We start from the raw sequence: 113370 nt of genomic DNA, 5'->3' as shown, positions 1-113370 counted from the left end.
TTCTTGAGGGCGTCGAGCACTTCTTCGGCGGCATGGCGTTGCAAATCGTCGTCGGCCTGCTCTTCGTCGAGCACGGCGAAGTCGCCGATTAGGAACAACCGGGGCACGCTCACCGCTTGCATGCCGGAGATCAGTGCATCCACCGCCAGGACTTGCTCCACCGGGCCGGGAATCAAGGTGCGCTCCACTTGTTCGCTGTTCATCGGCAACCCTGGCGCGTTCAACAGGCACACCACGGCGCTGGCGCCGGCAACGCTTTGCTTGACCCGCTCCGGGTCGAAAAGATCGCCGGTCTTGGTCCGCAGGCCCGGGCGTGGAGCCAGGGCGGTAAGATCGTCGAGAATCGCAATGACCTCATGCTGGCGCCGCAGCATTTCAGCCATCAACGCACTGCCGAGGCTGCTCATGGCACCATAGAGCACCACTTTGATGACCGGGGTTTCAGCGTTTTTCATGGCTGTTTTCCTCTTTAACGCGCATGTAAAGGCTCTGACCCGCGGCAAACGGCGAGGGTTCGGCCTCTTTTCCAAGGAGTACAGATGCAGCGGATCAAGGGCTACCACGCCCACGTGTATTTCGACGCCAGCACCCTCGACCAGGCGCGAGCCCTGTGCGAGGAAGCGGCGCAGTTGTTCCCGCTGAAAATGGGCCGTGTCCATCAACGTCCGGTCGGCCCGCACCCGGACTGGAGCTGTCAGTTGGCGTTCGATCCGCAGTACATCGGCGTGGTCCTGCCGTGGCTGGCGCTGAATCGCAAGGGCCTGGTGATTTTCCTGCACCCGGAGACCGGCGATGACCTGACGGACCACACCGAGCATGCGATCTGGATGGGCGCGGTGCGGCCGTTGAATCTTTCAGCGTTTAAGGCAAGCACCTGATTGCTGTTGTGGCGAGGGAGCTTGCTCCCGCTCGGTCGCGCAGCGGCCGCAAAATCCTGGGGCCGCTTCGCAGCCCAGCGGGAGCAAGCTCCCTCGCCACACAGCAACACAGCAACACAGCAACGCAGCAACGCAGCAACGCAGACCCGCTTGACCAACCATCAGCCATTGCAGCGGCGAAAGCTTGCTGAAAGCTAGCGCGATTAGGATCACCTCACTTCCGGCAAAAGACCGGTCGGCCAAAAGCGAGTTTTCAAGGCTCGTTCGGCCCTTTTAACAACAACAATGGTGATTCTGATGTCCGCTGCTACCCGTCCCGTTGCACCCACTCCATCCGTCCCCCTCGTGCTTTGCATCTCGCGCTGACCTGACCGGTTCGCCTTTCATAGCCGCGCCACGCCTGGAGTATCTCCCATGCTGACTTTCCTTGGCTTCGCCATGGTCATCACGTTCATGTTCCTGATCATGACCAAGCGCCTGTCCGCGCTGATCGCCCTGATCATAATCCCGATCCTGTTCGCCCTGTTCGGTGGCTTCGCGCCGAAAATTGGCCCGATGATGCTCGAAGGCATCACCAAGCTCGCCCCGACCGGGGTGATGCTGATGTTCGCGATTCTGTATTTTGCCCTGATGATCGACTCCGGCCTGTTCGACCCGGCCGTGCGCAAGATCCTCAAGCTGGTCAAGGGCGACCCGTTGAAAGTTTCGGTCGGTACCGCCGTTCTGGCGCTCGTCGTTTCCCTCGATGGTGACGGCGCGACCACTTACATGATCTGCGTGGCCGCGATGCTGCCGCTCTACAGCCGTATCGGCATGAGCCCACGCATCATGGCCGGCCTGATCATCCTCGCCGGTGGCGTGATGAACATGACCCCGTGGGGCGGCCCGACGGCCCGGGCGGCCAGTGCGCTGCATGTGGACCCGTCCGACATCTTCGTGCCGATGATTCCCGCCATGCTGGCCGGCGTCGTGGCGATCCTGGCGATCTCCTACATGTACGGCAAACGCGAGCGCGCACGCCTGGGTGAATTGCACCTGGCGGGCGACGAGATCGACCACAGCGAAATCAGCGTGTCCCAGTTCCCAGACGCCCGTCGTCCGAAGCTGATCTGGTTCAACGGCGCGCTGACCCTGGCCCTGATGTGCACCCTGATCGCTGGCCTGTTGCCGCTGCCGGTGCTGTTCATGGTGGCCTTCAGTATCGCGATGATCGTCAACTACCCGTGCCTGCAACAGCAGAAAGACCGCGTCGCGGCGCACGCCGGCAGTGTGTTGGCGGTAGTCGGGCTGATTTTCGCCGCGGGTATCTTCACCGGCATCCTGTCCGGTACCGGCATGGTCGACGCCATGTCCAAGAGCCTGCTGGCGGTCATTCCGGAGTTCCTCGGTCCTTACCTGGCAGTCATCACTGCGCTGGTGAGCATGCCCTTCACATTCTTCATGTCTAACGATGCATTTTATTACGGGGTGTTACCGGTTTTGGCCGAAGCCGCCAGCCACTACGGCATCACCGCCGTTGAAATGGCCCGTGCCTCCATCGTTGGCCAGCCCGTCCACCTGTTAAGCCCGCTGGTTCCGTCGACCTACCTGCTGGTAGCCTTGGCCGGGATCGAGTTCGGCGATCACCAGCGCTTCACCTTGAAGTGGGCAGTACTGGTTTGCCTGTGCATAATGTTCGCCGCCTTGCTGATGGGGATTTTTCCGCTGTTCAGCACTCTATAAAAGCAACGCTCGCCCTGCCGTGCCGATCTGACAAGAAGGCGCGGCTCGGCCTAACACTCGCTCAAAGGAACTCACATGGAATGGCTGACCAACCCCGAAATCTGGGTTGCCTTCTTTACCTTGACCGCCCTGGAAATCGTCCTGGGCATCGACAACATCATCATGATCTCGATCCTGGTCAGCCGCATGCCCAAGCACATGCAGGCGCGCACCCGGATCTTCGGCCTGGCGCTGGCCATGATCACGCGGATCCTGTTGCTGTTGTCCATCACCTGGGTCATGCGCCTGACGGCGGATTTGTTCGAAGTGTTCGGCCAGGGTATCTCCGGTCGTGACCTGATCCTGTTCTTCGGTGGCCTGTTCCTGCTGTGGAAAAGCTCCCAGGAGATGTACCACGCGCTGGAAGGCGAAGATGAAACCAACGACGAACCTTCGGGCAAGGGCGGCAACTTCATCTACACCATCATCCAGATCGCGATCATCGACATCGTGTTCTCCCTGGACTCGGTCATTACCGCGGTCGGCATGGTCTCCCATGTACCGGTGATGGTTGCCGCCATCGTCGTTGCCGTACTGGTGATGATGCTGGCTTCGGGCACCATCAGCACGTTCATCGACAAACACCCGTCGCTGAAGATGCTGGCGCTGTCGTTCCTGCTGGTGGTGGGTACCGTGCTGATCGCCGAGTCGTTCGACGTGCACGTGCCAAAAGGCTACGTCTACTTCGCCATGGCGTTCTCCCTGGCGGTGGAAGCGGTCAACATCAAGATGCGCACCGCGATCGCACGCAAGCGCAAGCAGCAGGATCCGGTGAAACTGCGCAAGGATGTTCCGGGCCAGTAATGGCATCGGGCATTTGAATGAAGGGGCTCTTTGGAGCCCCTTTTTCATGCCCCGAGAAAGGCCCGGTGCACATAACCCTGTGGGAGCGAGCTTGCTCGCGATAGCGGTCTGTCAGCCAAAGAAGATGTTGAATGTCTGGGCCCCATCGCGAGCAAGTTCGCTCCCACAGGGGCTGCGGGGTATTTTTATGACAGTTTTGTTTCAAACGATTCTTTAGCTGTGCAATGCTGGCGCCCGAACCGTTCGCCAACTACAGCTTAAATACAAGAACGAAGAATGTGGCATCGTCAATTTGTTCCTTTGGGACGCTAACAGGGGGCCTCTCATGCTGACCCTGCTGAATTTGCTCTCCGCCGTGGCCCTGCTGATCTGGGGCACGCATATCGTGCGTACCGGCATCTTGCGGGTCTACGGCTCGAACCTGCGCCATGTCATTGGCCAGAACATGTCCCAGCGCTGGCTGGCGTTTATCGCAGGGATCATGGTCACGGCCATGGTCCAGAGCAGTAACGCCACGGCCATGCTCGTCACCTCGTTCGTCGGCCAGGGCCTGATGGCGTTGACGCCGGCCCTGGCGACCATGTTGGGCGCCGATGTTGGCACCGCGCTGATGGCACGGGTGCTGACCCTCGACCTGTCGTGGCTGTCGCCGCTGCTGATTTTCCTCGGGGTGATTTTTTTCCTTTCGCGCAAACAGACCCGCGTCGGGCAAATGGGCCGGGTCGGCATCGGCCTGGGCCTGATCATCCTGGCCCTGCAATTGATCGTCGAAGCCGCCGCGCCCATCACCCACGCCCAAGGCGTGAAAGTGATCTTCGCCTCACTGACCGGCGACATCCTGCTCGATGCGCTGGTCGGCGCGCTGTTCGCGATGATTTCCTATTCCAGCCTGGCCGCCGTGCTACTGACCGCGACGCTGGCCGGTGCCGCGGTGATCAGCCTGCCGGTGGCCATCGGCCTGGTGATCGGCGCCAATATCGGCAGCGGCGTATTGGCCTTCCTCAGCACCAGCATGCAGAACACCGCCGGACGCCAGGTGGCGCTGGGCAGCCTGCTGTACAAGCTGATCGGGCTGTTGTTGATCATTCCGGTGCTCGATCCGCTGGTGGGCTGGCTCGACAGCCTGGATTTCAGCCCCCAGGAAACGGTGATCGGTTTTCATCTGCTCTACAACACTGTGCGGTGCCTGGTGCTGCTGCCCAGCGTCGGCCCGATGGCCAAGCTCTGTGCCTGGCTGCTGCCGGAACGGCCCGAAACCAACGGCACGGCCAAGCCCCGCCACCTGGACCCCACGGCCCTCGCCACCCCGAGCCTGGCGCTGGCCAACGCGGCCCGTGAAACCCTGCGCATTGGCGACCTGATCGAGAACATGCTCGAAGCCATGCTGGACGTGCTGCGCGGCCAGCAGACCGCGGTGACCCAGGAAGTGCGGCGCATGAGCGATGACGTCGAGGCACTGTGCAGTGCAATCAAGTTGTACATGGCGCAAATGCCCCGTGAAGACCTCAGCGAACAGGACAGCCGCCGCTGGGCGGAGATCATCGAACTGGCGATCAACCTCAAGCTGGCCAGCGACCTGATCGAGCGCATGTTGCGCAAGGTCCAGCAGCAGAAGACCTCCCAGCGCCGCTCCTTTTCCGATGTGGGCCTGGAAGAGTTGGCGGGGCTGCACAGCCACTTGATCGCCAACCTGCGGCTGGGGTTGTCGGTATTCCTCAGCGCCGACCGGGAAAGCGCCCGCCAGTTGCTGCGTGAGAAACGTCGTTTTCGGGCGCAGGAACGGCGTATGGCCCATGCCCATGTCAGCCGCCTGCAACGCAAAGTCGTCCAAAGCCTGGAGACCAGTTCCCTGCACCTGGAGCTGATTGCCGACATGAGGCGCCTCAATTCGCTGTTTTGCGGCAGCGCCTATGTGGTGCTGGAGACGGCCGAGATCGGTGCGCTGGCGGCGGATGAAATTAGCGACATTACCCATTCGCCTTGAACAACTGGCGCATTGGTCAGTCAGTAACAATGTCAGTCAATAACAATGGCTCGGGCCTAAAACCGTTCACCGGCCCGCCTGCTCCCGTTGTCATGAATACCGCATAAATTCGATGGGGGAGCGAGCCAACTCCGGGCGCGATCCGCCGATGACGGCCTGCCCCGGCACCATGGACCCTCACTCAGCCGCCAGGAAGCCCTTATGCGTTGTCTGTTGCTCGCCTTTCTTTTGCTCGGCTCACTGCCCGTGGTTGCCCTGGACCGGTTCCAGGTCGAAGGCTATACGCTGCCCAACGGCATGCAGCTGATGCTCAAGCCCGGCACCGAGCGCGGGCATGTGGCGATCCGGCTGGTGGTCGGCGTGGGCCTGGACGACTTCAGTTGCGCCGACAAGGAACTGCCGCACCTGCTCGAACACCTGCTGTTCAGCGGCGTCGATGACAGTGGTGAAGGCGGCCTGGAAGAGCGCATGCAGGCCTTGGGTGGCGAATGGAATGCCTTCACCAGCAACGCCGACACCACGTTCGTCATCGAGGCGCCGGCGCGCAATCAACGCAAGGTGCTGGACCTGCTGCTGACGCTGTTGACCCGCACCCGTATCGACGAAAAAGCCCTGGAGGCGGCCAAGCGGGTGGTGGAGCGCGAGGACGGTGGTCACTACACCCACCTGCAACGCTGGCTCGATCACCAGGACCTGGGCCACAAGGCCAGCAACCAACTGGCGGTTGAGTTGGGCCTGCGCTGCGCGGAACGGGCCGAGGTCCAGCGCCATACCCTCGCCCGCCTCGAACAAGTGCGCAAGGCCTGGTATGCGCCGAACAACATGACGCTGATCGTGGTCGGGGATCTCGACCGACTGCTGCCCGCCTACCTGGAACGCGCCTTTGGCGAACTCGAGCCGGTGGAGCCCAGTGCCCACGAGGCGCTGCCGCAGATCCGCTACAAGGCAGTGACCAAGCGCAACCTGATCCGTGGCCTGGCCGGCGACAGTGCCAAACTTCACTGGCTGTTCCCGGAACCGGTGCTGGACGAGCAGCATGACGAAACCTTCGACCTGCTCAAGGACTATCTGGATTGGGCACTTTATCGCCAACTGCGCCTGGCCCGCGGCCTGTCCTACGGGCCATGGACCGAGCGCGAAGTGTTCGGCGGCGTCGGCTTCTTCAGCCTGAACGCCGACCTGTCCCGCGAAGACCTGCCCGAGGCCGAACAGGCGCTGGAAGAACTGCGCAAGACCTTGCTCAAGGATGGCCTGGACCCCGCCAGTTTCGTGCGCATCAAACGCGCGGCCATCGCCCATCAGTCCTGGGCGGTTCAAGGTAACAGCGCGCTGGCCGATTACTACTGGGGCGCCTTGGGCGACTATGAAGACGGTCGCTTCGCCAACCCGGCCGTGCGCCTGCAGGAGGTGAGCCTGGAACAGGCCAACGGGGCCCTGCGCGAACTGCTCAAGGACCCGGGTTACCTGCGCATCGAGAAGCCGTTGCTCAGTGACGATGAGCTCGTCTGGGGGCTGGGCGGCTTGCTGGGGTTGTTGCTGCTCGGCTTGGTGACATGGCAGGTACGCCGACGGGCCCGACCGAACGAAGACTGAAAGACCGCATCGCGCCCATCGCGGGCAAGCCTTGCTCCCACAGGTTGGGGGAGTCTTCTGTGGGAGCAAAGCTTGCTCGCGAAAACAGGCCCCTCGATTTCTGAAAGACCGTATCGAGTCCATCATGGGCAAGCCTTGCTCCCACAGAAAACGCCCTCACCACAAGAGTGCTCGTCACATCGATGTCCTGGCGATACTCTGTCAGGGATATTTCCTACGACTTACTGTGAAACTACCGAATGCAAAACCTGACGGTCTATATCCAGCGCATCCTTGAATTGATGAAGCGCTATCCAGGGGTCATTGCGCTCGGTGGTTTCATCTCCGGGGTCGGCAGTTTCATGCTGGTGGACCGCCAGCAGGGCCTGGCCACCTGGATCGCCATCATGATGCTGGTGAGCTGGCTCTGGTTGATGGTCGAGAACAGCATGACCCAGCTGTTCACGCGGATTTTCAAACGGGAGATCCCCCAGCCGCTGTTGCGTTACGCCACGCAGATGATTCACCAGGAAAGCCTGTTTTTCGTCCTGCCGTTTTTCTTCATCACCACCACCTGGAACAGCAGCCAACTGATTTTCACCGGCCTGCTGACGGTCGCGGCGCTGATCTCGATCACCGATCCGCTGTACTACAAATGGCTGGCGCCACGGCGCTGGGCGTTCCTGGCGTTGCACACGCTGACCCTGTTCGCCGCCCTGCTCACCGCGTTGCCGGTCATCCTGCACCTGACCACCGACCAGAGCTTCAAGCTGGCCCTGGGCATTGCCATGCTGCTGTCGTTTCCCAGCCTGGCCTCGATCTTCCCGATCCGCACCGTACGCAACGCCCTGGCCATTTTGTGTATCACCGTCGGGATTGGTGCCGCCGGCTGGGTGCTGCGCTCCTGGGTACCGCCAGCGACATTGTGGATGACCGAGGTGGCGATCAGCACCCAACTGGAAGACCGCACCCCCGGGGCCAGTCTCAAGGAAGTCAGCGCCGCCCAGATCCGCGGCAACGGCCTGTATGCCTACACCGCGATCAACGCACCACGTGGGCTCGACGAGCGGATCTATCACGTCTGGCAGTTCAACGGTAAGGAAGTGGATCGTATCGCCCTGGACATCCATGGCGGGCGCAAGGAAGGCTATCGCGCCTGGACGCACAAACAGAATTTCCCGGACGACCCGACCGGCAAATGGCAGGTGCGGGTGCTGACGGAAAATGGCCAGATGATCGGTGTACTGCGTTTCAACGTGAGCGCCGCTGCACCCGAAGCAAAATGATGGCGATTGTGCTATCAGGTAGCGCTGTTCAAGCCGAACGAGCATGGAGCTTATGACCCCCAGCCCCCACATGGGCAGTGCCCGACTCGACACGTCCGGCTCGCCGGCGCAGCTGTGGATCGGCGGCGACTGGACGCTGGCCCATTACCCACAGCTCAAGCGCCTGGGCGAATCGCTACGTGGCCGGTACGACGAAAACACCCGGATCGACCTCAACGGCCTCGGTGCCCTCGACACCGCCGGGGCCTCGTTACTGGTGGAACTGCTGGGCTCCGAACGGCTGGGCAAGACCACCGAACACCCGGACTGCAGTTTGCCGGCAGCCGAGCGCGCGTTGTTGCAGACGGTGTACTGCTCGCTGACGGATTTCTGCGTACCGGACAAAGAACCGAAAGTCAGCGTCGTGACCCAGTTGCTGACGCGCATCGGTCGCGCCGTGGAGAAGGTCTGGCAGGACACCCTGCAATTGCTCGGTTTTGTCGGCCTGATCCTGGAAACCCTGGCCCGCGGGCTGTTTCACCCGCGGCGCTGGCGCATCACGCCGATGGTCGTGCACATCGAGCAGACCGGCCTGGACGCGGCGCCCATCGTGGCCTTGCTGACGTTCCTGGTGGGCGCGGTGGTGGCCTTTCTCGGGGCGACGGTGCTGGCGGATTTCGGCGCCAGTATCTTTACCGTGGACCTGGTGGCGTTCTCGTTCCTGCGCGAATTCGGCGTGTTGCTGACGGCGATTCTCATGGCGGGCCGCACCGCCAGCGCATTCACCGCGCAGATCGGCTCGATGAAAGCCAACGAAGAAATCGACGCGATCCGCACCCTTGGCCTCGACCCCGTCGAGCTGCTGGTGGTGCCACGGGTGCTGGCCCTGCTGGTGGCGCTGCCCATGCTGACGTTCGTGGCGATGCTCTCGGGCATCATTGGCGGCGGTGTCGTGTGTGCGCTGTCGCTGGGCATTTCCCCGGCCATGTTCCTGTCACTGCTGCAATCGGACATTGGCGTGCAGCACTTCGTGGTGGGGATGGTCAAGGCGCCGATCTTTGCCTTCCTGATCGCTGCCGTGGGCTGCCTGGAAGGCTTCAAGGTCAGCGGCAGCGCCGAATCGGTCGGGGCCCACACCACCTCCAGCGTGGTGCAGTCGATTTTCGTGGTGATTGTGCTGGATGCCGTGGCCGCGCTGTTTTTCATGGAGATGAGCTGGTGAGTCGACCTTCCAGGACGCCCGCCGAGGCGGTGATTCAGGTGCGTGGCCTGTGCAATCGCTTTGGCCGCCAGAGCGTGCATGAAAACCTCGACCTGGACGTCTACAAGGGCGAGATCCTCGCCGTGGTGGGCGGCTCCGGCAGTGGCAAGTCGGTGCTGCTGCGCAGCATCGTCGGCTTGAACCAGCCCAGCGAGGGTTCGGTGCGGGTGTTCGGCCAGGACTTGCCGAGCCTGTCCCAGGAGCAGCGTTCGCGGGTAGAACGGCGCTTTGGCGTGCTGTTCCAGAAAGGCGCGCTGTTTTCGTCCCTGACCGTGACAGAAAACGTCGCCCTGCCCCTGATCGAGCACGCCGGCCTCAGTCGAGCAGATGCCGAACACCTGGCGGCGGTGAAACTCGCCCTGGCCGGGCTGCCGCTCTCGGCCGCGGACAAGTACCCCGCCTCGCTGTCCGGCGGCATGATCAAGCGCGCCGCCCTCGCCCGTGCGCTGGCCCTGGACCCGGACATCCTGTTTCTCGACGAACCCACCGCCGGCCTCGACCCCATCGGCGCGGCGGCGTTCGACCAGTTGATCCTGACGCTGCGCGACGCCCTGGGCCTGAGCGTGTTCCTGGTCACCCATGACCTGGACACCCTCTACACCATCACCGACCGGGTGGCGGTGCTGGCGCAGAAAAAAGTGCTGGTGGCCGATGTCATCGACAAGGTGTCGGAAACCGACGACGCCTGGATTCATGAATACTTTCATGGCCCTCGCGGCCGCGCGGCTTTATCCGCCGCTACACAGTCCAACGAGGTTTGACATGGAAACCCGAGCCCATCATGTGCTGATCGGCCTGTTCACCGTCATTGTGGTGGTCAGCGCCCTGCTGTTCGGCCTCTGGCTAGCCAAGTCCAGCGTGGACAGCGAGTTCAAGGATTACGAAGTGGTGTTCAACGAGGCCGTCAGCGGCTTGTCCAGGGGCAGCTCGGTGGAATACAGCGGCATCAAGGTCGGCGACGTGGTGAACCTGCGCCTGGACCCGAACGACCCGCGCCGGGTGCTGGCGCGGGTGCGCTTGAGCGGTGAGACCCCGATCAAGCAAGACACCCAGGCCAAGCTGGCGCTGACCGGCATCACCGGCACCTCGATCATCCAGCTCAGCGGCGGCACGCCCCAGAGCCCGCCATTGACCGGGCACGACGGCGAACCGCCGGTGATCATCGCCGCGCCCTCGCCGATCGCCCGCCTGTTGAACAACAGCGATGACGTGATGACCAGCATCAACCTGCTGCTGCACAACGCCAATGAGGTGTTTTCCTCGGACAACGTCCAGCGCCTGAGCAATACCCTCGATCATCTGGAGCAAACCACCGGGGTCATCGCCGATCAGCGTGGCGATATTCGCCAGGCCATGCAGCAATTGGCGGCCGTCGGCAAACAGGCCAGTGCCACGCTGGAACAGACCACGGCGTTGATGCGCAATGCCAATGGGCTGCTCAACGACCAGGGCAAACAGGCCTTCGGCAGTGCCGGCCAGGCCATGGACGCTCTGGCCCGCAGCACCGCGACCCTCGACAAACTGTTGAACGACAACCGCGATTCGCTGAACAACGGCATGCAGGGCCTCAATGCCCTGGCGCCAGCCGTGCGCGAGCTGCGGGAAACCCTGAGTGCCCTGCGCGGTATATCCCGACGCCTGGATGCCAACCCCAGCGGCTATTTGCTGGGCAATGACAAGGACAAGGAATTCACGCCATGAAACCGTTCCATCGATTCGTCTGTCCGGGCCTGGTGCTGGCGGGGTTTATCCTGTTGACCGGTTGTTCGATCCTGCCCAAGGCCGAGCCTTCGGACATCTATCGCCTGCCCGCCGCCCAGGCACCGGCCTCCGCGGGCACGCCGGTGAGCTGGTCGTTGCGCCTGGCCAGCCCGCAGGCCAGCGAAGTGCTCAACAGCCCGAAAATCGCGGTCATTCCCCAAGGCAACCTGCTCAGCAGCTACGCCGCCTCGCGCTGGAGCGACCCCACCCCGGTATTGGTGCGCAACCGCTTGCTCGACGGCTTTGCCCAGGACGGGCGGGTCCGGCTGTTGAGTGTCGCTGACAGCAACCTGCAAGCCGACCTGGAGCTGGGCGGGCAATTACAGGCGTTCCAGACCGAGTACCAGGGCAGCGCCGCCAGCGTGGTGGTCCGCCTGGACGCGTTGCTGGTGCGAGGGTTCGACCAGCGCATCCTGGCCAGCCGCCGTTTCGAAGTGCGCCAGCCATTGAACGATGTGAAGGTGCCGGCGGTGGTGGACGGCTTTGGCCGGGCCAGTGACCGGCTGACCGCCGAAGTGGTGAACTGGACGTTGGAGCAGGGCCAGCGTTTCGCAACGCCGGCCCCCTGAAGGCCTCAGCCAAAGAACCAGTAGCAGACCCCGATCGCCGACAGGACGCCCGCCAGTTCGGCCAACAGCGCGCAACCCACGGCGTGGCGCGCCCGCTGGATGCCGACGGCGCCGAAGTACACCGCCAGCACGTAGAACGTGGTCTCGGTGCTGCCCTGGATAGTCGCCGCCACCAGGGCCGGGAAGCTGTCCACGCCGGAGGTCTTCATGGTCTCGATCAGCATCGCCCGGGCGGCGCTGCCGGAGAACGGCTTGACCATGGCCGTCGGCAAGGCATCGACGAACCGCGTATCCCAGCCGGCCCACTCCACCAGGTGGCGAATGCCGTCGAGGCCGAAATCCAGCGCCCCCGACGCCCGCAGCACGCCGACGGCGCAAAGCATCGCCACCAGGTACGGCAACAGGTTCTTGGCAACGTCGAACCCTTCTTTCGCGCCTTCGATGAAGGCCTCGTACACCTTGACCTTGCGCAGCGCGCCCACCACCAAAAACATAATGATCAGGCCAAACAGGGTCAGGTTGCCCAGGATCGATGACAACCCCGCCAGGGCCGTGGCCGAGAGCGTCGCCAGCAACGCCATGAAGCCGCCCAGCGCCAGCGCCCCCGGGATCAGGTAGGCCAGCACCACCGGGTCCCAGAGGCGCAGGCGCTGCATGAATGCCACGGACAACAACCCCATCAGGGTCGAGCCGCTGGTGGCGATCAGGATTGGCAGGAACACCAGGGTCGGGTCCGGCGCGCCTTGCTGGGCGCGGTACATGAAGATGGTCACCGGCAGCAGCGTCAGCGACGAGGCGTTGAGCACCAGGAACAGAATCTGCGCATTGCTGGCAATCGTCGCGCTGGGGTTGAGGTCTTGCAGGGCACGCATGGCCTTGAGGCCGATGGGGGTGGCCGCGTTGTCCAGTCCCAGGCCGTTGGCGGCGAAGTTGAGGGTGATCAGGCCGATCGCCGGATGGCCGGCGGGCACTTCCGGCATCAAGCGCAAGAACAGCGGGCCGAGGGCCTTGGCCAGCCAGTCGACGATGCCGGCCTTTTCGGCGATGCGCAGGAAGCCCAGCCAGAGGGTCAGGGTGCCGAACAGCAGGACCATGACCTCCACCGACAGCTTGGCCATGGCGAAAATACTTTCCACCATGGCCGCGAAGATCCCGGCGTTGCCACCGATCAGCCACTGCGCCAGCGCCGACACGGCTGCCACGATAAAGAAGCCAAGCCACAGGCCATTGAGCATCGGTTAAATCCCCCGGAAGATGCGGCGAATGATAGCGGGGCTGGCAGAAACGACAAACCCCGGATTTCTCCGGGGTTTGCTTGGCACTGCGCAGGGACTGACAGAAGTCCTATGGCAGATCCTGTGGGAGCCGGGGTTGTTCAGAATCTTTACGCCTGACAAAAATTCCTGTGGGAGCCGAGCTTGCTCGCGATAGCGTCGGATCAGTCAGCATTGATGTTGGCTGACACACCGCAATCGCGAGCAAGCTCGGCTCCCACAATGGCCGGGGTTGTTCAGGCACTTGGCTGCTGGCCCAAACTCCCACAATGGATCTCAATGGCTGGAAGGTTCCCCCGCCGGCAGCGGCTCCTTGCTGCGCCAGTGCGGCAGGGAGTTCCAGTAGCGCTGGCCCTTGGCATCGTCGTACATGCCTTCCCAACGGGCGATGACCAGCACGGCCAGGGCGTTGCCGATGACGTTCAGCGCGGTACGGGCCATGTCCATGATGCGGTCGACACCGGCGATGAAGGCCAGGCCTTCCAGGGGAATGCCCACGCTGCCCAGGGTGGCCAGCAGCACCACGAACGACACGCCCGGTACGCCGGCGATGCCTTTGGAGGTGACCATCAGGGTCAGTACCAGCAGCAATTGCTGGCTGATGGACAGATCGATGCCGTACAACTGGGCGATGAAGATCGCCGCGATGCTCTGGTACAGGGTCGAACCGTCGAGGTTGAACGAATAACCGGTGGGCACCACGAAGCTGCAAATGGCCTTCGGCGCGCCGTAGGCTTCCATCTTCTCGATCACCCGCGGCAGTACGGTTTCGGAGCTGGCGGTGGAGTAAGCCAGCACCAGCTCGTCCTTGAAGATGCGCATCAGCTTGAGCACCGAGAAGCCGAACAGACGGGCGATCAGACCCAGCACCACGAAGGCGAAGAAGGCGATGGCGACATAAACCAGGATCACCAGTTTCGCCAGCGGCAGCAGGGATGCGAAGCCGAAGTTGGCGACCGTCACCGCGATCAGGGCGAACACACCGATTGGCGCGTATTGCATGATCATGTGGGTGACCTTGAACATGCTTTCCGACACGCCCTGGAACATCTTCACCAGCGGTTCGCGCAGGTCCGATTGCAGGCTGGACAGACCCAGGCCGAACAATACGGAGAAGAAGATGATCGGCAGCATCTCGCCACGGGCGACCGCTGCGAAGATGTTAGACGGGATCAGGTTGAGAATGGTCTCGATGAACGCATGCTCATGCTGGACTTCAGCGGCGGTGGCCTGGTACTTGGAAATGTCCACCGTGCCCAGGGTGCTCATGTCGATGCCGCTGCCCGGTTGGAAGAAATTGGCCAGCAACAGGCCGACGACGATGGCGATGGTGGTGACGATTTCGAAGTAGAGAATGGTCTTGAGGCCGATACGCCCGAGCTTCTTCGCGTCGCCGACCCCGGCAATGCCGACGATCAGCGAGGAAATCACGATCGGGATCACGATCATCTTGATCAGGCGGATAAAGATGTCGCCCGCCGGTTGCAGCACATTGCTGATCCACCAGGCCTTTTCGGCACTGAAATGGTTGAGCAGCGCGCCCAATGCAATCCCGAGCACCAGACCGATGAGGATCTGCCAGGCGAGGCTTAGTCGTGCCTTCTTCATATCGTTACCCTTACTTCAGTTGGACTCGGGCAGTGGCGCGAGCGGCTCGTCGATGACGAAAAACGTTCGCGCCACTGCCCCCGTATAAGGTCACCCCGAGCGCATTAGCGGCTTACTGGCAGGCGAAAAAAGGCGCAACTATTGCGATGCCAGGGGGGCTCGTCTAATGCCGTAAACGCCTACCCCATGCCGAATCGGCATGAGAATTTCCAAACGAAACCCGCATTACAAGCGGTTCGAATGCGACATTTTTGCAGGCATAAGTGCCGTGAACCGGCCATTTCAGCGTAGCTGGGCTTTTTCTTCCAAGCGTGAGGATTCGATGAAACGGCAACGGGTCGAGACGCGATCCACGAGAGAAATCGTCTCGCTATTCTCCGATATACGGTCAGGGAAAGGGTAATAAATTGGCGAGAGGAGACAAAATGCCGCATCACGGCCTGCTTACGACGCCAGAATCGAGCAACCGCTCTGGCCCACGCAGGGTGCGACACGAAGCTCTACGCAAGTTCGCCAAGCCGTGAGGGCTTTGCGAACTTGCGTCACAGCTTTTTACCTGACCCGGCCCTTTCGCAGGCACCCCTTGTGCCCGTAGGTCACTCCGACGCACATCCGCCAGAACGTCCCAGCCCCTTGGTCATGCACTGGCCCTCCTCGGGCTGTGCAGCAGGAAAAAACAGGGCTGCTTTTTCCATTTCAGAATCAGTACCAGTTCGGATCTTTCTTGAGTTGTTCCATTAACAGTTTTTGCATACCTTCATCGGGATCACCGAGAAAACGGTAGTCGGCATGACGGGTCGGCGACTTGTCGGCCGGCAGTCCGGCAGGGACTTCCACCAACATGGCGTAGGCCTCGTCCTTGTCGAAACTGAAGGCGACGATCAGGCGCTTGCTGCGACACGTGGCCTGGGTTTCACACAGCGGTCCCACCAAGTACTTGTCGCCGTCCTCCTCGACAGCATTCATCTGTTCCGAATCGCCTGACAGGTTCATCACCCATTCGGGCAGGCGTTCTTCTTTTTTGACGACATGCTGCCAAGTCTCACGGTATTGCGGGTCCGCCTCCAGCAACTGGTTGGCGCGCATCTGTCCGTCATTGGCAGCCATTGCCACGGCACTGCCGCCCAACAACAGGGCGGCGGCCAGTCCTTTGAATGAAACGCTCATGGTCAGCCTCGGCCACGACGGCCAAAGAAGAAGGAAGCGATGAACATCACCAGGAACACGACAAAGAGAATCTTGGCGATGCCCGTGGCGGTGCCTGCGATACCACCGAAGCCCAGTACCGCGGCGATGATGGCAATGATCAGGAAAGTAATTGCCCAGCTCAACATGGTGATTCTCCTTACGCTTTTCTATTTAGTGAGGGTCTCGCGGTGATGGTTCCGGCACAGTGGACGACCGGTACATCGGGTTAAAACACCCAGCGCTCTTCACGCGGCATATCGGTCACTGGCTGAGCCTGATCGACATCCATCATGCGCATGGAAGCAGAAGCTTCTGCGGCGCTGACGGCGGTGAAATGGGTTTGTGGGGCACGGTAAATGGACACCTGGGGTGATTCTGGCTGTTGACGTTCGTGCCAAAGCAGCCATTGCTGGCCAATCACGAGCGTGACCAGCAATGCCAGGGCAGCCCATAAGCCCTGCTGGATGTTCAAGGAAGAGAGTCGAAACTGCGCGGCACATTGACGATTCATCCTGAAATTCCTCCCACCCGGGTGTGGTGATCTGGTTGAGGCGCTCTTACGCCACGTTGACCAGAGCATTGCAGCCGGCGTGCCAGGATTTTTTAAGAGTTAAATCCTTTTAAAATCAAACAGTTAATAAATGATTGCGAGGCATGGGGAACGCATCCTGCACGATGGCCCACGCGCACGTCGTGCGTATTGCACGAATGGAAGGGAAAAGGCGTAAGGTTGTTTTGGAATTTCCTGTCGGACGCAGCCGTCGGAATCAGCGATGCGAACCGTCCGCACGGTAAGAATCATAAAAAAAGGAACTCAAATCAGTCTTTTAGGAGTCAGACGTCTACAGAGGCAGGTTCGATGGGTAATATCCCCTCAGAATCGACCATGCAACTTGCCCGATTTTTCTGACACTAACCAACATCATTCATTAAGGAGCGTAGGAAAATGGAATCCGCCACTGAGCACCAAGGCCGCATTCTGCTGGTAGACGATGAGTCCGCCATCCTGCGTACGTTCCGTTACTGTCTGGAAGACGAAGGCTATACCGTCGCCACCGCCAACAGCGCCGCCCAGGCCGACACACTGCTGCAACGCCAGGTGTTCGACCTGTGTTTTCTCGACCTGCGCCTGGGGGAGGACAACGGCCTGGATGTCTTGGCACAAATGCGTATCCAAGCGCCCTGGATGCGGGTTGTCATCGTCACCGCCCACTCGGCCGTCGACACCGCAGTCGATGCGATCCAGGCCGGGGCCGCCGACTACCTGGTCAAGCCTTGCAGCCCGGATCAACTGCGCCTGGCCACCGCCAAGCAGTTGGAAGTGCGCCAGCTGTCGGCAAGGCTCGAAGCCCTGGAAGGGGAAGTGCGCAAACCCAAGGACGGCCTCGATTCCCACAGCCCGGCGATGAAAGTCGTTCTGGAGACCGCCCGCCAGGTCGCCAGCACCGACGCCAACATCCTGATCCTCGGCGAATCCGGTACCGGTAAAGGTGAGCTGGCCCGGGCGATCCATGGCTGGAGCAAGCGCGCGAAAAAATCCTGCGTCACCATCAATTGCCCGTCGCTGACCGCCGAATTGATGGAAAGCGAATTGTTCGGCCACAGCCGTGGGGCCTTCACCGGCGCCAGCGAAAGTACCCTGGGACGGGTCAACCAGGCCGACGGCGGCACGCTGTTTCTCGACGAGATCGGCGATTTTCCCCTGACGTTGCAGCCCAAGTTGTTGCGGTTCATTCAGGACAAGGAATATGAGCGGGTAGGGGACCCGGTCACCCGCCGCGCCGACGTGCGGATTCTCGCCGCCACCAACCTCAACCTCGAGGACATGGTGCGCGACGGGCGCTTTCGCGAAGACCTGCTGTATCGCCTGAACGTCATCACCTTGCATCTGCCACCGTTGCGTGAGCGCGCCGAAGACATCCTGACCCTGGCCGACCGCTTCCTGGCCCGCTTCGTCAAGGAATACGCGCGCCCGGCCCGGGGCTTCAGCGACGAGGCTCGCGAAGCGCTGCTAGGTTACCGATGGCCCGGCAACATCCGCGAACTGCGCAACGTGGTCGAGCGCGCCAGCATCATCTGCCCGCAGGAAAAAGTCGAAATCAGTCACCTGGGCATGGCCGAGCAGCCAGTCAACAATGCACCGCGCATCGGTGCCGCCCTGAGCCTCGACGAGTTGGAAAAAGCCCACATCGGGGCGGTGCTGGCCACGGCTGACACCCTCGATCAGGCGGCCAAGACCCTGGGTATCGATGCCTCCACGCTGTATCGCAAACGCAAGCAGTACAACCTGTGAGCGACACCTTATGAAACTGGCGATGAAGCTGCGCACACGGCTGTTTCTCAGTATCTCGGCCCTGATCACCGTGGCATTGCTGGGATTGGTGCTTGGCTTGGTCAGCGTCATGCAAATGGCCAATACCCAGGAACAATCGGTACGCGACAACTTCATCCTGTTGGACCTGGGTCTCAAGCTGCGCCAGACCCTCGGCGATCAGTTGATCATCATGCTCGACGACAACCCCGACCTGGCCGCTCTGGAGGCATCCGAGCGGCAATACCTGGCGTTGATCGACCAAGGGATCGCCCACGAAAGAAAGCTGGACAACACGGCCGCCAGCTTCAGCAGGGCCAAGGCCGACTACGTTGAATTTATCGAGGCCTTCACCGCGTCTCGCCAGCAACCGAGACAGCTCACGGGCATCAAGGACCTCACCGAAAAATTCAACGTGCTGCGCAATGGACTGATCGAAGGTTATCGCCAGGCCCTGACCAAGATCGGTGAAACCCAGGACCGCGCGCGCGAACGCGCCTTGTGGATTTCCGGGCTGCTGGGGCTGGTGGGGTTTGCGGTCCTGGTCATCGGTTTTATCACGGCCCATGGCCTTGCCCGGCGTTTCGGCGCACCGATCGAGGCGCTGGCCGCGGCGGCGGATGACATCGGCCAGGGCAATTTCGAGGTCACGCTGCCCGTTTCTTCCGCCGCCGAGTTGAATTTGCTGACCCGTCGTTTCGGCGTCATGGCCCAGGCACTGCGCGAACATCAGGCCACCAATGTCGATGAACTGCTCGCCGGCCAGCAGCGTTTGCAAGCGGTGCTCGACAGTATCGACGACGGCTTGCTGATGATCGATCGCCAAGGCCAGCTGGAGCACCTCAACCCGGTGGCCCAGCGTCAATTGGGCTGGGATGAGGCGCGCCTGGGCCAAGGGCTCGGCGAGGCGCTGGGACGCCTGGAACTGGATGAAGAATTGCACCTGGTACTGCGCGGTGGAACCCTGGAGCGGGCGCCGGAAGACCTGACCATCGAGGTCGATGGCGAGTCGCGGGTGCTGACCTACAGCCTCACGCCGGTCAGCCACACCCAGGGCCACATCCTCGGCGCGGTCATGGTGCTGCATGACGTCACCGAACAGCGCGCCTTCGAACGGGTGCGCAGCGAGTTCGTCCTGCGAGCCTCCCATGAGCTGCGCACTCCGGTGACGGGCATGCACATGGCATTCGGCCTGTTGCAGGAGCGCCTGCACTTCCCACCGGAGTCGCGCGAGGCGGACCTGCTCAACACCGTCACGGAAGAAATGCAGCGGCTGATGCAACTGATCAACGACCTGCTGAATTTCTCTCGCTACCAGAACGGCCTGCAAAAGCTGACCCTGGCGCCTTGTTCCATCGACGACCTGTTGGAAGAGGCCCGGCTGCGGTTCGCCGAACAGGCCCAAGCCAAGGGTATCGAGCTGCTCGTGGCGATCCAGGGCCCATTGCCGCGGCTGCATGCCGACGCTGCGCAACTGGAACGCGTGCTCGACAACCTGATCGACAACGCCATGCGCCACACCGGCGAAGACGGCCAGATCCGCTTGCAGGCCCGACGCCACGGCGAGCGGGTGATCATCAGTGTCGAAGACAACGGCGAAGGCATTGCCTACGGCCAACAGGGAAGGATCTTCGAGCCTTTCGTCCAGGTCGGACGCAAGAAGGGTGGCGCCGGCCTCGGTCTGGCCCTGTGCAAGGAGATCGTCCAGCTCCACGGCGGCCGCATGGGCGTTTATTCAAGGCCGGGGCAGGGCACGCAGTTCTACATGGCGCTGACGGTTTGAACGCACGACCTGGGGCAACCTAGGCTTCATCATCAAGGCGACGCCCACGCAGGCGTCGGCCACGGGTGATCAATTCGATGAGTTGCACCGCGCTGAGGGCATGGGCAAACAGCCAGCCCTGGCCGAACCTCACCCCTTCGCTGCTCAAATAAGAGGCCTGGGCTTCATGCTCGATGCCTTCGGCGATCACCTTGAGCTGCAGCGCGTGGGCCATGCGGATGATGTGCGGGGCCACGCCGCTGCTAGCGGCATCGTGGCCCAAGGCGTCGATGAAGGCCTTGTCGATTTTCAGGCAGTCCACCGGCAGGGTTTGCAGGTAGGCCAGGCTGCAATAACCCGTGCCAAAATCGTCGATCAGCACCTGATGCCCAACGTCGCGCAGCGATTGCAGGTTATCCCGGGCAACCAACACGTCGATCAGCCCGCGCTCGGTCACTTCGAAGGCGATCTGATGCGCCGAGACCCGATGCAATGCCAGCAGGCGAGCGATCACTTCGCCAATACGCGGCACCATCACATCGCAGGCCGCCAGGTTCACCGAGATATACAGCTGCGGATTGGCCCGCAACAGCTGGCCCAATTGATCGAACAGCCGCTGCAGCACGAAATCGGTGATCTGGCGGATCTGCCCGGTGTTCTCGGCCATCGGGATAAACAAGTCCGGGCTGGTCAGGGTCCCGTCCGGTCGTCGCCAGCGCAGCAAGGCTTCGGCACCGACGCAGTTGCGGCTGTCCAGGTCGAAAATCGGCTGGTACAGCACCTGCAATTCACCGCGCCGGATGGCCCCGTGCAGCTCAGCATCCATGGACTGGCGATGGCGCGCCAGCAGAAACACCTGGAAACCAATCCCCAGGCCCAGCACCAGGCTGATGGGCAGCATCCACCAGGCATTGGCCGGGATCTTGAAACCGTTGCGCTGGGCGATCAGCACCAGTTGATATTCCGGGCTGTCGGTAGGCATCCGATAAATCAGCCGGCTCTGCGTCACCTGCAAGGCATTCTGGCTTTTCGGGGGCCAAGGCTCTGTGGGCGGCCAGTATTGTTGGGTGCCCAACACGGGAATGGCCCGCGTGCCGTGATCCAGGACCACCAGCAGGCTGCTGCCCGGTGGCAGGTCGACCACGTCGGCCAAATGCCCTCGGGAGGTGGCGACTCGGAAATTGCCACGACCCAGCATCAACGCAGCGCGGTCTTCGTTGGGTTCGGTGGTGGTATTGAGCCAATAGCTGTAGGTCGGGCCGCGAAGATCGGGCGGACGGGCCACCGACAGCCCGCTTTGGCGCGGACGATTGGAACAGATGCCGCTGCCATCGATGTACACCGCTTCATAAACGAAACGGTAATTGAAGCTGACCTCTCGCAAGGTCGCGATCATGTCATCGTCGCAGCCGCGCAACGGCTGGTTTTGCAGGTCGTCGAGGCTCTCTCGCAATTGCCCGAAAAGCTGTTCCAGCCGTTGCAGGAAGCGCTCGCCCTGGGCATTCATCTGGTCGCTTTCACGCTGCTGGATCTGCTGCACGACCACGAACAGACTGCCCGTCAGCAGTAGGAAGGTACTCAGGGCAGCCGCCATCATCGCCAGGAACAGGGGGCGATGGAGCCAGCTCTGTAAGGTTTCGCGGGCAGCCGTCATCATGGGTAATCCGAAAGTTACCAATGAGTTATAGCTTCTGATTTGGATTTGGCCCGATTCGTCGGACGGGCGTCATTATTTTGTCTGGTTGAGCACCTGCAGAATCGCCGCGCTTTGCGGGTCCGGCATGCCATCGAAGCGGGTCGGCCGGTAGTGCATCTGAAACGCGGCCAGCACGTGGTGGGTGGCCACGTCCCATTCGCCGGTCTGGGGCGTCGGGTAGCCCAGGCGGGCCAGCTCGGCCTGGAACCAACTGGCAGGCGGTAGCTGCGTTGCGAAGAAAACCTGCTGGCGTGCGACGGCCTGTTCATCCGGCCACACCCCCAGGCCCGCTTGCGCCAGACGCTTCCAGGGGAACAGCGGCCCCGGATCGAGCTTGCGCAGGGGTGCGATGTCGCTGTGGCCGATGATGCTGCGCGGGCTGATCCCGTTGCGCTGGATGATGTCCTTGAGCAAGACGGTCAAGGCCTGGACCTGAGCTTCGCTGTAGGGATACCACAGGCGCCCGGTGGGCGTGTCGACGAAACCTGGATTGACGATTTCGATGCCGATGGAACTGGAATTGAGCCAGGTCCGGCCTTCCCATTCACTTTCCCCGGCGTGCCAGGCGCGCCGGCTTTCATCCACCAGCTTGTAGATGGTCGCGTCTTTATCGTCGCCAATCAGGTAATGGGCACTGACTTCGCCATGGGTCAGCAGGGCCAGTGAACGCTCCAGGGACGCCGAGGTGTAATGCACCACCACGAATTGGATGCGGTTGTCATGGTTGACGGAGGGATGACTGGTGTCGAACCGAGGGCCGCTGGTGCAGCCGGCCAGGATAAATAAAGAAACAATGAGCGAGAAAAATTTCATGGCGGAAGGCATTACGCGCTGGAAGTAATGCAACAGTGTAACGTATCGCCCCCGCGATGATCCGGTGCGTGGGACGATATTAAACAAATTGGAACAATTAGCCCTCAGCCCAGCTCCACGCGGTTGCGTCCGGCATTCTTGGCCCGGTAGAGCGCCTGATCGGCTCTTTTAAGCACCGAATCGCTGTGTTCGCCCGGCTTGAAAGCCGTCATGCCCACCGATACCGTCACCGTCACCGGTTCGCCCTTGAAATGAAACGGGCAGGCTTCGATGGCCAGACGCAGCGCCTCGGCCAGCTTGGCGCCAGCCGCCAGGGGGGTATCCGGCACCAGCAGGACAAACTCCTCGCCACCAAAACGCGCAATGAAATCGCCACCACGCAGGCGTTTGCGCAGGACCGAGGCGATCAGTTTCAACACCCGGTCACCGGCCAGATGGCCATAGTTGTCATTGATGCGCTTGAAATGATCGAGATCAAGCATGGCCAGCAGCAAGCTGTTGCCGTGCTGCTGCCACTGGACGACTTCATGCTCCAGACGCTCGGACCAGGCGGCGCGGTTGGGCAACCCGGTGAGCGGATCGACCAGCGCTTTCTGTCGCTGTTCCTCGAGATTTTCCCGCACGACCTGGGCGTCCTGCTCCATCAGCGCGACACGATCGGCCAGGCTTTTCAGGCGCGCCGAGACTTCCTGCTCGCGTTGATCACGTTGCTGGCGGTGTTGGTCCATCGTCCCGAGCAAGCCTTCGAGGTGATTCTCAAGCACCTGCTTGAGGCCTTCCAAGTCATCGGCTTGTTGCACACTGCTTTGCAGGCCGTCCACCTGTTCGCGAATCTGGGTGTCCATTTCCCGGGAGGCCGACAGGTTGTCGGCGTGGTCTTCACTAGCGGCCTGCAGGCTGCTCTGGAAGGACTCGAGACGATCATTGAGGCGTTGCAGGTACGCTTCGAATTCATGCTGGCCGGTGTCGGTGATGGCCAGCATCAGCACCGCCAGATCATCGAGGATCGGCAGCAGTTCGTACCAGTTCAAGCCATTTCGCAACCGCTCACGCATGGCTTCGGCTTGTGGTCGATGACGCTCGGGTAAGGTCAGGTCGCCCAACAGGCCCAGCAAAGTGTCTTCGATGTGCTTGGCGACCGAGCTGTAGGACGGTTCCGGCGAGTCGGGCAGGGCGTATTGGGCGTCAGCCAAATCGGTGGCGGCCAAGGACGCGGGCGCGTCAGGCTCGGCTTCTGCTGGAGGCGCCGAGGGGTCGGGGAGGGCCTGTGGCGCCTCCTCGGGCATCAGCTCATCGGGATTTTTCAGGGTGGGTGCCGCTACCGGGAGCTCGTCGGTGACCACCGCTGGCAAATGGGCTGGCTCGGCGGCTTCGTCCGGCTCGCTGATCGGCTGAGCCACTTCGGCTGCTGGTGCCGGAGCGGGCGTCGGCGCGGGTTCGGTCTGCGGGGTAACCTGATCGACCGGTTCGGGCGTTGCCTCCAACGTGGGTGCTTGCTCCGCTACCGACGGGACGGTTGCCGGTGCTGGTGCTGGTGCTGGTGCTGGTGCTGGTGCTGGTGCTGGTGCTGGTGCGACGGATGCTGTGTGAACTGCCGGTTCAACGGCGACTGGCAGGGCCGTGTCTGCCGGAGGCGCCACGCTGGCCTGGGCAGGCTCGTGAGGCTGGGGCTGCGCTTCTTCATGGCCTGGGCCACCAAACAGCCGTTGCAGCAATCCGGGGCGGCTCGGTTCGACAGGGGCGTCCAGGGCACTCAGTGCCTTGCCTTGCAAACCGCTCAATTCGCTGAGCAGCAGCGGAATCTCCCGGGCCTGGCCGACCCGCTCTTCCAACTGCTTGGAAAATTTCTTCAGGGGCCGGCTGACTTCCTTCGGCAGCGGCAGGCTTTGCAACTGGGCCACCAGGGCCGTCAATGCAGTGCTCATCTGCTCGATGCGGGTTTCGCGGCGCTGCTCGGAATCGAGTACGGCTTTCTCCAGGCGCGGCAGCAGGGCGGCGAGGCCGGCGTCCATGTCATCGGCGCGCACCACCTCGCGCATCTCTTTCATGCATTGGTCGACGACCCGATCAGTGCCCTCGGCGGCCAGGGTGCTGCGCACCAGGCCACGACGCAGCAAGTCGAGCCGAGCATCCCAACGGCGCTCGAGCTTTTCCTGCTGTTCGATGCTCTTTAAGTATTTCTCTCTCCAGCGTTCAGCTTCGTCGCTCATTCATCGGATCCGCGAGGGGCAGTACTCAGCGCGGGGAATGCATCGGCCGTGAGCGAACCCGGCAAACGAATTTCTACCGCGACCGGCAGGTGATCGGAAATGGGTTGGGCCAGCACCTCGACACGTTCGAGGGTCAGGGTCGGGCTCAACAGGATATGGTCCAGACAGCGCTGGGGGCGCCAGCTGGGGAATGTCGCTTCCAGTTGTGGTGCGAGCAGACCGAGATCGCGCAGGGGCGAGGTCTGCAGCAGGTCGGTGGCGTGGGTGTTCATGTCGCCCATCAGTATCTGGTGCTTGTAGCCGCCGATCAGCTCGCGAATGTACGCCAGCTGCATCGTTCGGGTACGCGCCCCGAGCGCCAGGTGCATCATGACCACGACCAGCGCTTCCGGACCTTCGCCAAAACGCGCAAGAATCGCCCCACGCCCCTTGGGGCCCGGCAGCGGATGGTCCTCGATCGCCCAGGGACGTAAACGACTCAACACGCCATTGCTGTGCTGGCCGAGACGTCCGAGATTGCGATTGAGTTGCTGGTACCAGTAGGGGAAGGCGCCCAATTGGGCCAGGTGTTCCACCTGATTGACGTAGCCTGACCGCAGGCTCCCGCCGTCGGCCTCTTGCAGGGCTACCAGGTCGAAGTCCTTGAGCAGGTCGCCGATTTTCTGCAAGTTGCCGGCACGCCCGGTGTGCGGCAGCAAATGTTGCCAGCCGCGGGTCAGGTAATGCCGGTAGCGCTCGGTGCTGATGCCCACCTGGATATTGAAGCTGAGCAGCCGCAAGCGGCTGTCGCCAGGCAGGCCCGTGGACGTGACATGGTGCTCGTTGACCCGTGGTTCATGCAGGCCAACGATGCGTTCGCTACTCCAGCGGGCCATGGGCGAGGGCCGCGCTTAGTTGGCGACAGCCTTGGTGGCCGCTCGCTCTTTGGCGATCAGTTGGTCGGCCAGTTGCAGCGCTTGTTCAGCACCGCCGGCAGAGCCGATGTCAAAGCGATATTTACCGTTGACGATCATGGTCGGCACGCCCGTGATCTCGTATTTCTTCGCCAGGTCACGGGCCTTCTTGATCTGGCCCTGGATGGCAAAGGAGTCGAAGGTGGCCAGGAACTTGTCCTTGTCCACGCCTTGGGTCGCCAGGAAGTCCGCCATGTCTTGCTTGTCGGTCAGCTTCTTGTGTTCTTTCTGGATCGCGTTGAAAACGGCTGCGTGGACCTGGTGCTCGACGCCCATGGCTTCGAGGGTCAGGAACATCTGGCCGTGAGCGTCCCATGGGCCACCGAACATGGCGGGGATGCGAACGAAGTTAACGTCCGACGGCAGTTTCTCGACCCATGGGTTGATGACCGGTTCGAACGCGTAGCAATGCGGGCAGCCGTACCAGAACAACTCCACGACTTCGATCTTGCCAGGCGCTGCTACCGCAACGGGGTTGGTCAATTCGACATAGGGTGCGGCGGGCTTTTCAGCCGCTTGGGCAGTCATGCCGAACAGGCTGGCGGCGACGAGCGCGGCGCTGATGATCAGATTACGCATGCTTTACTCCTGGACAATGAGGGGGCCTCGCAAGACCTGTTTCTAAGACAGACCCTGGCGGGTTCGAGTTCTCTAGTGTAACGGCAGCGGCCACAAAAAAGGGCGGCCAAAGCCACCCTTTTGATGCTCGCATCGACAGATTAATCGAGCGTTAACGTTGCAAGAGGTGTATCCCCCCCCAACGGCCTTAGTGCAAGCCCTGAATGTAGGCGGAGACTGCCGCGATATCTTCGTCGCTCAACTTTTTGGCGATGCTCTGCATGGGCTTGGTGTCGCCATCGTTGGTCCGGCCGCCTTCTTCTTTGCGGAAGTCGGCCAGTTGCTTGCCGACGTACTGGGCATGCTGGCCGCCCAGGTGTGGGAAACCGGCAGCGGCGTTGCCTTTGCCATCCGGGGCGTGGCAACCGGTGCAGGCTGGCAAGCCTTTGTCGAGGTTGCCGCCGCGGAACAGCGCTTCACCGCGAGCCACGAGTTTTGGATCGGCAGCGCCGACGCTGCCCTTCTGGCTGGCGAAATAGGCCGCGATGTCCGCCAGGTCCTGATCGCTCAGGTTGGTCAGCAGGCCGGTCATTTCCAGCACCGTGCGCTTGCCGGACTTGATGTCGTGAAGTTGCTTGTTCAGGTAACGCTCGCCCTGGCCCGCCAGTTTCGGAAAGTTGGGCGCCATGCTATTGCCATCCGGGCCGTGGCAGGCCCCGCATACGGCGGCCTTCGCCTGACCGGCAGCGGCATCGCCAGCGGCGTGGGCTACGCCGGATATCCCCAAGGTCAACAGCAGACTCACGATCAGTTTGTTCATCAGCTAATCCAACTACGGCTAAGGGTTAAAGAGTTATGGACCGGGTTTACTCGCTCATCCACTGGATGATGGCTCGGTAATCCTCGGCACTGCAGTCCATGCACAAACCACGCGGCGGCATCGCCTTGAAACCCTGGGTCACGTGTTGCACCAGCGTCTCCATACCTTTCGCCAACCTCGGCGTCCAAGCTTCCTGATCACCCTTGCGGGGCGCCATGGGGAGTTGGCCGGAATGACAGGCACCACAAACACGGTTGTACACAGCTTCCGGATCCTGTGTAGCCTGAGCGCTGTAAAGCGGCATCAAGACACCGGCAGCTAGCAGCCATTTCGTCATAAAACGACCTTTTCAGGGTTGGGAACGAGCTGCGTTCTAATGCGCAATTTCGGTCGGTCGCTCCCGTGAGCTTCATCCTACGCTGGGACAAAGCGCACACAAAATCTGCGGCATTATATACTGGCGTCACTGAAACGGAAACGACACAGCTTGCCGCGTCCATTCCCGACGCCGCCCACATCGGAAATCCCATGCAACTGAAGAACCCCATTCTTGGCCTGTGCCAACAGTCCACCTTCATGCTCAGCGCCGCCAAAGTCGATCAATGCCCAGACGACGAAGGCTTCGAAGTGGCTTTTGCCGGGCGTTCCAACGCTGGCAAATCCAGCGCGCTGAACACCTTGACCCATGCGAGCCTGGCACGCACCTCGAAAACCCCGGGTCGCACGCAGCTCTTGAACTTCTTCAAGCTAGACGATGAACGGCGTTTGGTCGACCTGCCCGGCTACGGCTACGCCAAGGTCCCGATCCCGCTCAAGCAACACTGGCAGCGCCACCTGGAAGCGTACCTGGGCGGCCGCGAGAGTTTGAAAGGCCTGATCCTGATGATGGACATTCGCCATCCGATGACCGACTTCGACCTGTTGATGCTCGATTGGGCGGTCGCCAGCGGCATGCCGATGCACATCCTGCTGACCAAGGCCGACAAGCTCACCTACGGCGCGGCGAAAAATACCTTGCTCAAAGTGCAGTCGGAAATTCGCAAGGGTTGGGGCGACGCGATCACCATCCAACTGTTCTCGGCGCCCAAGCGCATGGGCCTGGAAGAAGCCTACACGGTGCTGGCCGACTGGATGGAATTGGCGGACAAGGGCAGCGAAGAGGCCGAATAAGCCAAATCGCAGGCAAAAAAAACCCCGGACTTCTTATGGGGAGGGGGAAGTTCGGGGTCCAAGTTCCGGACCGCTAGGGCGGGGTCCAGATATCTGCCAACACTTAACACAACATAGGAGCATTGAAGGGCTTCACCAGCCATTCAGAATCTCTGAGTGGCGATTCACGGGTTTAGTTCAGATTATTTTTGGAAATAACCGTAGGAATTTTCCGAGCTAAACACATCGCCCCTGGGTTTTCAGTGAGCCAGTGTGGCGAGGGAGCTTGCTCCCGCTGGGTGGCGCAGCCGCCCCAAACATTTTGTGAGCGCTTCGCACTCAAGCGGGAGCAAGCTCCCTCGCCACGGGACTTGCGCCAGCTTCAGAGCCTACGACTCAGTGCGCCTCGTCCCAGTTATTGCCCACGCCCACTTCCACCAACAGCGGCACGTCCAGCGTGGCGGCGGTGCTCATGTGCTGGCGGATTTCTTCGCGCACCTGATCGACCAGGTCTTCACGCACTTCCAGCACCAGTTCGTCGTGGACCTGCAGGATGACCTTCGCATCCAGCCCGGACGCCGTCAGCCAGCGGTCCACGGCGACCATGGCTTTCTTGATGATGTCGGCCGCCGTGCCCTGCATCGGCGCGTTGATGGCGGTGCGCTCGGCGCCTTTGCGCAGGGCCGGGTTTTTCGCGTTGATGTCCGGCAGGTACAACCGGCGACCGAAAATGGTTTCGACAAAACCTTGCTCGGCCGCCTGGGCGCGGGTGCGTTCCATGTATGCCAGCACACCCGGGTAGCGAGTGAAGTAGCGGTCGATGTAGGCCTGGGACTGCTTGCGATCGACGCCGATCTGCTTGGCCAGACCGAAAGCGCTCATGCCGTAGATCAAACCGAAGTTGATCGCCTTGGCGCTGCGGCGCTGGTCATGGGTAACCGCGTCCAAATCGACGCCGAACACCTCGGCCGCCGTGGCCCGGTGCACGTCCAGGTCATTACGAAACGCATGAAGCAACCCTTCGTCCTTGGCTAGGTGCGCCATGATCCGCAGTTCAATTTGCGAATAGTCCGCCGCCAGCAGTTTGTAGCCTTTCGGCGCGACGAACGCTTGGCGGATGCGTCGGCCTTCGGCCGTGCGAATCGGGATGTTCTGCAGGTTCGGGTCGATGGATGACAGGCGCCCGGTCGCGGCGACGGCCTGCTGGTAATTGGTGTGGACGCGGCCGGTGCGGCTGTTGATCTGTTCCGGCAGGCGATCGGTGTAGGTGCTCTTGAGCTTGCTCAGGGAGCGGTACTGCATCAGCACCTTAGGCAGCGGGTAATCCTGCTCAGCCAGCTCGGCGAGTACCGCTTCGGCGGTGGACGCCTGGCCCTTGGCGGTTTTGCTGAGCACCGGCAAGCCGAGCTTTTCGTACAGGATCACGCCCAATTGCTTCGGCGAACCCAGGTTGAATTCCTCGCCGGCGATGGCAAACGCCTCACGCTCCAGCGCCACCAGTTTTTCGCCCAGCTCGACACTCTGTACGCCCAGCAGGTTGGCATCGACCAACGCCCCCTGGCGCTCGATGCGCGCCAGGACTGGCATCAGGGGCATTTCGATATCGTTGAGCACCGGACCCAGGCTTGGCGTGGCGGCCAGCTTTTCCTGCAAGGCCTGGTGCAGGCGGAAAGTCACGTCGGCGTCTTCGGCGGCGTAAGGGCCGGCCAGTTCCAGGGAGATCTGGTCGAAGGTCAGTTGCTTGACCCCTTTGCCAGCGATGTCCTGGAAATCGGTCTTGCTCTGGCCCAGGTACTTGAGCGCCAGGCTGTCCATGTCGTGGCGGGTCGCGGTGGAGTCCAGCACGTAGGATTCGAGCATGGTGTCGAAGGCGATGCCCTGGACCAGGATGCCATTGTTCTGATCGCCGCCGATGGCGCAGTTGGCCAGGATGTTGGTTTCGAACTTGGCGTGCTGGCCGATCTTGAGTTTGTTCGGGTTTTCCAACAGCGGTTTGAGCGCCTTGAGCACCGTGTCGCGGTCCAACTGCTCCGGCACGCCCATGTAGGAGTGGGTCAGCGGGATGTAGGCCGCCTCGAAAGGAGCCACGGCGAACGACAAGCCAACCAGTTGCGAATGCTGGGCATCACCGCCGTTGGTTTCGGTGACAAAAGCGAACAGCGGCGCTTTGTCCAGTTTCGCCAGCCACGCCTCGAAGCGCGCCTGCTCGAGAATGACCTCGTACTTGGCCTCGGCCGCGCCGGGCTGTTCCTCGGCAACTTCGACGATCTCCTGGCCGGCACGCTTGGCGTCCCGCTGGTTTTCCTCGAACCAGCTCTTGAACTCCAGCAACGTGTACAGCTCGGCCAGCTTCTCGTGATCGGGTGCGCCCATTTGCAGGTCGTCCAGGCCGACATCCAACGGCACGTCGGTCTTGATGGTCGCCAGCTCGTAGGAAAGCAACGCCATTTCCTTGTGCTCTTCGAGCTTGGCGGCCAGGGTCTTGGCGCCACGGATCGGCAAGGTGGCAACGATATCCAGTTGCGCGTACAGCTCGGTCAGGCCGCCATTGACGCCCACCAGCAGGCCGGAAGCGGTCTTCGGTCCGATGCCCGGAACGCCGGGGATGTTGTCGGACGAATCGCCCATCAGCGCCAGGTAATCGATGATCTGCTCTGGAGCGACGCCAAACTTCTCCTTCACGCCAGCCACGTCCAGGGCGCTACCGGTCATGGTATTGACCAAGGTAATGTGCCCGTCGACCAACTGCGCCATGTCCTTGTCGCCGGTGGAGATCACCACCGGGCGGTCGGCCGCCGCGCTGCTGCGGGCCAGGGTGCCGATCACGTCATCGGCTTCGACGTTGTCCACGCACAGCAGCGGGAAGCCCAGGGCCTTGACGCTGGCATGCAGTGGCTCGATCTGCACGCGCATGTCGTCGGGCATGCTCGGGCGGTTGGCCTTGTATTCCGCGTACAGCGCATCGCGAAATGTCCCACCCTTGGCGTCGAACACCACGGCGAACGGACTGTCCGGATACTGCTTGCGCAGGCTCTTGAGCATGTTCAACACGCCTTTGACCGCACCGGTCGGCAGGCCTTTGGACGTGGTCAGCGGTGGCAGCGCGTGAAAGGCGCGGTACAGATAAGAAGAACCGTCCACCAGGACGAGGGGGGCTTGGCTCATGAGCAGGATCAACCTTTTCGGCGGGTCCGGGGCTAGAATAGCGGGACCGTTGACGACAAAGGGACAAGGTTATCATGCGTACACTAAATCGCCTGTTACTGGCTGGCTTGTTTGCAATCACCCCGTTGGCCGTCATGGCAGCGGATGACGCACCCTCGGCGGACCCGGATGTCACCATCCGCACCGAAGGCGATAAAACCATTCAGGAGTATCGGCAAAACGGATTTTTGTACGCGATCAAGGTCACGCCCAAGAACGGCAAGCCTTATTTCCTGGTACGCGCCGATGGCACTGATGCAAACTTCATCCGCTCGGACCAGCCGGATATGCTGATCCCTTCGTGGAAAATCTTTGAGTGGTAGCCCCACTCTGCACTTCAACCGGCGCCCGCTGAAGGGCGCCCGTACTGGCAGTTTTAACCATGTCTGTGTTCACGCCCCTGGCTCGGCCCGAGCTGGAAACCTTTCTCGCCCCTTACGGGCTTGGCCGTCTGCTTGATTTCCAGGGGATCGCCGCCGGCAGCGAAAACACCAATTTCTTTATCAGCCTGGAGCAGGGCGAATTCGTCCTGACCCTGGTCGAGCGCGGCCCGGTGCAGGAAATGCCGTTCTTCATCGAACTGCTGGACGTGCTGCATGACGCCGACCTGCCGGTGCCTTACGCCTTGCGCACCACCGACGGCGTCGCGCTGCGGGAGCTGGCGGGCAAGCCGGCGCTGTTGCAACCGCGCCTGGCGGGCAAGCACATCAAGCAGGCCAACGCCCAGCACTGCGCCCAGGTCGGGGAGTTGCTGGCGCATCTGCACTTGGCGACCCGCGACAACATGATCAAGCGCAAGACCGATCGCGGCCTGGACTGGATGCAGGAGGAGGGCGGCAAGCTGCTCTCGCACCTCGACGCCGAGCCGCGTCGGCTGCTCGAAACGGCGCTGGATGAAATCGCGCAGCAGAAGGTTGGCATCCTGGCGCTGCCGCGCGCCAACATCCATGCCGATCTGTTCCGCGACAATGCGATGTTCGAAGGCACGCACCTGACCGGGCTGATCGACTTCTACAACGCCTGCTCCGGGCCGATGCTGTATGACGTCGCCATTGCCTTGAACGACTGGTGTTCGGATGACGACGGTGTGCTCGATGGTCCGAGAGCGCGGGCATTGCTGGGTGCCTATGCGGCTCTGCGGCCGTTCACCGCCGCCGAGGCACAGCTATGGCCAACCATGCTGCGCGTGGCGTGCGTGCGGTTCTGGCTGTCGCGGTTGATCGCCGCCGAGTCGTTCGCCGGGCAGGATGTGTTGATTCACGATCCGATGGAGTTCCAGCAGCGCTTGACGCAGCGGCAGACGGTTCACGCCTTGCTGCCTTTTGCCCTCTAAGTACCAATAGAAGGCTTTCGCCGAACGCTGCTTTTGTGGCGAGGGAGCTTGCTCCCGCTGGGGTGCGGAGCAGCCCCAAAATCTTGCGGTCGCTGCGCAACCGAGCGGGAGCAAGCTCCCTCGCCACAGGATCCATGTTCGGCAGGAGCGCGCGGGGCTGGGGTCATAGCGACTCCAGGCACCCCGCCAGATCATTCCCCAGCTTCTCCAACAACTGCTCATACCCTTGCGCCGTCGCCGGGGTATAGCCGCCCAGGGCATCCAGCTCCGCCAGTTTCACCGGCAACCCGGCCACCAGGGTTTCGGCCAGGCGCGGGCGCAACGGCGGTTCGCTGAAGACGCAGGTCTTGCCCACCGCTTGCAAGCGCGTGCGCATCGCCGCCACATGCTGGGCGCCGGGCTGGACTTCGGCGGCCACGGCGAACACCCCGGCGTGCTTGAGGCCGTAGTTGTCTTCGAAATAGTCGAACGCTTCGTGGAACACGAAATACGGTTTGCCCGCGACCCCGGCCAGTCGCGCCTTGAGGCGCGCGTCCAAGGCGTCGAGACGCTGGTTGAAACCCGCGAGGTTGCTCTGGTAGCGGGCCGCATTCGCCGGATCCGCCGCGCTCAGGTCGGCCGCCATTTTCGCGGCGATCACCCGCGCATTGTGCGGCGATAGCCACAGGTGGGCATCCACGGTGCCGGGTCGGTGGTCGTGATCGTGCTCATCGCCGTCATGGTCATCGTCCTCGTGGGACGCGCTGTCCTGGGCGAAGTGACGCAACTTGAGCCCCGGCAGTGCCTGCACCGCGACCGACGGCAGCGTACGACCGTTCAACACGCGCGGTAGGAAACCTTCCATGTCCGGCCCAATCCAGTACAGCAGGTCCACCGACTGCACCTTGCGCACGTCCGATGGGCGCAACGCATAGTGATGCGGCGAAGCCCCTGGCGGCAGCAACACTTCCGGGACCGCCACACCGTCCTGCACGGCGGCGGCAATCAACTGCAACGGCTTGATGCTGGTGAGGACCTTGACCTCGGCCTGGGCCGGACCAATCAGTAGAAAACTTGCGACAAAAGCGACAAAGAGCGAAAAAAATCGGGACACGATGACCACTCGAAGAGGCGAGAACGGGTAACATAATAACGTCTCTCACTAAACTCGTCGCTGCCCATGCCTATTACGCCCCTTGCCAGTCGTCCCCACGATCACTCCCACTGCGTGCACACCGCGCTGTCCGAGGCCGACGCCATCTGCGCGCGCCAAGGGTTGCGCCTGACCGCCCTGCGTCGGCGCGTGCTGGAATTGGTCTGGCAAAGCCACAAGCCGCTGGGCGCCTACGACATCCTGGCCGTGCTCAGCGAACAGGACGGGCGCCGTGCCGCGCCGCCAACGGTCTATCGGGCGCTGGATTTCCTCTTGGAAAACGGCTTGGTGCATCGCATTTCGTCGCTGAACGCCTTCGTCGGCTGCAACCATCCGGAGCACGCCCACCAAGGCCAGTTCCTGATCTGCCGCGAATGCCACGCCGCCATCGAGCTGGAACAGAAGTCCATCAGCGATGCCATTATCGCCAGCGCCCAGGAGGTCGGCTTCGTGGTCGACACCCAGACCGTCGAAGTGGTCGGTCTCTGCTCCGGCTGCCAGGGGGCCTGATGAGCAATGCGTTGATCCGTCTCGAGCAGGTGGCCGTGACGTTCGCCGGGCAGAACGTGCTGGACAACATTCACCTGAGCGTCGAGCCGGGGCAGATCGTGACCCTGATCGGCCCCAATGGCGCCGGCAAGACCACCCTGGTGCGCGCCGTGTTGGGTTTGCTCAAGCCCGACAGCGGCAGCGTCTGGCGCAAGCCCAGGTTGCGCGTCGGCTACATGCCGCAAAAACTTCACGTCGATCCGACGCTGCCGCTGTCCGTGCTGCGCTTCCTGCGCCTGGTGCCTGGGGTGGACCGCGCACGGGCCTTGGCCGCGCTCAACGAAGTCGGTGCCGAACAGGTGATCGACAGCCCGGTGCAAAGTGTCTCCGGGGGCGAGATGCAACGCGTGCTGCTGGCCCGCGCCCTGCTGCGCGAGCCTGAATTGTTGGTGCTCGACGAGCCGGTGCAAGGGGTCGATGTGGCGGGGCAGGCCGAGCTGTACAGCCTGATCACACGCCTGCGCGACCGCCATGGCTGCGGCGTGCTGATGGTGTCCCACGACTTGCACCTGGTGATGAGCACCACCGATCAGGTGGTCTGCCTCAACCGCCACGTCTGCTGCTCCGGGCATCCCGAGCAGGTCAGCGGCGACCCGGCCTTTGTCGAGCTGTTCGGAAAAAACGCACAAAGCCTGGCGATTTATCACCACCACCATGACCACGCCCATGACCTGCATGGCTCGGTGGTCAGCGCCCCTTCCGCTTCCAATCATGTTCATGGAGATGGCTGCAAGCATGGCTGATTTTCTGTTGTACGCCCTGCTCGCAGGCCTGGCACTCGCCCTGGTCGCCGGCCCCCTGGGCTCGTTCGTGGTCTGGCGGCGCATGGCCTATTTCGGCGACACCTTGTCCCACGCCGCCTTGCTCGGCGTGGCCTTGGGGTTTCTGCTGGATGTCAGCCCGGCGGTAGCAGTAACTGTTGGTTGCCTGTTGCTGGCGGTGGTCCTGGTGACCCTGCAACACCGCCAGCCGCTGGCGTCCGACACGTTGCTGGGTATCCTCGCGCCGAGCACCTTGTCCCTCGGGCTGGTGGTGCTGAGCTTCATGCATGACGTGCGCATCGACCTGATGGCCTATCTGTTCGGCGACCTGCTGGCGATCAGTCCGACGGACCTGTCGTGGATCCTGGGCGGTAGCGCGGCGGTGCTGCTGTTGCTGGTGGCGCTCTGGCGGCCATTGCTGGCCGTCACCGTGCACGAAGAACTGGCTCGAGTCGAAGGCTTGCCTGTACTGGGTTTGCGACTGGCGCTGATGCTGCTGATTGCGGTGGTCATCGCCGTGGCGATGAAAATCGTCGGTGTATTGCTGATTACGTCATTGCTGATCATCCCGGCGGCTGCGGCACAGCGTCACGCCCGCTCGCCCGAGCAGATGGCGCTCGGCGCGAGCCTGCTGGGCATGCTCGCGGTATGTGGCGGCTTGGCGCTTTCCTGGTTCAAGGACACCCCGGCCGGCCCGTCGATCGTGGTCAGCGCCGCGGCGTTGTTTCTGCTGAGTTTTGTCCTGCCTCGTCGAGGGGTGTAGACTTGCTCGCTTTTTGCGCAAATAGAGAGTCGCAGGAATGAAGCCGTTCGCCTCCCGTTATCTGCTCCTTGTCGCATTTTCTCTGCTGCTGGGCGCTTGCCAGAGTACACCGCCGGTCACCCAGGCTCCCGATACGCGGGGCCCGGCCATCGCGCAGCTCGAGCAAAGCCTGGCCAGCAATGAGCTGGCCACCGCTGAAGACCAGCTGGCCGCCTTGCAAGCCCAGTCGCCCGAAGACCGGTCGCTGGAACCCTACCAGCGGCAATTGGCCGAGGCGTATTTGCGCCGCAGCCAGATCGACTTGCAAAAAGGCGACGTAAACGCCGCCGCCACCGCCCTGAGCCGTGCCCGGGCGTTGATGCCCAAGGCCCCGGCCCTTACCGGCGAGGTCAACAGCGCCATAGCCGAAGCCCGCAAGGCCGACCTGGAAAAAGCCGAGGCCGACCTCAAGGCCGCCGAAGCCAAACCGGTCGCCAAAGTGATCGACCCTAGCGCCGAGAGCACCACCGTTGCGCTTAATATCGGCGATATCCAGAAAATGCGTCGGCAACTGGACGCTATTGCCGCTGATGTGGTGAATTACCAGTGCGACGTCAGCATCCAGGCGCCGCGCACCGATGATTATCCTTGGCTGGCGACGTTGCTGACCAAGCGGGTTAAAAAGCTTGATCCGGGGTTTGAACTGAATCTACGCAAGCAGACCCTGCGCAATGTGCCGGCGCAGATGGTGCTGACACCGCGCAAGCCTTAACAGCATCGCGAGCGAGCTCCCACATTGGATCTAGGGTGATCACAGTTTAGTGATCGACACCTGACCCTGTGGGAGCGAGCTCGCTCGCGATAGCGCCCTACCGGCAACCAGCCTCTTTCAGACACTCAAGCCGGAATCGCCTTCGCCTTAGGTTCCCGCGCCCACACCCGATGCTGGGCAATAGCGTCGAAGAACGCCTGGAACTTGCCAGCATCCACGTCAGGAATCAGCCCCGCATCCGCCTCCAGTTTCAACAACACCAGCAACTGCCGCGCTTCGCCATTCAGAGCGATGGCCTTGAGGTGCTTATAGGCTTCCAGCAAGTAATGCAGGGCCACGCCGTCGGTACCCAAGGCCTTGATCGACTCCGCGCCACCCGGCACGAACACCGCATCAAAGGCAATAGACGGCAACCCTTCCATGGACGCATCCACCGGTAGCGTTTTCCCATCAGCGGTGGTCACTGGCGCAGAAGTCGGCCCCAGCACCTTGGCGTGGGCGCCCTTCGCTTTCAAAGCCTTCTTGAGCGCCTCTATGATCGCCCCATCGACGCCGTTAGCCACCAGCACGGCCACTTTTCGCGTCTTGATGTCCCCAGACAGCAGGTTCGCCTGACTCAAGGCCGGGGATTGCTTCAGCGAGGGTTTCGGCACATCGACGGTGCCGGCGGTGGGGGCGGGCAGGCCCAGGTTTTTCGCCACCCGCGCGGCCAGTTCCAGATCGATGTTGGCCAGGATCTCGTTGACCTGCCGCGCCCGGATGAACTCCCGCTCTACCTTGCCCAGCTCGAAGCTGTAGGCCGCGATGATGTGCTCTTGCTCGTGGGCGCTCATGCTCTTGTAGAACAACCGCGCCTGGGAGAAATGGTCGGAGAACGACTCACTGCGCTGGCGGATCTTGTAGGCATCGATGCGCTCCGGATAGCTTTCGAAACCACCGTCTTCAGGGCCAGGTGGGGTTTCCTTCGGCCAGCCACCATCGATGGAGTTCGGCTCGTAAGACGTGCGGCCCTTGTCGATGGTGGTGCGGTGCATCGCATCGCGCTGACCGTTGTGCACCGGGGTGATCGCCCGGTTGATCGGCAGCTCATGAAAATTCGGCCCACCAAGTCGGCTGATCTGCGTATCGGTGTAGGAAAACAGCCGACCTTGCAGCAATGGGTCGTTGGAAAAGTCGATGCCCGGCACGATATGCCCGGGGCAGAACGCAACCTGCTCGACTTCGGCGAAGAAGTTGTCCGGGTTACGGTTCAACACCATCTTGCCCAGGGGCGTGATGGGCACCAGCTCTTCAGGGATGATCTTGGTCGGGTCGAGCAGGTCGAAGTCGAACTTATGCTCGTCTTCCTCGGCAACGATCTGCACGCCGAACTCCCATTCCGGGTAGTCGCCCATCTCGATCGACTCCCAGAGATCGCGACGGTGGTAGTCCGTATCCTTGCCGGCCAGCTTCTGGGCTTCGTCCCAAACCAACGAGCAGGTACCGACTGTTGGCCGCCAATGGAATTTGACGAAGCTGCTTTTGCCTTCGGCGTTGATCATGCGAAAGGTGTGCACACCGAAGCCCTGCATGCTCCGCAGGCTTTTAGGAATGGCCCGGTCGGACATCGCCCAGATCACCATGTGCGCCGATTCCGGCACCAGCGAGACGAAATCCCAAAACGTGTCGTGGGCTGAACCGCCCGTAGGGATTTCATTGTGGGGTTCGGGCTTCACCGCGTGGACGAAGTCGGGAAACTTGATCGCATCCTGGATGAAAAATACCGGCATGTTGTTGCCCACCAGGTCGAAGTTGCCCTCATCGGTGAAGAACTTGACCGCAAAGCCACGAACGTCCCGCACGGTGTCGCCGGAACCCCGTGGACCTTGCACGGTGGAAAAACGCACGAACACCGGGGTTTTCTTACTCGGATCTTGTAGGAATCCGGCCTTGGTCAATGCCGAATGAGCTTCGTAGCTCTGAAAATAACCATGGGCGCCGGTACCGCGAGCATGAACGATGCGCTCCGGGATGCGTTCATGGTCAAAATGCGTGATTTTTTCACGCATGATGAAGTCTTCCAGCAGCGACGGCCCCCGGGCGCCAACCCGGAGGGTGTTCTGGTTATCGGCGATCTTCACACCCTGATTGGTGCGCAACGCCTGTTCGGTGGCATCGGAGCGGAACTGTTCCAGGCTCTCGAGCTTGGCGTTGGTGTTGCCGCGATCCAGGGTGTCGGTCCCGGCCAGTTGGCTCTTGTTGGCCGTGGGTTTTTTGGTACTCATCAGGCATAACTCCTCTTTGCGATCCCGGAGGCCAGGACTCTTGAGTTCGATACCGCAGGTTCCGTACCCGGGCATTTTCGAGTGGCTTAATGAGTGACCCATGCTGTTTGGCCGTGTTCCTTTTTTATGGCCTTTGATCGCGTTATTGCCAAATGACTGGTCCGATCGCAAATAAATGCTAAGAACCTCTATACGGACAGGCTAAAATGCGCGCCCGGCTAACCGCTGATCCTTTTCCAACGCGCCCCACAAGGTTCGCTACGTGATCGAGTTTCAAGACGTCCATAAAACCTACCGGGTCGCCGGTAGGGATATCCCCGCCCTGCACCCGACCAGTCTGACGATTGAGAACGGTCAGGTCTTCGGCCTGATTGGCCATTCCGGTGCGGGAAAAAGTACCCTGCTGCGCCTGATCAATCGCCTGGAAGACTCCACTGGCGGCAAGATCATCGTCGACGGCGAAGAAGTCACCGCCCTGGACGCCAGCGGCCTGCGCCGCTTCCGCCAGCAAGTCGGGATGATCTTCCAGCACTTCAACCTGCTGGCGTCCAAGACCGTGGCCGACAACGTGGCGCTGCCACTGACGCTGGCGGGTGAATTGTCCCGCAGCGAAATCGACCAGCGCGTCGCCGAGTTGCTCGCCCGCGTCGGCTTGTCCGACCACGCCAAGAAGTACCCGGCGCAATTGTCCGGCGGCCAGAAGCAGCGCGTCGGCATCGCCCGCGCCCTGGCGACCAAACCCAAGATCCTGCTGTGCGACGAGGCCACCAGCGCCCTCGACCCGCAGACCACCGCCTCGGTCCTGCAACTGCTGGCGGAAATCAACCGCGAGCTGAAGCTGACCATCGTACTGATCACCCATGAAATGGACGTGATCCGCCGTGTTTGCGATCAAGTGGCGGTGATGGACGCCGGCGTGATCGTCGAGCAAGGCCCGGTGGCCGAGGTGTTCCTGCACCCCAAGCACTCGACCACCAAGCGTTTTGTCCAGGAAGACGAGCAGATCGACGAAAGCGAACAGCGCGACGATTTTGCCCACGTACCGGGGCGCATCGTGCGTCTGACATTCCAGGGCGACGCGACCTACGCGCCATTACTCGGAACCGTCGCCCGGGAAACCGGCGTGGACTACAGCATCCTGGCCGGTCGCATCGACCGCATCAAGGACACCCCCTACGGGCAACTGACCCTCGCCGTCACCGGCGGTGACATGGAGGCGGCGTTTGCCCGCTTCACCGCGGCCGATGTCCACATGGAGGTGCTGCGCTAATGGAACTGTTGAGCTCATTCTTCTCCAACATCGACTGGCTGGAAATCTGGCTGGCCACCGGCGACACCTTCCTGATGCTGTTCGGTTCGCTGCTGTTCACCGTACTGCTCGGCTTGCCACTGGGGGTGTTGCTGTTCCTCTGCAGCCCGCGCCAGTTGCTCGAAGCCCGCGGTGTGTATGCGCTGCTGTCGCTGATCGTGAACATCCTGCGTTCGCTGCCGTTCATCATTCTGTTGATCGTGATGATCCCGTTCACGGTACTGATCACCGGCACCTCCCTGGGCGTGGCCGGCGCGATCCCACCGCTGGTGGTCGGCGCGACACCGTTCTTCGCCCGCCTGGTGGAAACGGCCCTGCGCGAAGTCGACCGCGGCATCATCGAAGCGACCCAGGCCATGGGCGCCACCACGCGGCAGATCATCGTCAATGCCTTGCTGCCGGAAGCCCGTCCAGGCATTTTTGCAGCGATTACGGTGACAGCGATTACGCTGGTGTCCTACACGGCCATGGCCGGTGTGGTCGGTGCCGGTGGTTTGGGCGACCTGGCGATTCGCTTCGGCTACCAGCGTTTCCAGACCGACGTCATGGTGGTCACGGTGGTGTTGCTGCTGGTGCTGGTCCAGGTGCTGCAAACCGTGGGCGACAAACTGGTTGTGCATTTCTCTAGAAAATAAGGCCTCGCGGCCAATAAACCATGAGCCGGCCATTCGCTGGCAGGCGCCAAGAGCAGGCGCCTCACAAGGAGTTAGCTGAATGAAAAAACTACTGGTTGCCTTCGCTGCCGCCGCAGCGTTTTCCGCCCACGCCGCCGACACCCTGACCGTCGCCGCAACGCCGGTCCCGCACGCGGAAATCCTCGAATTCGTCAAACCGGCCCTGGCCAAAGAAGGCGTCGACCTGAAGGTCAAGGTCTTCACCGACTACATCCAGCCGAACGTACAGGTCGCGGAAAAGCGCCTGGACGCCAACTTCTTCCAACACCAGCCGTACCTGGATGAGTTCAACAAGGCCAAGGGCACGCACCTGGTGAGCGTGGCCGGTGTGCACCTGGAACCCCTGGGCGCGTACTCCAGCAAGTACAAGGCACTGACAGAACTGCCAGGCGGCGCCAACGTGGTGATCCCGAACGACGCCACCAACGGCGGTCGTGCACTGTTGCTGCTGGCGAAGGCTGGGGTGATCAAGTTGAAGGATTCGAGCAACATCCTGTCGACCACCAAGGACATCACCGAGAACCCGAAGGACCTGAAATTCCGTGAGCTGGAAGCGGCGACCATTCCGCGGGTGCTGACCCAGGTGGATCTGGCGTTGATCAATACCAACTATGCGTTGGAGGCGAAGCTTGATCCTTCCAAGGATGCTTTGGTTATCGAAGGTAGCGACTCGCCGTATGTGAACATCCTGGTGGCTCGTGAGGATGACAAGGACAGTGAGGCGATGAAGAAGCTGGTTGCGGCGTTGCACACGCCGGAAGTGAAGGCTTTTATTCTTGAGAAGTACAAAGGCGCGGTTTTGCCGGCGTTTTGATCTGATCGGGTGGTGAAAAAACGGGGCTGCGTGGGAATGCAGGCCCGTTTTTTTTGCTCGGAGATATGCGGCGTTAAGGAAAGCCCAGCGGGAGCAAGCTCCCTCGCCACGAATGTTTGACCGGCCCCTCGCTCGATGACGCCTGGTAGCTACTTGTCTTTCGGTCCGCAAAGGGGGGTGGAGGGCAGGGTAGACTTGCCCCTTTTCTATCCGAATGCACTCATGAATTCATTACGCGAAGACAATCGAAAGCGCTTGATACGACTCATCGACCAGATCCCTGTTGATGAGAACCCCGAGGGTTGGGCTCATATTGCTTCGATAGCCGTCGGTGGGCTGCTATCGGTAGGGTTTTCGCAAAAAGGTCCCTACTTGCTGGTCGTCTCCAGTTCGGGTCGGAGTGTCGTGCACTGCGACACAGGAGAAAAAATTGAGCGCGACTATGAAGAATATGCGGGCTTGAGCGAGCTCGGCTTGCATTGCCAGGGCATTGGCGTGATCGCCGATGAAGTCATACCGCTGTGTGGCATTCAGGGTGGTGGCTTGCCAACCGGCAACATCGCCGGGGAAGGACTGGAGTTGGTTTCCCCGGATTGGCCTGAAAACAGTCTTATTCTGAGCAAACCCTTCAAAAATGCTCTGATTGAGGGTCATCAAGCGGATTGCACGGTGATCTACAGGGACCACGTGAGGGCGTTCGGATTCTCCTGGTGTGGGAACTACATCGTTGCGGCGTGCAGCAGCGACCTCGATCTTTGGTCGAGAAAGTCAAAGTTGTAACGAAAGGCCGTCGCCGGCAGCGCGGCGGCCAAGGGCGTTGCAGTTCTGCTTCATTGTTCAACAACCCTCATGATAAATTCCCCGCCGCGACCTCTAATCAATAGAGGGCATTCAGGGAGAGAAGTAAGTGATCAAGTCTTTGTTGGTTGGGGCATTGCTGGCAATGGCATCAGCATCGGCATCTGCGATGAGTTGCGATAACCCTAGAAACGCCTATGACAGAACCTATTGCGCGTCGCTGAAAATGGTTCAGTCGGATCAGGACATCAATGATCAATACAAGAAGACCATGAGCGCCCTGAACCCGGATCAAAAGAAAAAAGTGAAAGCGGCTCAAATCCAGTGGATCAAAAATCGTGACAGCGCCTGCTCCAACGATGGCCTGCTCTACCTGGACTGTGCCAATGAGAAGACCGAGGCGCGTATCGTCATACTCAAAGCTGTCGAGCGCGAGTGCCGTGCTGCCGGTTGCGACGACGCCAAGCTGTCGCAAGTCGAGTAACCCGTAAGCAATGAGCACGTCGGGCTTGCCCTAATACCCGTCAGTTAAGCCCCAAACCCGTGGGAGCAAAGCTTGCTCGCGATTGGGGTGAGCCCGTCGACAACGCCGTTGACGGGTCTGCCGCCATCGCGAGCAAGCTTTGCTCCCACAGGTTTGTATCGTTTGATCCTTAACTGACTGGCATTAGCCCTTGCCCCCTTTTTTCATGCGGGCGCTGGCTAGTCACTATCAGTGCTACGCAACGCCACGCTCGACCATGGCACGCCATGCCTGGACGCTGGAGCGCTCCTGCATCCTGGCGTGCCATGCTCGAAGCGCCACGCACTCTTCAGGCACGGGGAGTTGCACCAGCGAGGCGAAGATCATGCCGCCCAGTACCGCAATGTCGGCCATCGAAAACTTGTCGCCCGCCACAAAGGGCCGGTCTTTGAGAAGGTTGTCGAAATAGCGCATGCCCCTGATCGCCTTATCGCGCATCCGAGCGCCCCACTCGGCATTCTGGTACAGCTCGACATCGGGGCCGAGGCCCGGCGTGGCATGGTGGAAGTACGCGCTGACGGCGTCGAGAAACTCGATCTCGGCACGTTTGGTCATCATATGGATGATGCCTTTTTCAACAGGCGTTTCGCCCGTCAACGTCGGATGACCGTCCAGGCTATCCAGGTACTGGGTGATCGCCGTGCACTCGGCGATCCGCGTCCCATCGTCCAGCTCCAGCACGGGCAGTGTCCCGGAGTAATTGATGGCCAGGAACTCGGCTTTCTTGTGCTCACCGGCCCAGAGATTCACCGGTACGAATTCGATGTTCGGCAGCAATCCTTTTTCCGCCAGCGCAATGCGGACGCGGGCGGGGTAGGGGCCGTTGAACCAATCGTAGATTTTCATCGTAGGAACAGTGGAAACATCAACGCGCTGTTGTGGGGAAGTCATGATTCGAGCACCTGCCTGTCAATTGGTAGGTAAAGATTGAGCCGCCGATTTAGTGCTGTCAATCCCCTACCTGACAATTGGCAGGTAAACGGATCTGCGCGTAGAATCGCCGTTACCTGAGTGAGTCGAATCTCGAAACGAGGCTGCAACGTGAACGAAAATGCTCGAGAAGCCATCTTGGCGGCAGCGAAAGCCGCTGCCCAACTGCACGGTTACAGCGGTATCAATTTCCGTAGCATTGCCGACCAGGTGGGCATCAAGAACGCCAGCATTTACTACCACTTTCCGAGCAAGGCAGGCCTGGCTGCGGCAGTTGCTGAACGCTACTGGCAGGACGCGCTGCGCATGCTTGAAGAGATACGCGCCGCCCATACCGATCCGAAGGCGTGTGTGCGGCTTTACCCCTCCATTTTTCGAAAGTCGCTCGAGGACGGCAACAGGCTTTGTCTGTCCAGCTTCATGGCAGCCGAATACGAAGACCTTCCCGATGAAGTGTCGCGAGAGATCAGGGCTTTTGCGGACGTTAACGTGACGTGGCTCGCCCAGGTACTGGCAGATGCTGGGACAGGTAGCGCAGAGGAATGTGAACGCCGAGCCCGCGCCATTTACACCGCTGTTGCGGGTGCCCAGTTAATCGCGCGGACGCGGGCGGATGTCGGCCTGTTCGATGATCTGATTTTGAGCTACCGGGAAGCAGGGTTGATTCCAGCCTGATCCTGTAAAGCAGATGATGCCGTTTGGCTGTAGGAATGGTTGGGGCTGCTTCGCAGCCCAGCGGGAGCAAGCTCCCTCGCCACGGGGTTTTGTTCAATTGGGGCCGTGGGTGTAATTCAGTTGTTTGCATTGGTGGCCGGGTGCCACAATCGCCGCTTTAGTTGCATCACGATCAGGTGGATCAAATGGATGGCCCAAGATCTCGGAACGGCCAAGCTTTTTTCATAGCCGAGCAGGTGCGAACTGACCGATTGCAGCAACTGTTTCGCCAATCCGTTTCTGCGGTTTTCGGCAGTTACCTGGCCGCCATCATGTTGAGTTGGCTGTGTTGGGATCGGTTTGAGCACAGCGCTATTCTTTGGTGGCTGGGCATCCTGACCGCATCGACGCTGTTGCGTATCGCGATGTTCGTCGCCTATTTTCGCAGCCCCGAAAGTGAGCGTACGCCTCAACGCTGGGAGCGCCGATACTGGGTCACGCTGGTGTTATCCGCCAGCATCTGGGGCGGTGGTGCGTTTGTGGTCATGCCGGCGGACGATCTGTTGTCCCAGGCGTTGGTCATGCTCTTTACCGTCGGGATGACCGTCAGCGCGGTGTCCTGCTATTCGGCCTACCGCGATATGACGCTGGTCTCCATTGGCCTGGTGCTGTTTCCATGCACCGTCTGGCTGCTGTTTCAACCGTCCCCGATCCAAGTCGGCATGGCCCTTTCGATCCTGGTGTTCGCGGCATTTGCGGCCCGCGCCACGCACAAAATGTCCCAGGCACTGGAGGTCGCCTTTCGTCTTACCCGTGAAATGGAACAGGCTAACAGCATTTCAACCCGCGCCGCACAAACCGACGAACTGACCGGCCTGAAGAGTCGGCGGGCTTTTTTCGAGCATGCCCAGCAGCTCTATGACGAATGCAAGACCAACCGGTTAGGGCTGTGCGCCGTCATGTTGGACATGGACCACTTCAAGCACATCAACGACACCTATGGCCATCAGGTCGGGGATCAGGTTTTGCGCGAGATGGGGCTGGTCATCAGTTCGTCGTTTCGGGCGACGGACATTCACGGCCGGCTGGGTGGGGAAGAGTTCGCTATTCTGCTTCCGGACACGTCCATCGAGGTCGCTACCCAGATTGCGGAACAGCTCATCGATACGATTGCGGGGTTGATGATCGAACCTGTTCACTGCATAACCGCCAGCCTTGGCGTCGCGTCTACGGAGGCCTGTAACAAGGATCTTCACGGCTTGATGAACGATGCGGATAAGGCCCTGTATCGGGCGAAGGCGCTGGGACGCAATCGAGTGGCTGTTGCTTAGTCTTAGTCGGGTTGGCTTTGCATCATTAGCCAGAATTTGATCACCCCCACGCTACATCACATTCCAAAAGCGGAACGCTGAGCGTCCCTGGCGGCGTTCCCACGCGGGAACGTGGGAACGATTGAGAAACCCTGAACGCCCTCTCTTCAAAGGCCTGCAATTACGCAGGCACTGACCCCTGGCACCTCCTTCTCCTTGGCTCACCTCGCGGCGGGTGATGCTGCGCGGCCTCGAAAATAAATTCCTTTTTAGATCAACTGGTTAATTCAAAAGTGAGATTTTTTTGAAAATTTATCTTGCGCGCAAAGTATTTGAGCGTTAACTTTATCTCAACTGGTTAGCGCACAAACATTTAGCGCAGACCAACCCCGAACTCGATCAGCCCATCCAGCAAGAGGAAACACCATGAACGTTCTCTATACCGCAGTCGCAACCTCCACCGGTGGCCGTGATGGCCGTGCTGTTTCCAGCGACAAGATTCTCGACGTGAAACTGGCCACGCCAAAAGCCTTGGGTGGTGCCGGTGGTGAAGCCACCAACCCTGAGCAACTGTTCGCAGCCGGCTACTCGGCCTGCTTCATCGGCGCACTGAAGTTTGTCGCCAGCCAGAGCAAACGCAGCATTCCTGCCGACGCCTCGATCACGGCACACGTTGGCATCGGCCAGATCCCTGGCGGTTTCGGTCTGGACATCGACCTGCACATCAACCTGCCAGGTCTGGATCAAGCCGATGCCCAAGCGCTGGTCGATGCGGCCCACCAGGTTTGCCCGTACTCCAACGCGACACGCGGCAACGTCGACGTCCGTTTGCACGTCACCGTCTAACTCACTCACATACGAATAAAAGGATCAGGACATGAACACTTTCCACAAGACTCTCGTTGGCTCGCTTCTGGCACTGTCCCTCGGCAATGCGTTCGCGACTTCTTTTGATCAACCCTCGTTCGCTGAAGGTGGTTCGGATCGACTGATCGAAAAACGTGTCGCTGAAGGCGGCTCCGATCGGCTCATCGAAAAACGCGTCGCTGAAGGCGGCTCGGATCGACTGATCGAAAAGCGCGTAGCCGAAGGTGGTTCGGATCGGTTGATCGAAAAGCGCGTAGCTGAAGGCGGTTCGGATCGGTTGATAGAAAACCGTGTGGCCGAGGGTGGCTCGGATCGCCTGATGGAAAACAGAGTGGGCTGAACCATCCCCTCACCACTCCAACGCCGGTCGAATCAACCCATGTTGCTTCCAAAACAAAAAACGCCGCTTATCTCTCATGAGGAAGCGGCGTTTTTTTTCAACGTGTCATGGGCCTCTAAACGATGCTATCCACCACACCACCATCGACACGCAGCGCCGCCCCCGTGGTGGCCGAGGCCTGCTCCGAGCTGGCGTAGATGATCATGTTGGCAACTTCCTCGACGCGCGCCGCGCGCTGGATGATCGAGGTGCTGCGGTGCTGGTTGACGAAATCCGCCGCGACCTTTTCCAGGCTTTCCCCACTGCGCTCGACGTCTGCCTGGAGCATCTGGGCAACCCCTTCGGAAAGCGTCGGCCCAGGCAACACCGAGTTCACCGTCACGCCCGTGCCGGCAAGGCGCTTGGCCAAGCCGCGAGCGATGGACAGTTGGGCGGTCTTGGTGAAGCCGTAGTGGATCATGTCGGCGGGAATGTTCACGCCCGATTCCGACGAGATAAACACAATCCGCCCCCAACCGCGCTCGACCATGCCTTGCGCGTAGGCCCTGGAAACACGCACGCCCGACATCACGTTGGTTTCGAAGAAGCGTTGCCATTCGCTGTCCGGTGTTTCGAAGAAATCCTCCTGTTTGAAAATGCCCAGGTTGTTGATGACGATATCGAAGCTGGGATGCTTGGCGACCAATGCCTGGCAGCCTGATTCATTGCTCAGGTCGCCAACGAAACCGACGGCACTTGAAGCAAGGGCGCCCAGGCGCTGCAATGCGTCGTCCACGCTGCTCTGGCTGCGACCGTTGATGACTACATGAGCGCCGGCTTCGAGAAAGCCTTTGGCTGTGGCAAAACCGATACCGCTGGTGGACCCGGTGACCAGGACCTGACGTCCGGTGAAATCGATGTTCATGAGGGGGACTCCTTGATTAATGAACCAGAGGAAGTGCGATATTTCTGACTGGACGGTAGTCCGACGGATTTAGAGATGGCTTTGCCATCCCAACGTCGCCGATATCGCAGGCCCTTAATCATGGACACGATTGAGGCTTTGCGCCTCCTCGTGGTCAATCAACCATCAGGAAGCCGACCACACCGCCAGCTCATAGCCGGTCATGGGGAAGGGCCGCTGCGCAGCCCGGCGGGAGCAAGCTCCCTCGCCACACGATTCGGTAGAGCCGGCTTTCAGGCCTGCGCGCTGAATCGCTGCGCAGCACGCCGTTCAAGCATCGCGGCTTCCGTCTCTTGGGTCGCCAGTTCGCCTTTGTGCGCCAGTTGGTTGAAAAACAGCCCGTCCGAAAATTCCTGGGGCGGCACCGAGCCGGCGCGCTTGAGCATCGGCGCCAGATCGATGGTGCTGGCGAAGTTTTCCTTGGTCAGACTGTAGCGGCCCAGGTAGCTGCCAGACCAAGGCGAGTCGGCATCCACCATGTCGATGGAGGCGTCGCGGAAGGCGCTGGCTGCGGCTTTCAAATCAGTGGATTCATTGAGCAGATCGGTGAGGCGCTGGGTCTCCGAGGTGCTGAGCTGCCCGGCGGTGTTGAGCACTTTCAGCTTGCCATCGGCCTCGACGGTGAAACCGTATTTCTTGCTGGCCAAATCCGGGTGGGTTGCCGACAGCGTTGACTGGAATGCCTCGAAAGAGCTTTTCAGGGTGTTTTTCGCGCTCTCGGTGATTGCGGCAAATCGAGGGAAATCTGGCGATTGGGATCGACCGACCCAGGTGGTAATGGCCACCAGTGGTTGCTCCACGGTCTGGGTTTCTTCACTGGGGTGGTAGATAGCCGCCGGGCCAGCACTTGCCAGTTCCTTTACAGAGCCTGTTGGAGGATGAGTGACCAACTTCTGATCGGAGCGGGTGAGGTGGGTGTTGGCGGGTGCAATAGAGGCAGCGCTAAGGGAGAGTTCCATTTCATCGGTCCATGATTGGCGGATACATCGGGTTATCGACAGCCGGGGACCGAGCTTTAGGAGGGGAGATGGCGTGGGGTGAGGTCAGTTAGTTATGTGGCGGCTGTTAGGGCGCTATCGCGAGCAAGCTCGCTCCCACAGGGATTTATGATGGACGCAATGCCTGTAAACAGCCCGGAAAAACTGTGGGAGCGAGCTTGCTCGCGATAGCGGTGGGTCTGCTTGCATCGATGTTGAGTGTACCGCCGTCATCGCGAGCAAGCTCGGCTCCCACATAGGGACTCCCACATAGGGACTTGGGTGTTCACAGATCCTGCACTCACCACAAATCCCCGGCGCATATGAAGCAACAGATCTTCAGTACCACCGCGCCTCACCCGGCGGGCGCTTCTTGAAGCGTTTCATGCTCCACATGTACTGGCTCGGGTAGGCCCGCACGTAGCGCTCCACCACTTGGCTCATGGCCGCGCAGGAGGTTTCAGTGTCGGTGCTGTACATCGCGTCAGGGGCAGCTTCGAGGATGACTTTGTAGCCGGAGCCGTCGGGCAGGCGCAGGGCGTGGAGGAAGACGCCGACCGCTTTGCCGCCAGCGAGCATGTTCGGCACGAACTTGCTGGTCAGGGCCTGGGTGGCGAAGAAGGGCACGAAGATGCCGGCGGATTCGGCCGGTTCCGGGTCGGCGGGGATACCCACCTGGCCGCCCTTGCGCACTTCCTTGATAACGCTGAGGATGCCTTCCTTGGTCGACGCCGCGACCTTGTTGCCCAACTGGACGCGTTGCTTCTGCAGTAGTTCATCCACCGCCTTGAGCTTGGGCGGGCGGTAGAAAATGATCGGTTTGCACTGGCTGCAATAGAAGTGGTTGAGCACTTCCCAATTGCCCAGGTGGCTGGTGATACCCACCACGCCTTTACCGGAGGCCAGGGCTTCTTTCAGCACCTCCAGGCCTTCGACTTCGCGCACCAGGTCGATGGAGCGCTGGGCCGGCCAGATCCAGGCGCAGGCGCTTTCGGTCAGGGATTTGCCAATGTCCTTGAGGCTCTGGCCCACCAGGCGCTCGCGCTCGGCCGGGTCCATCTCGGGAAAGCACTTGGCGAGGTTGATCCGCACCACATCGCGGGAACGGTTGGGAAATTTCCACATGAGCCAACCAATCGCCGAGCCCACTGCCTGCACCGCTCGCCAGGGCAGCAGCGCAAACAACCGCAGAGCGCCAACCAGCAAGGCGCCTTTCAACTTATCCACAGGTCACTCCTGAATATATGGGCCGTGTTGCGAGCCGGCTATTCTAACCGCCGTTTACCAACTCGGCGTAGCGGTCGCAGTCTTGGGTATGGTCCATGACCATGCCCGAGGCCTGCATCAAGGCGTAGCAAATGGTCGGCCCGACGAAAGTGAACCCGGCTTTTTTCAGGCCTTTGCTCATCGCCAGTGCCTCGGGCGTGATAGCCGGCACTTCGCTGCGGTCCTTGAAATGGTTGATGATGGGTTTGCCGCCCACGAACGACCAAAGGAACGCCACCGGGTCTTCCAGCGCCAGCCAGGCCTGGGCATTGCGACGGGCGGCCTTGAGCTTGAGGCGGTTGCGGATGATGCCCGGGTCGAGCATCAGCTCGTCGATTTCCGCGTCGCTCATCTGCGCCACGCGCTGCACATCGAAGCCGTACAACACTTCCCGGTAGCGCTCGCGTTTGCGCAAAACGGTGATCCAGGACAACCCGGCCTGGAACCCTTCGAGCAAAAGCAACTCGAACAAACCCTGCGCATCGCGCAGCGGCGTGCCCCACTCCTGATCGTGATAAGCCATGTACAACGGATCGTCAGAACACCAAAAGCAGCGTGGCATAAGGCTCCAGGGGGCGTGCGCACGAACGAATCGGGTATACTCCCGCTCTTTAAATCGCAGCCCAAGAAACAGGTGAATTTCGTGAGCCAGCCTACGCCAGCCGTGCGTACCTTCCAAGACTTGATCCTCGCCCTCCAGCAATACTGGGCCGAGCAAGGTTGTGTGGTACTTCAGCCCTACGATATGGAAGTAGGCGCCGGCACTTTCCACACTGCCACGTTTCTGCGTGCCATCGGCCCGGAAACCTGGAACGCCGCTTATGTGCAGCCCAGCCGCCGCCCGACTGACGGCCGCTACGGCGAAAACCCGAACCGCCTGCAGCACTACTACCAGTTCCAGGTGGTCCTGAAGCCGAACCCGGAAAACTTCCAGGAACTGTACCTGGGCTCCCTCAAGCACGTCGGCCTCGACCCACTGGTGCACGACATTCGTTTCGTCGAAGACAACTGGGAGTCGCCGACCCTGGGCGCCTGGGGCCTGGGCTGGGAAGTCTGGCTCAATGGCATGGAAGTGACCCAGTTCACCTACTTCCAGCAAGCGGGCGGCATCGAGTGCTACCCGGTCACCGGCGAGATCACCTACGGCCTGGAACGCCTGGCCATGTACCTGCAAGGCGTGGATTCGGTCTACGACCTGGTATGGGCCGACGGCCCGTTCGGCAAAGTGACCTATGGCGACGTGTTCCACCAGAACGAAGTGGAGCAGTCGACCTACAACTTCGAACACGCCAACGTCGAGAAGCTGTTCGAGCTGTTCGATTTCTACGAGAGCGAAGCCAAGCGCCTGATCGAACTGGATCAGCCGCTGCCGTTGCCGAGCTATGAAATGGTGTTGAAGGCGTCCCATACCTTCAACCTGCTGGACGCACGCCGGGCGATTTCCGTGACCGCGCGCCAGCAATACATCCTGCGTGTACGCACCCTGGCGCGTTCCGTTGCGCAAGCCTACCTGCTGGCCCGTGCCAAGCTGGGCTTCCCGATGGCGACCCCGGACCTGCGTGATGAAGTGTTGGCTAAGCTGGAGGCTGCACAATGAGTGCTCAAGATTTTCTGGTTGAACTGGGCACCGAAGAACTGCCACCCAAAGCCCTGAACACCCTGGCCGATGCGTTCCTGGCCGGTATCGACAAAGGCCTGCAAGCCGCTGGCCTGAGCTATGAAGCCAAACAGGTGTACGCTGCGCCGCGCCGCCTGGCCGTGCTGATCACCGCCCTGGCGACCCAGCAGCCGGACCGCAGCATCAACCTCGACGGCCCGCCACGCCAGGCCGCGTTCGACGCCGACGGCAACCCGACCCAGGCCGCCCTGGGCTTCGCCAAGAAGTGCGGCGTGGACCTGAGCGAAATCGACCAGAGCGGTCCGAAGCTGCGCTACAGCCAGAGCATCAAGGGCAAGCCGACCGCCAGCCTGTTGCCGACCATCGTCGAAGACTCCCTCAATGACTTGCCGATCCCCAAGCGCATGCGCTGGGCCGCGCGCAAGGAAGAGTTCGTACGTCCAACCCAGTGGCTGGTGATGTTGCTCGGTGACCAGGTCATCGATTGCACGATCCTGGCCCAGAAAGCCGGTCGCGACTCCCGCGGTCACCGCTTCCATCATCCACAGAGCGTGCGCATCACCTCGCCGGCCAACTACCTGGCCGACTTGCGTGCGGCCTACGTACTGGCCGACGCCAACGAGCGGCGCGAGCTGATCAGCAAGCGCACCGAAGAGCTGGCCACCCTGCAGGAAGGCACCGCCATCGTGCCGGCCAACCTGCTGGACGAAGTGACCGCGCTGGTGGAGTGGCCAGTGCCGCTGGTGTGCTCGTTCGAGGAACGTTTCCTTGAAGTGCCGCAGGAAGCGCTGATCACCACCATGCAGGACAACCAGAAGTACTTCTGCCTGCTGGACGCCGAAGGCAAGTTGCTGCCGCGCTTCATCACGGTTGCCAACATCGAAAGCACGGACCCGCAGCAGATCATCGCCGGTAACGAAAAAGTCGTTCGCCCGCGCCTGACCGATGCCGAGTTCTTCTTCAAGCAAGACAAGAAACAGCCCCTGGAAAGCTTCAACGAGCGCCTGCGCAACGTGGTGTTCCAGGAAAAACTCGGCAGCGTCTACGACAAGGCCGAGCGCGTTTCGAAACTGGCGGCATTCATCGCCCCACGCATCGGCGGCGACGCCCAGCGTGCGGCCCGTGCCGGCATCCTGTCCAAGTGCGACCTGTCCACCGAAATGGTCGGTGAGTTCCCGGAGATGCAAGGCGTCGCCGGTTACTACTACGCCCTCAACGATGGCGAACCGCAGGACGTGGCCCTGGCGCTGAACGAGCAGTACATGCCCCGCGGTGCCGGCGCTGAACTGCCAACCACCCTGACGGGTGCGGCCGTGGCGATCGCCGACAAGCTCGACACCCTGGTCGGCATCTTCGGCATCGGCATGCTGCCCACCGGCAGCAAAGACCCGTATGCCTTGCGTCGTGCGGCCTTGGGCGTGTTGCGGATCCTGATCGACAAGCAACTGGACCTGGACCTGAACGACGCCGTGGCATTCGCCGTCAACGCGTTCGGCAGCAAGGTCAAGGCTGCCGGCCTGGCCGATGCGGTGCTGGAATTCATCTTCGACCGCCTGCGTGCGCGTTATGAAGATGAAGGCGTCGACGTCGCCACCTACCTGTCGGTGCGAGCCCTGAAACCGGGTTCGGCCCTGGACTTCGACCAGCGCGTACAAGCGGTGCAAGCCTTCCGCAAATTACCGGAAGCCGCCGCGCTGGCAGCGGTGAACAAGCGGGTATCGAACCTGCTGGGCAAGGCCGAAGGCAACGTCGCGGCCACCGTCGAAGCCAAGTACTTCGACAACGCCAACGAGTTTTCCCTGTACTCGGCGATCCAGCAGGCGGACCAGGCGGTCCAGCCAATGGCGGCGGCGCGTCAGTACAGCGAAACCCTGGCGCGCCTGGCGGCACTGCGCGAACCGGTGGATGCGTTTTTCGAGGCGGTGATGGTCAACGCCGAAGATGCCAAAGTACGGGCCAACCGTTACGCGCTGCTGGCGCGTCTGCGTGGGCTGTTCCTCGGCGTCGCCGATATTTCGTTGCTGGGGTAACGCTTGAAACTGCTGATTCTCGATCGGGACGGGGTAATCAATCACGACTCCGACGCTTACATCAAATCGGTGGAGGAGTGGTTGCCGCTGCCCGGTTCGATCGAAGCCATCACGCAGTTGAGCAAGGCCGGCTGGACGGTGGCGGTCGCCACCAACCAGTCGGGCATTGCCCGCGGTTATTATGACCTCACCGTCCTGGACGCCATGCATGAGCGTCTGCGCGCCTTGGTGGCCGAGCAGGGCGGGGAAGTCGGCTTGATCGTCTATTGCCCGCATGGGCCGGACGACGGCTGCGATTGCCGCAAGCCCAAGCCGGGCATGTTGAAAACCATTGCCGCGCATTACGATGTGGCCTTGGCAGGTGTGTGGTTCGTCGGTGACAGTCTCGGTGACCTGGAGGCGGCCAAGGCCGTCGATTGTCAGCCAGTTTTGGTAAAGACCGGGAAAGGCGAGAAGACTCTGGGCAAGACCCTCCCGGTGGGCACCTTGATTTTTGACGACCTGGCGGCGATTGCCGCTGAACTTATCCACAATTAGAGCTCCCAAGACATCCTGATCAAGGACTGTTCGGGAAGCGCTTGAACAGGCGGGCATTGCCCGCAACGGTAAACGCCGCTATGTCGATATTGCAGGCCATCAGAAGCTTTCTCTTTTACCTGCTGCTGGGCACCAGTTCCTTGTTGTGGTGTTCCCTGAGTTTTTTTATCGCGCCCTTCCTGCCGTTCAGGGCGCGCTACCGTTTCATCAACGTGTACTGGTGCCGCTGCGCACTGTGGCTGAGCAAGGTGTTCCTGGGCATCCGCTATGAAGTGAAGGGCGCCGAGAACGTGCCGGACCGGCCCTGCGTGATCCAGTCCAACCATCAGAGCACCTGGGAGACGTTCTTTCTCTCGGCCTATTTCGAGCCATTGAGCCAGGTCCTCAAGCGTGAGCTGCTGTTCGTACCGTTCTTTGGCTGGGCCATGGCCATGCTGCGCCCGATTGCCATCGATCGCGACAATCCCAAAGTAGCGCTCAAGCAAGTGGCGAAAAAGGGCGACGAACTGCTCAAGGACAACACCTGGGTGCTGATCTTCCCCGAGGGCACCCGTGTTCCCTACGGGACGATTGGCAAGTTTTCCCGCAGCGGTTCCGCATTGGCGGTGAACGCGAACCTGCCGGTGCTGCCAATTGCACACAATGCCGGCAAATTCTGGCCCAAGGCAGGTTGGATCAGAACACCAGGCGTCATCACCGTGATGATCGGCGCGCCGATGTATGCCGAAGGCACTGGGCCCCGCGCCATCGCCGAGCTCAATGACCGCGTACAAGCCTGGAATGAACAGGCACAACGGGAGATGGGCTCGCTTCCTCCAGGCCCTGTCGCGGAAGTCCCCACGGAACAAGCCGCTGTTTGAGATCTGTGGATAACCTGTGTACCGTTTTTTCGAAATCCGTCGCTTTTATGTCGTAAACCTATGTTTTTAGTACATATTTCCTAAACACATAAAACCCACGATCAGGTGCATAAGTTTTTATAGCAGCAAAAAATCGTAGCCTTCGGGGTTGGATACGTCCTGTAGGAGCTGCCGAAGGCTGCGATCTTTTCAATCTTCCAGTAACGGGAAGCGCAGGCTGAACGTCGTGCCTTTACCCACCACGCTACGACACTCGATTTTCCCCTCGTGATGGTCGACCACGGCCTTGACCATCGATAATCCCAGGCCAATTCCATCGACCCCGTGGGCCGAGGAAAACCGCCGGTACTGACTGAACAGGTCCGGCAGTTCTTCAGCGCTGATGCCTTTTCCTTGGTCAGCAACATTGCAGATCAACCAACCCGACACGCAATACACCTGCAGGGAAATGCAGGCATCGGGCGGGCTGTACTTGATGGCATTTTCCAGCAGATTGAACAGGGCACGGGTCAACAACGATTGATCCGCCCTCACCATCGCGTCTTCATCCTCTATTTCGTGAACCAACTGGATACGCTTTGCCTGGGCGATGGGCAGCGCCTGATCGAGCACGTCCAACACCAGCATGGCGAACAGCGTCGGCTGGAACTGATAGGCCTGGGACTCGGCCTTGGCCAGCTGTACGAAACCCTCGGTCAGGTCCAGGGCGCGTCGTACCTGGCGCTCGATCTGGTCGAACAGCGGATGATCGCCACCCACCTGATGCCGCTGCACATCGAGCAGCGCAAGGATCGCCGAGTGAGGGGCGCGCAAGTCATGGGAGAGGAACCGCAGCATGACGCTGCGCTGCTCTTCCGCCTCACGTTCGGCGCTCAGGTCTGTGAGGCTCAGCAACCAGCCAATCGGCGCATCGCCATCCACCGGCAACAGCGCAGCCCGTTCCAGGCGCAAGCTGCGCTCGCGAATGTCGCGAAACTCCACCAGGGGCAATGTGGATAACCGGTGATGCGCCCCGTGCTCCAGCCCCGGATAACCCAATTGCCCAAGATGCTCCAGCACATCGCCGCCCGCCAGGCCATGGCCGAACAGCTCGCGCGCCTTTCGGTTACCCAGCAGCAGCTTGCCTTGGGGATCGCTGATCATGGTTGCCACCGGCAAGTATTCCAGGCCGTCGGCAATGAAGCGCCGGGTGTCGCGGGTTCGGCTCATGGCTTGTTCCAGGGCCATGATCTGGCCCTGTAAACGGTCGCTGCCGGTGTAGGAGGCACGGCGACGCTCCGGGAACACTTTGGGCTCCGCGTCCAGGCGTGCCAGCTCCCAACCGAAGTAGGCCAACACCACGCTCAGCCGTCGCCAGTTCCAGATCAGATAGCCGAACATGATCCCCAGCACACTCGCCATCGGCGACCACCACCACCCGCGCGCACCCAGCATGGCGCTGATCAACAGGGCCAGGCTCATACCACCCACCGTTGTCCACAGGGCCAGGCGCGGGCGCAACAGCAGCAAGCCCAATACGCAACCCACCAGGCACACCGACAACAACGCGGCGCCTGAATGGTCACCTGTGGATTGACTGCTCAATGACAGCAAGGCCGTCAGCGGCAACAGCAGCAGACTTATCCACAACCACTCCCGCACCAACTGTCGAAACAACCGCTGAACCTGGGTGGGTTCACGACTTTCACGGCGACGCTGGTTACTCATAGGCCTCCTGGCCGAACTCAAGGACTGTGGATATCTTCACTGGCCTGCGTAAGTCGACAGGCTTGAAAGCCCACGACTATAACGGACTCGATGGGTGGCGCGCTGCTGCCTTTCCCTCTGTGTCGCGAGCCGGTATTGTCGCAGCCAGCGACAGGTCAATGAATCAGCCACTGGCTGCCTTTCATTGCCACCTGAAGATGTCCGTTACTCTCGAGATCAAGGAATCGCATTCCATGCGTGTCGCCATACTGGACGATGAACCGGCCGAGTTGCGCCGGGTAGAACAGACGCTGCAACAAATCCCCGGCAGAGGCGAGCAAGCCTGGACCCTGCACAGTTTCGAACGTGGGGAAGACTTGTTGCGGCAACTGCGGCGGGAAACCTTCGACTTGTTGATCCTCGACTGGCAACTGCCCGACATCAGCGGGCTTTCATTGCTGCGCTGGACCCGCGAGCACATGGATTCGCCACCGGCCGCCATCATGCTGACCAGCCGCGACGGCGAGCACGACATCGTCCAGGCCCTCAACGCCGGCGCCGACGACTACGTGAGCAAACCCTTCAGGCCCAACGAGCTCAAGGCCCGGGTCACAGCCGTGCTGCGCCGTCACAACCTGCAACGCGCGCCCGCCAGCGACGTGCTGGTGTTCAACGACCTGGCGTTCGACGACGCCGAGCTGACCATCACCCGTGCCGGCATCCCCATCAGCCTGACCGAACGGGAATACCGCCTGGCCCGGTGCCTGTTCGCCAACCTGGGCCGGCCGCTGTCCCGGGAGTACTTCTACGAACGCTTCTGGACCCACGAGGAAATGACCTCGTCCCGCCCGCTCGACACCCACATCTATCGCCTGCGCAACAAACTCGGGCTGACGGCGGATCGGGGTTGGCAGTTGCTGACGATCTACGGGTATGGGTATCGGTTGGAGAGTGTGGTGGCGGGGAGTGAGGCGTCGGTAGCCAGTTAGGGAACCGACTGCTCATATTGAATGGTATCTGTGGCGAGGGAGCTTGCTCCCGCTGGGCTGCGCAGCAGCCCCTTTTGTGAGCGCTTAGCACCCAAGCGGGAACAAGCTCCCTCGCCACACAATGGATATCACCCGATCGTCGGTACCAAGCTTCCTGCTTTTGCGATCCGACGACGCTGTATCAGCACGCCGGATATCACCACCAAGACACTCAGCAGACCGGTCGCGAGGATCTCCACACGATGGGCTTCCTGGAACAGCATGATGGTCAAGGCCCCAACGATGAAGATAATCACCGCGTAGGTCAGGCCGGGAAACAGCCACATGCTGAATGCGATTTTTTCCCCACGAGCCATGCGTTGTTTGCGCATACGCAGCTGCGAAATCGCGATGACCAGGTACACCAGCAACGCAATGGCGCCAGAGCTGGCCAGCAGGAATTCGAAGACCGCCGCCGGTGCCACGTAGTTGGCGAACACCGCCAAAAAGGCCGCACCGGTCGACAACATCACCGCCCAGTGAGGCGTGCCGCTCTTGTTAGTGCGCTGGGAAACGGCCGGCGCATCACCGCGCTTGCCCAACGAGAACATCATGCGCGAAGCCGTGTACAGCGCCGAGTTCAGGCAACTGGTGACCGCCACCAGGACCACGATATCGACGATCAGCTTGGCATTGGGGATGCCCATGCGCTCCAGCACCGTCTGGTAGGAGCCAACACTGGCCAGGAGCGGGTCGTTCCATGGCACCAGGGCGACGACGATGAAAATGGAGACGAGGTAGAACAAACCAATCCGCCAGATCACCGAGTTGGTTGCCTTGGAAATCTGCTGGCCAGGGTTCTTCGATTCGGCCGCGGCGATGGTCACGATCTCGGTGCCCATGAACGAAAACATGGTGGTCAGGATCGCCCCCAGCACCGCGCCCATGCCATTGGGCAGGAAGCCCTGAGTGTCGAACAGGTGCGAAACACCGCTGACCTGGCTGGTCGGCAGAAAACCGAATATCGCCATCAGACCCAGCCCGATGAAGCCGATGATCGCCACCACCTTGACCAGGGCGAACCAGAATTCGAACTCTCCGTAATTCTTCACACTGAACAGGTTGGTGACCGTCAGCAGCAGGGTGATGACCAACGTGAAGACCCAGATGGCCACGTTCGGGAACCAGGCGTGCAGGATCGTTGCAGCAGCGTTGGCCTCCAGCGGAATCACCAGGACCCAGAACCACCAGTAGAGCCAGCCGATGGTGAAACCCGCCCAATGACCAATCGCCCGGTCCGCATACGTCGAGAAGGAACCCGTGTCCGGCGACGCCACCGCCATTTCGCCCAGCATCCGCATCACCAGCACCACCAAGGCACCTGCGGCAGCGTAGGCCAACAACACGGCCGGACCGGCCGCTGCGATCGCATGGCCGGAGCCGACGAACAGACCGGCGCCAATCACACCGGCTATGGAAAGCATCGTCACATGACGGGGCTTTAGCCCTTGCGCCAGATTATCGGAAGTTTGCGTACCGCTCATTGAGACTACCCTTGGCATTTGGATTTATTCGTACCACCTCGACCCATCGCTTTCTGTAAATTTAAAAAAACGATGTGTAAGTTATTAAACACGCAAGTTTTGCGCCAGGAAATCCAAGGTCCCCGGTATCCGGGGCCTTCATCCAATTCCTAACCCATTGACAATGAAGGCTTTATGCCAGGGTGTTACCCAGTTACACCGTTTTTGACCGGTGGGTCTTAGAAGGAGTGGGTATTTTCCAGCGTAAAAAAAAGCCAACGCATGTGCGTTGGCTTTTTGCTGGAGCAGGTGCTGCAGAAGGATCAGAAATCCAGGTTGGACACTGCCAACGCATTGCTCTCGATGAAGTCACGACGAGGCTCGACCGCATCACCCATCAGGGTGTTGAAGATCTGGTCCGCGCCAATGGCGTCTTCGATGGTGACTTTCAGCATCCGGCGCGAGCTTGGGTCCATGGTGGTTTCCCACAGCTGATCCGGGTTCATTTCACCCAGACCTTTGTATCGCTGGATGGTGTGGCGCTTGGTGCTTTCCGCCATCAGCCATTCAAGGGCTTCCTTGAACTCGGTCACGGCTTTCTTGCGTTCACCTCGTTGGATGTACGCACCTTCGTCCAGCAGCGTGCTCAGTTGCGCGCCTAGGGATACGACGGTCTTGTAGTCGTTGCTGCCGAAGAAGTCGCGGTTGAAGGTGACGTAGTTCGACAGGCCGTGGGAGATCAGTTCGACCTCCGGCAGCCAGACGTTACGCTCACGGTCTTCGCGCAGGCTGGCTTTGTAGACCAGGCCGGATTTTTCGACGGTGCGCAGGCGTACTTCGTATTGGGCCAGCCAATCCTGCATCGCTGCATGATCGGACAGTTGCTCCAGGCTCACGGCTGGCAGGTAGATGAAGTGCTCTGTCAGTTCCTGCGGGTACAGGCGCGACAGGCGCTTGAGGGTCTTCATCACCAGGCGGAAGTCGTTGACCAGGCGCTCGAGGGCTTCACCGGAAATACCCGGGGCATCTTCGTTCAGGTGCAGGCTCGCGTCTTCCAGGGCCGACTGCGTCATGTACTCTTCCATGGCGTCGTCGTCTTTGATGTATTGCTCTTGCTTGCCTTTCTTGACCTTGTACAGCGGCGGCTGGGCGATGTAGATGTAGCCGCGCTCGATCAGCTCCGGCAACTGACGGAAGAAGAACGTCAGCAGCAGGGTGCGGATGTGCGAACCGTCGACGTCAGCATCGGTCATGATGATGATGTTGTGATAGCGCAACTTGTCGATGTTGTACTCTTCGCGGCCAATGCCGCAGCCCAGCGCAGTGATCAAGGTGCCGACTTCCTGGGAGGAAATCATCTTGTCGAAGCGCGCCTTCTCGACGTTGAGGATCTTGCCCTTGAGCGGCAGGATGGCCTGGGTGCGACGGTTGCGGCCCTGCTTGGCGGAACCGCCAGCAGAGTCACCTTCCACCAGGTACAGCTCGGACAGGGCAGGGTCCTTTTCCTGGCAGTCGGCCAGTTTGCCCGGCAGACCGGCGATGTCCAGCGCGCCTTTGCGGCGGGTCATCTCACGGGCCTTGCGCGCGGCTTCACGGGCACGGGCGGCGTCGATCATCTTGCCGACCACCAGCTTGGCTTCGTTCGGGTTCTCCAACAGGAAGTCGGAGAAGTACTTGCCCATTTCCTGTTCGACCGCGGTCTTCACTTCGGAAGACACCAGCTTGTCTTTAGTCTGGGAGCTGAACTTCGGATCCGGCACCTTCACCGAAATGATCGCTGTCAGGCCTTCGCGGGCATCGTCACCGGTAGTGGCGACTTTATGCTTCTTCGCCAGGCCTTCCTGTTCGATGTAGTTGTTCAGGTTACGGGTCAGCGCCGAACGGAAGCCCACCAGGTGGGTACCGCCGTCGCGCTGCGGAATGTTGTTGGTGAAGCACAACAGGTTCTCGTTGAAGCTGTCGTTCCACTGCAGGGCGATCTCCACGCCGATGCCGTCTTCACGCTGGATGTTGAAGTGGAACACCTGGTTGACCGGGGTCTTGTTGGTGTTCAGGTACTCAACGAACGCCCGCAGGCCACCTTCATACTTGAACAGCTCTTCCTTGCCACTGCGCTCGTCCTTGAGGACGATGCCGACACCGGAGTTGAGGAAGGACAGTTCGCGAATCCGCTTGGCCAGGATGTCCCAGCTGAAGTGGATATTCTTGAAGGTTTCGCTCGACGCCTTGAAGTGAATCTGGGTGCCGGTGGACTCGCTGTCACCAACGATCGCCATGGGTGCCTGAGGCACGCCATGGACGTAGGTTTGTTCCCATATCTTGCCACTGCGGCGCACCGTGAGAACCAGCTGTTCGGACAGCGCGTTCACCACCGATACACCCACGCCGTGCAGACCGCCGGAGACCTTGTAGGAGTTATCGTCGAACTTACCGCCAGCGTGGAGGACGGTCATGATGACCTCGGCGGCGGAAACGCCTTCCTCTTTGTGCACGTCTACCGGGATGCCACGGCCGTTGTCGCGAACGGTGATGGACTCATCCGGGTGGATGATGATGCTGATGTCGTCGCAATGGCCGGCGAGGGCTTCGTCGATGGAGTTGTCGACCACCTCGAACACCATGTGGTGCAGACCGCTGCCATCGTCGGTGTCACCAATGTACATACCGGGACGTTTGCGTACGGCATCCAGGCCTTTCAGCACTTTAATGCTCGTTGAGTCGTACGTATTTTCTTCGCTCAATGCCTTCACTCCCGATGGTCGTGGGTCTGGGTGATACGGCCCTGTTCCACGTGGAACAGGGCGACTGGCGTTTCCGTCTGCCAGCCTTCCCTCAATAATTCGTGGTCTACACAGGTGATGAACACCTGGCAGCGTAAGTCTTCCAGCAAGCGGCACAACGCACGGCGGTGGGCTTCGTCCAGCTCGGACGGCAAGTCATCCACCAGATAAATACACTGACCGCGCCGGGCCTGGCTGACCAGATGCCCCTGGGCGATACGCAAGGCACACACCACCAACTTCTGCTGCCCCCGGGACAAGATGTCCGCGGCGTTATGTGCGCCCAATCTGAGGCGCAAGTCAGCGCGTTGTGGTCCAGCCTGGGTATGGCCCATCTGCTGGTCCCGCTGCAGCGAGCCAGCCAGCACGGTGCTCAATTCCCGGTCCTTGTCCCAGCCTCGGTAATAGCTGAGCGTCAGGCCCTCAAGCTCAACCAGTTCGCTCAAGGTCTGCTCGAAGACCGGTTTCAAGGCTTTGATATAAGCGCGGCGGTATTCATCGATTTCAGCGCTGGCCTGGCACAGTTCCCTGTCCCAAACCGCTTGCGAAACGGCGTCAAGTGTACCATGTCGCAGCCAAGAGTTTCTCTGGCGCAGCGCCTTCTGCAAGCGCTGCCAAGTCGTCATGAAGCGCGGTTCCACGTGGAACACACCCCAGTCGAGAAATTGCCGGCGAATCTTCGGCGCGCCTTCCAAAAGGCGGAAGCTGTCCGGGTTGATCAGCTGCAACGGCAGGATCTCGGCTAGCTGCGCAGCGCTGCGAGCGTTCTGTCCATCGATGCGGATCTGGAACTCCCCTTGCCGGTCCCGCGAGATCCCCAGGGCGCTATGGCCACCTTCCGCCAGTTCCACCTGTCCGAACACCGTGCACGCCAGTTGATCGTACTGGATGACCGGTAACAGCCGGGTGCTGCGGAACGAACGGGCAAGGCCGAGCAGGTGCACGGCTTCCAGGACGCTGGTTTTGCCGCTGCCGTTGGCGCCGTAAAGGATATTGATGCGGGGGGAAGGGGAGAAGGTCACCGGGTGCAGATTGCGCACCGCGGTGACCGAGACACGACTTAAGGACATCTAGCTTCTGCTGGGCATGATTACAGACGCATCGGCATGACAACGTAAGCCGAATCGTCGTTATCGGACTCTTGCACCAGCGCACTGCTGTTGGAGTCGGACAGGATCAGACGCACTTGCTCCGTGGTCATCACGCCCAGCACGTCGAGCAGATAGCTGACGTTGAAGCCGATTTCCAGGGAGCCGCCGTTGTACTCAACGCCTACTTCTTCTTCCGCTTCTTCCTGCTCCGGGTTGTTCGCCTGGATCTTCAACTGCCCGTTGGCCAGTTGCAGACGAATGCCGCGGTACTTCTCGTTGGACAGGATCGCGGTACGGCTGAAGGCTTCGCGCAGGGCCTGGCGATCGCCCAGAACCAGCTTGTCACCGCCTTTTGGCAGCACGCGCTCGTAGTCTGGGAACTTGCCGTCTACCAGCTTCGACGTGAAGGTGAACTCACCGGTGGTGGCGCGGATATGGTGCTGGCCCAACACGATGCTGACGTTGCCGTCGGGCTCGGTCAGCAGGCGGGCCAGCTCCAGGATACCTTTACGCGGCACGATCACCTGGTGGCGATCTGGCTGACCGATATCGGCCTGCATCGAGCACATCGCCAGACGGTGACCGTCGGTGGCGACGGCGCGGATAACACCGGCCGACACTTCCAGGAGCATGCCGTTGAGGTAATAACGCACGTCCTGCTGGGCCATGGCGAAACTGGTGCGTTCGATCAGGCGACGCAATTTGCTCTGATCCAGGCTGCAGGTCAGCGAACCCGGACCTTCTTCAACGGTCGGGAAATCGTTGGCGGGCAGGGTGGACAAGGTGAAGCGGCTGCGACCGGCCTTGACCACGAGCTTCTGCTCATCGACCTTGATGTCGATCAGCGCGTCGTTGGGCAGGCTCTTGCAGATGTCCATCAGCTTGCGCGCCGGCACGGTGATGGAACCCGGATCGGCCGGTTCCTCAAGTTGCACACGACCGACCAGCTCGACTTCCAGGTCGGTACCGGTCAGCGACAATTGCTGGCCTTCGACAACCAGCAGCACGTTGGAAAGTACCGGCAAGGTCTGGCGGCGTTCGACGACGCCTGCGACCAGTTGCAGGGGTTTCAACAGGGCTTCGCGTTGAATGGTGAAATGCATGGTCTAGTCCCTTGCCTTAATAAGCTGCGCTGGTGGTCATCAAGTGGTCAGTGTACGCAGCAGGTTCTTGTAGTCCTCGCGGATGTCCGCGTCGGATTCCTTAAGTTCGTTGATCTTGCGGCACGCGTGCAGCACGGTGGTGTGGTCACGTCCGCCAAACACATCGCCGATCTCCGGCAGGCTGTGGTTGGTCAGTTCCTTGGACAAGGCCATGGCCACCTGGCGCGGACGTGCCACCGAACGCGAACGGCGTTTGGACAGCAGGTCGGAGATCTTGATTTTGTAGTATTCAGCAACCGTTCGCTGAATGTTATCCACAGAAACCAATTTGTCCTGGAGCGCCAACAGGTCCTTCAAGGATTCGCGAATCAATTCGATGGTGATATCGCGGCCCATGAAGTGCGAATGGGCGATGACCCGCTTGAGGGCACCTTCGAGCTCACGCACGTTCGAGCGGATACGCTGGGCGATGAAGAATGCCGCGTCGTGAGGCAGCTCGACCTTGGCCTGGTCGGCCTTCTTCATCAGGATCGCGACCCGGGTCTCCAGCTCCGGAGGCTCGACGGCCACCGTCAGGCCCCAGCCGAAACGCGACTTGAGACGTTCCTCGAGGCCTTCGATCTCTTTCGGGTAGCGGTCACTGGTGAGGATGACCTGCTGCCCGCCTTCAAGCAATGCGTTGAAGGTGTGGAAAAACTCTTCCTGGGAACGTTCCTTGCGGGCGAAGAACTGAATGTCGTCGATCAACAAGGCGTCCACCGAACGGTAGAAGCGCTTGAACTCGTTGATGGCGTTCAGTTGCAGCGCCTTGACCATGTCGGCCACGAAACGCTCGGAATGCAGGTACACGACCTTGGCATTCGGGTTCTTCTTTAATAGGTGGTTGCCCACCGCGTGCATCAAGTGGGTCTTACCCAAGCCGACGCCGCCATAAAGGAAGAGCGGGTTGTAACCGTGCTTGGGGTTGTCCGCGACCTGCCAGGCAGCCGCGCGGGCCAGTTGGTTGGATTTACCTTCGACGAAATTCTCGAAGGTAAAGGTCCGGTTCAGGTAGCTGGTGTGCTTGAGCGCGCCTTCGACCTGGACGGTGCGCTGTTCGGCCCGCACCGGAGCCTGCTGGGAGCTGGCACCGGCCATGGGGTCGAAGCTGTCCCGAGAAGGCTCTTCGCTGACTTCGGCGACTTTTTGAGTGTTGCGTTTGCTCGGGGCAGGCGCGGGCGCCGGGGCGGCATGGTTGTTCACAGGAGCCGGGGCAGCCTGCTGGGCCTGTGACGCCGCGGCGGCCAGCGGCGCATTGGGCGCGGCACGGGGTGCCGAACTGCGTTTGCTGCCTATTAATAAGGACAACGCAGGCGCCATGCCATTGCCATGCTCGTCGAGCAGTTCCATGACCCGGCCCAGGTACTTTTCGTTGACCCAGTCGAGAACGAAACGGTTCGGTGCATAGACACGCAACTCGTCGCCTTCGGCTTCGACCTGTAGTGGACGGATCCAAGTGTTGAATTGTTGGGCAGGCAGCTCATCGCGCAAAAGCTCCACGCACTGCTGCCAAAGTTCCACTGACACGGATATCCCCTAAGTTGAAAGCCGGTGAGGCAAAAACAAGCGGCCATTGTAGCGAGCAGACGTGCACTTATCCACACGCAGGTTGCTCATTGCCCATGATTTATCAATGCGTTAACCGGGAGAAAGACGACCGACGGTCGGTGGATAAGCTCTGTGGATAACCGTGCCTGAGGTCGTTGCACAAGTGGGGGCGAAACTCGGTGGATAACCGCCCTGTGGATAACCTGCCATTCCACCCACAGCTTATCCGACAGCGCAGCACAGGCTGGCCACTGCTTTCCCGTGTAGTTGTCATTCTCTGTACATGGCGGATTACAAGGCCTTGGCATGGTTATCCACAGACAGGTGGCGACCTTGCTTTTATAAGCTTTACAGAAAAGCTTTAAATAATTCCCTTCTTTATTTCTATATCTAGCGCTGTGTGATGAATCCGCCGAAAGCGGCTGGATATCTATTTAAAGGAAACGCTGGTTGGAAATTGACCTAGAGGCTTGCTTTCTCTAGAATCCCCGGTCTCTTAAAACGGGGGCCATTCCGGCCCGTTGTGGACGAACCAGGTAACACGACATGAAACGTACTTTCCAACCAAGCACTATCAAACGCGCTCGTACCCACGGTTTCCGTGCTCGCATGGCTACCAAGAACGGTCGTGCCGTCCTGTCGCGTCGTCGCGCCAAAGGTCGTGCGCGTCTGGCAGTTTGATAATCCGGCACTGGAGGTGAGTCAGGACTTCAGTCGGGAAAAGCGTTTGCTTACACCCCGGCATTTCAAGGCAGTCTTTGACTCCCCTACCGGCAAGGTTCCGGGGAAAAATCTCCTGCTCCTTGCGCGCAGTAACGATCTCGATCACCCCCGACTAGGGCTGGTTATCGGGAAAAAGAGCGTCAAGCTCTCCGTTCAGCGCAATCGCCTCAAACGTCTGATGCGCGAATCGTTTCGCCTGAACCAGGATTCACTGGTTGGATGGGACATCGTTATCGTCGCGCGCAAAGGTTTGGGTGACGTAGAAAACCCCGAATTGATTCAGCATTTCGGCAAGCTCTGGAAACGTCTGGCACGCAACAAGCCAGTACCGGCAGTCAACACCGAAACTGTAGGGGTAGACAGTCCCGATGCGTAAACTGGCACTCGTTCCGATCCAGTTTTATCGCTACGCCATTAGTCCTTTGATGGCCAGTCACTGTCGTTTCTACCCCAGTTGTTCCTGCTACGCGTACGAAGCCATAGAAAATCATGGCCTCCTGCGCGGTGGCTGGCTGACCTTTCGTCGTTTAGGTCGCTGTCATCCGTGGAATCCCGGCGGTTATGACCCGGTTCCGCCTATCCCTACCTCCCGTTCTTCTTCGATGGCCGAGTAATCATGGATATCAAACGCACGATCCTGATCGTCGCCCTGGCAATCGTGTCCTACGTCATGGTCCTTAAATGGAACCAGGACTATGGCCAGGCTGCCCTGCCGACTCAGAATGTTGCAGCCAGCAATACCGCACCGAGCCTGCCGGATGCTCCCGTTGGCAACAACGCTGCCAGCAATGACGACATCCCACGCGCGGCAAGCGATACCAGCGCTCCTGCCGAAGCCCCGGTGGCCGCAAGCAAAGATCTCATCCAGGTCAAGACGGACGTGCTCGAGCTGGCAATCGATCCACAAGGTGGTGACGTCGCCCAGCTGAAGCTGCCGCTGTACCCGCGTCGCCAGGATCATCCGGAAATCCCGTTCCAGTTGTTCGACAACGGTAACGAGCGCACCTATCTGGCCCAAAGCGGCCTGATTGGTAGCAACGGCCCGGATTCGAACCCGGCCGGTCGCCCGATCTACTCTGCCGAGAAGAAGACTTATCAACTGGCTGACGGTCAGGAACAACTGGTCGTAGACCTGAAGTTCAGCAAGGACGGTGTCAATTACATCAAGCGTTTCACCCTGAAACGTGGCCTGTATGACGTCACCGTCTCTTACTTGATCGACAACCAGAGCGCCCAGCCTTGGTCCGGTGCGATGTTCGCGCAACTCAAGCGTGACGCCAGCGACGATCCTTCCTCCAGCACCGCCACCGGCACCGCGACTTACCTGGGCGCCGCCCTGTGGACAAGTTCGGAGCCGTACAAGAAAGTGTCCATGAAGGACATGGACAAGGGCCAGCTCAAGGAAACCGTACAAGGTGGCTGGGTTGCCTGGCTGCAGCACTATTTTGTAACGGCCTGGATCCCGCAGAAGGGCGACAGCAACGTTGTCCAGACGCGTAAAGACAGCAAGGGCAACTTCATCATTGGTTACACCGGCCCGACATTGACTGCCGCGCCAGGTGCGAAAGCCGAAACCAGCGCCATTCTGTATGCTGGTCCAAAAAGCCAGGCAGTGCTGAAAGAGTTGTCCCCAGGCCTGGAACTGACCGTGGACTACGGTTTCCTGTGGTTCATTGCCCAGCCGATCTTCTGGCTGCTGCAACATATCCACAGCATCGTTGGTAACTGGGGTTGGTCGATCATTTTCCTGACCATGCTGATCAAGGGGATCTTCTTCCCACTGTCGGCCGCCAGTTACAAATCCATGGCGCGCATGCGTGCAGTGGCGCCGAAACTGGCCGCCCTGAAAGAACAGCATGGCGATGACCGGCAGAAAATGTCCCAGGCCATGATGGAGCTGTACAAGAAAGAGAAGATCAACCCGCTGGGTGGATGCTTGCCGATTCTTGTGCAGATGCCAGTGTTCCTGTCGCTGTACTGGGTGTTGCTGGAAAGCGTGGAGATGCGTCAGGCACCGTTCATGCTGTGGATTACCGACCTGTCGATCAAGGATCCGTTCTTCATCCTGCCGATCATCATGGGCGCGACCATGTTCATCCAGCAGCAACTGAACCCGACGCCTCCGGACCCGATGCAGGCGAAGGTCATGAAAATGATGCCAATCATCTTCACCTTCTTCTTCCTGTGGTTCCCGGCGGGTCTTGTGCTGTACTGGGTTGTGAACAACGTGTTGTCCATCACGCAGCAGTGGTACATCACGCGTAAGATCGAAGCGGCGACTAAAAAAGCCGAGGCGTAACTTGCTCTGTGGATAACCACACAAAACGCCCCCTAGTGGGGCGTTTTGCTATCTGCCACTTTTGTCTGGATACCGGTTTATGAGCGCACTGCGTGAAACCATCGCCGCCGTTGCCACCGCCCAAGGTCGCGGCGGTGTCGGCATCGTCCGTATTTCGGGACCCTTGGCCAGTGCCGCGGCCAAGGCTATCAGCGGTCGTGAACTCAAGCCGCGGTTCGCCCATTACGGCCCGTTTTTCAGTGATGACCAGCAGGTGCTCGACGAAGGGCTGGCCTTGTATTTCCCGGGGCCAAACTCGTTCACCGGCGAAGACGTACTGGAACTGCAGGGACATGGCGGCCCCATCGTGTTGGACATGCTGCTCAAGCGTTGCCTGGAACTGGGTTGTCGACTGGCCCGGCCGGGGGAATTCAGCGAGCGGGCGTTCCTCAACGACAAGCTCGATCTTGCCCAGGCTGAAGCGATCGCCGATTTGATCGAAGCCAGTTCTGCACAGGCTGCGCGCAACGCGTTACGTTCCTTGCAGGGAGCGTTTTCCCAGCGTGTGCATAACCTCACCGAGCAATTGATCGGCCTGCGGATCTACGTCGAGGCCGCGATCGACTTCCCGGAAGAGGAAATCGACTTCCTCGCCGATGGTCACGTGCTGAGCATGCTCGATAAAGTGCGCGATGAGTTATCCACAGTACTGCGCGAAGCCGGGCAGGGTGCCTTGTTGCGCGATGGGATGACCGTGGTGATCGCTGGCCGACCGAATGCCGGCAAATCCAGCCTGTTGAATGCCCTGGCCGGCCGCGAGGCGGCGATCGTCACCGAGATCGCCGGCACCACCCGGGACATCCTTCGTGAACATATCCACATCGACGGCATGCCGCTGCACGTGGTGGATACGGCCGGTTTGCGCGACACCGAGGACCAGGTGGAAAAAATCGGCGTTCAGCGCGCACTCAAGGCCATCGGTGAAGCCGACCGGGTATTGCTGGTGGTGGATGCCACCGCACCGGAAGCCGATGACCCGTTTGCCTTATGGCCGGAGTTTCTCGAGGTCCGCCCGGATCCCGCAAAAGTCACCCTGATTCGCAACAAGGCCGACCTGACTGGGGAATCGATTACCCTGCAAGTCAGCGATGACGGGCACGTGACCATCAGCCTGAGCGCGAAGTCGGCAGGCGAAGGCCTGGAACTGCTGCGCGAGCACCTCAAGGCCTGCATGGGCTACGAGCAGACCTCGGAAAGCAGCTTCAGTGCCCGCCGGCGGCACCTTGAAGCGTTGCGCCATGCCAGTGCCGCCCTGGAACACGGTCGCGCGCAGCTGACCTTGGCGGGGGCTGGTGAGTTGTTGGCCGAAGACCTGCGTCAGGCGCAACAGTCCCTTGGGGAAATTACCGGCGCCTTCAGCTCCGATGACTTGCTGGGGCGGATCTTTTCCAGCTTTTGCATCGGTAAATAGCCCCTCCTTTGCAACCGGGTTTGTCCTCGACAATCTGACGAGCGCAACGCAAACCCGGTTCCTCCTCTCTTTTTTGAACCGATTGCCCCTGATGGCGGCTTGCCTGTGGGCGCTGATGCGACCCGTAGCGGCAGTTTTCTGTGGATTAAGCCCTGTGAATAACTGCCATTGAGGTCGGTTGATAAGCGGCCTTCAAAACTGAAGATAACCGCCTCTGTGGATAACCACCTCATTCATCCACAGGCTTACACCGGTTATCCAAGCCCCTCAATGCCACATGACCACAGGGTTTTGAATCTCTGTACACAACGTAAATAAAGGCCTACAGAACGTTATCCACAGATAGGTGGGGCAGTAAGAATAAACATAAAAACAAAGATTTTATAAATTTCTTTCTTTTTTATTTTTTTAACCGCGAGTTCTCCACAGCTGGTTAAATTTTGTGCAAAGGGTTCTTTAGAAAGGATGAAGTCCCTATACTTGCCGACCTGGCTCGAAAAACGCCCAGGGCCAGACTCAAACCTATTTCCGAATTACCTGAATAAAGCAGGCACGAGGTGCGTGGTGGATTTCCCTTCCCGTTTTGAAGTGATCGTCATCGGCGGCGGTCATGCCGGTACCGAGGCAGCACTTGCATCAGCGCGTATGGGGGCAAAAACCCTGTTGCTGACGCATAACGTGGAAACCCTCGGCGCCATGAGCTGCAACCCTGCCATTGGTGGCATTGGCAAAAGCCACCTGGTCAAGGAGATCGATGCCCTTGGGGGCGCGATGGCCATGGCCACCGATAAGGGTGGTATCCAGTTTCGCGTGTTGAACAGCCGCAAAGGCCCAGCCGTGCGCGCTACTCGCGCCCAGGCCGACCGCATCCTGTACAAGGCCGCTGTCCGCGAAATCCTGGAAAACCAGCCGAACCTGTGGATATTTCAACAAGCGGCCGATGACCTGATTGTCGAGCAGGATCAAGTACGCGGTGTCGTGACGCAGATGGGCCTGCGTTTCTTCGCCGATTCCGTGGTGTTGACCACCGGGACCTTCCTCGGCGGACTTATCCATATTGGTTTGCAGAACTTTTCCGGCGGTCGCGCGGGTGATCCGCCGTCGATCGCTCTGGCTCACCGTTTGCGTGAGCTGCCATTGCGTGTCGGGCGCTTGAAAACCGGTACGCCACCGCGTATCGACGGTCGGTCTGTGGATTTCTCGGTGATGACCGAGCAGCCTGGCGATACGCCGATCCCGGTAATGTCGTTCATGGGCAACAAGGAACAGCATCCACGGCAAGTCAGTTGCTGGATCACCCACACCAATGCCCGCACCCATGAAATCATTGCGGCGAACCTCGATCGTTCGCCGATGTATTCCGCTGCCGGTGAAATCGAAGGCATCGGCCCGCGTTATTGCCCGTCGATCGAAGACAAGATCCATCGCTTTGCCGACAAGGAAAGCCACCAGGTCTTCATCGAGCCCGAAGGCCTGACCACACACGAGCTGTACCCGAACGGGATCTCCACCTCCCTGCCGTTCGATGTGCAACTGCAGATCGTGCAATCGATTCGCGGCATGGAAAACGCCCACATCGTTCGCCCCGGCTACGCCATCGAATACGACTATTTTGACCCGCGTGACCTGAAGTACAGCCTGGAAACCAAAGTCATCGGCGGCCTGTTCTTCGCCGGGCAGATCAACGGCACCACCGGTTACGAAGAGGCCGGCGCCCAAGGGTTGTTGGCCGGAGCCAACGCGGCACTGCGGGCCCAGGGCAAAGACAGTTGGTGCCCGCGCCGCGATGAGGCATACATCGGTGTGCTGGTGGACGACCTGATTACCCTGGGTACCCAGGAACCGTATCGGATGTTCACCTCCCGCGCCGAATATCGCCTGATCCTGCGTGAAGACAACGCCGACCTGCGCCTGACCGAGAAAGGTCGCGAGCTGGGTCTGGTGGATGACGTGCGCTGGGCCGCTTTCTGCACGAAACGCGAGAGTATCGAGCAGGAAGAGCAACGCCTGAAAAGCACCTGGGTTCGTCCCGGTACCGAGCAGGGCGATGCCATTGCGGCGAAATTCGGTACCCCGCTGACCCACGAATACAACCTGCTCAACCTCTTGAGCCGTCCGGAAATCGATTATGTCGGGCTGGTGGAAGTGACCGGCCAGGGCGCGGAGGATCCGCAGGTGGCCGAACAGGTCGAGATCAAGACCAAGTACGCCGGTTACATCGACCGCCAGCAGGATGAAATCGCCCGCCTGCGCGCCAGCGAAGACACCAAGCTGCCTGTGGATATCGATTACACCGGCATTTCCGGGTTGTCGAAAGAAATCCAGAGCAAGCTCGGTGCGACCCGTCCAGAGACCCTGGGCCAGGCCTCGCGCATTCCCGGCGTCACGCCAGCAGCGATTTCCCTGTTGATGATTCATTTGAAAAAACGCGGCGCGGGCCGCCAGTTGGAGCAAAGCGCTTGAGTTCGATGGTCACCTCGCAACACGCTGAAGAGTTATCCACAGGTGCCCGTGAACTCGGCGTCAGCCTGACCGAAGCCCAGCACGCGCAATTGCTGGGTTATCTGGCGCTGTTGATCAAATGGAACAAGGCCTACAACCTGACCGCCGTGCGCGATCCGGATGAAATGGTCTCGCGGCATTTGCTCGACAGCCTCAGCGTCATGTCCTTCATCGAAAACGGTCGTTGGCTGGACGTTGGCAGTGGCGGTGGCATGCCGGGAATCCCGCTGGCGATCCTGTTTCCTGACTCGCAAGTGACCTGCCTGGACAGCAACGGCAAGAAAACCCGCTTCCTGACCCAGGTCAAACTCGAACTCAAACTGGATAACCTGCAAGTTATCCACAGCCGCGTCGAAGCGTTCCAGCCTGCCGAGCCGTTCAACGGGATCATTTCCCGGGCGTTCAGCAGCATGGAGAACTTCAGCAACTGGACTCGCCACCTGGGCGACGCCGATACGCGCTGGCTGGCAATGAAGGGCGTTCATCCGGCCGATGAGCTGGTAGCATTGCCGGCAGACTTCCACCTCGATAGCGAACACGCCTTGGCCGTACCCGGTTGCCAAGGCCAACGCCATCTGCTGATACTGCGCCGCACGGCATGATTGGGAACACAAGCAAGAATGGCTAAGGTATTCGCGATAGCGAACCAGAAAGGTGGTGTGGGCAAGACCACCACCTGCATCAACCTCGCAGCATCCCTGGTCGCGACCAAGCGCCGGGTGCTGTTGATCGATCTCGATCCACAGGGCAACGCCACCATGGGCAGCGGTGTGGATAAACATGGCCTGGAAAACTCCATCTACGACGTCCTGATCGGCGAATGCGATCTGGGCCAGGCCATGCACTTCTCCGAACATGGCGGTTATCAACTGCTGCCGGCCAACCGTGACCTGACGGCGGCCGAAGTGGTGCTGCTGGAAATGCAGATGAAGGAAAGCCGCCTGCGCAGCGCCTTGGCGCCGATCCGGGAAAACTACGATTACATCCTGATCGACTGCCCGCCGTCGCTGTCGATGCTGACCCTCAACGCCCTGGTGGCCGCCGATGGGGTCATTATCCCCATGCAGTGCGAGTACTTCGCCCTGGAAGGGTTGAGCGACCTTGTGGATAACATCAAGCGCATCGCCGAACTGTTGAACCCGGACCTGAAGGTCGAAGGCCTGCTGCGGACCATGTACGACCCGCGCCTGAGCCTGATGAACGATGTCTCGGCCCAGCTCAAGGAACATTTCGGCGAGCAGCTCTACGACACTGTCATCCCCCGTAACATCCGTCTGGCCGAAGCGCCGAGCTACGGCATGCCGGCCCTGGCCTACGACAAACAATCCCGTGGTGCGCTGGCTTACCTGGCCCTGGCGGGCGAGATGGTTCGTCGTCAGCGCCGCAACCCACGCACCGCTGCAGCCCAGCCAACTTAAGGAAACCCCATGGCCGTCAAGAAACGAGGTCTCGGACGTGGACTGGATGCACTGCTCAGCGGTCCGACTGTCAGCTCTCTGGAAGAACAGGCCGTACAGGCCGACCAGCGCGAGCTGCAGCATTTGCCCCTGGACCTGATCCAGCGTGGCAAATACCAGCCGCGTCGGGACATGGACCCGCAGGCGCTGGAAGAATTGGCCCAATCGATCAAGAGCCAGGGCGTGATGCAGCCGATCGTGGTCCGGCCGATCGCCAATGGACGCTTCGAGATCATCGCCGGCGAACGTCGCTGGCGCGCCAGCCAGCAGGCCGGCCAGGAAACCATCCCGGCGATGGTCCGCGATGTGCCGGATGAAACGGCCATCGCCATGGCGCTGATCGAGAACATCCAGCGTGAAGACCTCAACCCGATCGAGGAAGCCGTGGCCCTGCAGCGCTTGCAGCAGGAATTCCAGCTGACCCAGCAACAGGTTGCCGAGGCGGTGGGCAAGTCCCGCGTGACCGTGGCCAACCTGCTGCGCCTGATTGCGTTGCCGGAAGTCATCAAGACCATGCTGTCCCATGGCGACCTGGAAATGGGCCATGCCCGTGCATTGCTCGGTTTGCCGGAAAATCAACAGGTTGAAGGGGCGCGACATGTTGTCGCACGAGGCCTCACCGTGCGCCAAACCGAGGCACTGGTTCGCCAGTGGCTCAGTGGCAAACCGGCACCTGTCGAGGCACCCAAGACCGACCCGGATATCGCCCGCCTCGAACAACGCCTGGCCGAGCGCCTGGGCTCTGCGGTGCAGATTCGCCACGGGAAGAAGGGCAAGGGCCAACTGGTGATTGGTTATAACTCCCTCGATGAGTTGCAAGGTGTCCTTGCACACATTCGCTGAAACAATTGCTCTTGTAGCGCGCAGTCGGAAATCACTACCTGACAGTTGAATAGGGGCAGAACCGCCCCTATACTCTGCGCGCATTTTGTCGGCACAAATTATGCCAAGTTATTGAATTATGGCGGCCGACTATTGGAGAGCAAAAGCGATGGAAACCCGCACGCCAAACCGCTTGCCGTTCCATCGTCTGGCAGTTTTCCCGGTTCTGATGGCTCAATTCACCGTCGTACTGATCGCCACATTGGCGCTCTGGCAATGGAAAGGAGTCGTCGCCGGATACTCAGGCCTTTGCGGAGGCCTGATAGCCTTGCTTCCCAATATTTACTTCGCTCACAGGGCTTTTCGGTTTTCCGGCGCCCGAGCAGCCCAGGCTATCGTCCGGTCTTTTTATGCCGGCGAGGCGGGGAAACTGATTTTGACGGCAGTGCTGTTTGCACTGACGTTCGCAGGTGTGAAGCCATTGGCGCCGCTGGCTGTATTCGGCGTCTTCGTGCTGACCCAACTGGTCAGCTGGTTCGCTCCCCTGCTAATGAGAACAAGACTTTCGAGACCTTAGGGCGTTTGAGGCAACCATGGCAGAGACAACCGCTTCGGGCTATATCCAGCACCACTTGCAGAACCTGACCTTCGGTCAGCTACCCAACGGCGGCTGGGGCTTTGCCCACACCGCAGCAGAAGCCAAGGAAATGGGCTTCTGGGCTTTCCACGTCGATACCCTCGGCTGGTCGGTCGCACTGGGCCTGATTTTCGTTCTTCTTTTCCGCATGGCGGCGAAGAAGGCGACCTCCGGTCAGCCAGGTGCACTGCAGAACTTCGTTGAAGTACTGGTCGAATTCGTCGATGGCAGCGTGAAAGACAGCTTCCATGGCCGCAGCCCCGTGATCGCACCGCTGGCACTGACCATCTTCGTCTGGGTGTTCCTGATGAACGCCATCGACCTGGTACCGGTCGACTGGATTCCTCAGCTGGCCATCCTGATCTCCGGCGATGCACACATCCCCTTCCGCGCCGTGTCGACCACCGACCCGAACGCGACCCTGGGCATGGCGTTCTCGGTTTTCGCACTGATCATTTTCTATAGCATCAAGGTCAAGGGCATCGGCGGCTTCATCGGCGAACTGACCCTGCACCCGTTCGGCAGCAAGAACATCCTCGTTCAGGCCCTGCTGATTCCGGTGAACTTTCTGCTGGAATTCGTGACCCTGATCGCCAAGCCGATTTCCCTGGCACTGCGTCTGTTCGGCAACATGTATGCCGGCGAACTGGTGTTCATCCTGATCGCTGTGATGTTCGGCAGCGGCCTGCTGTGGCTCAGCGGCCTGGGTGTAGTTCTGCAGTGGGCGTGGGCTGTGTTCCACATCCTGATCATCACCCTGCAGGCGTTCATCTTCATGATGCTGACCATCGTCTACCTGTCGATGGCGCACGAAGAAAACCATTAAGGCCAGTCTCGACTAGTCTGATGTCCTTCCCGGTCAAACGGGAAGGAGCCCGAACCGGGCTGAGAAACGATTTGTTTTACCGCTTTAATCTAAAAAACCTAAACCATACGACGTAAAAGTCGGGAGGAAAGATGGAAACTGTAGTTGGTCTAACCGCTATCGCTGTTGCACTGTTGATCGGCCTGGGCGCACTGGGTACCGCAATTGGTTTCGGCCTGTTGGGCGGCAAGTTCCTGGAAGGCGCAGCGCGTCAGCCAGAAATGGTTCCAATGCTGCAAGTCAAAATGTTCATCGTGGCCGGTCTGCTCGACGCCGTGACCATGATCGGTGTTGGTATCGCGCTGTTCTTCACCTTTGCGAACCCGTTCGTTGGTCAAATCGCTGGCTAATTACTCGGATGTCTCGAGTAGATTGGTGTGATGGACAACGTAACTGCGAGGTGTTGGCGTGAACATTAATGCGACCCTGATTGGCCAGTCCGTTGCGTTCCTGATTTTTGTACTGTTCTGCATGAAGTTCGTATGGCCTCCGGTCATTGCGGCATTGCACGAACGTCAAAAGAAGATCGCTGATGGTCTGGACGCTGCCAGCCGTGCAGCTCGCGACCTGGAGTTGGCCCATGAGAAAGTGGGTCAGCAACTGCGCGAAGCGAAAGCTCAGGCAGCTGAAATCATCGAGCAAGCCAAGAAACGCGGTACCCAGATTGTCGACGAAGCCCGTGAACAGGCTCGCGTCGAAGCTGACCGTGTGAAGGCTCAGGCTCAAGCCGAGATCGAACAGGAACTCAACAGTGTCAAAGACGCGCTGCGTGCCCAAGTGGGTGCTCTGGCCGTTGGCGGTGCTTCGAAGATCCTGGGTGCCACAATCGATCAAAACGCGCACGCAGAGCTGGTAAACAAACTGGCTGCTGAAATCTAAGCGAGGGCGATCATGGCAGAACTGACCACGTTGGCCCGACCTTACGCTAAGGCGGCCTTCGAGCACGCTCAGGCCCACCAGCAACTGGCCAATTGGTCAGCCATGCTCGGCCTGGCAGCAGCGGTGTCGCAAGACGGCACCATGCAGCGCGTGCTCAAGGCCCCGCGACTGACGAGCGCAGAAAAGGCCGCCACGTTCATTGACGTGTGCGGCGACAAGTTCGATGCCAAGGCACAGAATTTCATCCATGTCGTTGCCGAAAACGACCGTCTCCCGCTTCTGCCGGAGATCGCCGCTCTTTTCGACCTGTACAAGGCCGAGCAAGAGAAATCGGTAGACGTGGAAGTCACCAGTGCTTTCGCATTGAACCAAGAACAGCAAGACAAACTCGCCAAGGTTCTCAGTGCACGACTCAACCGGGAAGTGCGCCTGCAAGTCGAGGAAGACAAGTCCCTGATTGGGGGCGTTGTCATCCGCGCCGGCGACCTGGTTATCGATGGCTCGATTCGCGGCAAAATCGCGAAACTTGCCGAAGCATTGAAATCTTGAGTTTGAAGGGGCAGCAGAGCAATGCAGCAACTCAATCCTTCCGAAATAAGTGAAATTATCAAGGGCCGCATCGACAAACTCGATGTGACCTCCCAAGCCCGTAACGAAGGCACTGTCGTCAGCGTATCTGACGGCATCGTGCGGATTCACGGTCTGGCCGACGTCATGTACGGCGAGATGATCGAGTTTCCGGGCGGCGTCTACGGTATGGCCCTCAACCTGGAGCAAGACTCTGTAGGTGCCGTGGTACTGGGCGCATACACGACGCTGGCTGAAGGCATGAGCGCCAAGTGCACCGGCCGCATCCTCGAAGTTCCGGTAGGTAAGGAACTGCTGGGTCGCGTTGTCGACGCACTGGGTAACCCTGTTGACGGCAAAGGTCCGCTGAACAACACCGAGACCGACGCGGTCGAGAAAGTTGCTCCAGGCGTGATCTGGCGTAAGTCGGTAGACCAGCCTGTACAGACTGGCTACAAGGCTGTCGATGCCATGATCCCTGTCGGCCGTGGCCAGCGTGAGCTGATCATCGGCGACCGTCAGATCGGTAAGACCGCTCTGGCGATCGACGCGATCATCAACCAGAAAAACAGCGGCATCTTCTGCGTCTACGTGGCAATCGGTCAGAAGCAATCGACCATCGCCAACGTGGTTCGCAAACTGGAAGAAAACGGTGCACTGGCTAACACCATCATCGTTGCCGCCAGTGCTTCCGAATCGGCCGCACTGCAGTTCCTGGCACCGTACTCCGGTTGCACCATGGGCGAATACTTCCGCGACCGCGGTGAAGACGCGCTGATCGTTTATGACGATCTGTCCAAGCAAGCAGTGGCCTACCGCCAGATTTCCCTGCTGCTGCGCCGTCCACCAGGCCGTGAAGCCTACCCAGGCGACGTGTTCTATCTCCACTCCCGTCTGCTGGAGCGCGCATCCCGCGTTTCGGAAGAGTACGTAGAGAAGTTCACCAACGGCGCAGTGACTGGCAAGACCGGTTCCCTGACCGCGCTGCCGATCATCGAAACCCAGGCTGGCGACGTTTCCGCGTTCGTTCCGACCAACGTGATTTCCATCACCGACGGTCAGATCTTCCTGGAATCGGCCATGTTCAACTCGGGCATCCGTCCTGCTGTGAACGCCGGTGTTTCGGTATCCCGTGTGGGTGGTGCCGCTCAGACCAAGATCATCAAGAAGCTGTCCGGTGGTATCCGTACCGCCCTGGCCCAGTACCGTGAACTGGCGGCATTCGCCCAGTTCGCTTCTGACCTGGACGAAGCGACCCGTAAGCAACTTGAGCATGGTCAGCGCGTTACCGAGCTGATGAAGCAGAAGCAATACGCACCAATGTCGATCGCTGACATGGCGCTGTCGCTGTATGCCGCTGAGCGTGGGTTCCTGACTGACATTGAAATCGCCAAGATCGGCAGCTTCGAACAAGCGCTGATCGCTTTCTTCAACCGCGATCACGCCGATTTGATGGCCAAGATCAACGTTAAAGGTGACTTCAATGACGAAATCGACGCTGGCCTCAAGGCCGGTATCGAGAAGTTCAAGGCCACCCAAACCTGGTAAGCCGCAGCGGGAGCCGCAAGGCTCCCGCTTGCTAACCTGATAGGTGTTACATGGCAGGCGCAAAAGAGATTCGCAGTAAGATTGCGAGCATCAAAAGCACGCAAAAGATTACCAGCGCCATGGAAAAAGTGGCGGTCAGCAAAATGCGCAAGGCACAAATGCGCATGGCTGCTAGCCGTCCTTATGCGGAGCGCATCCGCCAGGTGATTGGTCATCTGGCCAACGCCAACCCGGAATACCGCCACCCGTTCATGATCGAACGCGCCGTCAAGCGCGTCGGTTACGTTGTGGTGAGCAGTGACCGTGGTCTGTGCGGTGGCTTGAACACCAACCTGTTCAAGGCCCTGGTCAAGGACATGGCGGCAAACCGCGAACAAGGCGTCGAGATCGATCTGTGCGTGGTCGGTAGCAAGGGTGCGGCTTTCTTCCGCAACTTCGGCGGCAACGTCGTCGCTGCTATCAGCCACCTGGGTGAAGAACCGTCGATCAATGACCTGATCGGCAGCGTCAAGGTGATGCTGGATGCTTACCTGGAAGGCCGGATCGACCGCCTGTCCGTGGTATCCAACAAGTTCATCAACACCATGACGCAACAGCCGACCGTGGAGCAGTTGATTCCACTGGTGGCGACCCCGGAACAGGAACTCAAGCACCACTGGGACTATCTCTACGAACCGGATGCCAAGGAGCTGCTCGACGGCTTGATGGTCCGCTACGTGGAGTCGCAGGTCTACCAGGCGGTGGTCGAGAACAACGCAGCTGAACAAGCGGCGCGGATGATCGCGATGAAGAACGCTACCGACAACGCCGGTGATTTGATCAGCGATTTGCAGCTGATCTACAACAAGGCGCGTCAGGCTGCGATCACCCAAGAGATCTCGGAAATCGTCGGCGGCGCTGCCGCGGTTTAACGGTTCAAATATTCAGAGGATCCAGCTATGAGTAGCGGACGTATCGTTCAAATCATCGGCGCCGTTATCGACGTGGAATTCCCACGCGACAGCGTACCGAGCATCTACGACGCCTTGAAGGTTCAAGGCGCCGAAACCACCCTGGAAGTTCAGCAGCAGCTGGGCGACGGCGTGGTTCGTACCATTGCGATGGGCTCCACCGAGGGCTTGAAGCGCGGTCTGGACGTCAACAACACTGGCGCAGCCATCTCCGTACCGGTCGGTAAAGCGACCCTGGGCCGGATCATGGACGTACTGGGCAACCCGATCGACGAAGCTGGCCCGATCGACACCGAAGAGCGCTGGGGCATTCACCGTCCTGCGCCAACCTTCGCTGAACAGGCTGGTGGCAACGAACTGCTGGAAACCGGCATCAAGGTTATCGACCTGGTTTGCCCGTTCGCCAAGGGCGGTAAAGTCGGTCTGTTCGGTGGTGCCGGTGTAGGCAAGACCGTAAACATGATGGAACTGATCCGTAACATCGCCATCGAGCACAGCGGTTATTCCGTGTTCGCCGGTGTGGGTGAGCGTACTCGTGAGGGTAACGACTTCTACCACGAGATGAAGGATTCCAACGTTCTGGACAAAGTGGCACTGGTCTACGGCCAGATGAACGAGCCGCCGGGAAACCGTCTGCGCGTAGCCCTGACCGGCCTGACCATGGCCGAGAAGTTCCGTGACGAAGGTAACGACGTTCTGCTGTTCGTCGACAACATCTACCGTTACACCCTGGCCGGTACCGAAGTATCCGCACTGCTGGGCCGTATGCCTTCGGCAGTAGGTTACCAGCCGACCCTGGCTGAAGAGATGGGCGTGCTGCAAGAGCGCATCACTTCCACCAAGCAAGGCTCGATCACCTCGATCCAAGCGGTATACGTACCAGCGGACGACTTGACCGACCCGTCGCCAGCGACCACCTTCGCCCACTTGGACGCCACCGTCGTTCTGTCCCGTGACATCGCTTCCCTGGGTATCTACCCAGCGGTAGACCCACTGGACTCGACTTCGCGCCAACTGGACCCGAACGTGATCGGCCAGGAGCACTACGACACCGCTCGCGGCGTTCAGTACGTGCTGCAGCGTTACAAGGAACTGAAGGACATCATCGCGATCCTGGGTATGGACGAGCTGTCGGAAGCCGACAAGCAGTTGGTAAACCGTGCTCGTAAGATCCAGCGCTTCTTGTCGCAGCCGTTCTTCGTGGCTGAAGTCTTCACCGGTGCCTCGGGTAAATACGTTTCCCTGAAAGACACCATTGCTGGCTTCAAAGGCATCCTCAACGGTGACTACGACCACCTGCCAGAACAAGCGTTCTACATGGTCGGCGGCATCGAAGAAGCGATCGAGAAAGCCAAGAAACTGTAATCCCGGCGCCCGGCAACGGGCGCTAATTTAGGTTGAGGCAATCAGATGGCTATGACAGTCCATTGCGATATCGTCAGTGCGGAAGGGGAAATCTTCTCCGGTCTGGTCGAGTTTGTGGTTGCGCACGGTGAGCTGGGTGATCTTGGTATCGCCCTGGGTCACGCACCGCTGATCACCAGCTTGAAGCCAGGTCCGATTACTCTGACCAAGCAGGGCGGGGAAAGGGAGGTGTTCTACATCTCCGGTGGTTTCCTCGAGGTTCAGCCGAACATGGTCAAGGTCCTTGCCGACACCGTGCAACGTGCTGCCGACCTGGACGAAGCTTCCGCTCAGGAGGCCGTCAAGGCCGCCGAGAAGGCCCTGCACGAGCGCGGCGCGGAGTTCGACTACGGTTCTGCTGCCGCACGTCTGGCCGAGGCCGCAGCCCAGCTGCGTACCGTCCAGCAGATCCGCAAGAAGTTCGGCGGCTAAGCCGTCTGCTTTCTGTGCGATTGATTAAAAAGGGTAGCCTCGGCTACCCTTTTTTCTTTTCCCCCTATTCATTACCTGGTCGCAGCCGCTGACCACCCAGGATTGGTAGCCAGTCATGTCTCTTGAAATCGTTATCCTCGCGGCCGGCCAAGGCACCCGCATGCGTTCGGCGTTGCCCAAGGTCTTGCACCCGGTCGCCGGCAATTCCATGCTCGGTCATGTTATCCACAGCGCGCGGCAACTTGATCCACAGCGCATTCATGTGGTCATCGGCCACGGTGCCGATGCGGTACGTGAACGCCTGGCGGCGGATGACCTGAATTTCGTGCTGCAGGACAAACAACTGGGCACCGGTCATGCCGTGGCCCAGGCCGTGCCGTTCATCACGGCCGATACGGTGCTGATTCTCTACGGCGATGTGCCGCTGATCGAAGTCGAGACCTTGCAGCGTCTGCTCAAGCACGTCGCCCCGCAGCAGTTGGGCCTGCTGACCGTCGAGCTGGATGACCCCACCGGTTACGGCCGCATTGTGCGCAACGCCGATGGCCAGGTGACGGCGATTGTCGAGCAAAAGGACGCCAACGAAGCCCAGCGCGCGATCACCGAGGGCAACACCGGAATTCTTGCCGTGCCGGCCGAGCGCCTGGGCGACTGGATGAGTCGTCTGTCGAACAACAACGCCCAGGGTGAGTACTACCTGACCGATGTGATTGCCATGGCCGTTGCCGATGGGCTGGTGGTCGCCACCGAGCAGCCGCTGGACGCCATGGAAGTGCAGGGCGCCAACGATCGCCGGCAACTGGCCGAGCTGGAGCGCCACTATCAATTGCGCGCCGCCCGCCGCCTGATGGCCCAAGGCGTGACCCTGCGCGATCCGTCCCGTTTCGACGTGCGTGGTGAAGTCAGCGTGGGTCGCGACGTGGTCATCGATATCAACGTCATCCTTGAAGGCAAGGTCGTCATCGAAGACGACGTGGTCATCGGCCCGAACTGCGTGATCAAGGACAGCACCCTGCGCAAAGGCGTAGTGATCAAGGCCAACAGCCATCTCGATGGCGCGGTCATGGGCGAAGGCAGCGACGCCGGCCCGTTTGCGCGGTTGCGTCCAGGCTCCGTGCTGGAAGCCCGTGCCCATGTGGGTAACTTCGTCGAACTCAAGAACGCTCATTTGGGCGAAGACGCCAAGGCCGGCCACCTGACCTACCTGGGTGACGCTGAAGTCGGCGCCCGCACCAACATTGGCGCCGGCACCATCACCTGCAACTACGATGGCGCCAACAAGTGGAAAACCGTAATGGGTGACGATGTTTTCATCGGCTCCAACAACTCCTTGGTGGCGCCTGTGGATATCTCCAGCGGTGCGACCACGGCAGCCGGTTCGACCCTGACCCAGAATGTGGATAACGGCCAATTGGCGGTGGCGCGCGCGCGCCAACGCAACATCGACGGCTGGAAGCGGCCGGAAAAAATCAAGAAGCCCTAAGTTATCCACAACCCCTGTGGGAGCGAACTTGCTCGCGATAGCGGTGTATCAGGTAAAGCTGTATTGCCTGGCCTGGCCCCTTCGCGAGCAAGCTCGCTCCCACAGGGATGAGAGGATTTCTGAATTTTTCTTCTGGCGCCTTGACGATGTCGTTGCAATAGGTTTTGATTGCTTACGTTATCTTTCGAATCGAAACTTAAGCCGCCATGTCGAAACGCAATACGCCACAGCGCCGTCACAACATCCTTGCTTTGCTCCAAGAGCAGGGCGAGGTGAGTGTGGATGAGCTGGCCAAGCGCTTCGAAACCTCGGAGGTTACGATTCGCAAGGACCTCGCCGCCCTGGAAACCAATGGCCTGCTGCTGCGTCGCTACGGTGGCGCGGTGCCGATGCCACAGGAGTTGGTGGCCGATAACGGGCAAACCGTCTCCAAGTACAAACTCGCCATTGCCCGGGCCGCCGTGAAGCGGATCCGCGAACACGCGCGGATCATCATCGACAGCGGTAGCACCACCGCCGCCATGATCCCTCAACTCGGCCAACAGCCGGGCCTGGTGGTGATGACCAATTCCCTGCACGTCGCCAATGCCTTGAGCGAACTGGAGCACGAGCCGGTGCTGTTGATGACCGGCGGCACCTGGGACCCTCACTCCGAGTCGTTCCAGGGCCAGGTGGCCGAGCAGGTTCTGCGTTCCTATGACTTCGACCAGTTGTTCATCGGCGCCGACGGCATCGATCTGGTTCGAGGTACCACCACCTTCAACGAACTGCTGGGCTTGAGCCGCGTGATGGCTGAGGTTGCCCGGGAAGTGATCGTGATGGTGGAGGCCGACAAGATCGGCCGCAAGATCCCCAACCTGGAGCTGCCGTGGAGCAGCGTCCATACCCTCATTACCGATGATCGCCTGCCCGTAGAGGCCCGCGATCAGATTCAGGCCCGCGGCATCACCGTGATCTGCGCGCCTGTCAGCCAGGAGAAATAGCATGTGTGGAATTGTCGGCGCCGTTGCTGAACGCAACATCACAGCAATCTTGCTCGAAGGCCTCAAGCGCCTGGAATACCGCGGCTACGACAGCGCCGGTGTGGCGGTGTTCACCCACGACGAGAAGCTCGAGCGCATGCGTCGTCCGGGCAAGGTCAGCGAGCTGGAGCAGGCGCTGGACGCCGAACCGCTGCTCGGTCGCCTGGGTATCGCCCACACCCGTTGGGCCACCCATGGCGCGCCGTGCGAGCGTAACGCTCACCCGCATTTCTCCGGCGATCTGGCGGTGGTGCACAACGGCATCATTGAAAACCACGAAGCCCTGCGTGAACAGCTCAAGGCGCTCGGTTATGTGTTCACTTCGGACACCGACACTGAAGTCATCGCCCATCTGCTCAACCACAAGCTCAAGGACCTGGCGGACCTGACCGTGGCCCTCAAGGCCACCGTCAAGGAGCTGCACGGCGCCTATGGCCTGGCGGTCATCAGCGCGAAACAACCTGATCGCCTGGTCGCAGCCCGCAGCGGCAGCCCATTGGTGATCGGCCTGGGCCTGGGGGAAAACTTCCTGGCTTCCGATCAGTTGGCGCTGCGTCAGGTTACCGACCGCTTCATGTACCTGGAAGAAGGCGATATCGCCGAGATTCGCCGCGACAGCGTGCAAATCTGGGACATCGACGGCAAAGCCGTGGAGCGCGAGACCGTTCAATACCGCGACGGTGCCGAAGCCGCCGACAAGGGCGAGTTCCGCCACTTCATGCTCAAGGAAATCCACGAACAACCGGCCGTGGTGCAGCGCACCCTGGAAGGCCGCATGAGCCAGAGCCAGGTGTTGGTCCAGGCGTTCGGCCCACAGGCAGCCGAACTGTTCGCCAAAGTGCGTAACGTGCAAATCGTCGCCTGCGGCACCAGCTATCACGCCGGGATGGTCGCCCGTTACTGGCTCGAAGAACTGGCCGGTATTCCGTGCCAGGTCGAAGTGGCCAGTGAGTTCCGTTACCGCAAGGTGGTGGTGCAGCCGGACACCTTGTTCGTCACCATTTCCCAGTCCGGGGAAACCGCCGACACCCTGGCGGCCCTGCGCAACGCCAAGGAACTGGGTTTCCTCGCCAGCCTGGCGATCTGCAACGTCGGCATCAGCTCGCTGGTGCGTGAGTCCGACCTGACCCTGCTGACCCAGGCTGGTCGTGAAATCGGCGTGGCATCGACCAAGGCATTCACCACGCAACTGGTGGGCCTGCTGCTGCTGACCCTGTCCCTGGGCCAGGTCCGCGGCACGCTGGGCGAGGGCGTCGAGGCCAAACTGGTGGAAGAACTGCGCCGTCTGCCGGCCCGCCTGGGCGAAGCCCTGGCCATGGACAGCACGGTGGAAAAAATCGCCGAACTGTTCGCCGAGAAGAACCACACCCTGTTCCTCGGGCGTGGCGCGCAATTCCCGGTGGCGATGGAAGGGGCCTTGAAGCTCAAGGAAATCTCCTACATCCACGCCGAGGCCTACCCGGCCGGTGAACTCAAGCACGGCCCGCTGGCGCTTGTGGATAACGACATGCCGGTGGTCACCGTGGCGCCGAACAACGAACTGCTGGAAAAGCTCAAGTCCAACCTGCAGGAAGTGCGCGCCCGTGGCGGCCAGTTGATTGTCTTTGCAGACGAGCAAGCCGGCATGACCAACGGTGAAGGCACCCACGTGGTGCACATGCCGCACATCCACGACATCCTGTCGCCGATCCTCTACACCATCCCGTTGCAACTTCTGTCGTACTACGTCGCGGTGCTCAAGGGGACTGATGTGGACCAGCCGCGTAACTTGGCGAAGTCTGTGACGGTGGAGTGAGTCGTCCACCGAGAGCCAGGCTTCTTGGTGATCCTAGGTAATGAATCTGGTCGGGTTTAGCACTGCTAAACCCGCTCATTCGTTCAGCCGCATCGGTCCCTCCAAATGGATGACACCTTGATGGTCTATCCCGACCCTTCACCGAACAGCTGAAGAGAAAACCGACCTGACATCTGCGCTGATCTTTGAGAAACCAAAATTTGGCTTGGAAGGTATTTTTCGATTTTCTTTATGAATATGAAAAAATACTTTCATTTTTTCTCGTTATGGGCAGATGCCGACCATCCATGTGCTAGTATTTTTTCAAATCCTCAAAGAAATTGAAAAAATACTGCCATGCCGAAAAAAACAGCACCCCTCATGCCATCCGCTGAGCGGCTCCTGCGCCAGCTTGGCGAACGGATCGAGCTGGCTCGTAAGCGCCGTAAGATCACTGCGGCGCAAATGGCTGCGCGGGCGGGCATGAGCGCTCCCACGTTGAGGGCGCTGGAAAGTGGCAGTCCTGCTGTGACCATCGGGGCTTACGTTTCGGTATTGGTAGCCTTGGGGTTGGAGAAGGACCTTGAATTGCTCGCTCGCACGGATGAATTAGGCCGTGATCTGCAAGATGCTGAATTGAAAGGGCGTTCTGCAGTCGAGCACATCAAGCCAAAAGTACGGCAGCCTCAGTTTCATTGGGACAACCTGATCAGCATCTCGGCAAAAGAGAACAGTTCTACCTCACCAGCCGCTGACAGCCGAAGCCAGACAAGCTCTGAACTGGCTAAGAAGCTTTTAGGGGACGATGATGCCTGAAAGGATTTTCGTCTACGCAGACTGGAATGAAACAGCACCCGTACTGCTTGGAACCCTTCATTCCCGCAAATTGGCAGGATCCGAGCGTATGGAGTTCGAGTACGCGCGGGCTGTTCTTCAAACCATTCATACTCAGATTGCGATCGACCCTCGGATTCAGCCTTACGAAGGGCGGCAATATCCAACGAGAAATTGCTTTGGGTGCGTATCGGACTCCTCGCCTGATCGATGGGGGCGACTGCTGATGGATCGTCGCTTGGAGCGGGATAAAAGAGCAGGAGTCGTACCGCAGGAAGCACGGCTGTTTGACTCGGACTATCTCATCGGGGTTCACGACGCCTACCGGGTAGGAGGGCTGCGTTTCAAAGTCGAGGAAGAAGGAGCGTTCCTTGACGACCATGTGGAGCATGCCGCTCCCCCGATGGCCCGCATGCGTGAGCTTGAAGAGGCTTCGCGTCGATTTGAAGCTGGAGAGGATCGGGGGGCTCAGGGTCAGGACTGGATTCGAATGCTCATTGCTCCAGGTGGCTCTCTGGGTGGAGCGAGGCCCAAGGCAAGTGTAGTAGATGACGAGCACGCGCTCTGGATAGGAAAATTTCCCAGTAATAGAGACACCCACGACGTGGGCGGCTGGGAGATGGTCGTCAATACATTGGCCCAAGGCTGTGGGCTCTATGTGGCTGAAGGAAAAGCGCAACGGTACGCGAGTGAGTACCACTGTTTCATGGTTAAGCGCTTTGACAGAACAGCAAAGGGTGGTCGACTTCACTTTGCTTCAGCGATGACCCTGACGGACCATCAGGATGGTGATGGGCATGAGACAGGGGCCAGTTACCTGGAGATTGCAGAGGTATTGGTCAGGGAGGGGGCCGCTGCCGACGTGGATCTTCCCGAGCTTTGGCGAAGAATTGTCTTCAACATGCTGGTTTCGAATACTGATGATCATCTACGGAACCACGGCTTCCTATTGGAGCCAGGGCGCGGTTGGCGTCTTTCGCCTGCGTATGACATGAACCCTGTCCCTGGTGACACTGGCTTGAGGCTCAACGTTTCAGAGGCCGATAACGCCATAGACCTTGATCTGGCAATGAGCGTGGCCGGTTATTTCCGCGTCTCCGCTGACGATGCCAGACAAACCATCGAGAGGTTCCAGGGCATCGTCAGAAAATGGCCCAGGGTCGCACGCTATCTGGGCATCTCAAGCAATGAGCAGCAGCGGATGGCGCCAGCATTTGCGCTGGCCCGCTAAGCCCTACTCCAGAAAACAACGGTCAAAAAGATAAACGCTTCCCGGCTTGAGGTTTTCCACCGTGCGTTGCGGGCGGCCGCCGTCGCCGCTTTTCTTGCGGCCGGTTTCCTGCAAATAACCCGCCTCGGTCATCTTCAGCAAACGCTGGCGCATGCTGGTCTTGAGCACCGGGCGGTCGAGTACCACGGAGAAAATGCTCACCGCTTCCGGCGCGCTGAACTCCGGGCCCAGGAACATCAGCGGCAGGCTGCTGTAGAGGGCTTTGGACAGCAACCGCTCCTGAACGGCGGCCACCAGGCTGTTGTGATCGAAAGGGAGTTTGATCGAGGCGCCGGCGACATCCTTGAGGGGGAAAAAACCCTGGTGTTCGGCGAGCTGGACCGCCTCGCTGACAATCGCCAGGTAGAACGTCGAGGATGACCAGCAGCGTGGGTCGCGGAAGGCGTCGCCGACGGTGCCCACCTGTTCGATCCAGGCCAGCGGCATGCCCACTTTGCTCGAGCTACGCAGGCGCTCCACGGCGTCGTTCAGCGTGAGATCTTCGACGCCACCATTGACCACGATCCCGGGCAGCGCCCAATGGCCGGCGAACGGCTCGGCTTCCCGTCGGTTCAGGAGGATTTCCAGCGCCTGGGTCTCCCGGCAGAAGCGCAGCACACAGAGGTCGATGGTGTGCAGGTAACCGCGGGCGGGGGCTGTGCTAGTGGGCATGTCGATTTCCGTGGGTAGCGTAAAGGTCATAGTTTAACGGGTTCATGCCGGGTGCCATCCAGTCGCTGGGAAGCGGCTCGCCCAAGGCCAGTCGTTCGCGAACCACGGTGCTGCGCACGTGGATCTTTTCCTCCACGCGAAGGATGGAAAAACGCTCCAGCAATTCCTGCCCGCGATAGAAGGTCGGCAGCAGGTCCGCGACATCCTGGCCCACTACCAACGCGATCCGCTTGCCGTCCAGGGCCAGGCTGTCGGCGAGGTGGGCGAGCAGGGTGTAGCTGTAGATCGCGCCTTCAACGCCGCGGGCCACGACCTGTTCCACCCGGCTTGCGCGCACTTCGGCGCGGCACAGCGGCTGAACGTTCTCGACGATCGATTCCAGCCAGTTCAGGCGCACCTCATAGTCGACCATTTGCTTGCCGTAGGGATGCCGCAAGCTTGGGACCACCAGCACGCGTCTGGCCTGGCATGAGGCCTCGATCATCACCTGGGCATGACCGGCGTGAGGGGGATTGAAGGCGCCGCCATAAAGGGCAATCTCGAACATCGCTCATCCTCCTTTGGTACATGACATGTACTCTATCAGCAAAATCTTTTTTGTGAAAACCCGCTTTCTGTTGCACCAATAGGTTTGGATAGAAAGGGCACGTCAAAAATATTTTCTACGGATGGCTTGTTATGAAAGTACATCTTATGTACTCTCGTGACTATGAAGAGGAGAAACCCAGCATGAACAGCCTGACCCGGAAAACCGCTTCCTTCGATGTCGATGCGCAAAAGAGCTTCACGCCGCTATGCCCCGATGAGCTTCCGGTGCCGGGCGGTGACCAGATTGCCGGTGAGCTGAATTTCATCGCGTCCCTGGCCAGCCTCCGTATCGGCAGCAAGGACGCCCATTCGCCCCTGGCCCCGTGGGTGGTCGCCGATCACGCACAGATGTTCGTGCCGACCGGGCTCGAGCACGCCGACATCACCTGGGTCAGCCACTGCGTCCCTGGTACCGAAGGTTTCGCCCTGCTGGATCAACTGCCGACCCCGTATGACTACGACTATTTCGTCTGGAAGGGTGTCGAGCCGGATTTGCACCCGTACGGCGCCTGCTACCACGACCTGCACGGCAAGCTGTCCACGGGGGTGATCGAGTACCTGAGGGGCCTGGGAGTGGAGCAGGTCATTGTCGGCGGGTTGGCGCTGGATTTCTGCGTCAAGACCACCGCCCTGCAACTGGCCGCCGCCGGCTTCAAGGTGATCATTCACCTCCCGGCCTGCCGGGCCATCAGTGAGGAGGGGGCCATTCAGGCCATCCAAGACATGCAGCAAGCGGGGATCTCGGTTGCCGCGACCCGCGAAGAAACCATCCGCCTGGCAAACCCATAAGGAAGAGACATGGACAGTGCATTCGATCCAAGCAGCGGCACCATCCAGAGCCTTCTGGATACCGACTACTACACCTTCACCATGATGCAGGCGGTCTTGCACCAGCACCCGAACGTCGAGGTGGAATACCAGTTCATCGTGCGCTCCAAGGAGCGGCTCGGTCACCTGATCCCGGACATCCGTGTCGAACTGGAGAAGCTCGCCGGGTTGCAGTTGCGCGAAGGAGAGCAGCGGTTCCTGTTCAACAAGCGTTTCCGTGAATACCTGACCCCTGACTTCGAACAGTTTCTTGGCCTGTTTCGCTTCAATTTGCGCTACATCCACGTTGCGGAAGTCGATGGCCAACTGCACATCCGTGTCCGTGGTCCGATGCTGCACTGCATCATGTTCGAGCAACCGGTATTGGCGATGGTCAGCGAACTGCGCAACCGCGAGAAATACCCCGAAGTCGAGTTGGCCGACGTCACCCGCAAGCTGTACCAGAAGTTCGAATGGCTGGAGAAAAACGCCAGCCGTGAGGAGCTCGCCGAGTTTCGCGTTTCAGACTTCTCCACCCGGCGGCGGCTGTCGTTCAGGGCCCAGCGTGAAGTGGTGAATGTGATGCGCAGCGATTTCCCTGGGGTCTTTGTCGGCACCAGTAACGCTCACTTGGCCTACGAGTTCGATCTGCCCCTGATCGGTACGATGGCTCACCAATGGCTGATGGTGCACCAGCAACTCGGGCGCTTGCGCGAGAGCCAGAACGCGGCGTTGGAAAACTGGGTGCGCGAATATCGCGGCCGCCTCGGTATCGCCCTGACGGACTGCATCAGCACCGACTTTTTCCTCAAGGATTTCGACCTGTACTTTGCCAAGCTCTATGACGGCCTGCGCCAGGATTCCGGTGACCCGATCGTCTGGGCCGACAAGGTGCTGGGGCGCTACCAGGAACTGGGCATCGATCCGCGTACCAAGGACCTGATGTTCTCCGATGGCCTCAATTTCGAAAAGTGCCTGCCGATCCTGCGTCATGTCCGCGGCAAGGCCAAATTCGGTTTTGGCATGGGCACCAGCCTGGCCTGCGATGTCGACGGTGTCGAACCGCTGAGCATCGTCATGAAACTGGTGCGGGTCCACGGCGAACCGGTGGTGAAGTTCTCCGACGACCCGATCAAGAACGTCTGCGAGGATGTCTCGTTTCTGCGGTACGCCGCCCAAGTGTTCAACGTCGCCCTGATCAATCCACAGTTGGGAGCTTGATATGACTTCGTTTCAGCAAGAGAGCATTGCCCAGGAGCTGGGCATCGACCGCCAACTCACGCAGGGCGGCGAAGCAACCGAGATTGCCCGCCGCGTCGAGTTCATAAAGCAGATCTTGCGCGAGTCGGGTTGCCAGTCCCTGGTCCTGGGGATCAGTGGCGGCGTCGACTCCCTTACCGCCGGTCGCCTCTGCCAGTTGGCGGTGGAGCAACTGCGGGGTGAAGACTACGCGGCGCGGTTTATCGCCGTCCGGCTGCCGTACAAGGCCCAGGCCGACGAGCAAGACGCCCAGGCTTCCCTGGATTTCATCCGGCCGGACGTGATCACCACCAGCAACATCGCCGCGTGTGTCGACGGGCTGATGGGCAGCATCGCCATCGATGGCTTGCAGCCTTCGGCCGAACTCAGCGACTTTGCCAAAGGCAACGCCAAGGCCCGGGCACGGATGCTGGCGCAATACGCCATTGCCAACTTAAGCAACGGGTTGGTGGTGGGCACCGATCATGGGGCAGAGGCGGTGATGGGATTTTTCACCAAGTTCGGCGACGGCGCGTGCGACCTGGCGCCGTTGTCCGGGCTGACGAAGACCCAGGTGAGGTTGTTGGCCGACGCGATGGGCGCCCCCGCGCACCTGGTGCGCAAGGCGCCGACCGCGGACCTGGAAGACCTGGCCCCCGGCAAGTTGGATGAAGTGGCGTATGGCTGCAGCTACGAGGAAATCGACGCGTACCTGATGGGCCAAGAGGTGTCGCCCCAGGCACGGCAGATCATCGAGCGTGCCTACCTCAAGACAGCTCACAAGCGCGCATTGCCACGCGTGCCTGCATCGTTGTAATAGGGTTCTAATGGGACCTTTGGCCTTGAACGGAGTGGGTAAATGACACAGGCAATCAGCATCAAGGATCGCGTACGCATCAAGCATGTCGAAGTCCTCTCGGACGATTGGTACGTGCTGCGCAAGACCACCTATGACTACCTCGGCCGCAACGGCCAATGGCGCGAACTGACGCGCGAGACCTATGACCGGGGCAACGGCGCCACCATCCTGCTGTACAGCAAGGCCAAGCAAACGGTGGTGTTGACCCGGCAGTTTCGCTTCCCGGCCTTCGTCAACGGGCACGATGACCTGTTGATAGAAACCTGCGCCGGCCTGTTGGACAACGACGACCCGCACACCTGCATCCGCAAGGAAACCCAGGAGGAAACCGGCTACATCATCCAGGACGTGCGCAAGGTGTTCGACGCCTTCATGAGCCCGGGCTCGGTGACTGAGCGGGTGCATTTTTTCGTCGGCGAATATTTCGACGAAGACAAGCAGCACGAAGGCGGTGGCCTTGAAGCCGAGGGCGAAGAGATCGAAGTGCTGGAGCTGTCCCTCGACCAGGCCTTGGGCATGATCGAGAGCGGGGAGATCTGCGACGGCAAGACCATCATGTTGTTGCAGTACGCCAAGCTGCATCGGTTGCTGGATTAGCCGCGTTTTTTGTTTAGCTGGATTGGGCCTCGCTGTCTTCCTGCATATCGTCCAGGTATTGCGGCTGGTCCGTCTGGTCCGGTAGTTCGGTCACGACGCTGAAGTCGCTGATTTCGATGGCGCCGACGCCATGGCCGAGCAGATGGAAGGAAAACGCCTTGCGCTGCTGTGGGTTGTCGAAACTGATGTTCATCACCAGCGGCTGGTCGGGTGTCACCGCCACCTCGGTCGGCAGGTCCATTGGCACATCCTGTTCGAACTCCTTGGCCTTGAGAGAGATGTAGGCGGCATGGTCTGCCTCCACCGCGCGGATGGTCAGGCTGACGCGGGTCTGTGAACCCTTGGGCATCTCCAGGTATTGGGCACCGATCAGGTTGTCGGTCCAGTCGTTGGTGACCTGGGCCGGTAGCGGGATTTTATCGGCGCTGCCGAACTGATAGTGCTGGTTCAGGGGCGTGCGCATCAGGGTCTGGTCCAGGGCCGTGGCCCGGGCGCTGATCAATCGGGCGCGCTGGCCGCTGTATTGCCCGCCGTAGGTGGCACGGTCGGCAATGAAGCCTTCGCTGCTGTAGTAACGGCAATGCTGGAGGAAATCGCATTCGGTGAACGTGCCCTTGCCGTCGTGGTAGCGCAACTTGCCGTTGGTGAACGACATGATTTCCCGGCCCGTCGGGTAGTCCCTGAACATCGAGCGACCGGACAACGATGTGGGCACCGTGAAGCCGAAGTAATCGAGGATAGAGGCGGTCAGGTCCACATGGCCGTAGGTGCCTGACTTGATCCGGGGCAATGGTTCCGGCGCCAGCGCCAGGTTGAACCCCCAGGACGAGGCCAGCCGCACATCGTCGATGCCATGGGATTCGTCCGAGGTGATGACCACCAGGGTGTTGTCCAGGATGCCCTGGCGTTCCAGGCCCGCCAGGAAGCTCGCCAGTGCGTCGTCCAGGTAACCCACCGCCGCCTGCTTGGCGGTGTCGTAGCGTTGCAGATAGTCATCCGGGGCCGAGTAGGGTTGGTGGGTGCCCACGGTCAGCAGGGTCAGCATCCACGGTTTGTCCGCCTGCTGCAGTTGTCCGACGTAGTCCAGTGCGCCTTCGAAGAAGGTCTTGTCGTCCTTGCCCCAAGGAAATTCCAGGTAGGCGGGGCGAGTGAACCACTCCATGCCCAGGGTCGTGTCGAAGCCGATGTGCGGCATGATCCGGTCCTTGGCCATGAACCGCAGGCCCGCGCCCTGGAGGAAATGCGTGGAAAAGCCGTTCTGGCGCAACTGGGCCGGCAGGCAGGCCTGGTTGCGCTGGGTCTGGTTGAGCATTTCGACGCCTTTGGGCGTGCCGTCGTCGAGCTTGTCGTAGTCGCCACACAGCATCGCGTACAAGCCACGAATGGTCTGGTGGCTGTGCAGGACGTAATCGGGGGTGTTCATGCCACGCTCGGCCCAGGCGCTGAGGTGTGGCATCAGGTTTTCCTGATAGCGGCTGTTCAAGGCCTGGCGGTTGGCACTCACGTAGGCGCCGGGAATGCCCTCCAGGGCGATGACCAGGACGTTGCGCGCACGCCCCGGTTCGGCCAGCAGCCTGTTGCCATCGAGGTCCAGGTGGGTCAGCCCCGCCATGGGCGGGGCGGGGTCCACGGCATCGCCGTCGAGCCATTGCCGGGCTTGGTCCTGCCCGGCCGCGACACCTGCGGTGACGAGTTGGTGAGGCAGGTTGAACACGTTCCATTGGTCCGCCTCACTGGGGCGCCAGGTTTGCAATGCGCCGTGGCTCAACAGGAGCAACACGGGCACGGCCCAGGCGTGGCGAGGCAAGCGTGGCGCCCGGTGTGGGCGGCTGGTCCATTGGGTCATCAGCCAGAACGCCAGCGCGGCCAACTGGATCGCGGCCAGCCACGGATGGGCGAAGCCCCCGCTGGTGGAGTTTTCAACGAACTGAGGGTCGGTCAGGTAATGAATGTCCGAAGGATTGGGCATCCGCCCCACCGCACTGACCAATTCGATGCTGGCCAGCGTCAATGCGCTCCAGGCCAGCAATACCGGCAGTACCAGCCACCAGGGGCGACGATAAAACAACGCGATCAGTAACCCACCGACGCCCAGGTCCGACAGATACCCCAGCGGGTCGGACCAACCCAGGGCGAGACGCAGGCCCATGGGGACGAGTAATACGCAGCCAATCAGGGTGATGAGGGCGGCGCGGGGGTGGGTTGAAGCGCGATAAATAATATTCACGAGAAACGGGCCTTTCTGTTGAAGCCAATCCATTGAACGACACACCCACCCTGTGGGAGCGAGCTTGCTCGCGATAGCGGTGTATCAGTCCATATGGCATGTGACTGACTGACTGACTGACGCCATCGCGAGCAAGCTCGCTCCCACAGCAGGTTCTTCCTTCGGTCATGAAATTGTCATGAGAAGGGATGGTACCAAGGGCAATCGCCCCTGGCTGAGCCAATGTCCCGGTGTCCGGCTGCGCTAGGCTGTGGTTCACTGGCGCAGGCCTCTACAATGGCGGCGCAGCGCTGTTTTTGAGGTGCGCGGAAAACTTGTATCAGGATTTCTCATCGGGGGATGGATGGACAGGTTCCAGGAAATGCAGGTTTTTCTCGCCGTGGCCCAGGAGTCGGGTTTTTCGGCGGCGGCGCGGCGCCTGGGCCTGTCGGCGGCCAGCGTCACGCGGGCGGTGGCAGGGTTGGAGCAACGCATCGGCACGCCATTGCTGGTGCGCACCACCCGCAATGTGTACCTGAGTGAAGCCGGTCAGCGATTTCTCGAGGACTGTCGGCGGATCCTGAGCGATTTGCAGGAAGCCGAGGATTCGGCGGCCGGCAGTCACGTTCAGCCCCGTGGGCAATTGACGATCACCGCGCCGGTGCTGTTCGGCCAGTTGTTCGTCACGCCGCTGCTGGTGGATTACCTGCATCGGTTCCCAGAGGTCAGCATCAACGCTTTGCTATTGGACCGTACGGTGAGCCTGGTGGAGGAGGGCATCGACGCTGCCCTGCGCATTGGCGAGCTGCCGGACAGCAACCTGCACGCGGTGCGGGTCGGTGAAGTACGGCGAGTGGTGTGCGGCTCCCCTGACTTCTTCGCACGCCACGGGCGGCCCCGGCATCCGGATGACCTGGAGCGAATGCCCGTGGTGGCGTCGTCGGCCATTGGCCAGGTCAAAAGCTGGACCTTCATCGATTCAGGCCAACCGTTGGCCGTCCGGCCCGTGCCTCGGCTGGTGGTGACGGCCAACCAGGCGGCGATCACTGCCGCTTGCCAGGGGTTGGGAATGACGCGAGTCCTGTCCTACCAAGTGGCGGGCAACGTGGCCGCCGGCGAACTGGAAATCGTCCTGGCCGATTTCGAATTGCCGCCTCTGCCGATCCATGTGGTGTACCAGGGCGGACGCAATGCGCCGGCGCGGGTCCGCAGTTTTGTCGATTTTGTCGTCAGTGCATTGCGCGAACATCCGGCCTTGAGCGACTGACGTATTGTTTCTCTGGCTGAAACAATGGATTGCATTTCTGGGTGATTCTCTTGTTTTGGCCCGGAGCGGAAGATGACCCCATCGACGCCGTTGTGCTGATGGCGTCACTTCCTGCGGAGTCGACCATGAACCCTATCAAGCACTATCACTTCCCGCTTTCCGGCCATTCCCATCGCGTTCAATTGATGCTTTCGTTGCTCGGGCTACCGGTCGAGGAGGTCTTCGTCGACTTGGCCAAGGGCGCGCACAAACAGGCGGGTTTCCTCGCGCTCAATGCGTTTGGCCAGGTACCGGTCATTGACGATGACGGCGTGGTGCTGGCGGATTCCAACGCGATCCTGGTGTACCTGGCGCACAAATATGGCAAGGGTCGCTGGCTGCCCACCGATCCAGTCGGCGCCGCGCGGGTGCAGCGCTGGTTGTCGGCGGCGGCCGGGCCGATCCATGCGGGGCCAGCCACCGCACGGCTGATCACGGTGTTTGGTGCGGCCTACAACGCCGAGGACGTGATTGCCCGTTCCCACGCTGTGCTGAAAGTCATTGATCAGGAATTGAGCCGTCGTGATTTTCTGGCGGGTGATACGGCGACTGTCGCGGACATCGCCGGCTACAGCTACATCGCCCACGCACCGGAAGGCAATGTGTCGCTGGAGGACTATGCCCATGTGCGGGCCTGGCTGGTGCGGATCGAAGCCTTGCCCGGGTTCGTGGGCATGCCGCGTACGGTTGTCGGGTTGCAAAAGCACGCCTGAAACAGACCCGGTGGTGAGGGGGGTATCTTCACTGTGGGAGCAAGCTTTGCTCCCACACGGCAGAGATTTCGTCGCTCTATCGTGATTTGGTATCAGGCGTAGGAAAGCGCCTTTTCCTCCAGCAGTTCCTCGTACAACTGCACCCACTTTTGGCCCATCTCTTCGGAGGTGAACAACTGGCGGTAACGGGCTTCGGCCTTGACGCCCATTGCCCGGGCCTGAGCCGGGTTTTCCCACAGGGTGCGCATCGCCTCGCGGAAAGCCTCGGGGTTGCTGGGTGGCACCACCAGGCCGGTTTCGTCGTGGATGTTGATGTAGCTGGTGCCGGTGCCGATTTCGCTGGAGATCATCGGCTTGCCGAACATCGCGCCTTCGAGCAGGGAGATGCCAAAGGCTTCGGAGCGCAGGTGCGAAGGGAACACGATGGCATAACTCAGTTCCAGCAATGCGACCTTGTCTTCGTCCCCCAGGCGCCCGAGGAAATGCAGGTTACGCAGGCCCAGTTTCGTGGCCTGGGCATGCAGTTGCTTTTCCAATGGGCCGGCGCCCAGGATGACGACGGGGTAATCCACGCCTTTGAGGGCGTCGAGCAGAATGTGCAGGCCTTTGTAATAACGCATCACCCCCACGAACAAAAAGAAGCGCTCGCCCAGTTTTGCCTTCCACTGCGCCATGCGCTCGGCGTCAGGCTGTGGATAACTGGTCTTGTTCAGGCCGTAGGTGATGACACGGGTCTTGGCGCTGTATTCCTTGAGCACATCGCTGGTATGAACATAGTTCGGCGAGGCCGCGACGATACGGTCAGCGCCGTCCAGGAAGCGTCGCATCAGCGGCCGATAGAGCTTGAGCAGGTGCCGTTGGCGAACGATGTCCGAATGGTAGGTCACGACGTAGGGCTTCTTCACGGCACTGCAAAAGTGCACCAGGTCCATGAACGGCCAGGGGAAGTGGTAGTTGATCACGTCCGCTTCGGCGGCCAGCTCACGGAATTTCTTGAACACGCTGTAGGAGAAACCGGTGGACGCCAGTTGGAAGTCCATCCGGGCTTGGTGAACGACATGCTGTCGAAGCTGGATCGGTTCTGGTGATGGCTGCCCGCTCAGGGCCAACACAGTGTTATCGATACTCAGCCGGTCAGTGCTGTCGCAGAGTTGAAAAATCACCTGTTCGATGCCACCCATGGAGTCAGGCAAATAGGTTTTGTAGAAGTGCAGGACTCGCATTCAACCTCCCAAGGCCTGGCGATACGCGTGGGCAGTGACCTTTGCACAGCGCTCCCAGGAAAACAGCGCCGCCTGTTGTAATCCCGCCTCCCGACATGCTTGCCAGTGTAGGCGGTCTTCAATCAACCGCTCCATGGCGTCGCGCATGCCTTGCGGATCGTCGGGTTCGCAATAGATACCGGCCGGCCCGGCCACTTCCGGCATCGCCGAGCAGCGGGTGGTCATCACCGGCGTGCCACTGGCCATGGCTTCGAGCACCGGCAGGCCAAAGCCTTCGTAGTACGACGGGAACACCAGTGCCCGTGCTCCCGCCAACAATTGGGCGACCTGTTCGTCAGGCAGATAACCCGCCAGACAAACATGACCGCCAGCCAGGGCGCGTTTCAACTCATCATTGAGCTGCGCCTGTTGCCATCCGCTCATTCCTACAATGAACAAAGGAAAAGCCTGACGCAGGGATTCAGGGAGCCCGGCATGGGCGCGCAGGGCCAACGACAGGTTCTTGCGTGGCTCCAGGGTGCCGACACAGAGAAAGTATCGGCCGTGCTCCAGGCCATGGGCCTTGAGCACGGCGTCGATCGCTTCCGGTTCGCGCGGGTGGAAACGTGCCGCGACCCCCAGTGGCGCGACCCTCAGGCGCTCGGCGGGCAGGCCGAAATACTGTTGGGCTTCATCGGCGATGAACTGCGAGTCGGTCAGGATCAGCTGCGCCTGTTCCACCGCGCGGCTGAGTCGTCGCTCGATTTCCTTCAGGCGTGCCGGTGGTTGCGTCTCGGGGTAGCGCAGGTGCGTAAGGTCATGGAGGGTGATTACCGTCGGCCCTTCGAAGGCCAGCGGCCACAGGCTGGGCTCGTGATACAGGTCGATAGCCTTTGAACGGCCCTGATCGAAGCGTTTCTGCTCCAGCCAGCGCCGCGCCTGATAGGCGCCCGGAACCCGTCGCAGCAAGGGGCTCAGCCTTGAATAGCCAGGCTTGGCTGTTGGCGGCAATTGCGGGCTCCAGCCCCAACCGTGGAACAGTGACAACTGTACATCCGGCTCTTGGGCCAAGGCCGTCGCCAGTTCCGCCACGTAGTGGCCGATGCCGGTGCGTGGCGCCTGGAGAATGCGTGCGTTGAGGGCTATCCGCATGCTGTTTCCCTGTCGACGATGACTTCGTCGACGTGTCGCTCGATCCGCTCCACCAATTGCGCACTGGCTTGGCGCCAACTCAGCCATTGCCATTGATCCAGGTTGCGCCTGGCCGGGAATACCCCGGTGTGTTCCATGTCGATGACCAGGTTCGCCAGGCTTTGGGGATCGTCGAGATCGAAGTAGACCATGAAGTCACCGCCGATTTCCCGAAACACCGGGATGTCGCTGCCCATCGCCGGCAAGCCGCGTTGCATGGCCTCCACCAACGGCAGGCCGAAGCCCTCCACGTAGGATGGGAACACCAGCGCGGTGGAGTGCCGATAGGCGTGTTCCAGGCTTTGGTCCGAGAGGTTGTTGAACATGAACAGGCGGCTGTCGAGTTGTGGATGACGTTGGATACGTTCGATCAGGGCTTCGCACTTCCAGCCGATTTTCCCGACGATGCATAACCGTGCTTGTGACCCGGCGGCCCAGGCCCGCTCGAACGCATCGATCAGGTAGGCATGGTTTTTCCTCGGTTCGATGGTGCTGACCATCAGGAACACCGGCTCGGGGCGCTTGAACAGCCGCAGCAAGTTCGGGTCGACGGCGTGAGTGGCGTCGATCAGGTCCAGTTCGCTGCCCAAGTGGAAATAGTCGAACCAGCGCTCGCGCACCTGTTGTTCGCCAATACGCCGGACCATTTCCTGGCGAAGCTGGTCGCGGATGGTGGTGGAGATGGCGATGTAGCCGTCGGCGGTGCGGGCAATCCAGTCGAACCAATGGTCGAACACCTTGACCAGCCCGGCGTCGCAGAATTGTGGGTGGGTCAGGGGAATCAGGTCATAGATCACCGAGATGATCCCGACGCCATCACGCTTGAGCTGTTCGGCCAGGGGAAAGAAACCTGAGTGCCAGGAAGAGTCCAGCAATACCAGTTGATCGCCGGCTCGATGTGCCAGCGGTACGCTGCGCGCCGGGGCAGGCTTGCGTTTGAGCAGACGATCGAGGATTCGAATGGGCAGGCTCAGGCACCCCAGGGCGAACAGTCGGCAAGCAACGTACAGGAAGCGGCGCGCCCATATCGACTGGCTGAAGGGGCGCTGCTGTTCGAGGGACCGATGTCTGACCCAGAACAGGTTGGCGAACTGTAGCAGCCGTACTCGCAGGCCGGCCAGATCCAGTCCGTCCGTGGGCAGGGGAGCCAGGCTTATCACTTCATACAGCTTGCCCTGCAGCATCACCACGGGAATGCATTCGCGGTCCTGGTCCTTGGCCGGCAATTGGCGAATGACGTTGCGCACCACTCGCTGAATGCCGGAGTTGTCATTCGGGTGGTCGTATACGTAGGTGCAATCCACCAGCAAACGGCTCATGGCAACTCCTTTTGCGGCAACGCCTCGACGGCCGTCTGGCTCGAACGCTGGATACTGGTCCGGGCCTGGAGCCAGGAACAGCCGACGAAATCCTCCTGGCGATTATTGATGACGTGAAACACCAGCCCGTAGTCGCGCCATTCGAAATTACGGTCCAGGTGCGAGTCCAGTCGCGACAGGCTGAGCGCGACGGAGTAATTGCCCTTGCCCAGGCGCATGTCGAAACTGAAACGGAAGGTGATCTGTTCGCCGGCCTTGAGGTCGGTCACGGCTTTGTCCTGGCGATGGGTGTTGATGCCGTACATGGGTTGGCCAAGGCGGTCCTTGATCAAAAAGCCCAGCACCAGCCGCTCGATGTCCTGGCGGATTTCAACCCGCACATGCAACACCATTGGCTGGCCGATCTCGGCCACTTCCACCGACTGCCCCTGGCTGTTGAGCAATTGCACATCGACGATGCCGGCCTCGCCGGTACCGGAAATCGTGCGTATCTGGCCGTTGGCGAGCATCTCCTGGCGAACCACCTGGCCCTCGCGTTGGGCCAGCATCGCGTTGTAATAATCCATCACCTCTTCCGGCTTGCCGCGCATGGCCATGCGCCCGTGTTCGAGCAGGATGGCGGTGTCGCAGATCGACTGGATCGCCGAGCGATCGTGGGACACGATCAGCAGCGTGGTGCCGGCCTTGCGGAAGCTGCGGATGCGCTCGAAGCTCTTGTGCTGGAAGTAGGCATCGCCCACCGACAGCGCTTCGTCGACGATCAGGATGTCCGGGCGTCGGGCGGTGGCAACGCTGAACGCCAGGCGCATCTGCATGCCGCTGGAATAAGTGCGTACCGGCTGGTCGATGGCCTCGCCGATTTCGGCGAACCCCTCGATTTCGGGCATCAACGCTTCGATTTCCTCCACGGGCATACCCAGCAACTGACCGGCCATGAACGCATTCTGGCGGCCGGTGAAGTCTGGATGAAAGCCCATGCCCAATTCCAGCAACGCGGCGACGCGGCCTTGCAATTGGATGTGGCCGCAGGTGGGTTGGGTGGTGCCGGTGATCATCTTGAGCAACGTGCTTTTGCCGGCACCGTTGACTCCGACGATGCCGACGGCTTCCCCGGGCTGGATCTCGAAGTCCACACCTTGCAGGATCCAGTGCAGTTGATGGCGCTGGCGGGAAAAGGGGATCAACCACTCGAACAGCCGGCTCCAGCGGTTCGGATACTGCTTGTAGGCCTTGCCCAGGCCGGTGACGCGCAAATGTCCCATCAGAGTTCATCCACCATTTCACCGCCGCGCCGGCGAAACATGCGCAGGCCCAAGGCACACAACAACAGGGCCACCACCAGCAACGGCACCAGCGAACTCCAGACCGGCCACTGGTTGTAGAGAAACAGGTTCTGGTAGCTCTGCATCAGGGCGGTCATGGGGTTGAAGGCGAGCAGTCGCTGGATCGATGGCGGCAGGATCGTCATCGGGTAAACGATCGGTGTGAGCCAGAACCAGAATTGCAGGCAAATGCCGAACAACTGCCCGACATCGCGGAAAAACACATTGAGGATCCCCAGCAGCATGCCCAGCCCGGCGGCGAACATCACTTGCAGGGCCAGCAGCGGCACCAGGGCTAGCAAGGTCATGCCTGGCCAGCGCCCGGTGATCAGCAGGAAACCGAGAAAGAGCCCGAGGATGATCGCGAAGTTGATCCCTGCATTGAACAGCACGATCACCGGCAGGCAGATCCGGGGGAAGCTGATCTTTTTCAGCAGGTTGGCGTTTTCCAGGAACATGCCCTGGCTGCGGGTGGTGATTTCCGCGAACAACCCCCAGGTCAGCAGCCCGGCACAGAGGTAGACACTGTAGGCCATGCCATCTTCGACCCCGGGCAGGCGGGCACGCATGATGTGGGAAAAAATCACCGTGTAGACGAGGATCATCGACAACGGGTTGAGCACCGTCCACAACGCGCCGAACAACGAGTTGCGATAGCGTGCCTGGAACTCGCGCTTGACGCTGCCCAGGACGAAGCCGCGGTAGCTCCATAGTGAGCGTTGCAAGGCCAACAGCATCAGACGGCCCTGCCGTAGTGGTCTTCGAAGCGGACGATGTCGTCTTCCCCGAGGTATTCGCCGCTCTGGACCTCGATGATGACCAGGTCGATGACACCGGGGTTTTCCAGGCGATGCTTGTGGCCGGCGGGAATGAAGGTCGATTCGTTCTTGGCGACCAGGTGCGAGCCCGAACCGTTATTGGTGACCTTGGCCATGCCTTCGACCACTACCCAGTGTTCGTTGCGGTGATGGTGCATTTGCAGCGACAGCGATGCGCCAGGCTTGACCACGATGCGCTTGATCTTGAAGCGTGGACCTTCTTCGAGGACGGTATAACTGCCCCATGGACGGCTGACCGTGCGATGCAGGCGATAGGCTTCGTGGTCCTTGTCCTTGAGTTGCCGGGCGACGCGGCGAACATCCTGGGCGCGGTCGGCATGGGCCACCAGCACGGCGTCGGCGGTGTCGATGATGATCAGGTTTTCCACGCCCAGGGCGGCCACCAGGCGGCTGTCGCTCTGGACGAAGTTGTTCTGGCTGTCGATAAACAGGGCTTCACCGGTGGCGCGGTTGTTTTGCCCGTCGGCGGGTACCAGGCTGGCGATGGCGCTCCAGGAACCGATATCGCTCCAGTCGAAAGCGGCCGGGATCACCACGACATTGGCTGAGCGCTCCATCAGGGCGTAGTCGATGGAGATGTCCGGCATTTCGGCGAAATGCGCCGGGGACAATTCCTGCTGCACACAACCTGAGGTTTCCACCGCCGTGCTGGCCGTGACACAGGCGCGCGCCTGTTCCAGCAACTCGGGGGCGTGGGCGTGCAGCTCCGCCAACAGCGTCTTGACCGAGAAGCAGAACATCCCCGAGTTCCACAGGAAACGGCCACTTTCCAGGTACTGCGTGGCGGTCTGCAAGTCGGGCTTTTCGACAAAGCGCACGACCTTGGCCGCGCCCTTGGTATCCAGGGGCTGGCCCCGTTCGATATAGCCGAAGCCGGTTTCCGGCGCCGAGGGCAGCACGCCGAAGGTCACCAGATGGCCGTTTTTGGCCAGCTCCACGGCGTGCTCAACGGAGGCCTTGAAGGCCGCCTCGTCCTTGATCAAGTGATCGGCAGGCATGACCACCAGGATCGCCTCGTCACCGTGCAGGGCCTGTACCGCGAGGGTGGCCGTGGCAATGGCCGGCGCGGTGTTGCGACCTGTCGGCTCCAGAACGAAGTGACCACGATAACGCTCCAGGTGGGCGCTTTGATAATGATCGCGGCTCTGGAAGTAGTACTCGCGATTGGTGACGGTAACGATGTCGCCCCGGCCGTCGAACAACCCCGCCGCACGCCGATAGGTCTTGCTCAGCAGCGACTGGCCGTCGGGCAAGAGCATGAAGGGCTTGGGATGGCCCTCGCGGGACACCGGCCACAACCTCGTCCCGGCACCGCCGGAAAGAATCACGGGAATGAGCATGGCCTACTCCTTGGCGACGCGTTTCATGTCCGCATCCATCATCATGCGGATCAGGGTGTCGAGGTCGGTCCGAGGCTTCCAGCCCAGGACGCGTTGTGCCTTGGCCGGGTTGCCGAGCAACACCTCGACTTCGGCCGGGCGGAAAAACGCCGGGTCGATCTTGACGAAGTCACGGTAGTCCAGGCCCACGTGTTCGAAGGCAATCCTGCACATCTCGCGCACGGTGGTGGTGACGCCGGTGGCCACCACGTAATCGTCGGGGCTGTCCTGTTGCAACATGAGCCACATGGCTTCGACGTAATCGCCGGCAAAGCCCCAGTCGCGCTTGGCGTCGATATTGCCCAGGCGCAATTCCTGCTGCTTGCCCTGTTTGATGCGCGCAGCGGCATCGGTGACCTTGCGAGTCACGAACTCGATGCCGCGCAGCGGTGATTCGTGGTTGAACAGGATGCCGCTGCTGGCATGCAGGCCGAAGCTCTCCCGGTAGTTGACGGTGATCCAGTGGCCGTACAGTTTCGCCACGCCATAGGGGCTGCGTGGATAGAACGGGGTGTGCTCGTCCTGTTGCTCGGCCTGGATCAGGCCGAACATTTCGCTGGTGGAGGCCTGGTAGAAGCGGGTCTGCACACTGAACTGGCGAATGGCTTCGAGCAGGTGGGTAACCCCCAGCCCGTCGACGATGCCGGTGGTCACCGGCTGGTCCCAGGAGGCCGCGACGAAACTTTGCGCGGCCAGGTTATACACCTCGTCCGGCGCCGACTTGATCACTGCCCGTTGCACGGAGCAGGCATCGGCCATGTCACCGTCCAGGTAAACGATGTCCTGTTCGATGCCCATCTCTCGCAGCCGCCAGCGCGAGTCGCTGCTGCGTCGCGCCACCAGGCCGTGGACTTTGTAGCCCTTGTCGAGCAGCAACTTGGCCAGATACGCGCCATCCTGGCCGGTGATCCCTGTGATCAATGCACTTTTCATTCTTGTTGTACCCGTATCTCCCAGTCGGACAGGATCGCCCGCAAGGATTGTTGTGTTGTTGTTTCGGGCGTCCATCCGGTGGCCTGTCGTAGCTTGGCTGGGCTACCACAGACGCGACGCTGTTCTGCGCGGCGAAGACGCGCAGGGTCCTGGATCAGTTGCACGTCGACCTGGGCGAGATCGCCCAGTTGTTCGATCAGGCTGCGAATGCTTTGCTCGCGACCCGAACAGATGTTGTAGACCTGCCCCGGGGTGCCTTTTTCCAGCAGGGCCAGGTAGGCCGAAATCACATCGCCGACATCGAGGAAGTCGCGGGTCACGTCGATATCGCCCACTTGCAGCCGGGCCGGTTGCAGGCCGAGCTTGATCCGGCTGATCTGCCGGGCGGCGCTGGCAATGACGAAACTGTCCTTCTGGCCGGCGCCGATGTGATTGAACGGGCGGGCCACCAGCACCGGCCAGCCTTCGCTCATGCCCCACTGCAGGCTCAGCAGTTCGGCCGACAGCTTGCTCACGGCATACGGGTTGCGCGGGGCGGGCGGTTGCAGTTCGGTAATCGGCAGCCGGTCTTCGCTGACCTGGCCATAGACATCACCGGAGCTGACATACAGGAACGTCCCGGTGAAACCCCGGGCCTTGAGGGCCTGGAGCAGGTTCAAGGTGCCCATCAGGTTGATGTGCAGGGTGCGCGCCGGATCGCGAAAGGCTTCGGGCACAAAGGTCTGGCCTGCCAAGTGGATCACGGCGTCGGGAAGCTCGGGCCAGAGGCCCTCCAGGGTCTTGGCATCCGTCAGGTCGTAGCGTGCGGCGACAGGCATCACCTGCCACGTCGAATCATGACCGTTCAGTCGAGATTTGAGGTGACGTCCAACGAAACCGCTGAGGCCCGTAACGAACAGACGTTTTTTCAAGCTCCAGCCCCCTTGACGGTTGCTTCGTCTATTGCGAACTGAGTGGGAAATTTCCGTAAGATCGGGGAAAAGTCACTCAACGATTGGCCTAGAGAAGCGTTTGTTGTAGTTGTTTGGTTGCCAATCTGTGCCAATTTTGCAGCAATTTCAACAGCGCAAACCGTGACTGGTCAGTTCTCATATTTATAGCTGGTTTATTCTCGCCGGGCGGTTCACGAACCCTTGGCGGATGTGTTTAGAATGCCCCTCGTCACGCTGTCCCTGGTTTCGATCTTCGAGATGAACCCCAGGGGCGGGACCATAAAAAAACAAGAACGAGACGGGTAGCGAGATGAACGACGCGTGGCGGCCCCCGGGCCGGCTCGATGCGTGACTCGACCGTCATGAAGTGGGGCTGCCGGGACGGCGGCGCCATGATGGGATGCCATGAATTTCATTCTTTACTCGGACGTAAACGATCACTCCATCAGCCAGAGCCTCGGCCGCCCTGAGTACAGCTATTACTTCGTGCTCAAAGCCTATCGTCCCGTGCTGGAAAGCCTGGGGCCGGTGCATGTGGTGTCGTCGGTCGCCGAGGTCGATCCGCTGTATCAAACACTGCAGCAGGCCGGGCAGGACTGCTTGTTCCTTTCGTTTTCCCCCCCGCACAAGACGCCGCAGGACCTGCTTTGCCCGATGGTCTGCGTGGTGGCCTGGGAGTTCGATTCGATCCCGGCCGAGCACTGGGACGACGACCTGCGGCATGACTGGAGTCGCACGCTGGCCCGTCATGGCCGGGTGATTACCCTGTCCAGCCATACGGCCGAGGCGATCCGTCGGACCTTGGGCGAGGATTTCCCGGTCTTGGTATTGCCCACGCCGCTGTGGGAGCGTTTCGCGGCGGTTCGTGAGCAACACCCGAGTCTGCCGATCAACCCGGGAACGACCTTGCAGATCAAGGGCTGCATCATCGACAGCCGGCCCCTCGGGCTGTCGGCCGATGGCTTGATCGCACCGATCCTCGAAGAAGTGCCGGAACCGGAACCAGAGCCGGAACCGATCATTGAGCCGCCCCCTCTGACTTGGCGGCGGCGCGCATTCATTTCCCGCCATTACCTGCGTGAAGTCATCCGCGCCTTCACCGGCAAGCGCGAGCAGGGGCCCGTGTGGCTGTGCAAGCACAACCTGCTGTGCTGGTATCGCGAGGCGGTCCGCGACCTGATCCCCGTGCCGGTGCGCGTTGCCACCAGCAGGATCCTGAGGGGGGCGGCACCGCTGCCGGTGGCCGTCGAGCCCGCTCCAGAGCCTAGCCCCGAACCGGCGCCACCGGCACATCCCCAGGCCGTGCTACCGGACACCCACCAAATGGTGGAAACCGAAGTCAGCGGCGTGGTGTACGTCAGCGTGTTCAACCCCGATGACGGGCGCAAGAACTGGCATCAGTTGGTCACCGCATTCTGTTGGGCCCTGCGTGACGCCGAGGACGCCACGCTGGTGCTGAAGATGACCCAGAACGACCTGTCGACCTACTACGTCGAACTGTTGACGCTGCTGTCCCAACTGTCGCCGTTCAGTTGCCGGGTGGTGGTGATGCACGGTTACCTGGAGGACGAACAATTCGCCCGGCTGTATGGCGCGGCGAGTTTCTACGTCAATGCGTCCCGCTGTGAAGGCCTGTGCCTGCCGTTGATGGAGTTCATGTCCTGTGCACGCCCCGTCATTGCGCCGGACCACACGGCAATGCGCGATTACATCGACGCCGAGGTGGCCTTCATCGTCAAGTCCAGCCGCGAACCGACCATCTGGCCGGAAGACTCGCGCATTTTGTATCGTACCCTGCGCCATCGACCCGACTGGGGCTCATTGAAACTCGCCTACCAGCAGAGCTACGCCATGGCCAAGCACCAGCCGCAGGCCTACCAGGCCATGGCCGTTGCCGCGAACGAGCGGATGCGCCGCTATTGTGCGTTCGCCCCGGTGCAGCAGCGCCTGGCGGATTTCCTGGCGGAGCCAGGCTGTGACGAAGCGCTGCCGCTGGCGGTCCAGGCAGGTAGCGCCTCATGTTGATCATCATTTATTCGGAAACCAACCAGAGCAACATTCTGGAAAACCTCGGTAAGCCCGAGTACAGCTATTACTTCGTGCTCAAGGAGTTTCGCCCGGTGCTGGAGCGGTTGGGGCGGGTGGTCGAAGTGACCCGGCCTGACGAAGAGGTCGATCAGCTGTACGCCGATTGCCTGGGGCGTGGCGAGGATTGCGTATTCCTGTCGTTTTCACCGCCTCATCGCACCGCTGCCCACTACGCCTGCCCGACGATCCCGGTGTTCGCCTGGGAATTCAGCACCATTCCTACCGAAAGCTGGCAGGGCGAGGCCCGGCACGACTGGCGAGTGGTCTTGGGCGCGACCGGCATGGCGATCACCCATTCCAGCTTCACCGTCAGCACCGTTCGTGAGGTGATGGGCGCGGACTTTCCCGTCGCCGCTGTCGCCGCGCCGGTATGGGACCGCTTTGCCGCCCGTGGCGCGGTGCTGGCCCAGCGGCCGACCGTGGATCACATGCGCCTGCAATTGCGTGGCCTGCTGATCGACAGTCGCGCCACCGACCTGCGGCCTTATGGCCCACCGGTGCATCAGGCCGGCACGCCGCTGGTGCTGGACGGCCCGGCCGAGGATTGCGAGTTACTGCTGGACGGTGTGATCTATACCTCCGTGTTCAATCCTTACGACGGGCGCAAGAACTGGAAGGACATGATCAGCGCATTTTGCGCGACGTTTCGCGATGTTCCTGACGCAACCCTGGTGCTCAAGCTGACTCACCACGATGTCACCGCCGCGCTCACCGACATGCTCCACCACGTCTACAAGAACCAGTCGTACCGCTGCCGCATCGTGCTGATCCACGGTTACCTGGCGGACGCGGACTACGAACGGCTGGTGGAAGCCACCCGGTACGTGGTCAACAGTTCCTATGGCGAAGGGCAGTGCCTGCCGTTGATGGAGTTCATGTCCTGCGGCCGTCCGGCGATTGCGCCGTTGAACACGGCGATGGCCGACTACATCGACCACGACAATGCCTTCGTGGTGGATTCGACCGAGGAACTGACCGCCTGGCCCCACGACCCGCGTGCGGCTTACCGGACCCTGCGTTATGTCACCGATTGGGACTCGCTGTGCTCGGCCTATCGCGCCAGCTACGACGTGGCTAAAAATGATCCCGAGCGTTATCGCCGCATGTCGGCCCATGCCGTGCGCAGCCTGGAAAAATTCTGCAGCCAGGCCAACGCCGAGCAGCGCTTGCGGGCGTTTTTCGAACAACTGTCCGAGCGTCGCCGGAACGCGGCGCAGCCATGATCCGGCGATGGCTGGCCGGGCGCAGGCCTGTGGCGCCTTCGCCCGCGCCGACGGTGGCCGTTTCGCCCCGGGATGCCGGCCTCTACGACGCGATGCTCGACGGCTGGTTTCGCAGTGAAACCGGCGAATTGCTCAAGGGCTTTGCCATCACGGCCGACGATACCTTGCTGGATGTGGGCTGCGGCGAGGGTGTGGCGACGCTGTTTGCCATGCGCCAGGGTGCGTCCGTGATCTTTACCGACAGCGAACAGGACAAGGTGCGCGACCTGGCTCGCCAAGTCGAAGCCCAGGCCGCCGCGCCGTTCCTGGGGCTGGTCAGCAACAGCCTGCCGCTGCCCCTGGCCGATGGCTGTGCGAACAAGATCGTCTGCATGGAGGTGCTCGAGCATATCCATGAGCCCGAGCCGTTCATGGCCGAGCTGGTGCGCATGGGCCGACCCGGGGCGCAGTACCTGCTCAGCGTGCCGGCCTCGGTGGGCGAGCATTTGCAGCAAGGCATCGCGCCGCCGGGCTACTTTCAAGCGCCCAACCATGTGCAGATTTTCAGTGCCGAACGATTCGCCGCGCTGGTGGAGGACGCCGGGCTGGTGATCGAGCATCGCCAGGCCAGCGGGTTTTTCTGGGTCATGGGCATGATTTTCTTCTGGGCCAGCGAACGAGCGGCTGGCCGGGACCTCGAGGGTGCCGTGCGTGACCGTATCCAGGCGCCGTATCCACCCTTGATGGAGCGCTGGGCGAGCCTCTGGCAGGACTTGCTGACGCAACCCGACGGCCTGGTGATCAAGCAGGTGCTGGACCGGTTCATGCCCAAGAGCCAGGTCATCATCGCGCGTAAACCCGATCCTTCTTCCGGGAGTACTTCATGAGCGGCAAGCGGATCCTGGACATCGAATTGCTGCGCGCCGTTGCGGTGATCGGCGTGCTGTTCCATCACCTGCAAGGCATGCCGTTTCCTGGCGGATGGCCGCGCCTGGCGGCCCTGGCCGACAGTTTCCAGCTGTGGTGGGGCGTGGACCTGTTTTTCGCGATATCCGGGTTCGTCATCGGGCGCAGCCTGATCCCGCAATTGCGTCGCTGCGACAGCCCCCGGCAATTCTGGGCCGTCACCCGGGGTTTCTGGATTCGCCGGGCGTTTCGCCTGTTGCCGTCGGCCTGGCTCTGGCTGCTGCTGGTGTTGTTCGCGGTGTTCTTCCTGAACCGTTCCGGTGCGTTCGGCAGCGTGCAGGCCAACCTGCAGGCGACCCTGGCCGGTTTCCTGCAATTCGCCAACCTGCGTTTTGCCGATGCGTTCATGCAGTATGAATACGGCGCGAGCTTCGTGTACTGGACGCTGTCGTTGGAAGAGCAGTTCTATCTGATCCTGCCGCTGCTGGTGTTCGTCTCGCGTCGCTATTTGGTGTGGGTGCTGCTGGCGGTGGTGCTGGTGCAGTTTTTCACCTGGCGGGCGCTGTGGCTGTCGGTGATCCGTACCGATGCCTTGGCGCTGGGTGTGTTGTTGTCGATCTGGAGCCTGCGGCCCAGCTACTGGCGCTTCGAGCCCACGTGGCTGCGCCGCCCGCCCCTGGGTGCGCTACTGGTGCTGGGTCTTGGCGGCGTGATGGCCTGGATCGCGACCGAGCACTTCAATTTGTCGTTCTACCGTCTCGGGGTCATTGCGGTGCTCAGTGCCGTGCTGGTCTGGGTGGCCTCTTATGATCGGGATTACTTGTTGCCCCGCGGTCGGTTGAAAACGGCGCTGACCTGGGTGGGCAGTCGTTCCTATGGGATTTACCTGATCCACATCCCGGTGTTTTTCCTGCTGCGCGAGTTGTGGTTTCGTTTCGCCCCCTTGGGCTCGCCGGACCCGGCAAGTCATCCCTGGCCGGCCCTGGCGTGTGCGTTGTTGCTGATCGGGCTGTTGAGCGAGCTCAACTACCGCTGGGTCGAAATGCCCATGCGCAATCGTGGCGCCCGGTTGGTCGAACGCCTGTCCGCCGCCCGAACCGTCCTTCCTGTTTCTGGAGCCCCGTCATGCTGAGCCTTTTGAAGAAACTCACCACGGGCACGCCCGCGCCCGCCGAACCGGTGGCCGAGAAAGTCGACCCGTACATGCTCGGGCTGCACGATGCGATGCTCAGCGGCTGGTTCAACCAGCAAACCGGCGAACTGTTCACGGGTTTCCCTGTGACGCCTGAGGACACGTTGCTGGACGTGGGGTGCGGCGACGGCGGCAACGTGCATTTTTGCGGAATGCGCGGGGCGAAGATCATCATCGCCGACATCGACGCGGCCAAGGTCGAAGCCACGCGCCAGCGCTTGAGCGACACCCCTGCGCGCGGCGTCGAGTGCCATGTGACCGACTGCAACCCGCTGCCCATTGCCGATGCCACGGCCACCCGGGTGGTGTCCACCGAAGTCATCGAGCACGTCGACGACCCGGCGCAGTTCCTCGCCGAACTGGTACGGGTCGGCCAGCCCGGCGCGCTGTACCTGCTGAGCGTGCCGCACCCCAGTTCCGAAGACCTGCAAAAAGACATCGCCGCGCCTGAGTATTTCCGCAAGCCCAATCACATTCGCATCATCAGTGAAGAGCAGTTCAAGGCGATGGTCAGCGAGGCCGGGCTGGAGGTGTTGAGCCACAGCCAATACGGGTTCTATTGGTCGATGTGGATGCTGTTGTTCTGGGAGGCCAAGGTCGACTTCAGCAACGCCGACCACCCGTTGCTCAATCACTGGGCCGACACCTGGCAAGCGGTGCTGAACTCACCGCGCGGGGCGCAGATCAAGCAGGCGCTGGACGCGGTGGTGGCCAAGAGTCAGGTGATTATTGCGCGTAAGCCTTGATGACGTTGGTAAGCCTCAACCCTGTGGGAGCGAGCTTGCTCGCGATAGCGTTGGTTCAGCCGCCTATAGATT

Annotated in this window: 105 protein-coding genes (1 of these 105 running past the window's edge); 67 read left to right on the top strand and 38 right to left on the bottom strand. The window is 60.6% G+C overall.

The features are described 5' to 3' along the window. Positions 1-455, bottom strand: the 5' portion of a protein-coding gene (locus IB266_RS16765; protein ID WP_192261831.1) for an NAD(P)-dependent oxidoreductase. The gene continues 205 nt to the left of window position 1, outside the view; only the first 455 of its 660 coding nucleotides appear in the window; the start codon lies at positions 453-455; the stop codon falls past the left edge of the window. 84 nt (positions 456-539) lie between these two features. On the opposite strand from IB266_RS16765, the gene IB266_RS16760 reads away from it, so the two are divergent. From IB266_RS16760 to IB266_RS16715, 10 genes are all read left to right on the top strand, one after another. After that, on the top strand, positions 540-878 hold the full coding sequence (locus tag IB266_RS16760; RefSeq protein WP_060739861.1) for a DOPA 4,5-dioxygenase family protein: 339 nt from the start codon (positions 540-542) through the stop codon (positions 876-878). 414 nt (positions 879-1292) lie between these two features. After that, a complete protein-coding gene (locus IB266_RS16755) occupies positions 1293-2600 on the top strand; it encodes a CitMHS family transporter (protein ID WP_060739862.1) in 1308 nt (435 codons plus the stop codon). A gap of 75 nt (positions 2601-2675) precedes the next feature. Beyond that, positions 2676-3443, top strand: coding sequence for a TerC family protein (locus tag IB266_RS16750; RefSeq protein ID WP_060739863.1), 768 nt, complete (start codon positions 2676-2678; stop codon positions 3441-3443). Positions 3444-3768: 325 nt separating this feature from the next. Then, entirely contained in the window at positions 3769-5427 is a 1659-nt protein-coding gene (locus IB266_RS16745) for a Na/Pi cotransporter family protein (RefSeq protein ID WP_192261830.1), read from the top strand. A gap of 201 nt (positions 5428-5628) precedes the next feature. Further along, positions 5629-7020 (top strand): M16 family metallopeptidase, encoded by a 1392-nt coding sequence (locus IB266_RS16740; protein WP_192261829.1) that lies wholly within the window; start codon positions 5629-5631, stop codon positions 7018-7020. A gap of 239 nt (positions 7021-7259) precedes the next feature. After that, the gene (locus IB266_RS16735; protein ID WP_192261828.1) at positions 7260-8285 is read left to right on the top strand and encodes a DUF5924 family protein; all 1026 of its coding nucleotides are present in this window, start codon (positions 7260-7262) and stop codon (positions 8283-8285) included. Positions 8286-8337: 52 nt separating this feature from the next. Further along, positions 8338-9486 (top strand): ABC transporter permease, encoded by a 1149-nt coding sequence (locus IB266_RS16730; protein WP_192261827.1) that lies wholly within the window; start codon positions 8338-8340, stop codon positions 9484-9486. After that, on the top strand, positions 9483-10286 hold the full coding sequence (locus IB266_RS16725; protein WP_060739868.1) for an ABC transporter ATP-binding protein: 804 nt from the start codon (positions 9483-9485) through the stop codon (positions 10284-10286). Before IB266_RS16730 ends, IB266_RS16725 begins: the two co-directional genes overlap by 4 nt. 1 nt (position 10287) lies before the next feature. Next, the gene (locus IB266_RS16720) at positions 10288-11226 is read left to right on the top strand and encodes an MlaD family protein (RefSeq protein WP_192261826.1); all 939 of its coding nucleotides are present in this window, start codon (positions 10288-10290) and stop codon (positions 11224-11226) included. Then, on the top strand, positions 11223-11855 hold the full coding sequence (locus IB266_RS16715; protein WP_192261825.1) for an ABC-type transport auxiliary lipoprotein family protein: 633 nt from the start codon (positions 11223-11225) through the stop codon (positions 11853-11855). The genes IB266_RS16720 and IB266_RS16715 overlap by 4 nt, the downstream gene beginning before the upstream one ends. Before the next feature lie 5 nt (positions 11856-11860). Here IB266_RS16715 and IB266_RS16710 read toward each other — a convergent pair whose 3' ends face one another. From IB266_RS16710 to IB266_RS16690, 5 genes are all read right to left on the bottom strand, one after another. Then, positions 11861-13090, bottom strand: coding sequence for a nucleoside recognition domain-containing protein (locus IB266_RS16710; protein WP_192261824.1), 1230 nt, complete (start codon positions 13088-13090; stop codon positions 11861-11863). Positions 13091-13405: 315 nt separating this feature from the next. Beyond that, on the bottom strand, positions 13406-14737 hold the full coding sequence (gene gltP, locus IB266_RS16705) for a glutamate/aspartate:proton symporter GltP (RefSeq protein WP_060739872.1): 1332 nt from the start codon (positions 14735-14737) through the stop codon (positions 13406-13408). A 702-nt stretch (positions 14738-15439) separates the two neighbouring features. Further along, complete coding sequence (locus IB266_RS16700; protein ID WP_092200082.1) at positions 15440-15904, bottom strand: inhibitor of vertebrate lysozyme family protein; 465 nt, start codon at positions 15902-15904, stop codon at positions 15440-15442. Between the two features lie 2 nt (positions 15905-15906). Next, positions 15907-16071, bottom strand: a complete 165-nt coding sequence (locus IB266_RS16695) for a DUF1328 domain-containing protein (protein ID WP_003177151.1) — start codon at positions 16069-16071, stop codon at positions 15907-15909. An 80-nt stretch (positions 16072-16151) separates the two neighbouring features. After that, a complete protein-coding gene (locus tag IB266_RS16690; protein ID WP_192261823.1) occupies positions 16152-16436 on the bottom strand; it encodes a hypothetical protein in 285 nt (94 codons plus the stop codon). Positions 16437-16871: 435 nt separating this feature from the next. Between IB266_RS16690 and algB the strand changes: the two genes are divergently transcribed. After that, a complete protein-coding gene (gene algB, locus IB266_RS16685; protein WP_053126909.1) occupies positions 16872-18218 on the top strand; it encodes a sigma-54-dependent response regulator transcription factor AlgB in 1347 nt (448 codons plus the stop codon). A gap of 10 nt (positions 18219-18228) precedes the next feature. Next, positions 18229-20019 (top strand): ATP-binding protein, encoded by a 1791-nt coding sequence (locus IB266_RS16680; RefSeq protein WP_192261822.1) that lies wholly within the window; start codon positions 18229-18231, stop codon positions 20017-20019. A gap of 19 nt (positions 20020-20038) precedes the next feature. On the opposite strand, the gene IB266_RS16675 is transcribed toward IB266_RS16680, so the two are convergent. The 7 genes from IB266_RS16675 to IB266_RS16645 all read right to left on the bottom strand — a co-directional run bounded on the left by IB266_RS16675 (position 20039) and on the right by IB266_RS16645 (position 27385). Continuing rightward, positions 20039-21652 carry an EAL domain-containing protein gene (locus IB266_RS16675; RefSeq protein WP_192261864.1) on the bottom strand — a complete coding sequence of 538 codons (1614 nt, stop codon included), beginning with the start codon at positions 21650-21652 and terminating at the stop codon, positions 20039-20041. Positions 21653-21727: 75 nt separating this feature from the next. Further along, positions 21728-22507, bottom strand: a complete 780-nt coding sequence (locus IB266_RS16670; RefSeq protein ID WP_092167853.1) for an N-acetylmuramoyl-L-alanine amidase — start codon at positions 22505-22507, stop codon at positions 21728-21730. 104 nt (positions 22508-22611) lie between these two features. Continuing rightward, positions 22612-24717 (bottom strand): GGDEF domain-containing protein, encoded by a 2106-nt coding sequence (locus IB266_RS16665; protein WP_192261821.1) that lies wholly within the window; start codon positions 24715-24717, stop codon positions 22612-22614. Continuing rightward, positions 24714-25592, bottom strand: a complete 879-nt coding sequence (locus IB266_RS16660; protein ID WP_192261820.1) for an endonuclease/exonuclease/phosphatase family protein — start codon at positions 25590-25592, stop codon at positions 24714-24716. The genes IB266_RS16665 and IB266_RS16660 overlap by 4 nt, the downstream gene beginning before the upstream one ends. Positions 25593-25607: 15 nt before the next feature. Next, entirely contained in the window at positions 25608-26249 is a 642-nt protein-coding gene (locus IB266_RS16655) for a thiol:disulfide interchange protein DsbA/DsbL (protein ID WP_060739879.1), read from the bottom strand. Positions 26250-26436: 187 nt separating this feature from the next. Further along, entirely contained in the window at positions 26437-27048 is a 612-nt protein-coding gene (locus tag IB266_RS16650; RefSeq protein ID WP_192261819.1) for a c-type cytochrome, read from the bottom strand. A gap of 46 nt (positions 27049-27094) precedes the next feature. Next, positions 27095-27385, bottom strand: coding sequence for a c-type cytochrome (locus IB266_RS16645; RefSeq protein ID WP_003196231.1), 291 nt, complete (start codon positions 27383-27385; stop codon positions 27095-27097). 191 nt (positions 27386-27576) lie between these two features. Between IB266_RS16645 and yihA the strand changes: the two genes are divergently transcribed. Continuing rightward, complete coding sequence (yihA, locus tag IB266_RS16640) at positions 27577-28218, top strand: ribosome biogenesis GTP-binding protein YihA/YsxC (protein ID WP_192261818.1); 642 nt, start codon at positions 27577-27579, stop codon at positions 28216-28218. A 375-nt stretch (positions 28219-28593) separates the two neighbouring features. On the opposite strand, the gene polA is transcribed toward yihA, so the two are convergent. After that, entirely contained in the window at positions 28594-31362 is a 2769-nt protein-coding gene (gene polA / locus IB266_RS16635) for a DNA polymerase I (RefSeq protein ID WP_192261817.1), read from the bottom strand. Positions 31363-31436: 74 nt separating this feature from the next. On the opposite strand from polA, the gene IB266_RS16630 reads away from it, so the two are divergent. Then, positions 31437-31724 (top strand): DUF2782 domain-containing protein, encoded by a 288-nt coding sequence (locus IB266_RS16630; RefSeq protein WP_018602771.1) that lies wholly within the window; start codon positions 31437-31439, stop codon positions 31722-31724. Positions 31725-31783: 59 nt separating this feature from the next. Next, positions 31784-32734 carry a homoserine kinase gene (locus IB266_RS16625; RefSeq protein WP_192261816.1) on the top strand — a complete coding sequence of 317 codons (951 nt, stop codon included), beginning with the start codon at positions 31784-31786 and terminating at the stop codon, positions 32732-32734. Between the two features lie 163 nt (positions 32735-32897). On the opposite strand, the gene znuA is transcribed toward IB266_RS16625, so the two are convergent. Continuing rightward, complete coding sequence (gene znuA / locus IB266_RS16620; protein ID WP_192261815.1) at positions 32898-33827, bottom strand: zinc ABC transporter substrate-binding protein ZnuA; 930 nt, start codon at positions 33825-33827, stop codon at positions 32898-32900. 66 nt (positions 33828-33893) lie between these two features. On the opposite strand from znuA, the gene zur reads away from it, so the two are divergent. Genes zur through IB266_RS16600 form a run of 4 tightly spaced genes read left to right on the top strand, consistent with a single transcriptional unit; the run spans position 33894 to position 36690 of the window. Next, complete coding sequence (gene zur / locus IB266_RS16615; protein ID WP_060739885.1) at positions 33894-34376, top strand: zinc uptake transcriptional repressor Zur; 483 nt, start codon at positions 33894-33896, stop codon at positions 34374-34376. Then, positions 34376-35158, top strand: a complete 783-nt coding sequence (gene znuC, locus IB266_RS16610; protein ID WP_060739886.1) for a zinc ABC transporter ATP-binding protein ZnuC — start codon at positions 34376-34378, stop codon at positions 35156-35158. The genes zur and znuC overlap by 1 nt, the downstream gene beginning before the upstream one ends. Continuing rightward, positions 35151-35939, top strand: a complete 789-nt coding sequence (gene znuB / locus IB266_RS16605; RefSeq protein WP_003196213.1) for a zinc ABC transporter permease subunit ZnuB — start codon at positions 35151-35153, stop codon at positions 35937-35939. The genes znuC and znuB overlap by 8 nt, the downstream gene beginning before the upstream one ends. Positions 35940-35976: 37 nt before the next feature. Next, a complete protein-coding gene (locus IB266_RS16600) occupies positions 35977-36690 on the top strand; it encodes a PA5502 family lipoprotein (RefSeq protein WP_192261814.1) in 714 nt (237 codons plus the stop codon). A 125-nt stretch (positions 36691-36815) separates the two neighbouring features. Here IB266_RS16600 and katE read toward each other — a convergent pair whose 3' ends face one another. After that, positions 36816-38954 carry a catalase HPII gene (katE, locus tag IB266_RS16595; RefSeq protein ID WP_192261813.1) on the bottom strand — a complete coding sequence of 713 codons (2139 nt, stop codon included), beginning with the start codon at positions 38952-38954 and terminating at the stop codon, positions 36816-36818. Between the two features lie 262 nt (positions 38955-39216). Between katE and IB266_RS16590 the strand changes: the two genes are divergently transcribed. The 5 genes from IB266_RS16590 (at position 39217) to IB266_RS16570 (ending at position 43033) form a co-directional block, all read left to right on the top strand. Continuing rightward, positions 39217-40224 carry a methionine ABC transporter ATP-binding protein gene (locus tag IB266_RS16590; protein ID WP_192261812.1) on the top strand — a complete coding sequence of 336 codons (1008 nt, stop codon included), beginning with the start codon at positions 39217-39219 and terminating at the stop codon, positions 40222-40224. Continuing rightward, positions 40224-40898: a methionine ABC transporter permease gene (locus tag IB266_RS16585; RefSeq protein ID WP_003196204.1), complete on the top strand. Its 675-nt coding sequence runs from the start codon at positions 40224-40226 to the stop codon at positions 40896-40898. The genes IB266_RS16590 and IB266_RS16585 overlap by 1 nt, the downstream gene beginning before the upstream one ends. A 79-nt stretch (positions 40899-40977) precedes the next feature. Next, positions 40978-41751: a MetQ/NlpA family ABC transporter substrate-binding protein gene (locus IB266_RS16580; protein WP_192261811.1), complete on the top strand. Its 774-nt coding sequence runs from the start codon at positions 40978-40980 to the stop codon at positions 41749-41751. Between the two features lie 222 nt (positions 41752-41973). Beyond that, positions 41974-42531, top strand: coding sequence for a hypothetical protein (locus IB266_RS16575; RefSeq protein WP_192261810.1), 558 nt, complete (start codon positions 41974-41976; stop codon positions 42529-42531). Positions 42532-42658: 127 nt separating this feature from the next. After that, the gene (locus IB266_RS16570; protein WP_033062452.1) at positions 42659-43033 is read left to right on the top strand and encodes a lysozyme inhibitor LprI family protein; all 375 of its coding nucleotides are present in this window, start codon (positions 42659-42661) and stop codon (positions 43031-43033) included. A 234-nt stretch (positions 43034-43267) separates the two neighbouring features. Here IB266_RS16570 and IB266_RS16565 read toward each other — a convergent pair whose 3' ends face one another. After that, positions 43268-43963 (bottom strand): glutathione S-transferase, encoded by a 696-nt coding sequence (locus IB266_RS16565; protein ID WP_192261809.1) that lies wholly within the window; start codon positions 43961-43963, stop codon positions 43268-43270. A 150-nt stretch (positions 43964-44113) separates the two neighbouring features. On the opposite strand from IB266_RS16565, the gene IB266_RS16560 reads away from it, so the two are divergent. The 4 genes from IB266_RS16560 to IB266_RS16545 all read left to right on the top strand — a co-directional run bounded on the left by IB266_RS16560 (position 44114) and on the right by IB266_RS16545 (position 47173). Continuing rightward, positions 44114-44677 carry a TetR/AcrR family transcriptional regulator gene (locus tag IB266_RS16560; RefSeq protein ID WP_192261808.1) on the top strand — a complete coding sequence of 188 codons (564 nt, stop codon included), beginning with the start codon at positions 44114-44116 and terminating at the stop codon, positions 44675-44677. Between the two features lie 185 nt (positions 44678-44862). Then, positions 44863-45987, top strand: coding sequence for a sensor domain-containing diguanylate cyclase (locus tag IB266_RS16555; protein WP_192261807.1), 1125 nt, complete (start codon positions 44863-44865; stop codon positions 45985-45987). 405 nt (positions 45988-46392) lie between these two features. Next, entirely contained in the window at positions 46393-46812 is a 420-nt protein-coding gene (locus IB266_RS16550; RefSeq protein ID WP_003196182.1) for an organic hydroperoxide resistance protein, read from the top strand. Positions 46813-46843: 31 nt separating this feature from the next. Further along, positions 46844-47173: a hypothetical protein gene (locus tag IB266_RS16545; protein WP_192261806.1), complete on the top strand. Its 330-nt coding sequence runs from the start codon at positions 46844-46846 to the stop codon at positions 47171-47173. A gap of 115 nt (positions 47174-47288) precedes the next feature. On the opposite strand, the gene IB266_RS16540 is transcribed toward IB266_RS16545, so the two are convergent. The 4 genes from IB266_RS16540 to IB266_RS16525 form a co-directional block, all read right to left on the bottom strand. Next, the gene (locus tag IB266_RS16540) at positions 47289-48077 is read right to left on the bottom strand and encodes an SDR family NAD(P)-dependent oxidoreductase (RefSeq protein ID WP_192261805.1); all 789 of its coding nucleotides are present in this window, start codon (positions 48075-48077) and stop codon (positions 47289-47291) included. Positions 48078-48349: 272 nt separating this feature from the next. Then, positions 48350-49075, bottom strand: coding sequence for a hypothetical protein (locus tag IB266_RS16535; RefSeq protein WP_192261804.1), 726 nt, complete (start codon positions 49073-49075; stop codon positions 48350-48352). Between the two features lie 357 nt (positions 49076-49432). Next, positions 49433-50320, bottom strand: a complete 888-nt coding sequence (locus IB266_RS16530; protein ID WP_060739898.1) for a lysophospholipid acyltransferase — start codon at positions 50318-50320, stop codon at positions 49433-49435. A 43-nt stretch (positions 50321-50363) separates the two neighbouring features. Further along, the gene (locus IB266_RS16525) at positions 50364-50921 is read right to left on the bottom strand and encodes a DNA-3-methyladenine glycosylase I (protein WP_060739899.1); all 558 of its coding nucleotides are present in this window, start codon (positions 50919-50921) and stop codon (positions 50364-50366) included. 81 nt (positions 50922-51002) lie between these two features. On the opposite strand from IB266_RS16525, the gene glyQ reads away from it, so the two are divergent. The 4 genes from glyQ to IB266_RS16505 all read left to right on the top strand — a co-directional run bounded on the left by glyQ (position 51003) and on the right by IB266_RS16505 (position 55404). Beyond that, a complete protein-coding gene (glyQ, locus tag IB266_RS16520) occupies positions 51003-51956 on the top strand; it encodes a glycine--tRNA ligase subunit alpha (protein WP_003177094.1) in 954 nt (317 codons plus the stop codon). Next, a complete protein-coding gene (gene glyS / locus IB266_RS16515) occupies positions 51953-54007 on the top strand; it encodes a glycine--tRNA ligase subunit beta (protein WP_192261803.1) in 2055 nt (684 codons plus the stop codon). The genes glyQ and glyS overlap by 4 nt, the downstream gene beginning before the upstream one ends. Positions 54008-54010: 3 nt before the next feature. After that, positions 54011-54544, top strand: coding sequence for a D-glycero-beta-D-manno-heptose 1,7-bisphosphate 7-phosphatase (gmhB, locus tag IB266_RS16510; protein WP_192261802.1), 534 nt, complete (start codon positions 54011-54013; stop codon positions 54542-54544). Between the two features lie 80 nt (positions 54545-54624). Next, positions 54625-55404: a lysophospholipid acyltransferase family protein gene (locus IB266_RS16505; RefSeq protein ID WP_192261801.1), complete on the top strand. Its 780-nt coding sequence runs from the start codon at positions 54625-54627 to the stop codon at positions 55402-55404. A 189-nt stretch (positions 55405-55593) separates the two neighbouring features. On the opposite strand, the gene IB266_RS16500 is transcribed toward IB266_RS16505, so the two are convergent. Then, on the bottom strand, positions 55594-57111 hold the full coding sequence (locus tag IB266_RS16500; protein ID WP_192261800.1) for a sensor histidine kinase: 1518 nt from the start codon (positions 57109-57111) through the stop codon (positions 55594-55596). A gap of 233 nt (positions 57112-57344) precedes the next feature. On the opposite strand from IB266_RS16500, the gene IB266_RS16495 reads away from it, so the two are divergent. Then, entirely contained in the window at positions 57345-58079 is a 735-nt protein-coding gene (locus tag IB266_RS16495; RefSeq protein WP_103310551.1) for a response regulator transcription factor, read from the top strand. Between the two features lie 128 nt (positions 58080-58207). Here IB266_RS16495 and gabP read toward each other — a convergent pair whose 3' ends face one another. The 5 genes from gabP to dnaA all read right to left on the bottom strand — a co-directional run bounded on the left by gabP (position 58208) and on the right by dnaA (position 66121). Continuing rightward, on the bottom strand, positions 58208-59602 hold the full coding sequence (gene gabP, locus IB266_RS16490) for a GABA permease (RefSeq protein ID WP_072407671.1): 1395 nt from the start codon (positions 59600-59602) through the stop codon (positions 58208-58210). Positions 59603-59904: 302 nt separating this feature from the next. Then, positions 59905-62322, bottom strand: a complete 2418-nt coding sequence (gyrB, locus tag IB266_RS16485; RefSeq protein WP_072407669.1) for a DNA topoisomerase (ATP-hydrolyzing) subunit B — start codon at positions 62320-62322, stop codon at positions 59905-59907. Positions 62323-62327: 5 nt separating this feature from the next. Next, on the bottom strand, positions 62328-63431 hold the full coding sequence (gene recF / locus IB266_RS16480; protein ID WP_003196148.1) for a DNA replication/repair protein RecF: 1104 nt from the start codon (positions 63429-63431) through the stop codon (positions 62328-62330). Positions 63432-63451: 20 nt separating this feature from the next. Next, positions 63452-64555 carry a DNA polymerase III subunit beta gene (dnaN, locus tag IB266_RS16475; RefSeq protein WP_003196145.1) on the bottom strand — a complete coding sequence of 368 codons (1104 nt, stop codon included), beginning with the start codon at positions 64553-64555 and terminating at the stop codon, positions 63452-63454. Between the two features lie 39 nt (positions 64556-64594). Next, entirely contained in the window at positions 64595-66121 is a 1527-nt protein-coding gene (gene dnaA / locus IB266_RS16470) for a chromosomal replication initiator protein DnaA (protein ID WP_060739907.1), read from the bottom strand. A gap of 567 nt (positions 66122-66688) precedes the next feature. On the opposite strand from dnaA, the gene rpmH reads away from it, so the two are divergent. The 23 genes from rpmH (at position 66689) to IB266_RS16355 (ending at position 89021) form a co-directional block, all read left to right on the top strand. Beyond that, positions 66689-66823, top strand: a complete 135-nt coding sequence (gene rpmH / locus IB266_RS16465; RefSeq protein ID WP_003213577.1) for a 50S ribosomal protein L34 — start codon at positions 66689-66691, stop codon at positions 66821-66823. A gap of 16 nt (positions 66824-66839) precedes the next feature. Beyond that, positions 66840-67241 carry a ribonuclease P protein component gene (rnpA, locus tag IB266_RS16460; RefSeq protein WP_003207107.1) on the top strand — a complete coding sequence of 134 codons (402 nt, stop codon included), beginning with the start codon at positions 66840-66842 and terminating at the stop codon, positions 67239-67241. Further along, positions 67234-67479, top strand: coding sequence for a membrane protein insertion efficiency factor YidD (yidD, locus tag IB266_RS16455; protein WP_010465488.1), 246 nt, complete (start codon positions 67234-67236; stop codon positions 67477-67479). Before rnpA ends, yidD begins: the two co-directional genes overlap by 8 nt. Positions 67480-67481: 2 nt before the next feature. Then, on the top strand, positions 67482-69164 hold the full coding sequence (gene yidC / locus IB266_RS16450; RefSeq protein WP_192261799.1) for a membrane protein insertase YidC: 1683 nt from the start codon (positions 67482-67484) through the stop codon (positions 69162-69164). A 79-nt stretch (positions 69165-69243) separates the two neighbouring features. After that, positions 69244-70614, top strand: a complete 1371-nt coding sequence (gene mnmE / locus IB266_RS16445) for a tRNA uridine-5-carboxymethylaminomethyl(34) synthesis GTPase MnmE (RefSeq protein ID WP_192261798.1) — start codon at positions 69244-69246, stop codon at positions 70612-70614. Between the two features lie 564 nt (positions 70615-71178). Further along, the gene (mnmG, locus tag IB266_RS16440; protein ID WP_192261797.1) at positions 71179-73077 is read left to right on the top strand and encodes a tRNA uridine-5-carboxymethylaminomethyl(34) synthesis enzyme MnmG; all 1899 of its coding nucleotides are present in this window, start codon (positions 71179-71181) and stop codon (positions 73075-73077) included. A 5-nt stretch (positions 73078-73082) separates the two neighbouring features. After that, positions 73083-73718, top strand: a complete 636-nt coding sequence (gene rsmG, locus IB266_RS16435; protein ID WP_192261863.1) for a 16S rRNA (guanine(527)-N(7))-methyltransferase RsmG — start codon at positions 73083-73085, stop codon at positions 73716-73718. A gap of 18 nt (positions 73719-73736) precedes the next feature. Continuing rightward, on the top strand, positions 73737-74534 hold the full coding sequence (locus IB266_RS16430; RefSeq protein ID WP_003207100.1) for a ParA family protein: 798 nt from the start codon (positions 73737-73739) through the stop codon (positions 74532-74534). A 9-nt stretch (positions 74535-74543) separates the two neighbouring features. Continuing rightward, complete coding sequence (locus IB266_RS16425) at positions 74544-75416, top strand: ParB/RepB/Spo0J family partition protein (protein ID WP_003187197.1); 873 nt, start codon at positions 74544-74546, stop codon at positions 75414-75416. 148 nt (positions 75417-75564) lie between these two features. Then, positions 75565-75972, top strand: coding sequence for a F0F1 ATP synthase subunit I (locus IB266_RS16420; protein WP_053126821.1), 408 nt, complete (start codon positions 75565-75567; stop codon positions 75970-75972). A 16-nt stretch (positions 75973-75988) separates the two neighbouring features. Next, the gene (atpB, locus tag IB266_RS16415; protein WP_039593180.1) at positions 75989-76858 is read left to right on the top strand and encodes a F0F1 ATP synthase subunit A; all 870 of its coding nucleotides are present in this window, start codon (positions 75989-75991) and stop codon (positions 76856-76858) included. Positions 76859-76989: 131 nt separating this feature from the next. Beyond that, complete coding sequence (atpE, locus tag IB266_RS16410; protein ID WP_003097235.1) at positions 76990-77247, top strand: F0F1 ATP synthase subunit C; 258 nt, start codon at positions 76990-76992, stop codon at positions 77245-77247. 58 nt (positions 77248-77305) lie between these two features. Then, on the top strand, positions 77306-77776 hold the full coding sequence (locus IB266_RS16405; protein ID WP_047230097.1) for a F0F1 ATP synthase subunit B: 471 nt from the start codon (positions 77306-77308) through the stop codon (positions 77774-77776). Between the two features lie 12 nt (positions 77777-77788). Continuing rightward, positions 77789-78325 (top strand): F0F1 ATP synthase subunit delta, encoded by a 537-nt coding sequence (locus tag IB266_RS16400; RefSeq protein WP_060739913.1) that lies wholly within the window; start codon positions 77789-77791, stop codon positions 78323-78325. Between the two features lie 21 nt (positions 78326-78346). After that, positions 78347-79891: a F0F1 ATP synthase subunit alpha gene (atpA, locus tag IB266_RS16395; protein ID WP_053126819.1), complete on the top strand. Its 1545-nt coding sequence runs from the start codon at positions 78347-78349 to the stop codon at positions 79889-79891. Positions 79892-79941: 50 nt separating this feature from the next. After that, positions 79942-80802 carry a F0F1 ATP synthase subunit gamma gene (gene atpG / locus IB266_RS16390; RefSeq protein WP_060739914.1) on the top strand — a complete coding sequence of 287 codons (861 nt, stop codon included), beginning with the start codon at positions 79942-79944 and terminating at the stop codon, positions 80800-80802. Between the two features lie 27 nt (positions 80803-80829). Next, positions 80830-82206, top strand: coding sequence for a F0F1 ATP synthase subunit beta (atpD, locus tag IB266_RS16385; protein ID WP_003187186.1), 1377 nt, complete (start codon positions 80830-80832; stop codon positions 82204-82206). Positions 82207-82251: 45 nt separating this feature from the next. Next, positions 82252-82677: a F0F1 ATP synthase subunit epsilon gene (locus IB266_RS16380; RefSeq protein WP_060739915.1), complete on the top strand. Its 426-nt coding sequence runs from the start codon at positions 82252-82254 to the stop codon at positions 82675-82677. Positions 82678-82792: 115 nt separating this feature from the next. Continuing rightward, positions 82793-84160, top strand: coding sequence for a bifunctional UDP-N-acetylglucosamine diphosphorylase/glucosamine-1-phosphate N-acetyltransferase GlmU (gene glmU / locus IB266_RS16375; RefSeq protein WP_192261796.1), 1368 nt, complete (start codon positions 82793-82795; stop codon positions 84158-84160). Positions 84161-84366: 206 nt separating this feature from the next. After that, positions 84367-85143, top strand: a complete 777-nt coding sequence (locus tag IB266_RS16370; protein WP_060739917.1) for a DeoR/GlpR family DNA-binding transcription regulator — start codon at positions 84367-84369, stop codon at positions 85141-85143. A gap of 1 nt (position 85144) precedes the next feature. After that, the gene (gene glmS / locus IB266_RS16365) at positions 85145-86977 is read left to right on the top strand and encodes a glutamine--fructose-6-phosphate transaminase (isomerizing) (protein WP_192261795.1); all 1833 of its coding nucleotides are present in this window, start codon (positions 85145-85147) and stop codon (positions 86975-86977) included. A 336-nt stretch (positions 86978-87313) separates the two neighbouring features. After that, positions 87314-87772, top strand: a complete 459-nt coding sequence (locus IB266_RS16360; RefSeq protein WP_192261794.1) for a helix-turn-helix domain-containing protein — start codon at positions 87314-87316, stop codon at positions 87770-87772. Beyond that, complete coding sequence (locus tag IB266_RS16355; protein ID WP_192261793.1) at positions 87765-89021, top strand: type II toxin-antitoxin system HipA family toxin; 1257 nt, start codon at positions 87765-87767, stop codon at positions 89019-89021. The genes IB266_RS16360 and IB266_RS16355 overlap by 8 nt, the downstream gene beginning before the upstream one ends. A 3-nt stretch (positions 89022-89024) precedes the next feature. Here IB266_RS16355 and IB266_RS16350 read toward each other — a convergent pair whose 3' ends face one another. After that, positions 89025-89732: an NUDIX hydrolase gene (locus IB266_RS16350; RefSeq protein ID WP_192261792.1), complete on the bottom strand. Its 708-nt coding sequence runs from the start codon at positions 89730-89732 to the stop codon at positions 89025-89027. After that, positions 89722-90279: an adenylyltransferase/cytidyltransferase family protein gene (locus IB266_RS16345; RefSeq protein WP_060739922.1), complete on the bottom strand. Its 558-nt coding sequence runs from the start codon at positions 90277-90279 to the stop codon at positions 89722-89724. Before IB266_RS16345 ends, IB266_RS16350 begins: the two co-directional genes overlap by 11 nt. Positions 90280-90461: 182 nt before the next feature. Here IB266_RS16345 and IB266_RS16340 point away from each other — a divergent pair, with 182 nt between their 5' ends. Genes IB266_RS16340 through nudK form a run of 4 tightly spaced genes read left to right on the top strand, consistent with a single transcriptional unit; the run spans position 90462 to position 93822 of the window. After that, positions 90462-91109, top strand: coding sequence for a nicotinamidase (locus IB266_RS16340; RefSeq protein ID WP_060739923.1), 648 nt, complete (start codon positions 90462-90464; stop codon positions 91107-91109). A 9-nt stretch (positions 91110-91118) separates the two neighbouring features. Continuing rightward, on the top strand, positions 91119-92348 hold the full coding sequence (pncB, locus tag IB266_RS16335; RefSeq protein ID WP_192261791.1) for a nicotinate phosphoribosyltransferase: 1230 nt from the start codon (positions 91119-91121) through the stop codon (positions 92346-92348). Position 92349: 1 nt separating this feature from the next. Continuing rightward, the gene (nadE, locus tag IB266_RS16330; protein WP_192261790.1) at positions 92350-93183 is read left to right on the top strand and encodes an ammonia-dependent NAD(+) synthetase; all 834 of its coding nucleotides are present in this window, start codon (positions 92350-92352) and stop codon (positions 93181-93183) included. A 42-nt stretch (positions 93184-93225) separates the two neighbouring features. Beyond that, positions 93226-93822, top strand: coding sequence for a GDP-mannose pyrophosphatase NudK (gene nudK, locus IB266_RS16325; protein WP_060739927.1), 597 nt, complete (start codon positions 93226-93228; stop codon positions 93820-93822). A 13-nt stretch (positions 93823-93835) separates the two neighbouring features. On the opposite strand, the gene IB266_RS16320 is transcribed toward nudK, so the two are convergent. Next, complete coding sequence (locus IB266_RS16320) at positions 93836-96049, bottom strand: LTA synthase family protein (RefSeq protein WP_192261789.1); 2214 nt, start codon at positions 96047-96049, stop codon at positions 93836-93838. 343 nt (positions 96050-96392) lie between these two features. Between IB266_RS16320 and IB266_RS16315 the strand changes: the two genes are divergently transcribed. After that, entirely contained in the window at positions 96393-97295 is a 903-nt protein-coding gene (locus IB266_RS16315; RefSeq protein WP_192261788.1) for a LysR family transcriptional regulator, read from the top strand. Between the two features lie 125 nt (positions 97296-97420). Next, positions 97421-98047: a glutathione S-transferase family protein gene (locus IB266_RS16310; RefSeq protein ID WP_103307934.1), complete on the top strand. Its 627-nt coding sequence runs from the start codon at positions 97421-97423 to the stop codon at positions 98045-98047. 92 nt (positions 98048-98139) lie between these two features. Here the strand turns inward: IB266_RS16310 and IB266_RS16305 are convergent, their stop codons facing one another. The 8 genes from IB266_RS16305 to IB266_RS16270 are packed head-to-tail and all read right to left on the bottom strand — an operon-like array spanning position 98140 to position 107143. Then, complete coding sequence (locus tag IB266_RS16305; RefSeq protein WP_192261787.1) at positions 98140-99270, bottom strand: glycosyltransferase family 4 protein; 1131 nt, start codon at positions 99268-99270, stop codon at positions 98140-98142. Further along, positions 99271-100401 (bottom strand): glycosyltransferase family 4 protein, encoded by a 1131-nt coding sequence (locus tag IB266_RS16300; RefSeq protein WP_192261786.1) that lies wholly within the window; start codon positions 100399-100401, stop codon positions 99271-99273. Beyond that, positions 100392-101759 carry a glycosyltransferase family 4 protein gene (locus IB266_RS16295; protein WP_192261785.1) on the bottom strand — a complete coding sequence of 456 codons (1368 nt, stop codon included), beginning with the start codon at positions 101757-101759 and terminating at the stop codon, positions 100392-100394. The genes IB266_RS16300 and IB266_RS16295 overlap by 10 nt, the downstream gene beginning before the upstream one ends. Continuing rightward, positions 101756-103021, bottom strand: coding sequence for an ABC transporter ATP-binding protein (locus IB266_RS16290; protein ID WP_192261784.1), 1266 nt, complete (start codon positions 103019-103021; stop codon positions 101756-101758). Before IB266_RS16290 ends, IB266_RS16295 begins: the two co-directional genes overlap by 4 nt. Further along, positions 103021-103818: an ABC transporter permease gene (locus IB266_RS16285; RefSeq protein ID WP_092200260.1), complete on the bottom strand. Its 798-nt coding sequence runs from the start codon at positions 103816-103818 to the stop codon at positions 103021-103023. Before IB266_RS16285 ends, IB266_RS16290 begins: the two co-directional genes overlap by 1 nt. Then, the gene (locus tag IB266_RS16280) at positions 103818-105260 is read right to left on the bottom strand and encodes a mannose-1-phosphate guanylyltransferase/mannose-6-phosphate isomerase (RefSeq protein ID WP_192261783.1); all 1443 of its coding nucleotides are present in this window, start codon (positions 105258-105260) and stop codon (positions 103818-103820) included. Before IB266_RS16280 ends, IB266_RS16285 begins: the two co-directional genes overlap by 1 nt. A 3-nt stretch (positions 105261-105263) precedes the next feature. Further along, a complete protein-coding gene (gene gmd / locus IB266_RS16275) occupies positions 105264-106232 on the bottom strand; it encodes a GDP-mannose 4,6-dehydratase (RefSeq protein WP_060739937.1) in 969 nt (322 codons plus the stop codon). Then, positions 106229-107143: a GDP-mannose 4,6-dehydratase gene (locus IB266_RS16270; RefSeq protein WP_192261782.1), complete on the bottom strand. Its 915-nt coding sequence runs from the start codon at positions 107141-107143 to the stop codon at positions 106229-106231. The genes gmd and IB266_RS16270 overlap by 4 nt, the downstream gene beginning before the upstream one ends. 426 nt (positions 107144-107569) lie before the next feature. Here IB266_RS16270 and IB266_RS16265 point away from each other — a divergent pair, with 426 nt between their 5' ends. The 5 genes from IB266_RS16265 to IB266_RS16245 are packed head-to-tail and all read left to right on the top strand — an operon-like array spanning position 107570 to position 113298. Beyond that, a complete protein-coding gene (locus tag IB266_RS16265; protein ID WP_192261781.1) occupies positions 107570-109189 on the top strand; it encodes a glycosyltransferase in 1620 nt (539 codons plus the stop codon). Continuing rightward, a complete protein-coding gene (locus IB266_RS16260; protein WP_192261780.1) occupies positions 109183-110475 on the top strand; it encodes a glycosyltransferase in 1293 nt (430 codons plus the stop codon). The genes IB266_RS16265 and IB266_RS16260 overlap by 7 nt, the downstream gene beginning before the upstream one ends. After that, on the top strand, positions 110472-111341 hold the full coding sequence (locus IB266_RS16255; protein ID WP_060739941.1) for a class I SAM-dependent methyltransferase: 870 nt from the start codon (positions 110472-110474) through the stop codon (positions 111339-111341). Before IB266_RS16260 ends, IB266_RS16255 begins: the two co-directional genes overlap by 4 nt. Beyond that, on the top strand, positions 111338-112492 hold the full coding sequence (locus IB266_RS16250; RefSeq protein ID WP_192261779.1) for an acyltransferase family protein: 1155 nt from the start codon (positions 111338-111340) through the stop codon (positions 112490-112492). Before IB266_RS16255 ends, IB266_RS16250 begins: the two co-directional genes overlap by 4 nt. Next, complete coding sequence (locus IB266_RS16245; RefSeq protein WP_072407604.1) at positions 112486-113298, top strand: class I SAM-dependent methyltransferase; 813 nt, start codon at positions 112486-112488, stop codon at positions 113296-113298. Before IB266_RS16250 ends, IB266_RS16245 begins: the two co-directional genes overlap by 7 nt. Positions 113299-113370 lie beyond the last annotated feature (72 nt).

It is taken from the genome of Pseudomonas sp. Pdm06 (assembly GCF_014851795.1).
GTDB lineage: Bacteria > Pseudomonadota > Gammaproteobacteria > Pseudomonadales > Pseudomonadaceae > Aquipseudomonas > Aquipseudomonas fluorescens_AA.
Note: the sequence above shows the minus strand (reverse complement) of the source record. Positions and strands in the feature narration are given on the sequence as shown.

What these genes read in the sequence shown, in the direction of transcription:
- znuB (WP_003196213.1), top strand. Translation starts at nt 35,151, where the DNA reads ATGGCTGATTTTCTGTTGTACGCCCTGCTCGCAGGCCTGGCACTCGCC.
- IB266_RS16260 (WP_192261780.1), top strand. Translation starts at nt 109,183, where the DNA reads ATGTTGATCATCATTTATTCGGAAACCAACCAGAGCAACATTCTGGAA.
- IB266_RS16575 (WP_192261810.1), top strand. Translation starts at nt 41,974, where the DNA reads ATGAATTCATTACGCGAAGACAATCGAAAGCGCTTGATACGACTCATC.
- atpG (WP_060739914.1), top strand. Translation starts at nt 79,942, where the DNA reads ATGGCAGGCGCAAAAGAGATTCGCAGTAAGATTGCGAGCATCAAAAGC.
- IB266_RS16550 (WP_003196182.1), top strand. Translation starts at nt 46,393, where the DNA reads ATGAACGTTCTCTATACCGCAGTCGCAACCTCCACCGGTGGCCGTGAT.
- nudK (WP_060739927.1), top strand. Translation starts at nt 93,226, where the DNA reads ATGACACAGGCAATCAGCATCAAGGATCGCGTACGCATCAAGCATGTC.
- IB266_RS16650 (WP_192261819.1), bottom strand. Translation starts at nt 27,048, where the DNA reads ATGAACAAACTGATCGTGAGTCTGCTGTTGACCTTGGGGATATCCGGC.
- IB266_RS16665 (WP_192261821.1), bottom strand. Translation starts at nt 24,717, where the DNA reads ATGAGCGACGAAGCTGAACGCTGGAGAGAGAAATACTTAAAGAGCATC.
- IB266_RS16745 (WP_192261830.1), top strand. Translation starts at nt 3,769, where the DNA reads ATGCTGACCCTGCTGAATTTGCTCTCCGCCGTGGCCCTGCTGATCTGG.
- yidC (WP_192261799.1), top strand. Translation starts at nt 67,482, where the DNA reads ATGGATATCAAACGCACGATCCTGATCGTCGCCCTGGCAATCGTGTCC.
- IB266_RS16535 (WP_192261804.1), bottom strand. Translation starts at nt 49,075, where the DNA reads ATGGAACTCTCCCTTAGCGCTGCCTCTATTGCACCCGCCAACACCCAC.
- IB266_RS16250 (WP_192261779.1), top strand. Translation starts at nt 111,338, where the DNA reads ATGAGCGGCAAGCGGATCCTGGACATCGAATTGCTGCGCGCCGTTGCG.
- IB266_RS16670 (WP_092167853.1), bottom strand. Translation starts at nt 22,507, where the DNA reads ATGAAATTTTTCTCGCTCATTGTTTCTTTATTTATCCTGGCCGGCTGC.
- IB266_RS16695 (WP_003177151.1), bottom strand. Translation starts at nt 16,071, where the DNA reads ATGTTGAGCTGGGCAATTACTTTCCTGATCATTGCCATCATCGCCGCG.
- IB266_RS16345 (WP_060739922.1), bottom strand. Translation starts at nt 90,279, where the DNA reads ATGTTCGAGATTGCCCTTTATGGCGGCGCCTTCAATCCCCCTCACGCC.
- mnmE (WP_192261798.1), top strand. Translation starts at nt 69,244, where the DNA reads ATGAGCGCACTGCGTGAAACCATCGCCGCCGTTGCCACCGCCCAAGGT.
- rsmG (WP_192261863.1), top strand. Translation starts at nt 73,083, where the DNA reads ATGGTCACCTCGCAACACGCTGAAGAGTTATCCACAGGTGCCCGTGAA.
- IB266_RS16730 (WP_192261827.1), top strand. Translation starts at nt 8,338, where the DNA reads ATGACCCCCAGCCCCCACATGGGCAGTGCCCGACTCGACACGTCCGGC.
- IB266_RS16300 (WP_192261786.1), bottom strand. Translation starts at nt 100,401, where the DNA reads ATGCGGATAGCCCTCAACGCACGCATTCTCCAGGCGCCACGCACCGGC.
- IB266_RS16690 (WP_192261823.1), bottom strand. Translation starts at nt 16,436, where the DNA reads ATGAATCGTCAATGTGCCGCGCAGTTTCGACTCTCTTCCTTGAACATC.
- IB266_RS16380 (WP_060739915.1), top strand. Translation starts at nt 82,252, where the DNA reads ATGGCTATGACAGTCCATTGCGATATCGTCAGTGCGGAAGGGGAAATC.
- dnaN (WP_003196145.1), bottom strand. Translation starts at nt 64,555, where the DNA reads ATGCATTTCACCATTCAACGCGAAGCCCTGTTGAAACCCCTGCAACTG.
- IB266_RS16245 (WP_072407604.1), top strand. Translation starts at nt 112,486, where the DNA reads ATGCTGAGCCTTTTGAAGAAACTCACCACGGGCACGCCCGCGCCCGCC.
- IB266_RS16545 (WP_192261806.1), top strand. Translation starts at nt 46,844, where the DNA reads ATGAACACTTTCCACAAGACTCTCGTTGGCTCGCTTCTGGCACTGTCC.
- IB266_RS16740 (WP_192261829.1), top strand. Translation starts at nt 5,629, where the DNA reads ATGCGTTGTCTGTTGCTCGCCTTTCTTTTGCTCGGCTCACTGCCCGTG.
- IB266_RS16315 (WP_192261788.1), top strand. Translation starts at nt 96,393, where the DNA reads ATGGACAGGTTCCAGGAAATGCAGGTTTTTCTCGCCGTGGCCCAGGAG.
- atpB (WP_039593180.1), top strand. Translation starts at nt 75,989, where the DNA reads ATGGCAGAGACAACCGCTTCGGGCTATATCCAGCACCACTTGCAGAAC.
- IB266_RS16660 (WP_192261820.1), bottom strand. Translation starts at nt 25,592, where the DNA reads ATGGCCCGCTGGAGTAGCGAACGCATCGTTGGCCTGCATGAACCACGG.
- IB266_RS16430 (WP_003207100.1), top strand. Translation starts at nt 73,737, where the DNA reads ATGGCTAAGGTATTCGCGATAGCGAACCAGAAAGGTGGTGTGGGCAAG.
- IB266_RS16305 (WP_192261787.1), bottom strand. Translation starts at nt 99,270, where the DNA reads ATGCGAGTCCTGCACTTCTACAAAACCTATTTGCCTGACTCCATGGGT.
- IB266_RS16750 (WP_060739863.1), top strand. Translation starts at nt 2,676, where the DNA reads ATGGAATGGCTGACCAACCCCGAAATCTGGGTTGCCTTCTTTACCTTG.
- IB266_RS16645 (WP_003196231.1), bottom strand. Translation starts at nt 27,385, where the DNA reads ATGACGAAATGGCTGCTAGCTGCCGGTGTCTTGATGCCGCTTTACAGC.
- IB266_RS16400 (WP_060739913.1), top strand. Translation starts at nt 77,789, where the DNA reads ATGGCAGAACTGACCACGTTGGCCCGACCTTACGCTAAGGCGGCCTTC.
- zur (WP_060739885.1), top strand. Translation starts at nt 33,894, where the DNA reads ATGCCTATTACGCCCCTTGCCAGTCGTCCCCACGATCACTCCCACTGC.
- IB266_RS16630 (WP_018602771.1), top strand. Translation starts at nt 31,437, where the DNA reads ATGCGTACACTAAATCGCCTGTTACTGGCTGGCTTGTTTGCAATCACC.
- IB266_RS16355 (WP_192261793.1), top strand. Translation starts at nt 87,765, where the DNA reads ATGCCTGAAAGGATTTTCGTCTACGCAGACTGGAATGAAACAGCACCC.
- yidD (WP_010465488.1), top strand. Translation starts at nt 67,234, where the DNA reads ATGCGTAAACTGGCACTCGTTCCGATCCAGTTTTATCGCTACGCCATT.
- recF (WP_003196148.1), bottom strand. Translation starts at nt 63,431, where the DNA reads ATGTCCTTAAGTCGTGTCTCGGTCACCGCGGTGCGCAATCTGCACCCG.
- IB266_RS16255 (WP_060739941.1), top strand. Translation starts at nt 110,472, where the DNA reads ATGATCCGGCGATGGCTGGCCGGGCGCAGGCCTGTGGCGCCTTCGCCC.
- IB266_RS16500 (WP_192261800.1), bottom strand. Translation starts at nt 57,111, where the DNA reads ATGAGTAACCAGCGTCGCCGTGAAAGTCGTGAACCCACCCAGGTTCAG.
- IB266_RS16760 (WP_060739861.1), top strand. Translation starts at nt 540, where the DNA reads ATGCAGCGGATCAAGGGCTACCACGCCCACGTGTATTTCGACGCCAGC.
- atpA (WP_053126819.1), top strand. Translation starts at nt 78,347, where the DNA reads ATGCAGCAACTCAATCCTTCCGAAATAAGTGAAATTATCAAGGGCCGC.
- IB266_RS16755 (WP_060739862.1), top strand. Translation starts at nt 1,293, where the DNA reads ATGCTGACTTTCCTTGGCTTCGCCATGGTCATCACGTTCATGTTCCTG.
- IB266_RS16310 (WP_103307934.1), top strand. Translation starts at nt 97,421, where the DNA reads ATGAACCCTATCAAGCACTATCACTTCCCGCTTTCCGGCCATTCCCAT.
- IB266_RS16295 (WP_192261785.1), bottom strand. Translation starts at nt 101,759, where the DNA reads ATGAGCCGTTTGCTGGTGGATTGCACCTACGTATACGACCACCCGAAT.
- nadE (WP_192261790.1), top strand. Translation starts at nt 92,350, where the DNA reads ATGACTTCGTTTCAGCAAGAGAGCATTGCCCAGGAGCTGGGCATCGAC.
- IB266_RS16720 (WP_192261826.1), top strand. Translation starts at nt 10,288, where the DNA reads ATGGAAACCCGAGCCCATCATGTGCTGATCGGCCTGTTCACCGTCATT.
- IB266_RS16540 (WP_192261805.1), bottom strand. Translation starts at nt 48,077, where the DNA reads ATGAACATCGATTTCACCGGACGTCAGGTCCTGGTCACCGGGTCCACC.
- IB266_RS16555 (WP_192261807.1), top strand. Translation starts at nt 44,863, where the DNA reads ATGGATGGCCCAAGATCTCGGAACGGCCAAGCTTTTTTCATAGCCGAG.
- IB266_RS16735 (WP_192261828.1), top strand. Translation starts at nt 7,260, where the DNA reads ATGCAAAACCTGACGGTCTATATCCAGCGCATCCTTGAATTGATGAAG.
- rpmH (WP_003213577.1), top strand. Translation starts at nt 66,689, where the DNA reads ATGAAACGTACTTTCCAACCAAGCACTATCAAACGCGCTCGTACCCAC.
- pncB (WP_192261791.1), top strand. Translation starts at nt 91,119, where the DNA reads ATGGACAGTGCATTCGATCCAAGCAGCGGCACCATCCAGAGCCTTCTG.
- IB266_RS16280 (WP_192261783.1), bottom strand. Translation starts at nt 105,260, where the DNA reads ATGCTCATTCCCGTGATTCTTTCCGGCGGTGCCGGGACGAGGTTGTGG.
- IB266_RS16525 (WP_060739899.1), bottom strand. Translation starts at nt 50,921, where the DNA reads ATGCCACGCTGCTTTTGGTGTTCTGACGATCCGTTGTACATGGCTTAT.
- IB266_RS16425 (WP_003187197.1), top strand. Translation starts at nt 74,544, where the DNA reads ATGGCCGTCAAGAAACGAGGTCTCGGACGTGGACTGGATGCACTGCTC.
- IB266_RS16625 (WP_192261816.1), top strand. Translation starts at nt 31,784, where the DNA reads ATGTCTGTGTTCACGCCCCTGGCTCGGCCCGAGCTGGAAACCTTTCTC.
- IB266_RS16290 (WP_192261784.1), bottom strand. Translation starts at nt 103,021, where the DNA reads ATGGGACATTTGCGCGTCACCGGCCTGGGCAAGGCCTACAAGCAGTAT.
- IB266_RS16585 (WP_003196204.1), top strand. Translation starts at nt 40,224, where the DNA reads ATGGAACTGTTGAGCTCATTCTTCTCCAACATCGACTGGCTGGAAATC.
- IB266_RS16700 (WP_092200082.1), bottom strand. Translation starts at nt 15,904, where the DNA reads ATGAGCGTTTCATTCAAAGGACTGGCCGCCGCCCTGTTGTTGGGCGGC.
- IB266_RS16350 (WP_192261792.1), bottom strand. Translation starts at nt 89,732, where the DNA reads ATGCCCACTAGCACAGCCCCCGCCCGCGGTTACCTGCACACCATCGAC.
- katE (WP_192261813.1), bottom strand. Translation starts at nt 38,954, where the DNA reads ATGAGTACCAAAAAACCCACGGCCAACAAGAGCCAACTGGCCGGGACC.
- gabP (WP_072407671.1), bottom strand. Translation starts at nt 59,602, where the DNA reads ATGAGCGGTACGCAAACTTCCGATAATCTGGCGCAAGGGCTAAAGCCC.
- IB266_RS16370 (WP_060739917.1), top strand. Translation starts at nt 84,367, where the DNA reads ATGTCGAAACGCAATACGCCACAGCGCCGTCACAACATCCTTGCTTTG.
- IB266_RS16420 (WP_053126821.1), top strand. Translation starts at nt 75,565, where the DNA reads ATGGAAACCCGCACGCCAAACCGCTTGCCGTTCCATCGTCTGGCAGTT.
- IB266_RS16580 (WP_192261811.1), top strand. Translation starts at nt 40,978, where the DNA reads ATGAAAAAACTACTGGTTGCCTTCGCTGCCGCCGCAGCGTTTTCCGCC.
- IB266_RS16265 (WP_192261781.1), top strand. Translation starts at nt 107,570, where the DNA reads ATGAATTTCATTCTTTACTCGGACGTAAACGATCACTCCATCAGCCAG.
- atpE (WP_003097235.1), top strand. Translation starts at nt 76,990, where the DNA reads ATGGAAACTGTAGTTGGTCTAACCGCTATCGCTGTTGCACTGTTGATC.
- glmS (WP_192261795.1), top strand. Translation starts at nt 85,145, where the DNA reads ATGTGTGGAATTGTCGGCGCCGTTGCTGAACGCAACATCACAGCAATC.
- IB266_RS16715 (WP_192261825.1), top strand. Translation starts at nt 11,223, where the DNA reads ATGAAACCGTTCCATCGATTCGTCTGTCCGGGCCTGGTGCTGGCGGGG.
- IB266_RS16340 (WP_060739923.1), top strand. Translation starts at nt 90,462, where the DNA reads ATGAACAGCCTGACCCGGAAAACCGCTTCCTTCGATGTCGATGCGCAA.
- glyS (WP_192261803.1), top strand. Translation starts at nt 51,953, where the DNA reads ATGAGTGCTCAAGATTTTCTGGTTGAACTGGGCACCGAAGAACTGCCA.
- IB266_RS16600 (WP_192261814.1), top strand. Translation starts at nt 35,977, where the DNA reads ATGAAGCCGTTCGCCTCCCGTTATCTGCTCCTTGTCGCATTTTCTCTG.
- IB266_RS16680 (WP_192261822.1), top strand. Translation starts at nt 18,229, where the DNA reads ATGAAACTGGCGATGAAGCTGCGCACACGGCTGTTTCTCAGTATCTCG.
- polA (WP_192261817.1), bottom strand. Translation starts at nt 31,362, where the DNA reads ATGAGCCAAGCCCCCCTCGTCCTGGTGGACGGTTCTTCTTATCTGTAC.
- IB266_RS16710 (WP_192261824.1), bottom strand. Translation starts at nt 13,090, where the DNA reads ATGCTCAATGGCCTGTGGCTTGGCTTCTTTATCGTGGCAGCCGTGTCG.
- IB266_RS16285 (WP_092200260.1), bottom strand. Translation starts at nt 103,818, where the DNA reads ATGCTGTTGGCCTTGCAACGCTCACTATGGAGCTACCGCGGCTTCGTC.
- znuC (WP_060739886.1), top strand. Translation starts at nt 34,376, where the DNA reads ATGAGCAATGCGTTGATCCGTCTCGAGCAGGTGGCCGTGACGTTCGCC.
- IB266_RS16495 (WP_103310551.1), top strand. Translation starts at nt 57,345, where the DNA reads ATGCGTGTCGCCATACTGGACGATGAACCGGCCGAGTTGCGCCGGGTA.
- IB266_RS16505 (WP_192261801.1), top strand. Translation starts at nt 54,625, where the DNA reads ATGTCGATATTGCAGGCCATCAGAAGCTTTCTCTTTTACCTGCTGCTG.
- atpD (WP_003187186.1), top strand. Translation starts at nt 80,830, where the DNA reads ATGAGTAGCGGACGTATCGTTCAAATCATCGGCGCCGTTATCGACGTG.
- glmU (WP_192261796.1), top strand. Translation starts at nt 82,793, where the DNA reads ATGTCTCTTGAAATCGTTATCCTCGCGGCCGGCCAAGGCACCCGCATG.
- gmd (WP_060739937.1), bottom strand. Translation starts at nt 106,232, where the DNA reads ATGAAAAGTGCATTGATCACAGGGATCACCGGCCAGGATGGCGCGTAT.
- algB (WP_053126909.1), top strand. Translation starts at nt 16,872, where the DNA reads ATGGAATCCGCCACTGAGCACCAAGGCCGCATTCTGCTGGTAGACGAT.
- yihA (WP_192261818.1), top strand. Translation starts at nt 27,577, where the DNA reads ATGCAACTGAAGAACCCCATTCTTGGCCTGTGCCAACAGTCCACCTTC.
- gltP (WP_060739872.1), bottom strand. Translation starts at nt 14,737, where the DNA reads ATGAAGAAGGCACGACTAAGCCTCGCCTGGCAGATCCTCATCGGTCTG.
- IB266_RS16655 (WP_060739879.1), bottom strand. Translation starts at nt 26,249, where the DNA reads ATGCGTAATCTGATCATCAGCGCCGCGCTCGTCGCCGCCAGCCTGTTC.
- IB266_RS16675 (WP_192261864.1), bottom strand. Translation starts at nt 21,652, where the DNA reads ATGACGGCTGCCCGCGAAACCTTACAGAGCTGGCTCCATCGCCCCCTG.
- IB266_RS16565 (WP_192261809.1), bottom strand. Translation starts at nt 43,963, where the DNA reads ATGACTTCCCCACAACAGCGCGTTGATGTTTCCACTGTTCCTACGATG.
- IB266_RS16360 (WP_192261794.1), top strand. Translation starts at nt 87,314, where the DNA reads ATGCCGAAAAAAACAGCACCCCTCATGCCATCCGCTGAGCGGCTCCTG.